Source organism: Mesorhizobium sp. WSM4844, from assembly GCF_055811775.1.
In genome coordinates this window covers 55361-168114 of record NZ_JBVVQB010000005.1, presented here as the reverse complement: position 1 = coordinate 168114, position 112754 = coordinate 55361, and the positions used below count along the sequence as shown (strand labels likewise).

112 protein-coding genes and 1 pseudogene (2 of these 113 running past the window's edge) are annotated in these 112754 nt (G+C 63.2%); 58 read left to right on the top strand and 55 right to left on the bottom strand.

All coding sequences use genetic code 11. From position 1 onward, the window contains the following. From pheT to infC, 8 genes are all read right to left on the bottom strand, one after another. Positions 1–568: the 5' end (the start) of a phenylalanine--tRNA ligase subunit beta gene (pheT, locus tag AC0L2A_RS07010; RefSeq protein ID WP_473608072.1), read on the bottom strand. The gene continues 1841 nt to the left of window position 1, outside the view; 568 of the gene's 2409 nt are visible here — the first part of the coding sequence; the start codon lies at positions 566–568; the stop codon falls past the left edge of the window. Next, positions 565–987: a GFA family protein gene (locus tag AC0L2A_RS07005; protein WP_027152017.1), complete on the bottom strand. Its 423-nt coding sequence runs from the start codon at positions 985–987 to the stop codon at positions 565–567. The genes pheT and AC0L2A_RS07005 overlap by 4 nt, the downstream gene beginning before the upstream one ends. Next, positions 984–2069 (bottom strand): phenylalanine--tRNA ligase subunit alpha, encoded by a 1086-nt coding sequence (gene pheS, locus AC0L2A_RS07000; protein ID WP_473608070.1) that lies wholly within the window; start codon positions 2067–2069, stop codon positions 984–986. The genes AC0L2A_RS07005 and pheS overlap by 4 nt, the downstream gene beginning before the upstream one ends. A 95-nt stretch (positions 2070–2164) precedes the next feature. After that, positions 2165–2566: a 50S ribosomal protein L20 gene (rplT, locus tag AC0L2A_RS06995; RefSeq protein ID WP_023796882.1), complete on the bottom strand. Its 402-nt coding sequence runs from the start codon at positions 2564–2566 to the stop codon at positions 2165–2167. 37 nt (positions 2567–2603) lie between these two features. Next, complete coding sequence (gene rpmI, locus AC0L2A_RS06990) at positions 2604–2807, bottom strand: 50S ribosomal protein L35 (protein WP_006201248.1); 204 nt, start codon at positions 2805–2807, stop codon at positions 2604–2606. A gap of 175 nt (positions 2808–2982) precedes the next feature. Continuing rightward, complete coding sequence (locus tag AC0L2A_RS06985) at positions 2983–3639, bottom strand: methyltransferase family protein (RefSeq protein WP_128244572.1); 657 nt, start codon at positions 3637–3639, stop codon at positions 2983–2985. A gap of 51 nt (positions 3640–3690) precedes the next feature. Further along, positions 3691–4335, bottom strand: coding sequence for a methyltransferase family protein (locus AC0L2A_RS06980; protein WP_023796884.1), 645 nt, complete (start codon positions 4333–4335; stop codon positions 3691–3693). A 138-nt stretch (positions 4336–4473) separates the two neighbouring features. Next, positions 4474–5010: a translation initiation factor IF-3 gene (infC, locus tag AC0L2A_RS06975; RefSeq protein ID WP_077374810.1), complete on the bottom strand. Its 537-nt coding sequence runs from the start codon at positions 5008–5010 to the stop codon at positions 4474–4476. A gap of 211 nt (positions 5011–5221) precedes the next feature. On the opposite strand from infC, the gene AC0L2A_RS06970 reads away from it, so the two are divergent. The 4 genes from AC0L2A_RS06970 to AC0L2A_RS06955 all read left to right on the top strand — a co-directional run bounded on the left by AC0L2A_RS06970 (position 5222) and on the right by AC0L2A_RS06955 (position 8595). Then, a complete protein-coding gene (locus tag AC0L2A_RS06970) occupies positions 5222–5998 on the top strand; it encodes an alpha/beta hydrolase (RefSeq protein WP_473608069.1) in 777 nt (258 codons plus the stop codon). A 3-nt stretch (positions 5999–6001) separates the two neighbouring features. Next, positions 6002–7144 (top strand): benzoate/H(+) symporter BenE family transporter, encoded by a 1143-nt coding sequence (locus AC0L2A_RS06965; protein WP_473608068.1) that lies wholly within the window; start codon positions 6002–6004, stop codon positions 7142–7144. Positions 7145–7261: 117 nt separating this feature from the next. Beyond that, the gene (locus AC0L2A_RS06960; protein ID WP_023796888.1) at positions 7262–7732 is read left to right on the top strand and encodes a DUF2852 domain-containing protein; all 471 of its coding nucleotides are present in this window, start codon (positions 7262–7264) and stop codon (positions 7730–7732) included. Between the two features lie 104 nt (positions 7733–7836). Beyond that, positions 7837–8595, top strand: a complete 759-nt coding sequence (locus tag AC0L2A_RS06955; RefSeq protein WP_473608066.1) for a M48 family metallopeptidase — start codon at positions 7837–7839, stop codon at positions 8593–8595. 89 nt (positions 8596–8684) lie between these two features. Here the strand turns inward: AC0L2A_RS06955 and AC0L2A_RS06950 are convergent, their stop codons facing one another. Then, entirely contained in the window at positions 8685–8903 is a 219-nt protein-coding gene (locus tag AC0L2A_RS06950; protein ID WP_023796889.1) for a hypothetical protein, read from the bottom strand. Positions 8904–9043: 140 nt separating this feature from the next. Here AC0L2A_RS06950 and AC0L2A_RS06945 point away from each other — a divergent pair, with 140 nt between their 5' ends. The 6 genes from AC0L2A_RS06945 to AC0L2A_RS06920 all read left to right on the top strand — a co-directional run bounded on the left by AC0L2A_RS06945 (position 9044) and on the right by AC0L2A_RS06920 (position 14887). Then, positions 9044–9703: a phosphoribosylanthranilate isomerase gene (locus tag AC0L2A_RS06945; RefSeq protein ID WP_473608138.1), complete on the top strand. Its 660-nt coding sequence runs from the start codon at positions 9044–9046 to the stop codon at positions 9701–9703. 33 nt (positions 9704–9736) lie between these two features. Further along, positions 9737–10987: a tryptophan synthase subunit beta gene (gene trpB, locus AC0L2A_RS06940; protein WP_027152026.1), complete on the top strand. Its 1251-nt coding sequence runs from the start codon at positions 9737–9739 to the stop codon at positions 10985–10987. 2 nt (positions 10988–10989) lie between these two features. After that, complete coding sequence (gene trpA / locus AC0L2A_RS06935) at positions 10990–11829, top strand: tryptophan synthase subunit alpha (protein ID WP_023796892.1); 840 nt, start codon at positions 10990–10992, stop codon at positions 11827–11829. A 95-nt stretch (positions 11830–11924) separates the two neighbouring features. Then, positions 11925–12851 carry an acetyl-CoA carboxylase, carboxyltransferase subunit beta gene (accD, locus tag AC0L2A_RS06930; RefSeq protein ID WP_023796893.1) on the top strand — a complete coding sequence of 309 codons (927 nt, stop codon included), beginning with the start codon at positions 11925–11927 and terminating at the stop codon, positions 12849–12851. A 231-nt stretch (positions 12852–13082) separates the two neighbouring features. Then, entirely contained in the window at positions 13083–14408 is a 1326-nt protein-coding gene (locus tag AC0L2A_RS06925; protein WP_473608065.1) for a bifunctional folylpolyglutamate synthase/dihydrofolate synthase, read from the top strand. A 59-nt stretch (positions 14409–14467) separates the two neighbouring features. Then, positions 14468–14887 carry a VOC family protein gene (locus AC0L2A_RS06920; RefSeq protein WP_473608064.1) on the top strand — a complete coding sequence of 140 codons (420 nt, stop codon included), beginning with the start codon at positions 14468–14470 and terminating at the stop codon, positions 14885–14887. A 38-nt stretch (positions 14888–14925) separates the two neighbouring features. Here AC0L2A_RS06920 and AC0L2A_RS06915 read toward each other — a convergent pair whose 3' ends face one another. The 13 genes from AC0L2A_RS06915 to AC0L2A_RS06855 all read right to left on the bottom strand — a co-directional run bounded on the left by AC0L2A_RS06915 (position 14926) and on the right by AC0L2A_RS06855 (position 33243). Continuing rightward, on the bottom strand, positions 14926–15207 hold the full coding sequence (locus AC0L2A_RS06915) for a cupin domain-containing protein (protein WP_473608062.1): 282 nt from the start codon (positions 15205–15207) through the stop codon (positions 14926–14928). 214 nt (positions 15208–15421) lie between these two features. Then, on the bottom strand, positions 15422–15745 hold the full coding sequence (gene trxA, locus AC0L2A_RS06910; protein ID WP_091592579.1) for a thioredoxin: 324 nt from the start codon (positions 15743–15745) through the stop codon (positions 15422–15424). 74 nt (positions 15746–15819) lie between these two features. Continuing rightward, the gene (addA, locus tag AC0L2A_RS06905; RefSeq protein WP_473608061.1) at positions 15820–19329 is read right to left on the bottom strand and encodes a double-strand break repair helicase AddA; all 3510 of its coding nucleotides are present in this window, start codon (positions 19327–19329) and stop codon (positions 15820–15822) included. Continuing rightward, complete coding sequence (addB, locus tag AC0L2A_RS06900) at positions 19326–22445, bottom strand: double-strand break repair protein AddB (protein WP_473608060.1); 3120 nt, start codon at positions 22443–22445, stop codon at positions 19326–19328. Before addB ends, addA begins: the two co-directional genes overlap by 4 nt. Continuing rightward, the gene (locus AC0L2A_RS06895; RefSeq protein ID WP_473608059.1) at positions 22442–23212 is read right to left on the bottom strand and encodes a nucleotidyltransferase family protein; all 771 of its coding nucleotides are present in this window, start codon (positions 23210–23212) and stop codon (positions 22442–22444) included. The genes addB and AC0L2A_RS06895 overlap by 4 nt, the downstream gene beginning before the upstream one ends. Then, positions 23209–24720 (bottom strand): tRNA (adenosine(37)-N6)-threonylcarbamoyltransferase complex ATPase subunit type 1 TsaE, encoded by a 1512-nt coding sequence (gene tsaE, locus AC0L2A_RS06890; RefSeq protein ID WP_473608057.1) that lies wholly within the window; start codon positions 24718–24720, stop codon positions 23209–23211. The genes AC0L2A_RS06895 and tsaE overlap by 4 nt, the downstream gene beginning before the upstream one ends. An 8-nt stretch (positions 24721–24728) precedes the next feature. After that, on the bottom strand, positions 24729–27308 hold the full coding sequence (locus AC0L2A_RS06885; protein WP_473608056.1) for a sensor histidine kinase: 2580 nt from the start codon (positions 27306–27308) through the stop codon (positions 24729–24731). Positions 27309–27495: 187 nt separating this feature from the next. Further along, positions 27496–28896, bottom strand: a complete 1401-nt coding sequence (ahcY, locus tag AC0L2A_RS06880; protein ID WP_128168861.1) for an adenosylhomocysteinase — start codon at positions 28894–28896, stop codon at positions 27496–27498. A 191-nt stretch (positions 28897–29087) separates the two neighbouring features. Beyond that, on the bottom strand, positions 29088–29384 hold the full coding sequence (locus AC0L2A_RS06875; protein ID WP_023796904.1) for an HPr family phosphocarrier protein: 297 nt from the start codon (positions 29382–29384) through the stop codon (positions 29088–29090). Beyond that, positions 29381–29782, bottom strand: coding sequence for a PTS sugar transporter subunit IIA (locus tag AC0L2A_RS06870; protein ID WP_027152037.1), 402 nt, complete (start codon positions 29780–29782; stop codon positions 29381–29383). The genes AC0L2A_RS06875 and AC0L2A_RS06870 overlap by 4 nt, the downstream gene beginning before the upstream one ends. A gap of 162 nt (positions 29783–29944) precedes the next feature. Continuing rightward, a complete protein-coding gene (locus tag AC0L2A_RS06865; protein ID WP_473608054.1) occupies positions 29945–30406 on the bottom strand; it encodes an HPr kinase/phosphorylase in 462 nt (153 codons plus the stop codon). Positions 30407–30564: 158 nt separating this feature from the next. Continuing rightward, entirely contained in the window at positions 30565–32346 is a 1782-nt protein-coding gene (locus tag AC0L2A_RS06860; RefSeq protein WP_023796908.1) for a sensor histidine kinase, read from the bottom strand. Positions 32347–32541: 195 nt separating this feature from the next. Continuing rightward, the gene (locus AC0L2A_RS06855) at positions 32542–33243 is read right to left on the bottom strand and encodes a response regulator transcription factor (RefSeq protein ID WP_023796909.1); all 702 of its coding nucleotides are present in this window, start codon (positions 33241–33243) and stop codon (positions 32542–32544) included. Positions 33244–33587: 344 nt separating this feature from the next. Here AC0L2A_RS06855 and AC0L2A_RS06850 point away from each other — a divergent pair, with 344 nt between their 5' ends. The 4 genes from AC0L2A_RS06850 (at position 33588) to AC0L2A_RS06835 (ending at position 37166) form a co-directional block, all read left to right on the top strand. Next, positions 33588–35198 carry a phosphoenolpyruvate carboxykinase gene (locus AC0L2A_RS06850; protein WP_473608053.1) on the top strand — a complete coding sequence of 537 codons (1611 nt, stop codon included), beginning with the start codon at positions 33588–33590 and terminating at the stop codon, positions 35196–35198. Between the two features lie 141 nt (positions 35199–35339). Further along, complete coding sequence (arfB, locus tag AC0L2A_RS06845) at positions 35340–35777, top strand: alternative ribosome rescue aminoacyl-tRNA hydrolase ArfB (RefSeq protein ID WP_473608052.1); 438 nt, start codon at positions 35340–35342, stop codon at positions 35775–35777. Positions 35778–35956: 179 nt separating this feature from the next. Next, on the top strand, positions 35957–36436 hold the full coding sequence (gene lysM, locus AC0L2A_RS06840) for a peptidoglycan-binding protein LysM (RefSeq protein ID WP_473608050.1): 480 nt from the start codon (positions 35957–35959) through the stop codon (positions 36434–36436). A gap of 112 nt (positions 36437–36548) precedes the next feature. Next, positions 36549–37166 carry an alpha-ketoglutarate-dependent dioxygenase AlkB gene (locus tag AC0L2A_RS06835; protein WP_473608049.1) on the top strand — a complete coding sequence of 206 codons (618 nt, stop codon included), beginning with the start codon at positions 36549–36551 and terminating at the stop codon, positions 37164–37166. 135 nt (positions 37167–37301) lie between these two features. Here the strand turns inward: AC0L2A_RS06835 and coaA are convergent, their stop codons facing one another. The 9 genes from coaA to hisB all read right to left on the bottom strand — a co-directional run bounded on the left by coaA (position 37302) and on the right by hisB (position 43106). Further along, entirely contained in the window at positions 37302–38261 is a 960-nt protein-coding gene (gene coaA, locus AC0L2A_RS06830; protein ID WP_473514545.1) for a type I pantothenate kinase, read from the bottom strand. 24 nt (positions 38262–38285) lie between these two features. Further along, positions 38286–38612: a phosphoribosyl-ATP diphosphatase gene (locus tag AC0L2A_RS06825; RefSeq protein WP_023796915.1), complete on the bottom strand. Its 327-nt coding sequence runs from the start codon at positions 38610–38612 to the stop codon at positions 38286–38288. Between the two features lie 91 nt (positions 38613–38703). Further along, positions 38704–39495: an imidazole glycerol phosphate synthase subunit HisF gene (gene hisF, locus AC0L2A_RS06820; protein ID WP_473608048.1), complete on the bottom strand. Its 792-nt coding sequence runs from the start codon at positions 39493–39495 to the stop codon at positions 38704–38706. Further along, complete coding sequence (locus tag AC0L2A_RS06815) at positions 39495–40331, bottom strand: arginase family protein (RefSeq protein WP_473492736.1); 837 nt, start codon at positions 40329–40331, stop codon at positions 39495–39497. Before AC0L2A_RS06815 ends, hisF begins: the two co-directional genes overlap by 1 nt. Beyond that, on the bottom strand, positions 40328–41077 hold the full coding sequence (hisA, locus tag AC0L2A_RS06810; protein ID WP_473507870.1) for a 1-(5-phosphoribosyl)-5-[(5-phosphoribosylamino)methylideneamino]imidazole-4-carboxamide isomerase: 750 nt from the start codon (positions 41075–41077) through the stop codon (positions 40328–40330). Before hisA ends, AC0L2A_RS06815 begins: the two co-directional genes overlap by 4 nt. A gap of 3 nt (positions 41078–41080) precedes the next feature. Then, entirely contained in the window at positions 41081–41371 is a 291-nt protein-coding gene (locus AC0L2A_RS06805; protein WP_023796919.1) for a DUF1330 domain-containing protein, read from the bottom strand. A gap of 3 nt (positions 41372–41374) precedes the next feature. After that, positions 41375–42025, bottom strand: a complete 651-nt coding sequence (gene hisH, locus AC0L2A_RS06800; RefSeq protein ID WP_473492737.1) for an imidazole glycerol phosphate synthase subunit HisH — start codon at positions 42023–42025, stop codon at positions 41375–41377. 1 nt (position 42026) lies between these two features. Beyond that, on the bottom strand, positions 42027–42503 hold the full coding sequence (locus AC0L2A_RS06795) for a DUF2628 domain-containing protein (protein WP_473608047.1): 477 nt from the start codon (positions 42501–42503) through the stop codon (positions 42027–42029). 3 nt (positions 42504–42506) lie between these two features. Further along, a complete protein-coding gene (gene hisB / locus AC0L2A_RS06790; protein WP_091592962.1) occupies positions 42507–43106 on the bottom strand; it encodes an imidazoleglycerol-phosphate dehydratase HisB in 600 nt (199 codons plus the stop codon). 239 nt (positions 43107–43345) lie between these two features. On the opposite strand from hisB, the gene hslV reads away from it, so the two are divergent. The 7 genes from hslV to AC0L2A_RS06755 all read left to right on the top strand — a co-directional run bounded on the left by hslV (position 43346) and on the right by AC0L2A_RS06755 (position 48414). Then, complete coding sequence (hslV, locus tag AC0L2A_RS06785; RefSeq protein WP_023796923.1) at positions 43346–43897, top strand: ATP-dependent protease subunit HslV; 552 nt, start codon at positions 43346–43348, stop codon at positions 43895–43897. Positions 43898–43970: 73 nt separating this feature from the next. Then, complete coding sequence (locus AC0L2A_RS06780; RefSeq protein WP_473608137.1) at positions 43971–44516, top strand: GNAT family N-acetyltransferase; 546 nt, start codon at positions 43971–43973, stop codon at positions 44514–44516. A 40-nt stretch (positions 44517–44556) separates the two neighbouring features. Then, the gene (locus tag AC0L2A_RS06775) at positions 44557–45156 is read left to right on the top strand and encodes a DUF2585 domain-containing protein (RefSeq protein WP_023796925.1); all 600 of its coding nucleotides are present in this window, start codon (positions 44557–44559) and stop codon (positions 45154–45156) included. A 4-nt stretch (positions 45157–45160) separates the two neighbouring features. After that, the gene (hslU, locus tag AC0L2A_RS06770) at positions 45161–46474 is read left to right on the top strand and encodes an ATP-dependent protease ATPase subunit HslU (RefSeq protein ID WP_236377985.1); all 1314 of its coding nucleotides are present in this window, start codon (positions 45161–45163) and stop codon (positions 46472–46474) included. A 244-nt stretch (positions 46475–46718) separates the two neighbouring features. Then, positions 46719–47681, top strand: coding sequence for a DUF1402 family protein (locus tag AC0L2A_RS06765; RefSeq protein ID WP_473608045.1), 963 nt, complete (start codon positions 46719–46721; stop codon positions 47679–47681). Positions 47682–47856: 175 nt separating this feature from the next. After that, positions 47857–48114, top strand: a complete 258-nt coding sequence (locus AC0L2A_RS06760) for a type II toxin-antitoxin system ParD family antitoxin (protein WP_473608044.1) — start codon at positions 47857–47859, stop codon at positions 48112–48114. After that, positions 48115–48414, top strand: a complete 300-nt coding sequence (locus AC0L2A_RS06755) for a type II toxin-antitoxin system RelE/ParE family toxin (RefSeq protein ID WP_473608043.1) — start codon at positions 48115–48117, stop codon at positions 48412–48414. It abuts the gene before it with no gap. A gap of 52 nt (positions 48415–48466) precedes the next feature. Here the strand turns inward: AC0L2A_RS06755 and AC0L2A_RS06750 are convergent, their stop codons facing one another. Genes AC0L2A_RS06750 through AC0L2A_RS06740 form a run of 3 tightly spaced genes read right to left on the bottom strand, consistent with a single transcriptional unit; the run spans position 48467 to position 51181 of the window. Next, positions 48467–49696: an NAD(P)/FAD-dependent oxidoreductase gene (locus AC0L2A_RS06750; protein WP_473608041.1), complete on the bottom strand. Its 1230-nt coding sequence runs from the start codon at positions 49694–49696 to the stop codon at positions 48467–48469. Between the two features lie 5 nt (positions 49697–49701). Continuing rightward, entirely contained in the window at positions 49702–50016 is a 315-nt protein-coding gene (locus AC0L2A_RS06745; protein WP_128244598.1) for a Rieske (2Fe-2S) protein, read from the bottom strand. A gap of 55 nt (positions 50017–50071) precedes the next feature. Then, positions 50072–51181 carry a fatty acid desaturase family protein gene (locus AC0L2A_RS06740; protein WP_473608040.1) on the bottom strand — a complete coding sequence of 370 codons (1110 nt, stop codon included), beginning with the start codon at positions 51179–51181 and terminating at the stop codon, positions 50072–50074. Between the two features lie 164 nt (positions 51182–51345). Between AC0L2A_RS06740 and AC0L2A_RS06735 the strand changes: the two genes are divergently transcribed. The 9 genes from AC0L2A_RS06735 to AC0L2A_RS06695 all read left to right on the top strand — a co-directional run bounded on the left by AC0L2A_RS06735 (position 51346) and on the right by AC0L2A_RS06695 (position 59826). Further along, the gene (locus AC0L2A_RS06735; protein WP_023796930.1) at positions 51346–52377 is read left to right on the top strand and encodes a LacI family DNA-binding transcriptional regulator; all 1032 of its coding nucleotides are present in this window, start codon (positions 51346–51348) and stop codon (positions 52375–52377) included. A 370-nt stretch (positions 52378–52747) separates the two neighbouring features. Continuing rightward, positions 52748–53689: a sugar ABC transporter substrate-binding protein gene (locus tag AC0L2A_RS06730; protein ID WP_077374705.1), complete on the top strand. Its 942-nt coding sequence runs from the start codon at positions 52748–52750 to the stop codon at positions 53687–53689. A 154-nt stretch (positions 53690–53843) separates the two neighbouring features. Further along, positions 53844–54920: an ABC transporter permease gene (locus tag AC0L2A_RS06725; RefSeq protein ID WP_128168852.1), complete on the top strand. Its 1077-nt coding sequence runs from the start codon at positions 53844–53846 to the stop codon at positions 54918–54920. A gap of 2 nt (positions 54921–54922) precedes the next feature. Further along, positions 54923–55690, top strand: coding sequence for an ATP-binding cassette domain-containing protein (locus AC0L2A_RS06720; RefSeq protein WP_473608039.1), 768 nt, complete (start codon positions 54923–54925; stop codon positions 55688–55690). A 125-nt stretch (positions 55691–55815) separates the two neighbouring features. Further along, positions 55816–56817, top strand: coding sequence for an inositol 2-dehydrogenase (gene iolG, locus AC0L2A_RS06715; RefSeq protein ID WP_473520951.1), 1002 nt, complete (start codon positions 55816–55818; stop codon positions 56815–56817). Positions 56818–56840: 23 nt separating this feature from the next. Beyond that, positions 56841–57635 (top strand): SDR family oxidoreductase, encoded by a 795-nt coding sequence (locus AC0L2A_RS06710; RefSeq protein ID WP_473608037.1) that lies wholly within the window; start codon positions 56841–56843, stop codon positions 57633–57635. A gap of 98 nt (positions 57636–57733) precedes the next feature. Continuing rightward, entirely contained in the window at positions 57734–58018 is a 285-nt protein-coding gene (locus AC0L2A_RS06705) for a type II toxin-antitoxin system prevent-host-death family antitoxin (protein ID WP_473608036.1), read from the top strand. After that, complete coding sequence (locus tag AC0L2A_RS06700) at positions 58015–58434, top strand: PIN domain-containing protein (RefSeq protein WP_473608035.1); 420 nt, start codon at positions 58015–58017, stop codon at positions 58432–58434. Before AC0L2A_RS06705 ends, AC0L2A_RS06700 begins: the two co-directional genes overlap by 4 nt. A 300-nt stretch (positions 58435–58734) precedes the next feature. Then, positions 58735–59826, top strand: coding sequence for a 3-deoxy-7-phosphoheptulonate synthase (locus AC0L2A_RS06695; RefSeq protein ID WP_473608033.1), 1092 nt, complete (start codon positions 58735–58737; stop codon positions 59824–59826). A 174-nt stretch (positions 59827–60000) separates the two neighbouring features. On the opposite strand, the gene AC0L2A_RS06690 is transcribed toward AC0L2A_RS06695, so the two are convergent. Beyond that, the gene (locus tag AC0L2A_RS06690) at positions 60001–61110 is read right to left on the bottom strand and encodes a Gfo/Idh/MocA family protein (RefSeq protein ID WP_473608032.1); all 1110 of its coding nucleotides are present in this window, start codon (positions 61108–61110) and stop codon (positions 60001–60003) included. Positions 61111–61264: 154 nt separating this feature from the next. On the opposite strand from AC0L2A_RS06690, the gene AC0L2A_RS06685 reads away from it, so the two are divergent. The 9 genes from AC0L2A_RS06685 (at position 61265) to phnN (ending at position 70827) form a co-directional block, all read left to right on the top strand. Then, entirely contained in the window at positions 61265–62110 is an 846-nt protein-coding gene (locus AC0L2A_RS06685) for a MurR/RpiR family transcriptional regulator (protein WP_473608031.1), read from the top strand. 130 nt (positions 62111–62240) lie between these two features. After that, positions 62241–64175, top strand: a complete 1935-nt coding sequence (locus AC0L2A_RS06680; protein WP_473608030.1) for a bifunctional 5-dehydro-2-deoxygluconokinase/5-dehydro-2-deoxyphosphogluconate aldolase — start codon at positions 62241–62243, stop codon at positions 64173–64175. Positions 64176–64210: 35 nt separating this feature from the next. Then, the gene (gene iolD / locus AC0L2A_RS06675; RefSeq protein ID WP_473608028.1) at positions 64211–66061 is read left to right on the top strand and encodes a 3D-(3,5/4)-trihydroxycyclohexane-1,2-dione acylhydrolase (decyclizing); all 1851 of its coding nucleotides are present in this window, start codon (positions 64211–64213) and stop codon (positions 66059–66061) included. 44 nt (positions 66062–66105) lie between these two features. Next, the gene (iolE, locus tag AC0L2A_RS06670; RefSeq protein ID WP_473608027.1) at positions 66106–67023 is read left to right on the top strand and encodes a myo-inosose-2 dehydratase; all 918 of its coding nucleotides are present in this window, start codon (positions 66106–66108) and stop codon (positions 67021–67023) included. 48 nt (positions 67024–67071) lie between these two features. Further along, positions 67072–67290 carry a DUF3329 domain-containing protein gene (locus tag AC0L2A_RS06665; RefSeq protein WP_287220443.1) on the top strand — a complete coding sequence of 73 codons (219 nt, stop codon included), beginning with the start codon at positions 67072–67074 and terminating at the stop codon, positions 67288–67290. A gap of 6 nt (positions 67291–67296) precedes the next feature. Next, the gene (iolB, locus tag AC0L2A_RS06660) at positions 67297–68109 is read left to right on the top strand and encodes a 5-deoxy-glucuronate isomerase (protein WP_473608025.1); all 813 of its coding nucleotides are present in this window, start codon (positions 67297–67299) and stop codon (positions 68107–68109) included. A 153-nt stretch (positions 68110–68262) separates the two neighbouring features. Then, positions 68263–68970, top strand: a complete 708-nt coding sequence (locus AC0L2A_RS06655) for a DUF1045 domain-containing protein (RefSeq protein WP_473608024.1) — start codon at positions 68263–68265, stop codon at positions 68968–68970. A gap of 91 nt (positions 68971–69061) precedes the next feature. Next, positions 69062–70201, top strand: a complete 1140-nt coding sequence (locus AC0L2A_RS06650) for an alpha-D-ribose 1-methylphosphonate 5-triphosphate diphosphatase (RefSeq protein ID WP_473608023.1) — start codon at positions 69062–69064, stop codon at positions 70199–70201. Then, a complete protein-coding gene (phnN, locus tag AC0L2A_RS06645) occupies positions 70198–70827 on the top strand; it encodes a phosphonate metabolism protein/1,5-bisphosphokinase (PRPP-forming) PhnN (RefSeq protein ID WP_023796945.1) in 630 nt (209 codons plus the stop codon). Before AC0L2A_RS06650 ends, phnN begins: the two co-directional genes overlap by 4 nt. 48 nt (positions 70828–70875) lie before the next feature. Here phnN and AC0L2A_RS06640 read toward each other — a convergent pair whose 3' ends face one another. The 3 genes from AC0L2A_RS06640 to AC0L2A_RS06630 form a co-directional block, all read right to left on the bottom strand. Continuing rightward, positions 70876–71871 carry an ABC transporter permease gene (locus AC0L2A_RS06640; RefSeq protein ID WP_473608022.1) on the bottom strand — a complete coding sequence of 332 codons (996 nt, stop codon included), beginning with the start codon at positions 71869–71871 and terminating at the stop codon, positions 70876–70878. A gap of 80 nt (positions 71872–71951) precedes the next feature. Next, on the bottom strand, positions 71952–73499 hold the full coding sequence (locus AC0L2A_RS06635) for a sugar ABC transporter ATP-binding protein (RefSeq protein ID WP_473608136.1): 1548 nt from the start codon (positions 73497–73499) through the stop codon (positions 71952–71954). Between the two features lie 119 nt (positions 73500–73618). Further along, positions 73619–74581: a sugar-binding protein gene (locus AC0L2A_RS06630; RefSeq protein WP_023796948.1), complete on the bottom strand. Its 963-nt coding sequence runs from the start codon at positions 74579–74581 to the stop codon at positions 73619–73621. A gap of 592 nt (positions 74582–75173) precedes the next feature. On the opposite strand from AC0L2A_RS06630, the gene AC0L2A_RS06625 reads away from it, so the two are divergent. Next, on the top strand, positions 75174–76313 hold the full coding sequence (locus tag AC0L2A_RS06625) for a LacI family DNA-binding transcriptional regulator (RefSeq protein WP_473608021.1): 1140 nt from the start codon (positions 75174–75176) through the stop codon (positions 76311–76313). Between the two features lie 260 nt (positions 76314–76573). Here AC0L2A_RS06625 and AC0L2A_RS06620 read toward each other — a convergent pair whose 3' ends face one another. After that, entirely contained in the window at positions 76574–76897 is a 324-nt protein-coding gene (locus AC0L2A_RS06620) for a winged helix-turn-helix transcriptional regulator (protein ID WP_473608019.1), read from the bottom strand. A gap of 138 nt (positions 76898–77035) precedes the next feature. On the opposite strand from AC0L2A_RS06620, the gene AC0L2A_RS06615 reads away from it, so the two are divergent. From AC0L2A_RS06615 to AC0L2A_RS06595, 5 genes are all read left to right on the top strand, one after another. Next, on the top strand, positions 77036–77968 hold the full coding sequence (locus AC0L2A_RS06615) for an NAD(P)-dependent oxidoreductase (RefSeq protein WP_473608018.1): 933 nt from the start codon (positions 77036–77038) through the stop codon (positions 77966–77968). 117 nt (positions 77969–78085) lie between these two features. Beyond that, on the top strand, positions 78086–78454 hold the full coding sequence (locus AC0L2A_RS06610) for an SH2 domain-containing protein (protein WP_473608017.1): 369 nt from the start codon (positions 78086–78088) through the stop codon (positions 78452–78454). 21 nt (positions 78455–78475) lie between these two features. After that, on the top strand, positions 78476–78823 hold the full coding sequence (locus AC0L2A_RS06605) for an SRPBCC family protein (protein WP_473608015.1): 348 nt from the start codon (positions 78476–78478) through the stop codon (positions 78821–78823). A 719-nt stretch (positions 78824–79542) separates the two neighbouring features. Next, positions 79543–82098, top strand: a complete 2556-nt coding sequence (gene secDF, locus AC0L2A_RS06600) for a protein translocase subunit SecDF (RefSeq protein WP_287206071.1) — start codon at positions 79543–79545, stop codon at positions 82096–82098. 188 nt (positions 82099–82286) lie between these two features. Further along, positions 82287–83255, top strand: coding sequence for a LysR family transcriptional regulator (locus AC0L2A_RS06595; RefSeq protein WP_091596487.1), 969 nt, complete (start codon positions 82287–82289; stop codon positions 83253–83255). A 173-nt stretch (positions 83256–83428) separates the two neighbouring features. Here the strand turns inward: AC0L2A_RS06595 and AC0L2A_RS06590 are convergent, their stop codons facing one another. Next, on the bottom strand, positions 83429–84031 hold the full coding sequence (locus AC0L2A_RS06590) for an ArsR/SmtB family transcription factor (RefSeq protein WP_473608014.1): 603 nt from the start codon (positions 84029–84031) through the stop codon (positions 83429–83431). A 233-nt stretch (positions 84032–84264) separates the two neighbouring features. Here AC0L2A_RS06590 and AC0L2A_RS06585 point away from each other — a divergent pair, with 233 nt between their 5' ends. Beyond that, entirely contained in the window at positions 84265–84657 is a 393-nt protein-coding gene (locus tag AC0L2A_RS06585; protein ID WP_123146189.1) for a GFA family protein, read from the top strand. Positions 84658–84697: 40 nt separating this feature from the next. Here AC0L2A_RS06585 and AC0L2A_RS06580 read toward each other — a convergent pair whose 3' ends face one another. Then, on the bottom strand, positions 84698–86203 hold the full coding sequence (locus tag AC0L2A_RS06580) for a winged helix-turn-helix domain-containing tetratricopeptide repeat protein (RefSeq protein WP_473608012.1): 1506 nt from the start codon (positions 86201–86203) through the stop codon (positions 84698–84700). A gap of 134 nt (positions 86204–86337) precedes the next feature. On the opposite strand from AC0L2A_RS06580, the gene AC0L2A_RS06575 reads away from it, so the two are divergent. Continuing rightward, positions 86338–86583, top strand: coding sequence for a DUF1127 domain-containing protein (locus tag AC0L2A_RS06575; protein WP_236393301.1), 246 nt, complete (start codon positions 86338–86340; stop codon positions 86581–86583). Positions 86584–86825: 242 nt separating this feature from the next. Here AC0L2A_RS06575 and AC0L2A_RS06570 read toward each other — a convergent pair whose 3' ends face one another. The 3 genes from AC0L2A_RS06570 to AC0L2A_RS06560 form a co-directional block, all read right to left on the bottom strand. Then, on the bottom strand, positions 86826–87101 hold the full coding sequence (locus AC0L2A_RS06570) for a hypothetical protein (RefSeq protein ID WP_473608011.1): 276 nt from the start codon (positions 87099–87101) through the stop codon (positions 86826–86828). A 333-nt stretch (positions 87102–87434) separates the two neighbouring features. Further along, a complete protein-coding gene (locus AC0L2A_RS06565; protein ID WP_473608010.1) occupies positions 87435–88325 on the bottom strand; it encodes an ankyrin repeat domain-containing protein in 891 nt (296 codons plus the stop codon). 151 nt (positions 88326–88476) lie between these two features. Further along, positions 88477–88869, bottom strand: coding sequence for a winged helix-turn-helix transcriptional regulator (locus AC0L2A_RS06560; RefSeq protein WP_473608008.1), 393 nt, complete (start codon positions 88867–88869; stop codon positions 88477–88479). Between the two features lie 340 nt (positions 88870–89209). Between AC0L2A_RS06560 and AC0L2A_RS06555 the strand changes: the two genes are divergently transcribed. The 4 genes from AC0L2A_RS06555 (at position 89210) to AC0L2A_RS06540 (ending at position 92579) form a co-directional block, all read left to right on the top strand. Further along, the gene (locus tag AC0L2A_RS06555) at positions 89210–89359 is read left to right on the top strand and encodes a hypothetical protein (protein ID WP_473608007.1); all 150 of its coding nucleotides are present in this window, start codon (positions 89210–89212) and stop codon (positions 89357–89359) included. A gap of 41 nt (positions 89360–89400) precedes the next feature. Beyond that, on the top strand, positions 89401–90180 hold the full coding sequence (locus AC0L2A_RS06550) for a quinone oxidoreductase family protein (RefSeq protein WP_473608006.1): 780 nt from the start codon (positions 89401–89403) through the stop codon (positions 90178–90180). A 54-nt stretch (positions 90181–90234) separates the two neighbouring features. Next, positions 90235–90363, top strand: coding sequence for a hypothetical protein (locus tag AC0L2A_RS06545; RefSeq protein WP_023796963.1), 129 nt, complete (start codon positions 90235–90237; stop codon positions 90361–90363). Between the two features lie 383 nt (positions 90364–90746). After that, entirely contained in the window at positions 90747–92579 is a 1833-nt protein-coding gene (locus AC0L2A_RS06540; RefSeq protein ID WP_473608005.1) for an adenylate/guanylate cyclase domain-containing protein, read from the top strand. Positions 92580–92834: 255 nt separating this feature from the next. On the opposite strand, the gene AC0L2A_RS06535 is transcribed toward AC0L2A_RS06540, so the two are convergent. From AC0L2A_RS06535 to AC0L2A_RS06510, 6 genes are all read right to left on the bottom strand, one after another. After that, positions 92835–93911, bottom strand: a complete 1077-nt coding sequence (locus AC0L2A_RS06535; protein WP_473608004.1) for an S-adenosylmethionine:tRNA ribosyltransferase-isomerase — start codon at positions 93909–93911, stop codon at positions 92835–92837. After that, the gene (locus tag AC0L2A_RS06530; RefSeq protein WP_473608002.1) at positions 93908–94630 is read right to left on the bottom strand and encodes an SDR family NAD(P)-dependent oxidoreductase; all 723 of its coding nucleotides are present in this window, start codon (positions 94628–94630) and stop codon (positions 93908–93910) included. Before AC0L2A_RS06530 ends, AC0L2A_RS06535 begins: the two co-directional genes overlap by 4 nt. Positions 94631–94925: 295 nt before the next feature. Further along, a complete protein-coding gene (locus AC0L2A_RS06525) occupies positions 94926–95321 on the bottom strand; it encodes a (R)-mandelonitrile lyase (RefSeq protein WP_473476599.1) in 396 nt (131 codons plus the stop codon). 137 nt (positions 95322–95458) lie between these two features. Continuing rightward, the gene (locus AC0L2A_RS06520; RefSeq protein WP_473608001.1) at positions 95459–97576 is read right to left on the bottom strand and encodes a xanthine dehydrogenase family protein molybdopterin-binding subunit; all 2118 of its coding nucleotides are present in this window, start codon (positions 97574–97576) and stop codon (positions 95459–95461) included. Then, positions 97573–98571 carry an FAD binding domain-containing protein gene (locus tag AC0L2A_RS06515; protein ID WP_473608000.1) on the bottom strand — a complete coding sequence of 333 codons (999 nt, stop codon included), beginning with the start codon at positions 98569–98571 and terminating at the stop codon, positions 97573–97575. Before AC0L2A_RS06515 ends, AC0L2A_RS06520 begins: the two co-directional genes overlap by 4 nt. 3 nt (positions 98572–98574) lie before the next feature. After that, positions 98575–99213, bottom strand: a complete 639-nt coding sequence (locus AC0L2A_RS06510; protein WP_473607999.1) for a (2Fe-2S)-binding protein — start codon at positions 99211–99213, stop codon at positions 98575–98577. A gap of 342 nt (positions 99214–99555) precedes the next feature. Here AC0L2A_RS06510 and AC0L2A_RS06505 point away from each other — a divergent pair, with 342 nt between their 5' ends. Continuing rightward, the gene (locus AC0L2A_RS06505) at positions 99556–100449 is read left to right on the top strand and encodes a LysR family transcriptional regulator (protein WP_473607998.1); all 894 of its coding nucleotides are present in this window, start codon (positions 99556–99558) and stop codon (positions 100447–100449) included. Positions 100450–100693: 244 nt separating this feature from the next. Here AC0L2A_RS06505 and AC0L2A_RS06500 read toward each other — a convergent pair whose 3' ends face one another. After that, on the bottom strand, positions 100694–101344 hold the full coding sequence (locus AC0L2A_RS06500) for a hydrolase (protein WP_473607997.1): 651 nt from the start codon (positions 101342–101344) through the stop codon (positions 100694–100696). Between the two features lie 154 nt (positions 101345–101498). Here AC0L2A_RS06500 and AC0L2A_RS06495 point away from each other — a divergent pair, with 154 nt between their 5' ends. From AC0L2A_RS06495 to pdxR, 5 genes and pseudogenes are all read left to right on the top strand, one after another. Then, positions 101499–102392: a LysR family transcriptional regulator gene (locus AC0L2A_RS06495; RefSeq protein ID WP_473607995.1), complete on the top strand. Its 894-nt coding sequence runs from the start codon at positions 101499–101501 to the stop codon at positions 102390–102392. Positions 102393–102693: 301 nt separating this feature from the next. After that, a pseudogene (locus AC0L2A_RS06490) lies at positions 102694–102869 on the top strand (pirin-like C-terminal cupin domain-containing protein); the annotation flags it as partial. A 104-nt stretch (positions 102870–102973) separates the two neighbouring features. Continuing rightward, a complete protein-coding gene (locus tag AC0L2A_RS06485) occupies positions 102974–104227 on the top strand; it encodes a DUF5996 family protein (protein ID WP_473607994.1) in 1254 nt (417 codons plus the stop codon). Positions 104228–104271: 44 nt separating this feature from the next. Beyond that, complete coding sequence (locus AC0L2A_RS06480) at positions 104272–105858, top strand: DUF1963 domain-containing protein (RefSeq protein WP_473607993.1); 1587 nt, start codon at positions 104272–104274, stop codon at positions 105856–105858. A 273-nt stretch (positions 105859–106131) separates the two neighbouring features. Continuing rightward, complete coding sequence (pdxR, locus tag AC0L2A_RS06475) at positions 106132–107811, top strand: MocR-like pyridoxine biosynthesis transcription factor PdxR (protein ID WP_473607991.1); 1680 nt, start codon at positions 106132–106134, stop codon at positions 107809–107811. An 81-nt stretch (positions 107812–107892) separates the two neighbouring features. On the opposite strand, the gene AC0L2A_RS06470 is transcribed toward pdxR, so the two are convergent. From AC0L2A_RS06470 to AC0L2A_RS06455, 4 genes are all read right to left on the bottom strand, one after another. Next, positions 107893–109764: an adenylate/guanylate cyclase domain-containing protein gene (locus AC0L2A_RS06470; RefSeq protein ID WP_473607990.1), complete on the bottom strand. Its 1872-nt coding sequence runs from the start codon at positions 109762–109764 to the stop codon at positions 107893–107895. 363 nt (positions 109765–110127) lie between these two features. Continuing rightward, a complete protein-coding gene (locus tag AC0L2A_RS06465) occupies positions 110128–110613 on the bottom strand; it encodes an SRPBCC family protein (RefSeq protein ID WP_473607989.1) in 486 nt (161 codons plus the stop codon). A 3-nt stretch (positions 110614–110616) separates the two neighbouring features. After that, a complete protein-coding gene (locus tag AC0L2A_RS06460) occupies positions 110617–110928 on the bottom strand; it encodes an ArsR/SmtB family transcription factor (RefSeq protein ID WP_473514496.1) in 312 nt (103 codons plus the stop codon). 100 nt (positions 110929–111028) lie between these two features. Beyond that, positions 111029–111688: an ArsR/SmtB family transcription factor gene (locus tag AC0L2A_RS06455; protein WP_473607987.1), complete on the bottom strand. Its 660-nt coding sequence runs from the start codon at positions 111686–111688 to the stop codon at positions 111029–111031. Between the two features lie 193 nt (positions 111689–111881). On the opposite strand from AC0L2A_RS06455, the gene AC0L2A_RS06450 reads away from it, so the two are divergent. Next, on the top strand, positions 111882–112754 hold the 5' portion of the coding sequence (locus tag AC0L2A_RS06450) for an MFS transporter (protein ID WP_473607986.1). 375 nt of this gene lie beyond the right edge of the window; 873 of the gene's 1248 nt are visible here — the first part of the coding sequence; it begins with the start codon at positions 111882–111884; its stop codon lies off the right edge, out of view.

The following is a 112754-nucleotide window of genomic DNA, read 5'->3' as shown; positions in this document are numbered from 1 at the left end:
CGACGAGGCGGCCGAGCCCGCTCGCCGCCAGATCGCGGGCAATGCCGTAGACGCTGGTCGCATCCGGACGGTTCGGCGTCAAATTGATCTCTATGACCGGATCGTCGAGATGCGCATAGGCGGCGAAGCTGGTGCCGACCGGCGCATCGGCCGGCAGATCGATGATGCCGTCATGCTCCTCGGAAAGCTCAAGCTCACGCTCGGAGCACATCATGCCGTGGCTTTCGACGCCCCTGATCTTGCCGACCGTCAGCGTCACGTCGATGCCCGGAATATAGGTGCCGGGTGCTGCAAAGGCGCCGATCAGGCCCGCGCGGGCGTTCGGCGCTCCACACACAACCTGCACGGGTGCCTTGCCGTCGCCGGTATCGACCGTCAGCACGCGCAACCGATCGGCATCTGGGTGCTGCACCGCCGCCAGCACCTTGGCGATGACGAAGGGTTTTAGGCTCGATCTGTCGTCGACATGCTCGACTTCGAGGCCGATCGAGGTCAGCCGCTCGACGATCTCGTTGAGCGAGGCGTCGGTCTCGAGGTGGTCCTTGAGCCAGGAGAGGGTGAATTTCATGACTGTGTTCCGTCTGGTCTGGGCACGCTGGTCTTCAGATGTCTCGGCAAGTCATCCGGCATGTGCACGAAGGGAAGCTGCTCGCGCACATGGGCGTGGTGCGTCGGCTTGAAATAGGCCGGCATATCCATGGCGCCGAGCATGAAATAGATGTGGTCGGCCAGCCGCTCATCGACATAGGCGATCGGCGAACCGCAGATGCCGCAAAAGGAGCGCGTCACCGGCCCGTTCTCGAACATCTTCAGCGCCTTGCCCGTGAAGGCGACCTGCTCGGTGATGAAGCCGACGAAGGCCGATACCGGCGCGCCGCTGGCCCGCCGGCAATCGCCGCAATGGCAATAGCTGACATGGTGCGGTTCGGCCGAAGCCTCGAACCGCACGGCGCCGCAGCGGCAGCCGCCGGTGTGGGCCGCTGTCATGTGCTCAAGCCTGCGAACAGCGTCGGCATGTCGAGCGGCCGGAAGCCGTAATGCGACAGCCAGCGCACATCGGCGTCGAAGAAGGCGCGCAGGTCCGGCATGCCGTATTTCAGCATGGCGATGCGATCGATGCCCATGCCCCAGGCAAAGCCCTGATATTCGTTGGGATCGAGCCCGCCATATCTCAGCACATTGGGGTGGACCATGCCGCAGCCGAGGATCTCCATCCAGTCGGAGCCTTCGCCAAAGCGCACCTCGCCCGGCCGCGAACGGTCGCACTGGATGTCGACCTCCATGCTGGGTTCGGTGAACGGGAAAAAGCTCGGCCGGAAGCGCATCTTGACCTGGCGTACCTCAAAGAAGGCCTTGCAGAACTCCTCCAGCACCCATTTCATGTTGGCGACGTTGGCTGATCTGTCGATCACCAGCCCTTCGACCTGATGGAACATCGGCGAGTGCGTGGCATCGGAATCCTGGCGGTAGGTTTTTCCGGGAATGACGATTCGGATCGGCGGCTTCTGCACCTCCATGGTGCGGATCTGCACCGGCGAGGTGTGGGTGCGCAAAAGCTTGCGCTCGCCCTTCTCGTCCGGCTGGAAGAAGAAGGTGTCATGCATCTCGCGCGCCGGATGGCCTTCCGGGAAGTTCAGCGCGGTGAAATTGTAGTAATCGGTCTCGATATCGGGACCTTCGGCGATGGCAAAGCCGAGGTCGCCGAAGATCGCGGCAATCTCGTCGCTGACCTGGCTGATCGGATGGATGCGGCCGCGCTCGGCCGGCGATTGCCGCACCGGCAGTGTGACGTCGACCTTTTCCGCCGCGAGCCGTGCCGCGATCGCTGCGTCCTTGAGTTCGGCGCGGCGCGCGGTAAGCGCCTCGGTGATGCGGTTCTTGAGACCGTTGATCGCCGGGCCTTTTATCTGGCGCTCTTCTGCGCTCATCGAGCCGAGCGTCTTCAGCATTTCGGAGACCGAGCCCTTCTTGCCGAGCGCTGAAACACGCACGGCTTCGATCGCCTGCTCGTCGGCGGCCGACGAAATGTCGCTCATCAGGGAATTTTCGAGAGTTTCCATGTCACTCATGTTTCAGACTCGATTGAAGGCAAAGAAAAACCCGCGCCAGCCCTGCCAGCGCGGGTTTCCCAAATCAAGTGTCGATGTGCTTGGGAAGGCGCTGGTTAGGCTACAGCGCTTTCAAAAGCGTTCGGCGTGGTGTTCTTGAGGTACTCGAGCGCGACCTTGGCCTTGGCCACAAGTGCGGCAAATGCCTGCGGCTCGTGGATGGCCATGTCCGACAGGACCTTGCGATCGATCTCGATGCCGGCCTTGTTGAGACCGTCGATGAACCGGCCATAGGTCAGGCCATGCTCGTGGGTCGCGGCATTGATGCGCTGGATCCACAGAGCGCGGAACGAACGCTTGCGGTTCTTGCGGTCGCGGTAGGCATACTGCAGCGACTTTTCCACCGCCTGCTTGGCGATGCGAATGGTGTTCTTGCGGCGGCCGTAGAAACCCTTGGCGGCTTTCAGGACCTTTTTGTGCTTGGCGTGCGAGGTGACGCCTCTTTTTACGCGTGCCATGTCATGATCTCCTTAAAACTTGTCCAGACCGAATGCCTTAGAGGCCGTTCGGCAGAAAATTCTTGATGACCTTCTTGCCATCCGGTTCAGCCAGAACCATCGTGCCGCGGGCATTTCGAATGAACTTGTTGGAACGCTTGATCATGCCGTGACGCTTGCCGGCCGCAGCCGACAGGACTTTTCCCGTACCTGTGATCTTGAACCGCTTCTTGGCGGCTGACTTGGTCTTCATCTTGGGCATTTTGCTACTCCGTTTATGTGCGCATCATCGCGCTTTTTGTTCGCTTCAGGCCGACCAAAGCCCGAAAAGCAAATGAAACCGCCACGGCATGCCCTGCCGGGCGGTTTTTGGGAACGGCGGTGCTATACGTCAAAGCGGGCCGGCGTGCAACACCCTGTGCCGACACACCTTGGGCCTATGGGAAACGGAACAGCACCGGCAGTATGCCCGATTGCTGGGCGGCGTCGATCGATTCGAAAAACGGCATGGCGACGAGGAACACCAGTCCGTCCAGCAGCGTCGTCCGCAGCAGGCGCGGCTTGAAGCCGCCGGTGTCGCCTTCCTGATACAGCGAAAGCTTCGGGAAAAAGCGCGGCACTCGCGCCATATAGGCCTGGAATGGCGTTCCGAAGGCCTCCTTCAGGAACGTCTCTTCGCGCAGGATGACGACATGAAAGGCGGCGGCGCAAATCACCGCGAAGCCGATCGCCGCAGTGATCGAGCCCATCTGCGCGCCGACGCCGGCGGCAGCTATCGAGGAGAAGACATAGAGCGGATTGCGGGTGATCGAATAGGGTCCGCCGGTAACCACCTCGGAGGATTTGCGTCCGCCGATATAGAGCGTCGACCACAAGCGCCCGACAATGCCAAGAAAGATCAGCAGGACGCCGACCATTTCGATCGTTTCGTGCGGCACGCTTTCGGGAGGAAAAGCAGACTGGCCAAACAGCAGCGCTGCGAACATGACGACCACGAGGGCGGCAAGCACCATCCTGCGCGCGTGCTGATACCTGCCCAGCGCACGCCTGGCCTGCGCTTGTTCGGCCTGCGCCGATTTAACTTCATTGAGCATGTCGGGAATCCAATCGTCGAGGAACTTGCCGGCGATCGCGGCATCCGCAGTTCAATACAGCCAGAAGAGGACGGGAATTACACCGCTTTCCTGTCCGGACTCGATGAGTTCGAAAAACGGTACGGAAGCCACGAACATCAAGCCGTCGCGCAGCGTGTGATTAAAAATGCGCGGTGTGAAGGTGACCTCGGCCTGATCGCGATAAAGCCGGGGATTGGGAAAAAACCGCGGCACCCGTGCGATGTAGTCCTTGTACGGCGCCCCGAGCACTGTCGTCAAATGCCGTTCCTCGCGCAACGTGACGATGTAGAACGCGGCCGCGCACAAAACCGCCGACGCCACCGAGACGATCACGCTGCCGGTCTGGGCGCCGATGCCGGCGGCCCCTATGGTGGAGAAAAAATACAGCGGGTTGCGCATTACCGAATATGGGCCGGTAGCAACCAGTTCGGCCGACTTGCGGCCGCCGATATAGAGGATCGACCAGAGCCGGCCGCCGATCCCGATCAGTATCAGGGCGATGCCGTACTGCCCCTCTATGCGTTCGTGGCCCAGTTCATCGTGGGTGGAGCCGCCGAAGATCAGCAAAGCGCAAAAAGCACCGATCAGCAGCGCCAGCAGGACGCGCCGGCGCCGCTGATAGCGGCCCATTTCGTCGAACGATCTTTCAATCGGAGAACGTGCCGCAGCGGCCATGGACAATCCTTTCGCCGCGAGGACCGGCAACCGGAATCCTTGTCGATGCAACTTGCGGAGAAATCATGGCGAAGACAAAACAAACAAAAGGCCGCCGAAGCGGCCTTTGCTTTGACGGGACCGCTTCAGCGGAATCGCTTAGCGGGGCGCCAGCACCATCATCATCTGGCGGCCTTCGAGCTTCGGTTCAGCTTCGACTTTGGCGATCGGTGCAACTTCCTCGCGAACCTTGTTCAAAAGCTGCATGCCGAGTTCCATATGCGCCATCTCGCGGCCGCGAAAGCGCAATGTCAGCTTGACCTTGTCACCTTCCTCGAAAAACCGCCGGACCGCTTTCATCTTGGTCTCGTAGTCATGGCTGTCGATGTTCGGGCGCATCTTGATCTCTTTGATCTCGATGACCTTCTGGTTTTTGCGCGCCTCGGCCGCCTTCTTCTGGTTGGCGTATTTCAGCTTGCCGAGATCGAGAATTTTTACGACGGGCGGCACTGCGTTGGGCGATATCTCGACCAGATCGAGCCCAGCCTCTTCGGCGAGCAGCAATGCGTCGTTGATGGAGACATCGCCATGGTTGTGGCCTTCGGCGTCGATAAGCTGGACCCGGGGGACCCGGATGTCACGGTTGGAGCGCGGGCCCTCCTTGGTGGGCGCCGTTGCTTTGAAAGGTCTGCGAATGGTCGTGGTCTCCTTGAGCCGTTTCGTTCGGGGTTTTCAATTCAGAATTGCGAACGCGCCAATGTGGTGAGCGCGCGGCCGGAGTCAATAGCACAGCGCTCACAGGAAATCACCTGTTCCCTGACTTCTGCCTGCACCAAACGAAGAAAGTTGCCGAGCACTTTTCGTTGAACCGTCCGCTGTGTCAAAAGACCTGCGTGAGGAGTGAGCCATGACCGCACCGGTTTTTCTCGACGTCGACGGAACCAGCATCGCTGTCAGGCGCGCTGCGGGTGCCGAGCCAGGCATTGTCTGGCTCGGCGGCTACAAGTCGGACATGCTGGGCACCAAAGCCGAGAAGCTGGCGGAATGGGCGAGCGGGCAAGGCCGGGCTTTCCTGCGCCACGACTATTCCGGTCACGGCGAATCGGGCGGCGCCTTTGCCGACGGCACCGTCTCGAACTGGCTTTCGCAAAGTCTCGCCGTCTTCAATCATTTCACGCAAGGCAGGCAAATCCTGGTCGGCTCCTCGATGGGCGCATGGATCGCGCTGCGCATGGTCCAGGAATTGTGCCAGGAATTGCACACGCCAGGCGAGAACCGCATCGCCGGCCTGGTGCTTCTGGCGCCGGCGCCGGATTTCACCGCCGAACTGGTCGAGCCGGCGCTGACCAAAGCGCAGAAGCGCGATCTTGCCAAAAAAGGGTTTTTCGAGGAGCCGTCGGACTATTCGGCCGAGCCTTACGTCTACACCCGAGCGCTGATCGAGGACGGCCGCAACAACCGGGTGCTGACCGGGCCGATCGACACCCACTGCCCCGTCCACATATTGCAAGGGCTGGCCGATGCCGACGTGCCACCGAGCCATGCGCTGAAACTGGTCGGCCTGCTGCCGGCCGACGACGTCACGCTGTCGCTGATCCCCGACGGCGACCACCGCCTGTCGCGGCCTCAGGATCTCGACATGCTGGTGCGGGCGGTCGACGCCATCGTGCGGCAGGCAGGCTAGGACATGCGCATTTCCATTCCGGTATCCGCCTTCGTTGCTGCGATTGTCGGCTTCGGCGGCACGTTGGCCATCGTCATCGCCGCCGCCAAGGCAGTCGGCGCGACGCAAGTCGAAACCGCGAGTTGGGTGACGGCGATCTGCCTCGCGATGGCGATTGAGAGCCTGTGGCTGTCGTGGCGCACCAGGATGCCGGTCATCGCCGCATGGTCGACACCGGGGGTGGCGCTGATCGCGGCTTCGAGCGACTTTTCGATCGGCGAGGCCGTCGGCGCCTTCATCATCACCGGGATTTTGCTGATTGCCACCGGCCTGTTCAGGCCCTTGACCAAGCTGATCGCCAGGATACCGGCCTCGGTCGCGTCGGGAATGCTCGCCGGCATCGTTGTCACCTTCGCCATCAATGCGGTGAAGGCGATTCCCGTCGACCCGTGGCTGATCCTGCCGCTGATCGCCGCCTTCTTTGTCATCCGCCTGTTCAATCCGGCGCTCTCGGTGCTGGCGGTGCTGATCGGCGGCGGCGCAGCCGCCTTCCTCACCGGCCGGGTCGGTGGTCTGCCGACCCCGGAACTTTCGACATTGACGCTGATTGCGCCGCAGTTCACCGTCACGGCGATCGTCGGCCTGGCGCTGCCGCTTTATCTGGTCACCATGGCGTCGCAGAACCTGTCCGGCCTCGCCGTGCTGAGAGCGGCGGGTTATCACCCGGAACCCGGCCCGCTGATCGGCGTCACCGGTCTGCTTTCGCTGCTGTCGGCACCATTCGGGGCCTCGACCACCAATCTGGCGGCGATCTCGGCGGCGATCTGCACCGGCCCCGACGTGCATCCCGATCCGGGCGAGCGCTGGAAGACCGGTCCCTTCTACGCGCTTGCCTACCTCGTCTTCGCCATTTTCGGCGCCTCGCTGGTGGCGATCTTTGCCGTGCTGCCGCAGAGCCTGATCGTGCTTGTCGCCGGACTGGCGCTGATGGCGCCGCTCGCCAACGCGCTGTCGATCGCCTTGAAGGAAGACGGCGAACGCATGGCCGCTACCGTCACCTTTGCCGTCACCGCCTCGGGGCTGACGCTGTTCGGCGTCGGTGCGGCGTTCTGGGGCCTGATTGCGGGCCTAGTCGTCCTTTTCCTTGAAACGCTCAAAAAGCGATAATCATTTCAAACGCTTGTCCGGTTTTGGCCGACACTGTCTTGAATCGCCGTTTTTCTCATCCCATTTCGATTCCACGCAGCCGGGATTGGCTGTCTCCAACTGAAGGATTGGGAGAAAATGAACACATCTGCATTGATCCGTCCGGCCTGGACGCCGGCGACCATCGCTCTGATGGTGATCGGTTTTATGGTGTTCTGGCCGCTCGGCCTCGCCATGCTCGCCTACATCATCTGGGGCGACCGGCTTGACGGCTTCAAGCGCGACGTCAACCGCGCGACCGACGGCATTTTCGCCGGCTGCCGCCGCGGTTCCGACAAAGCGGCGCGCTGGGGCCACGGCTCTGCCCGCACCGGCAACGTCGCTTTCGACGACTGGCGCGAAAAAGAACTCGAGCGGCTCAATGAAGAGCGCCGCAAGCTCGACGAGATGCTGAGCGAGTTCGACGAATACGCCCGGGAATTGCGTCGCGCCAAGGACCAGGAAGAGTTCGACCGCTTCATGGCGAACCGCAACAAGTCGACGTCACCCACAACCGGCGGGCCCACAACCGGCGGTGGCAAATCCACGCCAGGCCTGCTTGACGAGTAAGGCACTTGCCTCGACATAAATAATAATCAAAAACGGCGTCGCGCCAGCGGCGCCGTTTCTTTTTTGTTCTATTCGTTTTCCTCGAATCACGTATCGTCCCGGCCATGTCATTCGGCTTCTTCCGCAACCTGACCAAACCCAGGCCCTCCCCCGTCGTGGAGCGGGAGCATTGTGTTGCCGGCCGCACGCTGCCGCTCAAGATCGTCGAGAGCGACCGGGCGCGGCGATTGACGCTGCGCATCGATTCCGGTGGCCGGGGCCTGCGCATCACCGTGCCACCGGGCCTGCGGCGAGGCGAGGTGGAAAAATTCCTTGACCGCCATCAGGACTGGCTAGAGCAGCGGCTGGCCAAGGTGCCCAACCGGCCGCAGGTGCGGCCCGGTATCAAAATACCGGTGCGCGGCGTGCCGCATCGCATCGTTCATGAGCCCTCGAAACGCGGTACCGTCACGCTGTCGTGCGACGAACGCGGTCCGCTGATGATCGTGCATGGCGAGCGCGTGCACCTGCCGCGCCGCATCGCCGATTTCCTCAAGCGCGAGGCCAAGCGCGAGATCGAGCGGTTGGTGGTCAGGCACACCGGGACGATCGGCAAGCGCGCCAAGGCAATCCGCTTCAAGGACACGTCGAGCCGCTGGGGGTCATGCACGTCGGACGGCAATTTGTCGTTCTCCTGGCGCATCATGATGGCGCCGCGACCGGTCATAAACTATCTCGTCGCGCATGAGGTGGCGCATCTCAAAGAGATGAACCACGGCCCGAAATTCTGGAAGCTGTGCGAGCAACTCTGCCCCGACACCGAGCGCTGCAAGGACTGGCTCAAGCGCAATGGCGGCGCGCTGCAAGCGATCATGTTCGAGTAGGATGCTTGAAGGCGGAGCGGAATAAAAACTGTAGCGATCCTTCGCACCCCCCTCTGTCCCGCCGGCATCAATAGGTTCTGCACTGCCGCTCAGTCGTCATTCGCCGCATTCAACTCCTCCGGCCGCAGCCCCTCGTCGGTATGGCGCGGCCATGGCAGGAAGTCCTTCTTGAAGGCGTTGCTGCCGAAATAGTCGAGCGCGCGGTGTGCCTCGGCGCCGTTGAAGGCGGCCTTGTCCATCAGATGGGCAATGACCTCGCGAGCCTGGGCGACTTTTTGCCTGAGTTGGGCGACGGTATCGTCTGCCATGCTTGTTTGCTCCCGCCTGTATTATCTGAAGTAAGTGGCCCGTTCCGCTCTCTTGTCTTAGGAAGGTAGCGCGTTCCGCGCCGGTGGCAAACATGCGCTTTTTCTCGACTCTTTTGCCGTTTCGTGCCAATCCCCGCGTCATGGCGCTCGACATCAAGATATGCGGACTGAAGACCGACAAGGCATTGGCCGCGGCATTGGCCGGCGGCGCCAGTCATGTCGGCTTTATTTTCTTTGCCAAAAGCCCGCGCTATGTCGAGCCGGCGGAAGCCGGCCGCTTGCGCGAAGCGGCGATCGGCAAGGCCAGGGCGGTTGCGGTTACGGTCGACGCCGGCGATGCGTTTCTGGATGAAATCGTCGAAAAAATGCAGCCCGACATGCTGCAGCTGCATGGCTCGGAAACGCCGGAGCGGGTGGCCGAGATCAAGGCCCGCTATGGCCTGCCGGTGATGAAGGCGCTGCCGGTCAGCGAGGCTGCCGACCTGGCGCGGACAAGACCCTTCGTCGGCATTGCCGACCGTTTCCTGTTCGACGCCAAGCCGCCGAAAGGTTCGCAACTGCCGGGCGGCAACGGCATTGCTTTCGACTGGCGCGTTTTGGCCGGCCTTGACGCAGGCGTCGATTACATGCTTTCCGGTGGGCTCAACGCCGCCAACATCGGCGATGCCTTTCGGCTTGCCAACCCGCCCGGACTAGACATTTCCTCAGGCGTGGAAAGCGCGCCGGGCGTCAAGGATCCGGCGCTGATCGAACAGTTTTTCCGGGCCGTCAGGGCAGCACGCGACAGCCGCGCCGCCTGACCGTGCTTCAAACCACAAGCTAGGAGATCGGCGATGAACAAGCCGGCGATACCCAATTCCTTCCGCACCGGACCCGACGAGCAGGGCATGTTCGGCATCTTCGGCGGTCGTTTCGTTGCCGAAACACTGATGCCGCTGATCCTCGACCTCGAGCGGCACTGGAACGAGGTCAAGGACGATGCGGATTTCAAGGCCGAACTGACTGACCTTTCGACCCACTATGCCGGGCGGCCGTCGAAGCTTTATTTCGCCGAGGGCCTGACCAGGCATCTTCGCGAGGTTTCCGCGGCTAAGGGCCTCGGGGGCGGCGCAAAGGTCTATTTCAAGCGCGAGGATCTGAACCACACCGGCTCGCACAAGATCAACAACTGCCTCGGCCAGATCCTGCTGGCAAAGCGCATGGGCAAGAAGCGCATCATCGCCGAGACCGGCGCCGGCCAGCACGGCGTGGCGTCGGCCACCGTGGCGGCGCGTTTCGGCTTTCCGTGCGTCGTCTACATGGGCGCCACCGACGTCGCCCGGCAAAGCCCGAACGTCTTCCGCATGAAGCTGCTCGGCGCCGAGGTGCGGCCGGTGAGCGCTGGCCACGGCACGTTGAAGGACGCCATGAACGAAGCTCTTCGAGATTGGGTGACCAATGTCGAGGACACCTACTACCTGATCGGCACCGCCGCCGGCCCGCACCCCTATCCGGAGCTGGTGCGCGACTTCCAGTCGGTGATCGGCATCGAGGCGCGCGCCCAGATCCTCGAGCAGGAAGGCCGGCTGCCGGACACCATCATCGCCGCCGTCGGCGGCGGCTCCAACGCCATCGGCCTTTTTCACCCGTTCCTCGACGACCGCAGCGTAAAGATCATCGGCATCGAGGCCGGTGGCCGCGGCCTCGACGGCATCGAGCATTGCGCCTCAATGAACGCCGGCGCGCCCGGCGTGCTGCACGGCAACCGCACCTATCTCCTGCAGAACGCCGACGGGCAGATCATGGACGGGCATTCGATTTCGGCCGGCCTCGACTATCCCGGCGTCGGGCCGGAGCATTCCTGGCTGCGCGACAGTGGCCGCGTCGACTATGTGCCTGTTCTCGACGACGAGGCGCTGGAGGCGTTCCAGTTGACGACACGCGTCGAAGGCATCATTCCGGCGCTCGAATCCGCCCATGCCATCGCGCATGCGGTGAAGATCGTGCCCGCCATGGACAAAGACCAGATCGTCATCGTCAACCTGTCCGGCCGCGGCGACAAGGACGTGCATACGGTGGCCAATATGCTGGGCATGGAGATCTGATCATGACCACCCGCATCGACCGCCGTATGGCCAAGCTGAAGGCCGAAGGGCGCCCGGCACTCGTCACCTATTTCATGGGCGGCGACCCCGACTACGACACCTCGCTGTCGATCATGAAGGCATTGCCCGGCGCCGGCAGCGACATCATCGAGCTCGGCATGCCGTTTTCCGATCCGATGGCCGACGGCCCGGCGATCCAGGCGGCCGGCCTGCGCGCGCTGAAAGGCGGGCAGACGCTGGTCAAGACGCTGAAGATGGCTTCGGAATTCCGTGCCACCGACAATGAAACGCCGATCGTTTTGATGGGCTACTACAATCCGATCTACATCCACGGCGTCGACCGCTTCCTCGGGGATGCGCTGGCCAGCGGCATAGACGGGCTGATCGTCGTCGACCTGCCGCCGGAAATGGATGAGGAGCTTTGCATTCCAGCGCTGAGGGCCGGCATCAATTTCATCCGGCTGGCGACGCCGACCACCGACGACAAGCGCCTGCCCAAGGTGCTGCAGAACACCTCCGGCTTCGTCTATTACGTATCAATGACCGGCATCACCGGCTCAGCACTTGCCGACACCGGCAAGGTGGCGGCGGCGGTCGGGCGCATCAAGGGCCATACCGACCTGCCGGTCTGCGTCGGCTTCGGCGTCAAGACTGCCGAGCAGGCGCGCATCATCGGAGCGTCGGCCGACGGCGTCGTCGTCGGCACTGCGATCGTCAATGCGGTCGCCAATGTTCTGGGGCCGAAGGGCGAAAAGACCGCCGACCCGGCCGAGGCGGTCGCCACGCTGGTCAGCGGGCTTTCGCAAGGCGTGCGCGCGGCCCGCCTTGCTGCCGCCGAATAGTCTTGATCTTCTGGTTGACCATGATCTCCACCGAAAACCGGTTTCCACTTTTCGGGATCATGGTCTAACTCTTCGCCAGGACAGGAGCCGAAGCGATGAACTGGATCACCAACTACGTTCGACCGAAGATCAATTCGATGCTCGGCCGGCGCACCGACATGCCTGAAAACCTCTGGATCAAGGATCCGGAGACCGGCGAGATGGTCTTCCACAAGGATCTGGAGCAGAACCAGTTCGTCATCCCGTCCTCCGGCCATCACATGAAGATCTCGGCAAGGGAGCGGCTGAGATTCTTCATGGACGACGGCAAGTACGAGATGCTCGAAAACCCCAAGGTGGTGCAGGATCCGCTGAAATTCCGCGACGAGAAGCGCTACACCGACCGGCTGAAGGACGCCAAGGCCAAGACCGGGCTGGAGGACGCGATCATCAACGCGCTGGGCACCGTCGAAGGCCTGCCGGTGGTGGTGACCGTGCAGGACTTCGCCTTCATGGGCGGCTCGCTCGGCATGGCCGCCGGCGACGCCATCGTTCGTGGCTTCGAGGTCGCAGTGCAACGCAAGCGGCCGCTGATCCTGTTCGCGGCCTCCGGCGGCGCCCGCATGCAGGAGGGCATCCTGTCGCTCATGCAATTGCCGAGAACCACGATCGGCGTCGATCGGCTGAAGGAAGCCGGTCTTCCCTATATCGTCGTTTTGACCAATCCGACTACCGGCGGCGTCACTGCCTCCTACGCCATGCTGGGCGACGTGCACATCGCCGAGCCCGGCGCGCTGATCGGCTTTGCCGGGCCGCGCGTCATCGAGCAGACGATCAGGGAAAAGCTGCCCGACGGCTTCCAGCGCTCCGAGTATCTGATGGAGCACGGCATGGTCGACATGGTGGTGTCGCGGCTGGAGATGCGCCAGACGATCGCACGGCTCCTGAAAATGCTGCTCAAGCTGCCGGAAGAAGAAAAGCCGCTGGAACCGGAAATCCTGCCGCCGGTGGCGGTCCCGGCGGAAGCACGCCCGCAAGCCTGACGCGACATCCGTCGTCGCGAACCGCGATTGCGCGCCATCTGTGGCGCTGTAGCATTTTGATTTCACGCATGATTCCTTTCCGAAAATCGATTTCGATTTTTCGGGGTCATGCACCTAAAGCGCGTAGTATTTGAACGGATTCATGCAACGCGCTTTAGGTTCTTGTTTTTACGCATGTCGTTGTCGCAAAACCGCTGCGCACTTTTGCGCGACATGCATTAGGATTCTCCCATGAGCACGCTTGCCGCCGACCGCGAAATCGAAAGCCTGATGTCGCTTCATCCGAAGGGCTTCGATCTTTCGCTCGACCGCATTTCGCGGCTGCTGGAGCGGCTTGGCAATCCGCAGGACCATCTGCCGCCGGTCATCCACATCGCCGGCACCAACGGCAAGGGCTCCTGCGCCGCGTTTTCGCGGGCGCTGCTCGAAGCGGCCGGCCACCGCGTCCATGTCCACACATCGCCACATCTGGTGAACTGGCATGAGCGCTACCGGCTGGCCGCGGACGGCGGCGGCAGGCTGGTCGAGGACGAGGTCTTCGCCGATGCCATCGCCCGCGTCGCCAAGGCCAATGAAGGCCAGAAGATCACCGTCTTCGAGATCCTCACCGCCGTCACCTTCCTGCTGTTTTCCGAACATCCGGCAGATGCCGTCATCATCGAGGTCGGCCTTGGCGGCCGCTTTGATGCCACCAATGTCATCACCGAGCCGGCGGTGTCGGTGATCATGCCGGTCTCGCTCGACCACGAATCCTTTCTCGGCGACCGTGTCGAACTGATCGCAGCCGAAAAGGCCGGCATCATCAAGAGCGGTTGCCCGGTGGTCATCGGCGCGCAGGAAAGTGAAACGGCGCTTCAGGTGCTTATCGAAACCGCCGAGCGGCTCGACTGTCCCGCCTTCGTCTATGGCCAGGATTTTCTCGCCTTCGAGGAAAACGGCCGGATGGTCTATCAGGACGAAGACGGGCTGATGGACCTGTCGCCACCGCGGCTGCCAGGGCGCCACCAGTTCGCCAATGCGGCGGCGGCGATTGCGGCGGTCAAGTCGGCAGGTTTCGAGATCAGCCATCGCGTCGCCGACAAGGCGATGGCCAATGTCACCTGGCCGGGGCGGATGCAGAAATTGCCGCAAGGCAGGCTGACGGAACTGGCGCCAAAGGGCGTCGACATCTGGCTCGACGGCGGCCACAATCCCGGCGCCGGCGTGGTCGTCGCCGAGGCATTGGCCGAGCAGGAGGAAAAAAATCCGAGGCCGCTGTTCTTGATTTGCGGCATGATCAACACCAAGGACCAGAGCGGCTATTTCCGCGCCTTCAAGGGCCTGGTGCGGCATGTCTACACGGTGCCGGTGAGCCTCAGCGAGGCCAGTGTGCCGAATGACGAACTGGCGATCCGCGCCGTCGAGGCCGGCCTGTCGGCCGAACCGGTGAGCTCCGTCGCCAATGCGCTGATGCTGCTGCGCGACACGTGGGACGGACCGCCGCCGCGCATCCTGATCAGCGGCTCGCTCTATCTGGCCGGCGCGGTGCTGGCCGAAAACGGCACGCCGCCGGTTTGAGGCGCTGGTTCACCAGGCCATGATGACGGACTTCGTCAAATCACCACGAGGAGCCAGCCATGATCAAGGTAAAGCAGCTCGCTCACGTTTGCATCTTCGCAGATGATCTCGAAGTGACGAGAAGCTTCTATCGGGACGTCCTCGGCATGGACACCCAGTTCAACTTCCTGCGCGACGGCAAGATTTTCGGTTTCTACCTCAATTGCGGCAGCCGCAGCCACGTCGAGGTGTTCCAGAAAGACGGGGCCAGCTATAGCGACCTGAACCAGATCAACCACTTCTGCCTTGAAGTGGAAAGCCTTGACGCCGCGATCGCCCACGCAAGAGCGAAAGGCGTTGAAGTCACGTCAAAGAAACACGCATGCGATGATACCTACCAGGCGTGGATTCGCGATCCTAACAACGTGAAGATAGAACTGTTTGAGTACACAGAGAAAAGTGCGCAGTTCGTCGGAGGCGATCGTATCGCGGATTGGTGATCGCCTCACGCCTATGGCGGAGACGGCCTCGGTGGGGACTACTTCAGCTCAATCTCGATGAAGGCATACTCGCCCTCATTGGCATTGATGACGTCATGCTCCACGCCCTCCTTGCGGAAATAGGGCGCCCCCTTCTTCATTTCGGCGAAGGATTCGCCGTCCTTGGTCAGGAGCTTGAGCTTGCCGTCCATCAGCGGCACGACGACATAATCATGGCCATGGCGGTGCCAGCCGGTATTGTCGCCCGGCGCGAAGCGGTATTCGATGACGATGACGCGCTCATTGTCGATGAACACGGTGGCCTTGGCGGATCCGGTCATGTCGTTCTCCTGCTTTAAGCCAGACAAGAACATGGGCCGGCAAGTGGCGAGTGCCAGGGCGGACCAGCCGCATGACCCAGAAAATCCGATCCGATCTTCGGTCAGATCAAGTGCTGCAGCGTCCTTCGCGCGTCCAGGGGGAGGCGCGGCACATTAGATGACGCAGCAAAAAGCCCGGCGCGAGGGCCGGGCTTGTCTGCGGATTTCCGCCGGATCAGGCGAGATTGCCGTTGATCCAGTGCGACAGCGCCGTCTTCGGCGCGGCGCCGACCTTCATGTCGGCCATTTCGCCGCCCTTGAAGATCATCAGCGTCGGGATCGAGCGCACGCCGAACTGCGCGGCCAACTCGGGATTCTCGTCGATGTTGAGCTTGGCGATCTTGACCTTGCCGCCGAGTTCGATGGCGATGTCTTCCAGCGCCGGCGCGATCATCTTGCACGGGCCGCACCATTCCGCCCAGAAATCGACGACGACCGGCTCCTTGGCGTCAAGCACATCGGTCTGGAAATTACTCTTGTCGACCTTGACGGTGGCCATGCGAAAATCCTTTCGAGAGTTATTGTCGCACCAAATGTGGTGGTGATCGCGCCCTTCTTCAAGCAGCTGTTGTGTCACGCTCCCGTGAGTCGGGCAAGAGCGTCGTCCATCGCCGCCGGTGGCAGCTCGATCAATCGTGGCGCTTCAGTGAACAGCAGCGCCGCCGAGACCTCATGTCGGGGATAAAGCGGCTGGAGCAGCGCGCGATAGAGCGCGAGCTGCAGGACATAGGCCGGTGGAACGTCCGCCAGCGCTGCAGGCGCCGGCCGGTTGGTCTTGTAGTCGACGATCGACACCCTGCCTGATGTGACCGCCAGCCGGTCGATCTTGCCGGAGATCGAGCGCAGCTTGCCCTTGACCTCCAAGCTGCCCATGACCGCGACCTCAGCGCGTGAGTTCGGCGCAAACAGCTGATCGAAGCGGCTGTCGGCAAGGATCGTCGCCACCGAAGCCAAGGCCTTGTCGCGCTCGCTTTCAGGCCATTGCGCGCCAGCGCGCTTGAGGTAGCGCTCCGCGGCATCGCGGCGTTCGGTCTCGGCAATGCCGGGCAGCATCTGCAGCAATTTGTGCAGCGCCAGCCCCCGCATGACCGCAAAGCCAGGTTCTGCCTCGGTGTCCAGCACCGGCGAGCCGGTGTCGATTACGGCTTGCCTGGCCTCATCGATCAGCGCCGAGGCGCCGGACGGCGACAGCGGCCGCGGCAGATCCTCGAAGGGCGGCAAGGGCTGGAACAGGCTCTTCGGCAACGGCTCGAACTGTTGCGCCTGCCGCGCCGCTTCGGCGGCCGCCTGTGCGACCGGCGGCAATTTTGTCACGTGAAAGCGATGCACCGTCTCGCCGGTGGCGGGATGCTGCCGCTCGATGCTTTCGGGCGCGCCGACCAGCGCGCGGCTGACGATCGAGTGCCAGGTGCCGGTATTCGGCGCCCGCTTGCCGTGATAGCCGCAGACGATCAGCCGGTCCTCGGCGCGGGTCATGCCGACATAGAGCAGCCGGCGGTATTCGTCGTCGGCCAGTTCGCGCGCGCGGACCGAAGCGGCCCGCGAAAAGCCATTGGCGACATCGTTGGCCGAACGCCAGAGATAGCCCTTGCCGTCCCAGTGTTGGCCCGAGCCATCGAACGGCATCAGTCGCGGCAGATGCTGATCGCTGAACGGCGCCGAGCCACCATCGACGAGGAACACGACAGGCGCCTCGAGGCCCTTGGCGGCATGCACGGTCATGACGCGAACCTCGTCGCGGGTCTGGTCCATTTCGCGCTTGATCTCGGGGCCGGCATTTTCCAGCGTCGCCAGGAAGGATTCCAGTCCCGGCAGGCCGGTCCGCTCCTCGGCCAGGCAGAAGCTCAGGAATTCGTCGAGGATGTCGCCGGCCTCCGGCCCGAGCCGCGCGATCATTTTCTTGCGCAAGCCGTCGCGGGCGAGAGCCCCAGCATAGAATTCGAACACTGGCCTGAATGCGGCTTCATCAGACCATATGTCGAGTTGGGCAGCGATTGCGGCCAAGGCAGCGCTTTCGCCTGCCTGCTGCCTGAGCGATGCGATCAGCGAGAGGCCGGACGGCCGGACGCCGGCGAGCGCGAAAAGCATCTCTTCCGAAACGTCGAAAATCGGGCTGCGCAGCACGGCGGCGAGCGACAGATCGTCTTCGGGCTGGACGAGAAAGTGACCGAGCGCGATCAGGTCCTTGACCGCGATGTGGCCGGGCAGGCTCAGGCGGTCGGCGCCGGCGACCGGGATGTCGCGTCGCTTCAGCGCGCGCGTCAGCGCATGGACAAAACGATCGCGCTTGCGCACCAGCACCAGCACGTCGCCGGGTCGAAGGTTTTTGCCGCGGCCTTCGATGACCTCGCCAGCGCCGATCCAGCCGGCAATGGTTGCCGCGACGTTTTCGGCAACACGCACCGCCGGTGCATGGGCGTGGTCGACGGCTTGCGTCCAGTCGTCGGGTTCGTCGACGACGTCGGCGCCGATCGACGGCCAGACCTCGACATATCCCGGCGCATCGCTGCGGATCGCCTTGTGGGTCAGCGGGTCGGGATCGTGGCTGATGCCGCGCCGCACGAGCGGGTCGGCAAAGACACGGTCCACCGCCGCAAGCACGTCTTCGGTCGAGCGGAACGACCACGTCAGCTTGAGATCGGCGAAGGCGGCTTTGGCGTCGCGCACTTTTGCGGAAAACAGCAGCCTTGAGTCGGCGAAGGAGTCGGGCGCCGCTCCTTGAAAGGAATAGATCGACTGTTTTTCGTCGCCGACGGCGAACACCGTGCGGTGAACATTGTCGCGTGCGCCGAGCCCGGCAAAGAATTCCTCGGCCAGTCGCTTCACCACCTCCCACTGGTCGGGACTGGTGTCCTGCGCCTCGTCGAGCAGGATATGGTCGATGCCCTGGTCGAGCTTGTATTGCACCCAGGGGCCGGCGTCGGGCCGCGCCAGGAGATTGACCGTCCGGGTGATGAGGTCGTTGAAATCGAGGAAGCCGCGGGCGCGCTTCAAGTGCTCGTAGCGGGCGATCAGCCAGTCGGCGATGGTCAGCGCGGCACGTGTGCCCTCCAGCATCCTGAACAAGGCCAATCGGTCGGAGATTTCGAGAATGGCATCGACCGCTGACAGATAGCGCTCGGCAAGATCCGGCAACCGGTCGAGCAACGCCTTCTTGAACATTGCCGGCTCATAAGGCTCGCCATCGCCTCGCAGGAAGGCTTTTGCCAGCAGATGCAGCCGGCGAACCGGATCATCCTCGGCGAAGGCAAGACGTGCATAGGGCAGAACGTTGTTGAGCACGAAGCGGGCATCGGCGGCTTCGGCAGCGCGGGCAAAGGTGATGAAATAGTCCGGCAGGAAGCCCGGCAGCGGCCAGACGGACGCCGCCAGGCCATCGGCGGTCTGGCCGGCGCGAAACTTGAACTCGTCGAACAGCGCCTGAAAACCATCGCCGCCGGCCGCGCTGATGAAAGCGCGCAGACCGTCGCGCTTGCGCACGATCTCGGCCAGCAAGGCATCGAGCCCATGTTCGCCGCCGCGTTCCAGAATGGCCGCGAAAGCCTCGGCCAGCCCCGCATTGCCGGCGGCCGTGCCCGAGATCATGTCACGGCGGGCGGCGGAGAAGAGCGACGCCTCCATCTGCGGATCGAGCATTTCGAAATGGGCCGGTATGTTGGCCTCCAGCGGGAACTGGTGCAGCACCGATTCGCAGAAGGCGTGGATGGTCTGGATCTTCAGCCCGCCGGGCGTCTCCAGCGCCTCGGCGAACAGCCGGCGGGCGCGGCGCATGGTTTCGCGATCGGGCTGGCGACCGTCCAGCGTCTCTATCCTTGTCGCCAGTTCTGCGTCGCCAAGCGCCGTCCATTCCGACAATGTCGAAAACACCCGGTTCGACATGTTGGCGGCGGCGGCGCGGGTGTAGGTCAGGCACAGGATCTTCGACGGATCGGTGCCACGCAGCAGAAGACGGATGACACGCTGGGCCAGCACATGGGTCTTGCCCGATCCGGCGTTGGCCGACACCCAGGCGGAATTTTGCGGGTTTGAGGCGCTTGCCTGGCTGACGGCGGTATCGGTCGGGATGGGGTAGGCCTTCTTCATGCCTCCCCTCCCTCGTCGTCGGCGTCGCCGCCGGCAGACCATTCGAGCACGCGGGCGAGATGGTCGTAGTCGCCGTCGGTTTCGCCCTCGCGGAACGGCAACGCCCGCGACAGGTATCCGGTCGCCGGGTTGGCATAGTGGATCAGCAGTTTTTCGAGCCGCGCCCAGGCTTCCTCGGCGAGGTCTGCGGCGGTTCGCGGCTTGCGGTTGTATTCGAGGATGGATTCCTCGAACACCTCGCCATTCGGCTTCAGCCTGATGAAGGCCAGCTGCGACGGCTCGCGCGCGCCAAGCCCCTTGAAGGCGCCGCGCCTGAGCAGCGCGCCCTCGAGCGCCAGTTGCGGCGAAAGCAGCGTATGGGCCTGCGCCTTCGACGGCGAAGAGCCGGTCTTGTAATCCAGGATGTCGGCCATGCCGCCGGCCAGGAGATCGACACGATCGGCATAGCCGGACAGCGTCACGCCGGACTGGCCGACGCCTGTTTTCTCGGCGTGCTCCTCGGCATGCCGCATTGTCACGGCGAAGGCGCGGCCGCGCTCCCATTCGATGATGCCGGCGGCGAGCTTTTCGAAGCGCGGCCACCACACCGCCTCGACATCGGGAGGAAGGGCCGCCTCGGCAAAGCATTCGCGGCCGGCGGCAATGAGACCGTCCAGCGCCTCCGGCACAAGCGGATCGGCCACGGTCCGCGAAAAGAGATGCAGGATGGCGTGAAACAGCGTGCCGCGTTCGGCAGCGCCCGGGTCGCGGATGACCGGGTCGAGCGGCATCAGGCGGAGGATCCTCCTGGCATAGATCGCGTAAGGGTCGCGGCGCAGCGTTTCGATCTCGGTGACCGAGAAATGTTGCGGCCGCACATCCAGCGGTGGCTTCGGCTGCGGCCGCGGCGCGAAGTCTCTTCGTTCGCCGGCATCGAGCGCACGAGCCCAGGACAGGAATTCATCACCACGCCGGCGAAGCACCGCCGCATGGTCCTTGCCTATGAAGGTCAGCAGGCGCTGCAGCCAGCGCGACGGCACCGCCGGTGCGTCGCCGGAGCGGGCGGAGCGCGCCAGCACCACTTTCTTCGCCCCCATCGCCATCTGGAAATCATGGGCGGCCAGGCCGATGCGCCGTTCGGGCGGCTCGAGGTCGATGCCGGTCTTCATCAGCCGGGACATGAAGCGGTCGCTTTCCGGCTTGCGCGGCCACACGCCTTCGTTGAGCCCGCCGACGACCAGCGTGTCGACGTTCTGCAACCGGGCTTCCAGCGCACCCCAGATGGCGATGTTCCTGTCGGTGCCTTGTGCCGGCTTGACCGTCTCGGGTGCGATCAGCGCCTCCATCACATCGGGCCATTCGTCGGCCGCGAAGGAGAACGACGCCGAGGCAGCGACCAGCCCGCGCAAGAGCTCGGCGAGCTTTTCACCGGCGTCGTCGGCATAGAGTTCGCTCAGACAGCCACCCGCGGCGCGGCCGAGACCTTCGAGCGCGACGACGCTGGCCCGGGTCAATTCGGCAAGGTCGGCTTCGGCTTGACTGCGAAAGGCAATCAGCGGCGCCAGCGCAGCGGTAAGGCGGACGAGCAGTTCGCGGGCGCCTTCGATGTTTCGCACGGTCAGGCGGGAAAACCAGAACGGTGGCCGGGTGCTGCCCAGGCCGGTGAGGCGGGTCTCGAAGAGCTCCGGCAGCGAGGCGACGTCGGGGCGGCCAGTGCCGCCGCGCAGCGCCACCAGTTCGACGATCTCTGCCGCGCGACGGACGCTTGTGCGTTCCAGACCGAGGCCAAGCAGCGGGTGCTTGAGCAGCGACAGCAGGGCCACGGGATCGCCGGGGCGGAACGCCGCCTGAAGCGCCAGTCTGAGCAGGCCGGCGGCTGGCGTGTTGATGAGCGGTGTGCCGCCCGAATCGTCGGCGACGACACCAAAGCGCAAAAGCTCGACCGAGACGCGCCTCGCCAGGGCGCGGTCGCCGGTGACGAGCGCGGCGCGCTGGCCGGGCTGTTCGACGGCGCGTTTCAGCGCGACGGCGATCGCCACCGCTTCGTCGCGCTCGCCGGCGGCTTCGAGTAGCGTCACGTCGGCGAAGGCCTCGGTTATATCGCCGGCCGTAAAGCGGGCGCGCGTCTCGACCCACAGCTCGGTGGTCTCCGCCGGCCGCAGCGCCTCGCCGACAAGTGCGGCGCGCAGCGCGAGCGGCCTTTCGGCAACGGCGATCTCCTCGACATCGCCGCGCAGCACGCCGATCTTGCCGATCAGTTTTGCCAGGCCGTATTGCGGGTGGCCAAGCAAGGCCGGCCGCGCGCCGGGCACCGCAATTGCCTGGAATGACGGCTCATCCAGCATCAGGTCGAGGCCGGGCAGCACGACCGCGCCGCTGGGCAGGCCGGCGATCACCGCAAGCAATTCAGCGGTGGCGGGAATGGACCCGGTGGAGCCGGCGGCGATCACCGGCCCGGTCGGCGGATTGCGCTTCAGCCGCGCTGCTTCCAGCCTTATCAGCGCATTGCGATGCGCAGCCGGGTTGGAGCGATTGCGTTCTTCGAGGAGATTCGGCCAGTTTTCGGTGACGATGCTCAGGAAGTCGAGCGTCACTTGCCACCAGCCGGCGAGGTTGCCGGTCACCAGATCGGCAAGCCTGGTCCAGTCCGTGCCTTCCGTCTCGATCTCGTCCATCAGCCGGGCCAGGTCGCGCGCCAGCCAGATGGCATCGGCGGCCGACGCCGGCACAACGATCTCCTCGTCGAAAAGTGCCGCGACATGCGCCGGCAGGCGGCGTTTCCAGGCGCGCACCAGCGGCGCCAGCAGCAGCAGGCGCTCGATCGCGGCGATCGGCGGCGCGAGGTCGATGGCGGCCGATGCGTCGGCCTCGAACGCGGCCTCGTCCTCGTCGAACTCGCCGAGCGGGCGGATGACCGGCAGGATCGCCGAGCGGCCACCCAGACAGTCGACGAAGACGCCGCGCAGCGCCCGGGCGGCGCGGCGCGTCGGCACGTAGATGGTGGCGTCGGCCAGCGCCAGCGGGTCGCCGTCGAAGCGGAAACCGGAAACGAGGCGCCCTGACAGCAGGGCCTCGGCCAGCGTCGGCAGAAACGGCGCTCCGGGCGGGATCGAGAAAACGCGGCGGGAGCCGCTCATTTCAACTCGGTGAGAGCGCTGGTCAACTCGGTAAGAGTGCCGGGCGACTCAGCAAGAGCGGTGGCAACGACCGCTTCCGCAAGCGGAATGGCGTCGGGCGTGCCAACGGTGATCCAATGGCCGTGCATCACCATGCCGTACAGGCGGCCGGCTGCGATGGCCGCATCGAAATAGGCGTTGAGCGAGTGTGGGCCGGCCGGCGCATCCTTGAAAAGCCTGGGATGGACGATCGCCGCGCCGGCATAGATCAGGCCTGTCGGGTCGCCTTTCGAACGCCGCAAGGCGCCGCCCGGCGCCATCAGGAAATCGGTGCCGCCGCTGTGTCCGGTTGCTGACTGGGAATCCGCGAGCATCAGCAGAATATCCATTTTCGCCGCGTCCCATGCAAGGGCGAGGCGGTCAAGGTTGGGCACGCCGCTGTCGATCCAGAAGGTGTCGGCGTTGACGATGTAAAAGGGAGCCCCTCCCAGTTCCGGCAAAGCATGGACGATACCGCCGGCGGAATCGAGCAGTCTTTGGCTTTCGTCGGAAATGACGACGCGCGGCGCGCGGCGCGCGGCGACGTGGGCGACGATCTGCTCGGGAAAGTAATGGACGTTGACGATGGCCTTGTCGACGCCGGCACGGGCCAGGCCGTCCAGGCTCCAGTCGAGCAACGTCTTGCCTGATATCCTGACCAGCGGTTTCGGCATTGTGTCGGTGATTGGCCGCATGCGCTTTCCCAGCCCGGCGGCAAGCACCATTGCGGTTTTGGGGCGTGTCGTCACAGCGGCCGCTCCTCCAGCAGCCCTTGGGCGGTGTAGAAATCCCGCAGGCCGGCCAGTGCCGGATGCGCCAGCGCCCGCCGAAGATAATCGCGGATGCGCGGCAGGTGTTTCAGATAATAGGGCTTGCCGTCGCGCTTTTCGAGCCGGACGAAAATGCCGAGGATCTTCGAATTGCGCTGCGCCGCCATGATCGCATAGGCCTCGACGAATTCGTCTTCGTTAAAAGCGCCAGCCTTATGGCGCGCAGCGATATAGGCATTGAGCGTCCGTCGCTCGATCTCAGGCGAGATCGTAACCCGGGCGTCCATGGCGAGAGAGGCGAGATCGTAGGCGGAAGGGCCGATCAGCGCGTCCTGGACATCGACGATGCCAAGGCGATCGTGACCGGAACGATTGCCGCGCCAGATGATGTTGGGCGAATGAAAGTCGCGCAGCATGAGCGTGTATTCGCGACCCTCCAGCCGGTCGAGAGCCGCGTTCCATTGCTTGGTATAGCCGGCGCGCAAGGCATCGCTTGCCGGGCCGCCTGAAATCGCCGGCACATACCAGTCGAGCAGCAGTTCGGCTTCGATCATCATGGCGTCGCGGTCGAAAGGCGGCACGTCGTGAAAGACGCCGGGCGCGGCCTCGATGCGATCGGGCCACGTCTTGCCGTGCATCATCGCAAGCAGTTCGGCCGCCGCCGCGTAGCGCTCCGCCAGCGGCTGACCGTGCTGGCCGAGAAATCCCTCCGAGCCGAGATGCTCCATGAGAAGAAAGCCCTGGTCCAGGTCCTGCGCGTGGATTTCCGGGGCGCTGACGCCGCCGGTCCGCAATGCCCGATCGATGGCGACGAAGGCGGCGACGGATTGTGCGGTGTGGGCGATCACCGCATAGGGCTTGCCGTCGCGGACCGGCGGCCCGAGCACCAGCCGCGGCGAGTTCATCAACACGCGCGGCGGCAGGCCGGCCAGCGAGACGACCTCATAGGAGCGGGCCGAGGCGTCGCCGATAAAATAGCGTCTCTGCGCTTCACCCCAGCCGGCTGTTTCGAGAAAATTGCGCATGGCCAGCGAGCGCGCCGCGCGCTCGAAGGCAGCGCCTGGTCCCGACAATCTCGCCAGGCGCCCGTCGTCCTGATGGACGAGCTCGATCAGCACCGAAGTCTTTGGCAAATAGGCCTCTGCCCGCTCCGGCCATTCGACCAGGGCAGCGCCTTGCGCCAGCGCCTCGTCGAAACCCAGTTCGTCCAGTTCGGACGCCGCGGACAGGCGATAGAGGTCGAAATGATGGACGGGGACGCGCGCCTCATAGCTCTGGACGAGCGTGAAGGTCGGGCTCGGCACGTCGAGACCGGCATCGTCGGTCATTGCCCTGATCAGCGCCCGCGCCAAACTCGACTTGCCGGCGCCGAGATCGCCTCTGAGAGCCAGCACGTCGCCGGGGCGCAGCGACATGGCCAAATCCTCGCCCAGCCTTGCGGTCGCAGCCTCGTCGGCGAGAAAACGCTCCAGTACCATGCCTGCCATCGAGCGCGCTACTCGGCCGCCGCGCGGATGCCGGACGGCGTGTCGGGAAAGGCACAAATGACGGTGGTGCCCATGTCCTTGCCGGTTTCGATGCGGACACTGCCGCCATGCAGTTCGACAAAGCTCTTGACGATCGACAGGCCCAGGCCGGGGCCGCGCCGGCGGCCGCCATTGGTGCGCGGTTCGAAACGGCGGAACACGGAATCGAGCAGGTCCGGCGGCATGCCGGGACCGTCGTCGTGAACGGAGAATTCCACGCCTTCGGCAAGTGAGCGGCAGGCGAGCGTGATGGTGCTCGCCTCCGGTGCGTAGTTCGCGGCATTGCTCAGCAGGTTGTAGAGGATCTGGCGGATGCGGATTTCGTCGCCGTGGAACGTCTTTGGCGCAGTGGTCGCATCGATCTTGAGCCTGATCGCATGCTCCTCCAGCCGGTCGGCAACAAGCTCGGCAGCGGCAGCGATGGTCCGGTCGACGTGAACTTCGGAGATATCGAGCTCCATGATGCCGGCATCCACGGTGGCCAGATCGAGGATGTCGTTGACGATGGTGAGCAGGACCGAGGAAGACGAACTGACATGCTCGACATATTCGCTCTGCTTCTGGTTCAATGGCCCGGTCGAGGGCAGCGAAAGCAGCTCGGTGAAGCCGATGATGTTGGTCAGCGGCGAGCGCAGCTCGTAGGAGACGTGCTGCACAAACTCGTTCTTGAGCTGGTCGGATTTTTCCAGCGCCTCATTCTTGTCCTTCAGCGCCCGCTCGACATTGACGCTGTCGGTGACGTCGACGAAGGTCATCATCACCTGCCCGTTGGGCAGCGGGATCATCGCGTAGCGCAGCACGGTGCCGTTGTTCAGCTCGGTCTGGCCGTGGCGGTCGCGGCGCTCGTCGTCGAAACCGGTGACGGCGGCAACGAACCCGCGCCAGGGGCTGTCGGCGGCGCGCCGGTCGCACAGATCGCGGATCGTGGAGACGTGAACGTTGGACTTGGCGGCGTCGGCGTCGAGCCCCCAAAGTGCTGCGAATGCCGGGTTCGACAATCTGAGCCTGCCGTCGGGGCCGAACACGGCTACGCCTTCGGCAAGATTGTCGAGCGTTTCGCCCTGGACCCGCACCGCGGTCTGGTAGCGGCTTTCAAGGTCCATCTTCTCGGTCAGGTTCTCGAACACCCAGGTGACGCCACCTTTGGGCTGCGGATTGGCGACGACGCGGATGGTCTTGCCGTCCGGCAAATGCCACCAATGTTCCTGCGACTCGACCGCGCGATAGGCGCCAAGCAGGCTTTCCTTCCAGCGCCGCCATTCGGGCTGCTCGGCGATCTTGCCTTCGCTGCGCAGCCGGTCGAGCAACAAGGCGTTGTCCGGAGCGCTGTGCAGGAAGCCGGCGTCGAGACCCCATAGTTTCTGAAACGCCTGGTTGAAAAACCGCAGTTTTTCGTCGGTATCGAAAATCGCCACGGCGGTGTTGAGCTGGTCGAGCGTGTCGGCATGGCTGCGCACGGTCCGCTCATATTCGTTACGGATCGTTTCGATGGCGCTGGTGTCGCAGGCGAGACCCGCCGAGCCGTCCGCGCCGGCGAAGTCGGTCACGGCGAACATGCGGCGGTCGCCTTCGATCACGGTGGAAAGCGCCTGCTCGAAGACGGGATGCGACTTGTGCTGCGCAGCGATTGCATCGCGCGCCTGGCCGCCCAGGAACTCCTTCGCGTCGCGAACCGCAGCTTCGGCGTTTTCCGCCTCGACCGCCCTGGCATAGGCGCGGTTAACCCATTTCAGCCGCCCGTCCGCCGAGCGCAGCCAGGCTGGCATGCTGAGTGCGTTGAAAAGACCGAGCATGGTGTCATAGTCGGCGGCAAGGCGCTGGTTCTCAATTCTTAGCCTGGCCTCGCTTCGCTGCGTTTCAGAAAGCGAGACGAAGCGGACGAGCACGTGTGCTGCGCTCTTGCGGCCGTGCACTTCGAGCGGCGCCCCGGCCTGCGATTCGATGACGAGATCGAACGGCTTCGCCTTTTCCCGCAGTCCCGCCACGGCATTCTCGAGCGCCGCCGCCGAGCGCGGCATCAGCCAACGGCCAAAGGCGAGGAAGGCGGCACGGTCTTCCGGAGCCCCGCTTTCAACCGGCAATGTCCCGACGAGCTCGGGCTTTTTGTTTTCCGATGCCCACACGACGACACGCTGGTCGCGCAGGTTGAGCAGCGCCTCGGAGCGCTGCAGCGCAGCGTTGACGTCGGCCAGGCGGGCTCTGAGTTCGCCATTCTGGGCCGAGGTGCGCGCCCGTTCGCGGATCAGGAAAATGGCCGAGACAAGTGCCGCGCCCATGACGCCGACAAACATGGCGAGTTGCATGACCTCGACCGTGCTGACCGACAGCCCGGCTTTGGGCGCAGCCGCGTGGGATGCAGCAGCCGGTCCAGCGTGTGCCGAAAGGCCAAGCAGCGGGCCGGCGAGCGCGGAACAAGCAAGCAATTTTCCGACGCGGGCGCCAGCGCGCCATAAGAGGCTTCCGCCTCTGGCAGCGGAACCCGTGGTCGCCATATCGTTGTGGCCGCCGGAAACGGCCTGTCCCGCGCAAGGCGGGTAATCCCCCGGCATGTCCTGGTCCTCTTCGCCGCCTGAATGCAAGACCGCCCTGATGCGGGCCTCGGCCCTCGTCCCCGGGCCCGCGAATCAGCACCATAGCGCTTGCGCGAATCGGCGTGAAGAATCAATCAGCGCAAAAATAAAGCCGGGCGAAAGTCAATCGCCCGGCCTCAATATCTAGTGGTAATTTCCGCTGTGGTTAATAGCGGTAGTGTTCCGGCTTGAACGGTCCCTGCGGGGTCACGCCGATATAGGCGGCCTGTTCGCCGGACAGTTCGGTAAGCCGGGCGCCGAGCTTGTCGAGATGCAGGCGCGCGACCTTTTCATCGAGATGCTTCGGCAGGACATAGACCTGGTTCTGATACTGACCGGGCTTGCTGTACAGCTCGATCTGGGCCAGCACCTGGTTGGTGAAGGACGCCGACATGACGAAGCTCGGGTGGCCGGTGGCGTTGCCGAGATTGAGCAGGCGGCCTTCCGACAAAAGGATCATCCGCTTGCCGTCCGGGAAGGTGATCATGTCGACCTGCGGCTTGATGTTGGTCCACTTCAGATTGCGCAGCGACGCCACCTGGATCTCGTTGTCGAAGTGGCCGATATTGCCGACGATCACCATGTCCTTCATCGCCCGCATATGGTCGATGGTGACGACATCCTTGTTGCCGGTGGTGGTGATGATGATGTCGGCGGTCGGGGCGGCATCTTCGAGGGTGACGACTTCGAAGCCGTCCATTGCCGCCTGCAATGCGCAGATCGGATCGACCTCGGTGACCTTGACGCGGGCGCCGGCGCCCTTGAGCGACGCCGAAGAGCCCTTGCCGACGTCGCCATAGCCGCAGACGACCGCAACCTTGCCGGCCATCATCGTGTCGGTGCCGCGGCGAATGCCGTCGACCAGCGATTCCTTGCAGCCATATTTATTGTCGAATTTCGACTTGGTCACGCTGTCGTTGACGTTGATCGCCGGGAACGGCAGCAGGCCCTTCTTCTGCAACTGATAGAGCCGGTTGACGCCGGTCGTCGTCTCTTCGGTGACGCCGCGGATCGCCTCCTTCTGCTTGGCGAAGAAGCCGGGCGATGCCGCCATCCGCTTCTTGATCTGGGCAAACAGGATTTCTTCCTCCTCGCTGCCTGGATTGGAGAGCACATCCTCGCCGGCTTCGGCGCGCGCGCCGATCAGGATGTACATGGTGGCATCGCCGCCATCGTCGAGGATCATGTTGGAGGTGCCGCCATCGGCCCACTGGAATATCTTGTCGGTGTAGACCCAGTAGTCCTCGAGCGACTCGCCCTTGACCGCGAAGACCGGAATGCCGGCCTCGGCGATGGCCGCGGCCGCATGGTCCTGGGTCGAGAAGATGTTGCAGGAGGCCCAGCGGATCTCGGCGCCGAGCGCCTTCAGCGTTTCGATCAACACCGCCGTCTGGATGGTCATGTGCAGCGAGCCGGTGATGCGCGCGCCCTTGAGCGGCTGCGCCTTGCCAAATTCTTCGCGGCAGGCCATCAGGCCCGGCATTTCGGTTTCGGCGATCTCGATCTCCTTGCGGCCCCAGCCGGCAAGCGAGATGTCGGCGACCACATAGTCATTGCTACCCGTCATGGCAGTGCTCCGATCAAGAATTGTCTTCGGGATGCGCCCGCGCCGGAAGGCGTGTCGAAGGGCGCGAGTTGCCGGCCTGACTAGCAGATCGTCGGTCGGACGACAATGGGATATAAAGAAATCTTTATCCGTGCATGTCCTCAGAGGAGCGCCGGCGCGAAATCGGGTTCAGCCGCGACGCGCTCCAGGCGTCAGGACTCTTCGCCGAAGCGGGAGGCGACCAGTTGCTCCAGCGCGTCGATCACCTGCTCGGCCTCCGGGCCGCTGGCGGTGACGCGGATCGAATAGCCGGGGCTTGCCGCCAGCATCATGAGGCCCATGATCGAGGTGCCACCAACCGTGACGCCGTCCTTCTCGACCTGGACGGAGGCGTCGAAGCCGCTGGCAACCTGAACGAATTTTGCCGAGGCGCGGGCATGCAGGCCACGCTGGTTGACGATTGGAAATTCCCGGACGATGTCACCCTTGTTGGCCGACAGCGCGCTCATTTGCTGCTCAGAAGCTGGCTGGCGACATTGATGTATTTGCGGCCGGCCGCCTGCGCCTCGTCCAGCGCTGCGCTCATATTGTCGCCCTTGCGAATGCTGGACAGCTTGATCAGCATCGGCAGGTTCATGCCAGCAATGACCTCGGTACGACCGGATTCCATCACCGAAATTGCAAGATTGGAAGGCGTGCCGCCGAACATGTCTGTCAAGACGATGACGCCCGCTCCCGTGTCGACACGGGCAACGGCATCGATGATGTCGCTGCGGCGCTGCTCCATATCGTCATCGGCGCCGATCGCGACGGTCTCGAAACTGTCTTGTGGCCCGACGACATGTTCCACGGCATGGCGGAATTCGGCGGCCAGTTGACCGTGCGTTACAAGCACGAGTCCGATCATTCTTTGGTGGCTCCCGTCATCGCCGCTTCACAGGCGTTTCATGCTCGCCGGCCTTTTCAGGCGGCGGGAGCGCTATCTTGTCGACGCGAGGCGCGTTGACAAGCCCAAAATTGCACAGGCGCAGGCCATTTTGACGCATTGCAGCAACAATTCGAAATCGCATCATACGAAAGGCGCAATTGGCAGCTGCGCCATCACGGCCGGCAGGGCCGCCGGAACATTGCGTTCGGCAAGATCAATACGCGGCACCGGACAGCCCGCGATGAACTCGCTGGCATCTTCCTGGAAGCGGTCCATTTCGCTTGCCGGGACCAGCCGGACGCAAAGGTCGATGATGCCGCCGGGCTCGAACGACAATGGCCGCGGGCCGAATCCGGGCACCTCGGCGAGGCCGGCGATGGGAGCGGGCACCCGGCAGACCAGCCGCCCCGCGTGATCGGCCGCGAGGAGCCTGTCGTCACCGATCAGCCGCGAAAACAATCCACGTTGGCGGCAATGATCGATGAGGGCGAACGCCAGCGTCGTCTTGCCCGACCCGGACGGTCCCGTGATGAGGACACCACGCTCGCCGATCAGGATCGCCGTGCCGTGAATGTTCTCAGCCTTCACAGTCGGCTCAGGCATGATTCTTGGCCGGAAACCGGTCGCCACTTTTCGGGATCATGCTTTTTGATTCACGCATGATCTTGTCCGAAAAACCGGTTCCCACTTTTCGGGATCATGCTTTTTGGTTCACGCATGATCTTGTCCGAAAACCGGTTCCCACTTTTCGGGATCATGCGTCAGCCTTCCGCCGGCAGTGTGACGACGAAACGCGCGCCCTTGATCTCGCCGGGTTTGGTGCCCGGGATGTTCTCGGCGGTCAGCGTGCCGCCATGGGCTTCGACGATCTGCCTGCTGATCGACAGGCCAAGACCCGAGTTCTGGCCGAACGCCTCGCCGGCCGGCCGGTCGGTGTAGAAGCGCTCGAAGATGCGGTCGATGTTGTCGGCCCTTATACCGGGACCATTGTCGTCGACGGTGATGATGTTGACCTTGCCGGCGCGCGCCAGCGATATGGCGATGTGGCCGCGCTCCTCAGGAACGAAGGAGCGGGCATTCTCGATCAGGTTGGTGATGACCTGGCCGATCCTCAGATCATGGCCGGCGACGAAATAGCCTTTGACGCCCTGCGGCAGTTTGGCGACCTTGAACTCGATGTCGACCGTCTTCTTGTTGCGCGTGGCCGTGCGCGAAACGTCGACCAGATCGGTGATGAATTTCTTGAGATCCACGGTTCCTGCGTCTTCGCGCGCGAGCTCGGCGTCAAGACGGGAGGCATCGGAAATGTCGGTGATGAGACGGTCCAGCCGCCGGACGTCGTGCTGGATGATCTCCATCAGCCGGGCGCGCGACGCCTCGTTCTTGGCCAGAGGCAGGGTCTCTACCGCGCTGCGCAGCGAGGTCAGCGGGTTCTTCAATTCGTGCGATACGTCGGCCGCGAAACTTTCGATCGCCTCGATGCGGGCGTAGAGCGCATTGGTCATGTCGCGCACGGCGATCGACAGATTGCCGATCTCGTCCTGCCGATCGGAGAAGTCCGGGATTTCCTCGCGATTCTTGACGCCGCGCCGCACCCTGACCGCCGCCGCCGACAGCCGGCGCAGCGGGTTGGCGATGGTCGAAGCAAGCAGCATCGATAGGATGGCGGTGACAAGGGCGGCGATACCGAAGACGCGCAGGATCGCCTTGCGCTCGGCCGCGACGATCTTGTCGATGTCGCCGCCTTCCGTCGACAGCATCAGCACGCCGAGGACGGCGCGGAAGCGCTGGATCGGCACGGCGACCGAAACAATCTGCTCGCCCTGTTCGGAGATCCGCACGATGGTCGACGGGCTGCCGGTAAGCGCCTTGACCACCTCCGGAAATGCAGCGCCGTTGCCGCCCGGCTGCTCATGGTAGACCGGCAGCGCGGTGTTGCGGAAAAAGTCGAAGACGAATTTCTGGATTCGCTCGAGAAGATCGGGCTCTTCCTTGTCGGTCGGCGGCAGATCGTAGCGAAGGATCTGGCCGCGCGAATAGAGGTGGCGCGAATCGAGCAGCAGATTGGCGTCGCGGTCATAGATCCGGGCGCGCGTCCGCGTCGGCGAAATCAAGCGCCTGAGCACCGGCGCGACGCGCTCAGGATTGATCGGAAAGTCCAGATTGTCGAGCTGATCGGAGCCGGGGCCCAGGCTTTCGCCGGCCTGCAGTTCAAGCAGCTTTTCCGGATCGATGCTGATCGAATCGGTCTCGACCGTCGCCGATGCGGCGATCGCGCCGGCGATGATCTCGCCCTGGGTCATCAGGCTCTCGACGCGGGCATCGATGAGCCCGTCGCGAAACGTGTTGAGGTAGAGAATGCCGGTGACCAGGACGGCCAGGCCGGCGAGATTGAGGAAGAGAATGCGCCGCGTCAGGCTGGAAAAGATGTGGTGGCCGAGGAAGCGGCGCATCGGCACCGTGATCCTCGACAAGAATGCGGGCAGAATCCGCGACGGGCGCCGGGCGCCCGTCCGTCTCACTCGCTCTACGTCCACTGCCATCGAATAGCAGCCCCCGCTCAGTCCTGGCTTTTATGCATGTCGGTGTCCCAGAACCGGGACCACTTTCGTGCGACATGCATTAGGTTTTGAGCATGTCGGTGTCCCAAAACCGGCACCGCTTTTGGGCGACATGCATTAAGTTTTGAGCATGTCGGTGTCCCAGAGCCGGGACCACTTTTGGCGACATGCATCAATTCATGCTTCGCGGAACCGATATCCGACTCCGTAAAGGGTTTCGATCATCTCGAAGTCATCATCGACAGCCTTGAACTTCTTGCGAAGCCGCTTGATGTGACTGTCGATGGTGCGGTCATCGACATAGACCTGCTCATCATAGGCCGAATCCATCAGCGCATCACGGCTTTTTACCACACCGGGGCGTTGGGCCAGAGAATGCAGGATCAGGAATTCGGTGACGGTAAGCGTGACCGGCTCGCCTTTCCAGGTGCAGGTGTGGCGCTCCTGGTCCATGACAAGCTGGCCGCGCTCAAGCGAACGGGCCTGCTGGTTGGGCGTCTTGGCCGACGCCTCGCGGGCGCTGGCACGGCGCAGCACGGCGCGAACCCGCTCGACCAGAAGACGCTGCGAGAAGGGTTTGCGGATAAAGTCGTCGGCGCCCATCTTGAGGCCGAAAAGCTCATCGATCTCGTCGTCCTTGGAGGTCAGGAAGATCACCGGCAGGTCGGATTTCTGGCGCATCCGGCGCAGAAGTTCCATGCCGTCCATGCGCGGCATCTTGATGTCGAGGATGGCGAGATTCGGCGGGCGCGCCGCCAGACCTTCCAGCGCCGACGCCCCATCCGTATAGGTTTCGACGCGGTACCCCTCCGATTCGAGGGCGATCGACACCGAAGTCAGAATGTTGCGGTCGTCGTCGACAAGCGCGATTGTTGCCATTTCAAGTGGCTCCCTCATGAGCTGTCCCTTCTTTGGTCGAGAAGGGGCTTTTGCAGGACAAATTAGGTACAAAATGTGGCACAGGCTTCGTCCGCTGTCACGAGCGGCATGCCGGCGGCCACAATTTAACCTCAACATGGATTGGACCGATACAGACCGCCAATCCTTTGGGCACCCGCCTGATTTTTCGCACATATAAACGATTTAAACAACTTTCAAAATATTTAAATCGATTAAATATTTGATATCATTTGGCTTTTCTGGTTCTGACCGTTACAGTCTCCATCGTTGGGGGCTCCGGAAGTTCGCCGGCCAGGATGCTGCAATCGAAGAAGGAACCCCTCATGTCGGAAGCCGGCAAACGCAATCCCGCATGGGCGATCGACCGGATCGGCCTGAAAACCACCGGCGCGGTGCGCTATAATTTCGGCGAGGCCGTCCTTTACGAGGACGCGATCCGCCGCGGCGAGGCCCGGCTTACCGCGCATGGCGCACTGGTCGCCGAGACCGGGCAGCACACCGGCCGCTCGCCCAAGGACAAATTCGTCGTGCGCGACGAGACCACCGGGCCGCATGTCTGGTGGGACAACAACAAGGCGATTTCGCCGGCCCAGTTCGACACGCTGCTCGCCGATTTTCGCGCCCATGCGGCGGACAAGGATCTTTATGTGCAGGACCTGGTCGGCGGCGCCGATGAGGACTTGAAGCTGACGACCCGGGTCGTCACCGAGCTTGCCTGGCACTCCTTGTTCATCCGCAATCTGCTCATTCGCCCGCAAGCCGCCGAGCTCGAGCATTTCGTGCCCGAGTTGACGATCATCGACCTGCCGTCGTTCCGCGCCGATCCCGTCCGCCACGGCAGCCGAACCGGAACGGTGATCGCCGTCGATCTGACGCGCATGATCGTGCTGATCGGCGGCACCTCCTATGCCGGCGAAATGAAAAAATCGGTGTTCACCGTGCTCAACTATCTGTTGCCGGCGAAGGGCGTGATGCCGATGCATTGCTCGGCCAATGAAGGCGCCGGCGGAGACGCGGCGATCTTCTTCGGCCTCTCGGGAACCGGCAAGACGACGCTGTCGGCCGATCCGTCGCGCACGCTGGTCGGCGACGACGAGCACGGCTGGGGTCCGCATGGCATCTTCAACTTCGAAGGCGGCTGCTATGCCAAGACGATAAAGCTCTCGGCCGAAGCCGAGCCGGAGATCTTCGCCACCACCCAGCGCTTCGGCACGGTGCTGGAGAATGTGGTGCTCGACGCCGGCCGCGTGCCGGATTTCAACGACGGCAATCTCACTGAAAACACGCGCTGCGCCTATCCGCTCCACTTCATCCCCAACGCCAGCAAGACAGGCCGCGCCAGTCATCCGAAAAACATCATCATGCTGACCGCCGACGCATTCGGCGTGATGCCGCCGATCGCCCGGCTGACCCCGGCGCAGGCGATGTATCATTTCCTCTCCGGCTACACCGCCAAGGTGGCAGGGACCGAAAAGGGCGTCACCGAACCCGAAGCGACGTTTTCGACCTGTTTCGGCGCACCGTTCATGCCGCGCCATCCGTCGGAATACGGCAATCTGCTTCGCGAGCTGATCGCCCATCACGGTGTCGATTGCTGGCTGGTCAACACCGGCTGGACCGGCGGCGCCTACGGCACCGGCAAGCGAATGCCGATCAAGGCAACGCGGGCGCTGCTCGCCGCGGCGCTCGACGGCTCGCTGAAAGGGACCGATTACCGGACCGACGCCAATTTTGGTTTCGAGGTGCCGGTGGCGGTCGCGGGCGTCGACCGTGCCATTCTCGATCCAAGATCGACATGGGCCGATACCTCAGCCTATGACCTGCAGGCGGCGAGGCTGGTCGGCATGTTCGCCGTCAATTTCGAAAAATTCGAACCGCATGTCGACGCCATCGTGCTCGGCGCCGCGCCGCGCATGCGCGAAGCCGCGGAATAGTCGCCAGCCGGCTACCAGGCCCGGGCCGGGATCGGGATCGGGCAAGGGCCCGACCCGGGGATCGGGAACGCCCGGGCCGGGATCGGGAAGCCCCGACCCGGGGGCCTTTTCTTTTTTCGTTCGCCGCGCCATGACTGCGGCATGAACGCCGACGACAAGATCATCATTGCCGACGATGCGGTGATCCATCCGGATGACCTGCACGAGGACTTCATCCGCTCGTCCGGCCCCGGCGGCCAGAATGTCAACAAGGTGGCGACGGCGGTGCAATTGCGCTTCGATGCGGCGAATGCGCCGGGCCTGTCGGAGCGCGTCCGCGAGCGAACCATAAGGCTGGCCGGCCAGCGCGCCACCAAGGACGGCGTCATCGTCATCGAGGCCGGACGGTTCCGCACGCAAGAGCAGAACCGGGCGGACGCCCGGGCGCGGCTTGCCGAACTGGTTGCCAAGGCCGCCGAACCGCCGCCGCCGCCGCGCAAGAAGACGAGGCCGTCGAAAGGCGCGGTCGAAAGGCGGTTGAAGACCAAGGCTGGGCGCGGCACGATCAAGAGGCTGCGCGGTCGGGTGGACGACGATTGACGCGCGTCCACCCGGACGCACAAGTGCGCGCTCGGGCAGCCACGCATGGTGCTTTTCGAAAAATCGATTCCGAGTTCTGGGCCGATGCGGCAGGCGCGACGTCGATCGCGGTCGAGACCGCTTCCAATTCGAGGTTGCAGGTGGCAAGTTCGGTGTTCGTCACAGCAAGGAGACCGCAGATGGGCATGTTTGATTTCGTCAAGGACGTCGGCAAGAAGCTCGGCTTCGGCGACGATGAGCCGGAGCCGACCGCCGATACGCTGAAGAAGGAACTCGATTCGCACGCGCTCGGCACCGACAATGTGGAAGTCGACGTCAAGGGCGACACGGCTGTGCTGAAAGGCGTGGTCAAGGACCAGTCGATCTTCGAAAAAGCCATCATCGCCGTCGGCAACACGCTCGGCGTGTCCAAGGTGCAGGCGGATGAATTGCAGGTCGCCGCATCCGAGGCCGGCACGTCCGCAGCCCCGGCCAAGCAACCGACCTTCTACACGGTCAAGAAAGGCGACAATCTCTGGAAGATCGCCGAAAAGAGCTATGGCAAGGGCAAAGGTGCGAAGAACACGGTCATTTTCGAGGCCAACAAGCCGATGCTGACCGACCCGGACAAGATCTATCCAGGGCAGGTCCTGCGCATCCCGGATCTCGACCAGGCCTGACCAGATCGGGCCAGATCGGCAACAGCAATCGACAATGGCGGCGGCTTTCGGGTCGCCGTTTTCGTGTGATGGTGGCATTCTGGTCGTTTGCAGACCAACGGATCAAACGACCATGCTCGTTCTGCCCAAAGGCGTCCGCCACATGCCCCTCTATCTGTCCCGCGCCGTGCAGGAAGCGCTGGTCGAGGATGTGAGGCAGGTCGTGCAGGAAGCGCCGCTGTTCGTGCCGGCGATGCCGCGCACCGGCAAGGAGATGAGCGTGCGCATGACCAATTGCGGTTCGCTCGGCTGGGTCACCGACAAGCAGCACGGCTATCGCTACCAGCCGACGCACCCGGTAACCGGAACGCCCTGGCCGCCGATCCCGGACGTGCTGCTGGAGCTGTGGCGCGAGGTGTCTGCCTATCCCCATCCGCCGGAGGCCTGCCTGGTCAATTTCTATTCGCCCGACGCGAAGATGGGCTTTCATCAGGACCGCGACGAGATCGATTTCTCCGCGCCGGTCGTCTCCGTTTCACTGGGCGACGATTGCCTGTTCAGGGTCGGCCAGAGCACGCGCGAAGGCGGCACCAAATCGTTCAGGCTGAAAAGCGGCGACGTCGTCGTGCTTGGCGGCGAAGGCCGCCTGTGTTTCCACGGCGTCGACCGCATCTATCCATCGACCTCGGCACTGCTCAGGAACGGCGGGCGGATCAGTCTGACGCTGCGGCGGGTGACCTATCCTGGCTAATGCTGTCGCGCAAAAGCGGCGGCGCCGGCGCAATGCAGGCATATTGATTACCGGCTGCTCCCGACAAATGCTCTGAATTTGCAATCGAACGATAGCGGGCACTGCCTAAACCCTAAAGCGCCGTCAACCGCTTCGTTACAGCTTCCTGAGCGCCACTTCCTCGACCAGATGATTGGCGCCCTTGCGCAGGATGAGATCGGCGCGGGCTCGCGTCGGCAGGATGTTCTCGCGCAGATTCTTCAGGTTGATGTTGGCCCACAGGCCTTCGGCGATGGCGCGGGCCGCTGCGTGCGAAAGCTGCGAATAGCGGTGGAAGAAAGAGTCCGGATCGCGGAAGGCGGTCTCGCGCAGCCGCATGAAGCGGGCGATGTACCATTGATGGATCAGCTCCTCTTCGGCATCGATATAGATGGCGAAGTCGAAGAAATCCGACAGGAAAGGCACGATCTTGCCGTCCTTTGGCAGCTTGCCCGGCTGCAGGACGTTGATGCCTTCGAAGATCAATATGTCCGGCCGGTCGATGGTCTGGAACGCGCCGGGAACGACGTCGTAGGTCAGGTGCGAATAGACTGGCGCGCGGACATTGCGCTGCCCCGATTTGATGCCCGACAGGAAACGCAGCAGGGCGCCGACATCGTAGCTGTCGGGAAAGCCCTTGCGCTCCATCAAATTGTTGCGGCGCAGGATTTCGTTGGGAAGCAGGAAGCCGTCGGTGGTGATCAGATCGACCTTGGGGCTCGATGGCCAGCGCGCCAGCAATTCCTTGAGGACGCGCGCCGTGGTTGATTTGCCGACCGCGACGGAGCCGGCAATGCCGATGATGAAGGGCGTCTTGACGACATCCACCGCGTTGAAGAAGGCCTGGCGCTGCCTGAACAGCAGTTGGCTGGCCTCGACATGGGCCGACAACAGCCGAGATAGCGAAAGATAGATGCGCTTGACCTCTTCGAGGTCGACCGGATCGTTGAGCGAACGCAGGCGACGAATCTCGTCCTCGCCGAGCGTCATCGGCGTATCGGCGCGGAACTGCGACCATTCTTCCGCCGAGAAAAAACGGAAGGGCGAATATTTCTCGGTGGGGGCGAGCTGGTCCATCGAATTTCCTGCCCTCCGCAGCGATCAGCCCCGGTCCTGCCGAGACGCCTTTTCGGCGATGCCCGAACGACCGGTGCGGCGCTCGAGTTCGGTCAGGACATCGGCAAGCGGAACGCCGGCGACACCCAGAACGACGAGCCAATGATAGATGAGATCGGCGCTTTCCGAAACGAGGGCTTGCCTGTCACCGCCAACGGCCGCGATCACCGTTTCGACCGCCTCTTCGCCGAGCTTCTGCGCCGCCTTGTCGATGCCGCGCGCGAACAGCTTTGCCGTCCACGAATCCGGATCGCCGGAATGCGCGCGTTCCCTGATGATTGTCTCCAGATCGGAGAGCGAAAACTCAGCCATGGCGCCATCTATCTGCTTGTTTAAGCATGATCTTTTCCGAAACCGGTTCCCCCTTTTTGGCTGGCGCGGACCTTCGGTTCGGGATCATGCTTTAGAGCCGATCCCCTGACGAGTCCAGTCGCATCGGCAGGCCGGCTCGGGCCATGTGCGACTTGGCTTCGGCAATGCTGTACGTGCCAAAATGGAAAATCGATGCCGCCAGCACCGCGCCGGCATGGCCGTCGCGAATGCCCTCGACCAGATGATCGAGCGTGCCGACGCCGCCGGAGGCGATGACCGGCGCACGCACCGCGTCGGCGACCGCGCGGGTGAGCGCGATGTCGTAGCCGGCCTTGGTGCCGTCGCGGTCCATCGACGTCAGCAGGATCTCGCCGGCGCCGCGAGCGACCATCTGCCGAGCGAATTCGACCGCGTCGATGCCGGTCTTCTCGCGGCCGCCATGGGTGAAAATCTCCCAGCGGTCGGCCTCGCCTTCGCCTGACACTATCTTGGCATCGATGGCGACGACGATGCACTGGTTGCCGAACTTGTCGGCCGCCTCGGCGATGAAATCGGGATTCCTCACTGCCGCCGTGTTGATCGACACTTTGTCGGCGCCGGCCAAAAGCAGCTTTCTTATGTCGGCGACCTGGCGCACGCCGCCGCCGACGGTCAGCGGCATGAAGCATTGCTCGGCGGTGCGGGCGACGATGTCGAAGATGGTCTCGCGATTTTCGGACGAGGCGGTGATGTCGAGGAAGCAGAGCTCGTCGGCGCCGGCGGCATCATAGGCCTTGGCCGCTTCGACCGGATCGCCGGCATCGATCAGGTCGACGAAATTGACGCCTTTGACGACGCGGCCGTTCTTGACGTCGAGACAGGGGATGACGCGGGCTTTCAGCATCAGATCCTCGCATGCGCGGCAAGAAAATCGCCAAGCAATTGCCCGACGACAGGCGGAACCTCGCCTTTGGCGTCAAAGGCAGGATCATAGGCGGACAGGGTGATGCCGACGATTGGGATCGACTTGGCCAGCCCGCAAACCAGTTGCCGCAGCTGCTCCGGATTTGGACCTCCCGGCAGCGCATAGCGGTTCACTTGCAGCACATCCGGATCGTGAACATCCAGATCAAGATGCAAATGCACTTGGGCCGCGCCGGCCGCCTTGAGCTTTCCGACATTGTCGAGTGCATCGGTCCACTGGGCGCGAATGATCGGCAACGTCTCGAGAAGCCGCCTTTCATCTGGATCGAGGTCGCGCGCGTCGACCAGCATGCACCGCGACGGGTCGATCGCCTGGAAGCCGGGAATCGCTGACGTCATCGGCCGCCAGCAGAGCCCCAGCGTCGTCGCCAGCGCCATGCCGTCGAGAAAGCCGTAGGCGGACGTCTCGGGCGTATTGAGATCGCCATGCTGATCGATCCAGATGATCGAATCAGCGGCGTCGCCAGCCACCGCACCGGCGGCGGTCAGGCAATTTCCGGCGAGCACGATGGGAAAACGCTCATCGTCGCGCGCCATGTCGACCTTGGTGGCGACTGCCCGACAAACCGCGAAACCTGTCGCGATTTCGCGTCTCTGGGCATCGCCGACCTCGCCGATGTCCTCGACGATGACATCATGGCCGCGCAGGGCAAGTTCGTCGACAAGGCCGCCGGCAATGATGGCGTCGGGGCCCTGGCCAAAGCCGGCATGGTAAAGGCCGCTGTCATAGGGTGCGAGGATGATCGAGAGTTTCATCGCGCCCTCGCCTTCTCCGGTCCGGCCGCCAGGATCGCCAATGCCTCGGCCGGGTCGATACGTCCGTCATAAAGCGCACGCCCTGAGATGGCGCCTTCGAGCTTTTGCGCATCGGGCATCGTCATGCGCACGATGTCGGCGATCGAGGCCAGCCCGCCGGAGGCGATGACCGGGATGGACACGGCGTCGGCAAGATCGATGGTGGCGTCCCAGTTGATGCCGGTCAGCACACCGTCGCGGTCGATGTCGGTGTAGACGATGGCGGCAACGCCGGCGCCCTCGAACTTCTTCGCCAGTTCGATGACGCCGAGACTAGAGGCCTCAGCCCAGCCCTCGACCGCCACCTTGCCGCCCTTGGCGTCGATGCCGACGGCGATCTTGCCCGGGAATGCCTTGCAGGCCTGCCTGACCAGATCCGGATCGCGCACCGCCACCGTGCCGAGAATGATGCGGGCCAGGCCGCGATCGAGCCAGTCCTCGACCTGCGCCAGGGTGCGGATGCCGCCGCCGAGCTGCACCGGGTTTTTCGTTGCCTTGAGAATGGCGCCGACCGCCGCGCCGTTGACGCTCTGGCCCTTGAAGGCGCCGTTGAGGTCGACGACATGCAGCCATTCAAAGCCTTGTTGCTCGAAAGCCCTGGCCTGCGCGGCCGGGTCGTCATTGTAAATCGTCGCGGTCGCCATATCGCCGTGCTTCAGGCGCACGCACTTGCCGTCCTTGAGGTCGATGGCCGGGAACAGGATCACCGTTCAGGCGCCTTCAACAATGACGAAGTGACCGGTCGAGGCGGCAAGCCTGTACTTCAATGCCTCCCGGTATTCAGGCGATTCGTAGCATTCTATCGCCTTGTCGTAGGATTCGAACTCGACCAGGACGTGGCGGTTGCCTGTCGGCCCTTCCGGGTTCGCATAACGCCCCGCCCGCACGGGAAACTTCGCGCCATATTTCGCAAAAGCCGCCGCGTTCGCCTCGATATACTGCTTGTAGCCCTCGGGATCGCGGACATCGACCATCGCCATCCAGTAGCCTTTCTTGCTCATTTCTTAGGGCCTCCAGCGCAGGAAATTGGTGATCAGCGCCAGGCCAAGCGCCTGGCTCTTTTCGGGATGAAACTGCGTGCCGGCGAGATTGTCGCTGGTAACAGCAGCGGTAACCGGACCACCATAGTCGGCAATCGCCAGCACCTCGTCCGGCTTCTGCGCGTCGAGATGGTAGGAATGAACGAAATAGGCGTGCAGCCCCTTGCTGCCTGTCGGAATGCCGGAAAACAGCGGATGCTTGCGCGTGAGCTCGATCGTGTTCCAGCCGATCTGCGGGATTTTTAGCGCAGGATCGGCCGGGGTGATCTCCTTGACATCGCCGGCGATCCAGCCAAAGCCTTTTGTGACAGTCTTTTCCAGGCCCCGCTCCGACATCAGCTGCATGCCGACGCAGATGCCGAGGAACGGCCGCCGCTTGACGATCGCGACCTCCTCGACCGCTTCCCACATGCCGGCCACGGCGCGCAGCCCGGCCGCGCAATCGGCATAGGCGCCGACGCCGGGCAGGACGATGCGGTCGGCGGTTCTGACACGCTCGGCATCGGCGGTCAGGTCGATGGCGGCGGCGATGCCGGCCTCGTGCGCGGCGCGCTCGAAGGCCTTGGTGGCCGAGCGCAAATTGCCCGAGCCATAATCGATGATCGCGACCCGCATGTCAGGGTCTTCCCGGCGTGTGCGTCAGTCCGAGCACCAAGCCTGTGTGTGCCGGCCGGGCATGGGCAGCGTCCGGAACGATGCGCGGCACCGGCGCTGGCTCATCCGCACGCGCTTCGGCTTCCAGCACATAGCGCGTATCGGCATCGTCGAGCCTGTCGGCCTCGATGACGCCCCATTCGTGCCAGCCACGACGGCGCAGTGCGGCGATCCGCAAGGCCTGCCCTTCCAGCCCGACATAGAGCGATACCAGCAGCGACAGCAGCGGGCCGGCCAGCCCAAGGCTCAGCCCTTCGGCAAGCATCGAAAGCAGAGCCATGGCGACAAACGCCAGTGCTGCCTCGATCCACAACCGGTGCCAGAGCAGCCACAGCGGCGGCACGAGGAAGCCAAGCCAGGAAAACCCATCACGGACAAAGGCCGTTGTGTCAGGCTTTTCGCCGCGGCCCGGCGGTTCCATCACGACATAGACGGCCATGGCCTATCCCTTCAGAGATCCCTTGGTGGAAGGAACCGCGTCAGGCTGGCGCGGGTCGCTTTCAAGCGCGAAACGCAGCGCACGCGCCACCGCCTTGAAGCAGGTCTCGGCGATGTGGTGATTGTTGGCGCCGTAATGGTTGGTGACATGCAGCGTGATGCCGGCATTTTGCGCCAGGGCCTGGAAGAATTCGCGCACCAGTTCGGTGTCGAACGTGCCGATCTTCGGCGACGAGAACACAACGTTCCAGACAAGGAAAGGACGGCCGGAAACGTCGATCGCCGCGCGCGTCAGCGTCTCGTCCATGGCGAGATCGATCGAGGCATAGCGCATGATGCCGCGCCGCTCGCCCAGTGCCTTGGCCAGCGCCTGACCGAGCGCGATGCCAGTGTCCTCGACCGTGTGGTGGTCGTCTATGTGGAGGTCGCCCTTGGCCTTGACCGTCATGTCGATCAGCGAATGGCGCGACAGCTGGTCCAGCATGTGGTCGAAGAAGCCGACGCCCGTCGAAATATCGGATTTTCCCGAGCCGTCGACCTGGACCGATACGGAGATGTCGGTTTCCCTGGTCTTGCGGCTTGCGTTGGCGGAACGGGGCGGCATGCTCATCCTTGTCCAGAGTTCAGGCGTTCCAAGCGTCCACATGCTTGAAAGCGTCCACATGCTTGAAAACGAGAGCCTTCTAGCAGCATGATCCGGCGATTGCCAGTTGCCGTGCCAAGCAGTATCGAGCCTGGCCGATGACCGGTTGGCAATCGTCGGACCTATGCATACATAGGGTCGATCAAGTCACTCGTAATGCGCCAATCGCCTTGTCGGGACCGGTGCTGATCGGAGCAGAGATGTCGAACGAACTGACCATGCACGCCACGACGATCCTGACCGTGCGCAGGGGCGGCAAGGTGGTGATCGCCGGTGATGGCCAGGTCAGCCTTGGCCAGACGATCATGAAAGGCAACGCCAAGAAGGTGCGCCGAATCGGCAAAAGCGGCAATGTCATTGCCGGTTTCGCCGGCGCCACCGCTGACGCCTTCACGCTTCTGGAGCGGCTGGAGGCCAAGCTCGAACAATATCCGGAGCAATTGACGCGGGCCTGCGTCGAACTCGCCAAGGACTGGCGCACCGACCGCTATCTGCGCCGGCTGGAAGCGATGATGCTGGTTGCCGACAAGTCGGTCTCGCTGGCGCTGACCGGCACCGGCGACGTGCTCGAACCCGAACATGGCGTCATGGCGATCGGCTCGGGCGGCAATTATGCGCTGGCCGCGGCGCGCGCGCTGATGGACACCGACAAGGATGCCGAAGAAATCGCCCGCAAGGCGATGCAGATCGCATCCGACATCTGCGTCTACACCAACAACAATTTTGTCATCGAAATCCTCGATGCCGGCTGAGCCGGCAGCTGGACATGATCCCGAAAAGTGGAAACCGGTTTTTGCTTCGCTGATCTTCGGTTCGCATGAGATCATGGCCAAACGAGAAAATAGATATGATTTTCGACCGGTGACCGAGGCGGACCTGCCGATGATCGCGGCATGGCTGGCCGAGCCGCATGTCGCCGAATGGTGGGACGATCCCGAGACGGCGATCGTCCAGATCCGTGAGCACATCGACAGCATTTCCGTCGAGCCGCTGATCATCGAGCTCGACGGCGAGCCGATCGGCTACATGCAGAGCTACGATCCGCATCTGGAGGACGGCCACCCCTACGGCGACCAGCCTTTCGGAACGCTCGGCATCGATCTGTCGATCGGCAGGCCCGAGCTTGTCGGACGCGGCCACGGCTCGGCAATTGTCCGGCAGTTCGTGGAACAGCTGTTCGAGGAAGGGGCACCGCGTGTCATCATCGACCCGGATCCATCCAACGGACGAGCGATCCGTGCCTATCAAAAGGCCGGGTTCAGAGCTATCGATCGCAGGCAATCGGAATATGGCGATGCCGTGCTGATGGCAATTGACGCCGAAGAGGGCGACGCGGAAGAGGGCGACGCCCAAGAGGGCAATATCGAATAGGGTGACGCCGAATAAGGCGCCGAAGAGGGGCAGTAACAGCATGAGTACAAGCGGCGCCGACAAGACCGTCTCGGCCTATGAAGACAGCTGGCGGATGGGACTTCTGCTCGTCCTCGGCCTGATTATATTCCAGGCTGGAGCCCTTTACGGCATGGGCCGAACGCCGATCTGCGAATGCGGCTATGTCAAGCTGTGGCACGGCATCGTGCAGAGCTCGGAGAATTCCCAGCATATTTCCGACTGGTACACATTCTCGCACCTCATCCACGGCTTCCTGTTCTACGCGCTGGCGTGGGCTCTGTTCCCGCGCTCGCCGATCGGGCTCAGGCTGGCTTTTGCCGTCGTCATCGAGGGCGGCTGGGAACTTCTCGAGAACAGCCCGTTGATCATCGAGCGCTACCGCGCCGGCACGATCTCGCTCGACTATTACGGCGACAGCATCATCAATTCGGTGGCGGACACGCTGGCGATGGTGCTGGGATTTGTGATGGCGCGCAGGCTTCCTATATGGGTGATCGTGACCCTCGCTCTCATCTTCGAATTCGGTGTCGGCTACATCATCAGGGACAATCTGACACTCAACGTGATCATGCTGCTGCATCCGTTCGAGTCCATCCGGCAGTGGCAAAGTGGAATTTAGCGACATGACCACATTCTCGCCCCGCGAAATCGTTTCGGAACTCGATCGCTTCATCATCGGCCAGAAGGACGCCAAGCGCGCCGTGGCCATCGCCTTGCGCAACCGCTGGCGCCGCCAGCAGCTCGAAGGCCAGATGCGTGAAGAGGTGATGCCGAAGAACATCCTGATGATCGGCCCAACCGGCGTCGGCAAGACCGAGATCTCGCGCCGCCTGGCGCGCCTTGCCGGTGCGCCGTTCGTCAAGGTCGAGGCGACCAAGTTCACCGAGGTCGGCTATGTCGGCCGCGACGTCGAGCAGATCATCCGCGACCTGGTCGAGATCGCCATCGGCCTGGTGCGCGAGAAGATGCGCGAGGACGTCAAGGCGCGCGCCCATATCAATGCCGAGGAACGCGTGCTCGAAGCGCTTGTCGGCAGGACGGCGAGCCCGGCGACGCGCGACAGTTTCCGCAAAAAGCTGCGCGACGGCGAGCTCGACGACAAGGAGATCGAGATCGAAGTGAGCGATACCGGCACCGGCGGCATGCCCGGCTTCGAGATCCCCGGCATGCCGGGCGCCAATATCGGCGTGCTGAACATCAACGACATGCTGTCGAAAGCGATGGGCGGTCAGAAGACCAAGACCCGCAAGACGACGGTGAAGGAATCCTACGCGGTGCTGGTCGGCGACGAGTCCGACAAGCTGCTCGACCAGGACGAGGTGGTGCGCAGGGCGCTCGAATCGACCGAAAACGACGGCATCGTCTTCCTCGATGAGATCGACAAGATCGCCTCGCGCGAAGGCGGCATGGGCGCCGGTGTTTCCCGCGAAGGCGTGCAGCGCGACCTGCTGCCGCTTGTCGAAGGCACCACGGTCGCGACCAAATACGGACCGGTGAAGACGGATCACATCCTGTTCATCGCATCGGGCGCGTTCCACGTTGCCAAGCCATCCGATCTGCTGCCCGAACTGCAGGGCCGTCTGCCGATCCGCGTCGAGCTGCGTGCGCTGGAGAAGGACGATTTCGTCCGCATCCTGACCGAGACCGAGGCCAGCCTGATCAAGCAGTACATCGCGCTGATGAAGACCGAGGGCGTCGATCTCGTCTTCACCGACGACGCCATCGATTCACTGGCCGGCATCGCCGTCGATCTCAACGCCAGCGTCGAGAACATCGGCGCCAGGCGACTGCAGACGGTGATGGAGCGGGTGCTGGACGAGATCTCATATGACGCGCCGGACCGCCACGGCACGTCGGTGACAGTCGACGCCGCCTATGTGGAGAAGCATGTCGGCGATCTGTCGAGAAACACGGATCTGTCGCGATTCATCCTGTAGCAGGCGATCCATCCGCAAGAGTCGGACCGGCGGAGCCGGCACGTGTGGCCAAATGGAAGCATCTGGCCAGCTTTTGTCTTGCCGGGCGACGGGGCTCTCGACTCCCGTTGCAGCTTTACCTAGTTTGCCGGCAACACCAGCGCCGCGCAGCTTTTGGATGCGCAAAGGACGCTGTACAGTTGGTTCTGCGCATGACCCCCGAGAATCGGTTCCGAGGGTCATGCGTTGTTGCAGGCGGCGGCGCATGAAAAAAACGATCCTCGTCACTCTCGGGCTGACGCTGGCGACAGCCATGTTCGCCGCCGCCGAAGCGGCGACGATGGTGCCGCCGGGCAACAGTCATGTCGAGCAGCCCAACATACCGGGCGCCTCAAGCCGGCGCACCCAGGCCACCAACACCACCTTCCAGTCGAAATACCGCAAGGTCTATGCGCTGCTGCAGCACGACGCCGGTCTTCGCGGCAAGATCGAGCAGGCAGCAGCGACCTATGGCATCGATCCTATGCATATCGTCGGCGCCATCGTCGGCGAGCACACCTACAATGTCGACGCCTACGACCGGCTGCAGACCTACTACGTCAAGGCGATCTCCTATCTGTCGAGCAAGCTGTCTTTCGCCTATGAAGGCGAGGACATCACCGATTTCGTGCAACGGCCGCAATTCCAGGAATGCGTCGGCAAATCGGATAGTTACGAGCTCTGGGAATGCCGCGAGCAGGTGTGGAACCTTTCCTTTCGCGGCAAGACTGTCGGCGGTGAGAGCTTCCCCGACGACCGCTTCGGCGCGACTTTCTTCCAGCCCTATTATGCCGGCCAGACCTTTGGCCTGGGCCAGCTCAATCCGCTGACCGCCTTGCAGATGAGCGATCTCGTGCACCAGGTTTCCGGCCTGCCGAAGCTCGACGTCGGCGATCCGAACGCGGTCTACAAGACCATCATGGATCCGGACCTGACCTTGGACTATGTCGCGGCGACGATCCGGAAATCGATCGATGCCTATCAGAGCATTGCCGGCTTCGACATATCGGGCAATCCCGGCATCACATCGACGCTCTACAATGTCGGCAATCCTGAGCAGCGTGCACATGCGCTGAAGGCCGAAAACGACAGGCGCCGCGCCGCGGGCGAACCGGAGAAGCTGCCCGAGGAAAATTACTATGGCTGGCTGGTCAACGACAAACTGCCGGAGCTCAACGCGCTGTTTTAATGCGCCACGAGCCAAGGAGAGCCTTTCCGAACTCGCTCCGCTGCCCCACCGCTGTGATTCATTGCCTTGAAATCCGTCGCCGAGAGCCCGGCTATGGCATCCATGGCGACCCAGCAGATTTCGCGTGGGGGGTTATCAAAAATTGATATAATCCGATAACGAAAGGGTCTGACCTATGCCTTCAAGCTACAATATTGGCGCTCGCTATGAGACGCTGGTGCGCGAACTGGTGGGGAGCGGCCGCTATGCCAGCGCCAGCGAAGTTCTGCGCGATAGCTTACGCCTGCTCGAGGAACGCGAGGCGCAGCGGAAAGCCAAGCTTGCCGCACTTCGTGATGATATCCGGGCCGGTGTTGAGAGCGGCCCCGGCATTCCAGCCGACGAGATTTTTGACAGGTTGGAAGCCAAGTACGGCGACGGAACCCGCAAATAAATGGCGGTCCTATTCGCCCCTGCCGCCGCGCAGGACATTGAGGACATTGGCGACTATATTCACGCTGAAAACCCCGCAGCCGCGATGCGCTTTGTAACGGCTCTCAGAGCGCGTTGTAGCCGGATTGTCGACGCACCGCACGGCGGCGTTCCCCGCCCTGCCCTGTGGTCCGGTCTGCGCGCCGTCGCCTTCCAGCGTTATGTGATTTTCTACACTGTCGAAGGCGCTGCCATACGCATCGAGCGAACTTTGCATGGCGCTCGCGACATCGAGGCCATTTTTTACGAAGGCGATAGCTGACAGGTTGAAAGCACTGCCGTCACTGGATCACCACGACAGCCGCGCCCTCAGATCACGCCGCCAGCAGCGACTTCAGCTTGATCGTTTGCGAACCGAGCGCCTCAGGCGCCGGCTTTGCCCTTTTTGCGATCAGCATCTCGGCCAGCCTGATGTCGCGGGCGACAGAATTGCCCGGACCGATTCCGCTCGCCGCGACCAGCCTGCCGTCTTGCGCCAGGTAAAACAGGATGAAGGCGCCGTCGTCGAGGTCGCGGCGCACGACCTTGCTGCCCTCGTCCGACAGCCCAGATATCTGCAAGGTCAGGCCGTACTGATCCGACCAGAACCATGGCACAGCCGAGTGGGCCTCACCGGCGCCAAGCATGTTGCTGGCCGCAAGCGCGCCCTGCTCCTGCGCGTTGCGCCAGGCCTCCAGCCGCACGCGCCGGCCGCCATAGACGGCAAGCGGAAACGAGCAGCAATCGCCGGCGGCAAAGATATCCGGATCGCTGCTGCGAAGCTCGGCATCGACGGCTATGCCGTTGTCGATCGTCAGGCCCGCTTCTGCGGCAAGTCCGGTCACCGGCACAGCGCCGATGCCGATCACCGCCAGGTCGGCGACGATGTCCTGCCCGTCGGCAAGCGCGATGCTCACCTCGGCGCCGTCATCGGCAATCGCGGCGATTGCGTCGCCGCACAGGATTTTGACGCCTTCGGCTTCATGCGCCTCGTGGACGATCTTGGCGATCTCGGCCGGCACGCCGCGCATCAGGATGCGCGGCTGCGCCTCGATGACGGTGACAACTGCGCCCAGTCTGCGTGCCGCGGCGGCGAGCTCAAGACCGATAAAGCCGCCGCCAACGATGGCGATGCGGTTGCCGGGGCTGAGATGGGCGCGAATGGCCAGCGCGTCGTTGAAGGTCCGAAGATAGACACAACGCGGCCCGAGGCCCGGCATTGGCAGTCTGCGCGGCAGGGAACCGGTCGCCAGCAGCAATTTGTCGTATGGCAGCGCCGAGCCGTCCGACAGGCGCACGCCATGCGCAGCGCGGTCGATCGCCACCGCCTGAACCGAATGGATGTGCCTTATCGATCTCTCAGCCAGGATTTTGTCGCTGGCGATCGCCTTGATCACCGGCGCATCGCCGGCCATCGCGTCCTTCGACAGCGGCGGCCGCTCATAGGGCAGATGCGGCTCGTCGCCGACCAGCGTCACCGGGCCATCATAGCCGAGATCGCGCAGCGCCAGGGCAGCCCGCCCGCCGCATTCGCCGGCGCCGATGATGAGCACTCCTTTCGCCATCACCGTCACCCGATCTGAATGAGGATTTTGCCGGCGTCGAGTTTGACCGGATAGGTCCTGAGATTGACGCAGACCGGCGCGCCCCTGGCTGCACCGGTCTTGTAGTTGAAGCGGCCATTGTGCTTCGGGCATTCGATGATGTCGTCCATCACCAACCCGTCGGCCAGATGCACCTTCTCATGCGTGCAAAGGCCGTCCGTCGCGAAATATTCGTCGTCGGGACTGCGATAGATGGCGAAGGTGCGGCCGCCATGGTCGAACCGCATCACGTCCTCTTCGTCGATGTCATCGGCACCACAGGCCTCGACCCAGTCGCTCATTGGTCCTCCCGGCATAATTTTGCTTGGTCAATGTGCCCCGGCACAGGCGCGCATATCATTCGGCTGCTGCCGCGACAGCGTCGTTGTCGTTATGGAATTCCTCGCGATAAGGTTTGGCAGTCGACGGCAGTTCGCGCTTGAGAAAATAGTCTTCATTGCGCAGCTGGCGCAGGAAGGCAGGCACCATCTCGCGATAGCCGGCCAGGATCGATGGCGTCGGCGCCGGCAGGTCGTGCTTGATCAGCTCATGCAGCCTCGGCAGCGCGTGATAGGGCACCATCGGGAACATGTGGTGCTCGACATGGTAGTTCATGTTCCAGTAGATGAAGCGGCTGATCGGGTTCATGTGGACCGTGCGGCTGTTGAGGCGGTGGTCGATGACATTTTCGGCGAGGCCGCCATGCTGCAGCAGGCCGGTCATGACGTGATGCCAGGCGCCGTAAAGCCTGGGCAGACCGACCAGCATCAAGGGCAGGAACGAGCCGCTATAAAGTGCCAGCGCGATTGTCGCCGCATAGATCGCGGTCCAGATGCGGGCAATGCGGATCGCCTTTGGCTGCTCCTGCTCGGGAATGAAGGTCTTTTCCGCCGGGCTGATGATGCCGGCCGCACTGCGCACCATGTCGCTCATGGCATGCCAGGCATCGACAATGCCGAAGAAATTGAGCACGACGCGCAACAGGTCCGGCGGGCGCATCACCGCGATCTCCGGATCGCGGCCGACGATGATCGTGTCAGTGTGATGCCGCGTATGGCTCCAGCGCCAGGTCACCGGGTTGCGCATGATCATGAAGCAGGCGATCTGATAGACCGCATCATTCATCCACTGCGTCCTGAAGGCGGTGCCGTGGCCGCATTCGTGCCAGCGTGAATCGGTGGAAGAGCCGTAGAGCACGCCATAGACGAAGAAGAACGGCACGCACCACCATGTGCCCCAGAACCAGGCGCCGCCGGCGCCGCTCAGGACCAGGGCGGAGAGCCAGATGATGGTGTCGCGGATCGCCGGCCCATCGGAGCGCTGCATCAGCTCCTTCATCTGCTTGCGGGGCACGTCGGTATGATACCATTCGGCCGCCGCCAGCCCGGTCTCGACGGCGCGTTTCGCGTCGCGGCCGAGCAGGCTGTAGTCTCGCCGGGACGGCATTGCGGATAGTGTCGCTTCCATTGAGGCTGCCTCCGTCGGCATCCGTCGAAACGGGTGCCTCTGCCACAGGTGCTTATCCCCTATAATAACGCCAAGCTGTGATAGGCTCAACATCATGAAGATAGTTTCTATCATTTCCCATCAGAATGATGTATAGCTATGCCAGGCAATCAGGCAGGAAGCGTATGGCAAAACGGCCGACCATCACCGATCTGGCGCGTATTTCGGGGGTCAGCGTCGCCACTGTCGATCGGGTGCTGAACAATCGCCTGCCGGTGCGCGAGGAAACCGCGCGCCGCGTCTATGAGGCCGCCACCAGCATCGGCTACCACGCCGCCGGGCTGATCAAGCAGCGGATGCGCCAGGAACTGCCGGAATACCGGCTCGGCTTTCTGCTGCTGAGGGGCAATGATGTTTTCTACAGCGATTTCGCCCGGGAGATCGAACTGGCTGTTTCGCAGTCGCAGCGCTTCCGCGGCGTCGCAACCATCGATTTCGCCAGTTCGCTGGCCCCGGATGAGATCGCCGCGCAGATGCGCAAGCTGGCGGCGAAATCCAGGGCAGTCGCCCTTGTCGGTCCGGACCATCCAACGCTGACGGCGGCCGTCGAGACCCTGAAGGCGAGGGGGCAACCCGTCTTCTCCCTGCTATCCGACTTTGCAGCCGGCATCCGCGAGGGCTATGTCGGCCTCGACAACCGCAAGGTCGGTCGTACCGCGGCCTGGATGATCGCCAGAGCTGCGAGGAAGCCCGGCAAGGTCGCCCTTTTCGTCGGCAGCCATCGCTTCCATGGCCATGAGCTGCGCGAGATCGGCTTCAGATCGTTTTTCCGCGAGCATGCGCCGGAATTCACCGTGATGGAGACGCTGGTCAACCTGGAAGCCAACCAGGTGACCCATGATGCAATGATCGATCTTCTGGCGCGGTACCCGGATCTGGCCGGCTGCTATGTCGCTGGCGGCGGCATGGAAGGCGCGGTTTCCGCGCTACGGGCGGCCAGGCCGGCAAACATGCCAGTGGTCGTCTGCAACGAGATCAACGCCGAATCGCGCGCGGCGCTCGCCGACAACATCCTGACCATGGTGATTTCGACGCCGCTGGCAGCACTATGCCGCGAACTTGTCGGGCTGATGGTGCATGCCATCGAGGCAGGCGCCGCCAATGCGCCGGGCCAGACCTTCCTGCCCTTCGACATCTATCTGCCGGAAAACATCTAGGCTCGGGTAGAACATCTGGGCTCAGCCAAGACATCCGGTTTAGATCGGGGCGTCGGCAGTGATGTGAACCATCAGCCTGATGGATTCTTGCAGAAGGTTTGCCGGCCCTCAGCCGCGTTGTCCGAAAAATCCGGCAGCCGCTTTCGGATTCTCCTTGACGCCCGCCCGAAGAATGGAATAAATATTTCACCCACTAGGTATTTTGGTTCTTTCGTTCCGGACATGCGTTTCAACGGAGGGCTTGGCCTCCCCAGCCAACGCGGAAATCGCCACCGGAAACGGAGAAGCAATCGGGAGAGATTCCCTGGGAGATCGGGGATTCCGGGTAGATCGGTGCAGCCGGACACCAATTCTGTGGAGGAGAAATAGAATGAAAAAGCTGCTGTTGGGCGCCGCATTCCTGGCGCTGATGAGCTCGTCCGCCCTCGCTGCCAAAATCGGTGTGTCGATGGCGCTGTTCGACGACAATTTTCTCACCGTGCTGCGCAACGGCATGATCGAGCAGGCCAAAGGCATGGAAGGCGTCGAACTGCAGGTCGAGGACGCGCAGAACGACGTCGCCAAGCAACTCGACCAGATCAAGAACTTCGTCGCCTCGGGCGTCGACGCGATTGTCGTCAATCCAGTCGACACCTCGGCCACCCAGGCAATGTCGGATGCCGCCGCTGCGGCCAACGTTCCGCTGGTCTATGTCAACCGCGAGCCGGTCAATGTCGACACGCTGCCGGACAACCAGGCTTTCGTTGCCTCGAACGAGGTTGAGTCAGGCACTCTCGAGACCCAGGAAGTCTGCCGGCTGTTCAAGGAAGCCGGCAAGACCGAGGCCAATGTCTATGTGATCATGGGCGAACTGTCGAACCAGGCCGCGGTGCAGCGCACCAAGGACATTGACGATGTGATCGCCACTCCCGAATGCAGCTTCATCAAGATCATCGACAAGCAGACGTCGAACTGGAAACGCGAGGAAGCACAGAACCTGATGACCAACTGGCTGTCGACCGGCGCGCCGTTCGATGGCGTGATCGCCAACAATGACGAGAGCGCCATCGGCGCCATCCAGGCCATGAAAGCTGCCAACATCGACATGAAGTCGGTTGTCGTCGGCGGCGTGGACGCCACCCAGGACGCGCTTGCCGCGATGCAGGCGGGCGATCTCGACGTCACCGTGTTCCAGGACGCGGCCGGCCAAGGCGCCGGGGCGCTGGACGCGGCGCTCAAGCTTTCCAAGGGCGAGGCGGTCGAGCAGAAGGTCTATATCCCCTTCCAGCTGGTCACGCCGGCAAACATCGACAAGTTCCTGCAGAAGAACTGAGGCAGAGGACCGTTTTTCGATAGGGAGCGGCGGCAGAGCATCGGACCGTTTTGAGAATCCGATGTTGGAAAAACAAAAAACGCCGCTCCTCTTTCCCCTCGTCGCCGAAACAGGCCGCGGGAGGGCGACTAACGGCTGATGGAGGAAGCAAGAGTTGACACAGACAACCCATGGCGTCGGCGGACTGAGCTATGATGCGAAAAAGCGGACATGGCCTGCCGAATTCAACGTTTTCCTGGCGCTCATCATCCTGGTCGGCGCCTTCGAGCTGATAGGCCGCGTCTTTCTTGGCGACAGCTTCCTGTTCAACACCCGCGCCAACGTCGATACGATCTTCAACGAGGCGCGCCTGCAGATCATCATCCTGCAGGTGTCGATCGTCGGCATCATCGCCATCGGCGTGACGCAGGTGATCATTTCCGGCGGCATCGACCTCTCCTCTGGTTCGATCGTCGGCGCCACGGCGATGATCGCCATGAGCTTCGCCCAGGTGGCGACGGTCAACGGCAACCCGAACCCCAAGGCGATGTTCATCGAGCAGGGCTGGACCGACCTGCCGGTGATCGTGCCGGTGCTTGTCGCGATCGGCTGCGGCCTGCTGGCGGGCCTGATCAACGGCACGCTGGTCGCCTACACCCGCATTCCGCCGTTCATCGCCACGCTCGGCATGATGGTCACCGCGCGCGGCGTCGCCAAATGGTGGTCCAAGGGGCAGCCGATCTCGTTTCCCACCGAGAGTTTCGCCGCCATCGGCAAGGGGCTGATGCCGGTCATCATCTTCATATCGCTGGCGATTTTGTTCCAGCTGATCCTGTCATACACCAGATACGGCAAGCACTGTTATGCCATCGGCTCCAACGAGGACGCCGCGCGCATGTCCGGCATAAATGTCAAGAACCACAAGATCCTCGTCTTCGTCATTGCCGGTATCCTCGCCGCGCTGGCCGCCGTGGTGCTGAGCTCCAAGAACCTCACTGCTCAGGCCGGCATGGGCGTGATGTACGAACTGGACGCGATCGCCATGGCGGTCATCGGCGGCGTCTCGCTGTCGGGCGGCCGCGGCTCGATCATCGGCACGGTGATCGGGGCGCTGATCTTCGGTGTCATCATCTCCGGCTTCACCTTCCTGCGCCTCGACGCCTATTACCAGGAGATGGTCAAGGGCGTGATCATCATCGGCGCAGTCGTTCTCGATCAGTGGCGCCAGCGCCTGCGGGCAATGAGGGCTTGACCATGTCAGACATCGTCCTGAAGACCGAAAACCTGACCAAATACTATGGCGGCGTGCATGCGCTCGAAGGCGCGAATTTCGAACTGCGCAAGGGCGAGCATGTCGCCATCATGGGTGACAACGGCGCCGGCAAATCGACCTTCGTGCGCCAGATCACCGCCGTCGAGCAGCGCACCAGCGGCAAGATCTGGTTCGACGGCAAGGAAGTCAACTTCGCCGGACCGATCGCGGCGCGCGAGGCGGGAATCGAGACCGTGTTCCAGAACCTGGCGCTTGCCGACGATCTCGACGTGCCGTCGAACCTGTTTCTCGGCCGCGAAAAGGTGCTGTTCAATCTCGGGCCTTTCTCGATCCTCGATCGCAAGTTCATGCGCAAGGCGACCGAGGCAGCGTTGATCCGCACGGCGGTGAAGATTCCCAATCTGTCCAACACCATCCGCCACATGTCGGGCGGCCAGCGCCAGTGCGTGGCAATCGCCAGAACCGCGACTTTCGCGTCCAAGCTCATCATCATGGATGAGCCGACGGCAGCGCTTGGTGTGCAGGAGACGATGCAGGTCGAAAACATCATCCGCACGCTGAAGGCCAATGGCGAGCCGCTGATCCTGATCAGCCACAACATGCGACAGGTGTTCGACCTTTGCGACCGCATCGTTGTCTTCCGGCGCGGCCGCATCGTCGCCAATCTGCGCAAGCAGGACACCGACGGCAACGACATCGTCTCCTACATTACCGGCTCCAAGACCGGGGAGGCGGAACTTGCGGCTTAAGGCGGATGCGCGGCGGGTCATCGGCCCCTCGCCGATCAGCTGCAATAAGAAAATCTACTGCGCCTTGCCCTGAACGGTGCAGTAAAGACGCACTTCCATTTCGAACCATCCCAAAGGAAATTTCCATGTCTCTCCGCTTCGCTCTTCTCGGCGCCGGCCGCATCGGCAAGGTCCACGCCCGCGCCGTGGGTTCCAATCCACAGGCCAGGCTGGTCGCAGTTGCCGATGCATTCGAGAAGGCGGCGACCGATCTGGCGTCGGCCTATGGCGCGGAAGTGCGCAGCATCGAGGCCATCGAAAAAGCCGGGGATATCGATGCGGTCATCATCTGCACGCCGACCGACACCCATGCCGACCTGATCGAGCGGTTCGCCAAGGCCGGCAAGGCGATCTTCTGCGAGAAGCCGATCGACCTTGACGCCGGCCGAGTGGAAGAATGCCTGGCCGTGGTCGACAAGGCCGGCGCCACTTTGATGGTCGGCTTCAACCGCCGCTTCGACCCGCATTTCGCCGCCGTGCGCAAGGCGATCGACGACGGCGCCATCGGCACGGTCGAGATGGTGACCATCACCTCGCGCGATCCCGGCCCGCCGCCGCTCGACTATATCGGCCGCTCGGGCGGCATCTTCCGCGACATGACCATTCATGATTTCGATATGGCGCGCTTCCTGCTCGGCGAGGAGCCGGTGGCGGTCAGCGCCCATGCCTCGGTGCTGGTCGACAAGAAGATCGGCGAGGCCGGCGACTTCGACAGCGTCAGCGTCATCCTCGAAACCGCCTCCGGCAAGCAGTGCATCATCTCCAATTCGCGACGCGCCACTTATGGCTACGACCAGCGCATCGAGGTGCATGGCTCGAAAGGCATGGTGGCGGCCGAGAACCAGCGGCCGGTGTCGATCGAACTGGCCAATGAAAAGGGCTATACGCGCCCGCCGCTGCACGACTTCTTCATGACCCGCTACCTCGACGCCTATGCCAACGAGATCGCCGCCTTCATCGCGGCGGCGACGTCAGGCAACAAGGCGGCGCCAAGCGGTGCGGACGGGCTGGTCGCGCTGCGGCTGGCGGACGCGGCGCTGAAATCGGCGAGGGAAGGCAAGACCGTCCGCCTCGACAAGACAGTCTGACCATCAACCACAGGAGCAAGGCGATGAACGGTTCCGCCGGTCGCAATTCACAAACACGCGCCATCGTCACCGGCGGCGCGCAAGGCATCGGCTTCGCCGTCGCCGAGGTGCTGGCCGACGAGGGCTGCCGCGCCCTGGCGCTGGTCGGCCGATCCAGGGAGAAGGGCGACAAGGCGGTCGCCGCACTTGCGAAAGACGGCGTCGAGGCCATCTTCATCAGCGCCGACGTCTCGGTGGTGGCCGATTGCAAGCGGGTCGTCGAAACGGCGATCGCTCATTTCGGCACCGTCAATGCGCTGGTCAACGCCGCCGCCACCTCGGCCCGCGGCTCACTGGTCGAGACCTCCGAGGATCTTTTTGACCAGATTTTTCAGACCAATGTGCGCGGCCCCTTCTTCCTGATGCAGGGCGTGGTGGCGCATCTGCTCGACAGCAAGGCGCCTGGCTCGATCGTCAACGTGCTGTCGATGTCGGCGCATTGCGGCCAGTCGTTCCTGGCGCCCTATTCGTCGAGCAAGGGCGCACTGGCGACGCTGACCAAGAATGTCGCCAATGCCTATCGCAGCAATCGCATCCGCTGCAACGCCGTGCTGCCCGGCTGGATGGATACCGAGGGCGAGGCGATCGTGCAGAAGAAATGGCACGACGCGCCGGACGACTGGCTGGAAAAGGCCGAGGCAGCGCAGCCGATGGGCCAGTTGGTGAAGCCGGCGCAGCTTGCCCGGCTGATCAGCTATATGATCAGCCCGCAGTCCGGCGTCATGACCGGCTCGCTGGTCGACTACGACCAAACCATTGCAGGGTCTTCGCCGGAATGATTGGTTCGACCAAACTCACCAAGGCACCCGGGGTCTGAAACCGCTCTCCTTCCCTGTTGCCGCCGTATCGCCATTTCTATATAGTCAAGATGGTCAGAATGGTCACGGAGGTCGAAATGCTGTCTGAGCCCAAAGAGGATAGCAACTGGACAGTCGCTGGGGCAAAAGCCCGGCTCTCGGAGGTTATCGAGCGTGCGCAGTCTTCGCCGCAGACGATCACCAGAAACGGCAAACCAAGCGTGGTTGTGGTCTCGGTCGAGGAATGGCAGCGAAAGACCGTACGCAAGGGTACGCTTGCGGAGTTCCTGCTGGAGTCGCCGCTGCGCGGCACCGATCTCAACCTTGAGCGTCAGCGCGACGAACCGCGTGATCTGCCGCTGTGAGGCTACTGCTCGATACGAATGTCCTGTCCGAGGTGACAAGGCCGGCGCCGAACGCACGCGTTCTGGACTGGCTGGACGGACTTGATGAGGACCGCTCATTCATCAGCGTCGTGTCGATCGCCGAGATCCGACGCGGCGTCGCCCTCATGGATGAGGGCCGGAAACGCGAGGCATTGGCCCAATGGCTCGCTCAAGACCTGCCGCAGCGTTTCGAACAGAGGGTTCTTCCTGTGGACGAACCGGTTGCCCTGGCCTGGGGAGACCTGATTGGCCTTGCGAAGCGTCGCGGTCGCGGTCTGTCGTCGATGGACGGCCTGATTGCAGCCACCGCGATCGCGCAGGAGCTCACCTTGGCAACGCGCAATACCAACGATTTCGAAGGCTTTGAAATCGAACTCTTCAATCCCTGGGCATGAACCGCTTGGCGCAGTGTGTTGGGCCTTAGGCGACCCGAAGCAAGGAGGGGGTGCGCTTCAGGACGGAGAAGACCTGTTCCCCAATCTCGCCTGGACGCGTGACAAGCACCTTGGCTTCGGCTATAGGGCTGGCATGATCCACCTGACCGCCTCGTTCTGGTACTTTAGCTACGGCAGCTCGCTGGCGGCGGGAGGATTGCGCTCGATCTGAAGATTGCAGCAACAACATCCGAACAGCCGCCAGACCTGGCGGCTTTTTTTGTTTCAGCCGGCAGGTCTCCCAACCAGGAGCAGAAAGCCGTGTTGACCACCACAGATGATCTTCGGGTCAAGGAAATCCGAGAGCTGAGTACGCCGGACGACGTGATGCGGGAGATACCGCGCACGCTGACGGCGACGCGCACCGTTGCCGCGTCACGCAACGCTATCCACGCCGTGCTGACCGGCGCCGACGATCGGCTGGTCGTCGTCGTCGGCCCCTGTTCGATCCACGACCCGGTCGCTGCCGTCGACTATGCCAGCCGGCTGGCGGCGCTGCGCGAGAGCCTGTCGGACCGGCTGGAAATCGTGATGCGCGTGTATTTCGAGAAGCCGCGCACGACGGTTGGCTGGAAGGGCCTGATCAACGATCCCGACCTGGACGGCAGCTTCGACATCGACAAGGGCCTGCGGATGGCCCGCAACGTGCTCTCTGCGGTCAACAATCTTGGCCTTCCGGCGGCGACCGAATTCCTCGACATGGCCACCCCGCAATACATTGCCGACCTCGTCGCCTGGGGCGCGATCGGCGCGCGCACGACAGAGAGCCAGATCCATCGCGAACTCGCATCCGGCCTGTCCTGCCCGGTCGGCTTCAAGAACGGCACCGACGGCAATTTGCGGATCGCCGCCGAGGCGGTGAAGTCCGCCGCCCAGCCGCACCATTTCATGGCCGTGACGAAGGGCGGGCGCAGCGCCATCGCGACGACCACCGGCAACGAGGACTGCCACGTCATCCTGCGCGGCGGCATTGTGCCGAACTATGACGCGACGAGCATAGCTGCCGCCTGCGCGGAACTCGGCCGGATCGGCGTAGGACCACGGCTGATGATCGACGTCAGCCACGCCAACAGCAACAAGAAGCCGGAGAACCAGCCGATGGTGGCGGCCGACGTCGCCGGCCAGGTCGCGGCAGGCGACGAACGCATCATCGGCGTCATGATCGAGAGCAACCTCGTCGCCGGCCGGCAGGAGGTCATGCCTGGCAAGCCGCTCGTCTATGGCCAGAGCATCACCGACGGCTGCATCGACTGGACAACCACCGAGACGGTGCTGCACGGCCTTGCCGACGCCGTCGAGCGGCGCCGGTCAGCGCGACGCGCCCTGATCGCCAGCCGTCCGGGAGCCGCCTGAAGCGGTTGGCACGGAATTTTGCGGGCGGTTGCTACCGTGCTGCTTGGCTTTGAAAGGCCGGCGCCGCCCCTCATGGGCAATGAGGGGCTGCGTCAATATCGACAATTGGCCCTCTCCAACACAAGCTCTCCCTTGCTCTGGCATGGGTGGCGTCGAGGCTCGGATTGCGGGTCGCTAGCGCACCGCGATCCAGCGCTGTTCCTCGAACGAGCGCGCCATGGCATGCACCGTGCGCTCGATCTCAAGGCCTTCGTCGAAATCGATGATCCGCGCCGGCTTGCCGGCCAGCCGCGTCAAAAGCTCGCGGCATTCGATGATCTTGAGGTCGTTGAAACCGAGGCCGTGGCCGGGCGCCGGCAGGAAGGCGTCGTAGGGCTTGTGGTGCGGCGCCACCAGGATGGTGCGATAGCCTTGCTCGGTCGGGCGGTCGGTTGTCAGGTAAAGCTGGAACTCGTTCATCCGCTCCTGGTCGTACAGGATCGAGCCCTTCGAGCCGAAGATCTGAATGGCGATCCGGCCCTTGCGGCCCCAAGCCGAACGGTTGACCAGCAGTGTGCCGGCAATGCCGTTTTCGAGATGCATCAGCACGCTGGCGATGTCGTAGGTCTCGACCGCGCGACGCCCGCCTGATGCGACGCGGCGATCGGCATAGGGCTTTGCCATGTCGCACATGACGCGGGCGACGCGGCCGAACAGCACCGAGACCAGCGACAGCGGATGCACGGCGAAATCGTCGAGCGCGCCGTAACCGGACGCCGCCTCGTGCTTCCAGAAGAACAGCGCCTCCGGGTCGGCCATGAAATCCTCGTCCATCTCGATGCGCAGATGATTGATTTCACCGATGATCTTCTCGTCGAGCAGCGCACCGATATGGCGGATCGCCGGATTCTGGATGTAGTTGTAGCCGAGCGCGGCCACCTTGCCGGATTTTTTGGTCGCCGCCGCCATGGCTTGCGCCTCGGCAAAACTCGGCGCCATCGGTTTTTCGCACCACAGATGCTTGCCGGCTTCGAGGATGGCGATGGCCATCTCCGGGTGGAACTGGTTCGGCGTGGTCAGCGAGACGATATCGACGTCCGGGTCATCGACGACGGCGCGCCAGTCGCCGGAGCCCTTGGCGAAGCCGAACTCGGTCGCCCGGCGCTTGGCAAGGTCGTCATCGACCTCGCCGAGATGGACCAGCCTTGGCTTGGCCACGTCGGGAAAGACGGCGCCGACCGCGTTCCACGCGATGGCGTGGCACTTGCCCATGAACCCCGTGCCGATAAGACCGACTCCGACCATTTCCTTGTCTCCACTGCCAGAAAGGTTGCGTGGATGAATTAGTCCATTTTTTTCAGAAATGGAACGCATGGCTCATTTTTTATGGCCTTCTTGCACAGGCTCGCTATGATGGGGCATCACACGGCATCGACTGATGGACCTGGGCGGAGCGACGATGGACGAACGGGTGCCCCGCGATTTCGAGACGCTGCGTACGACGATCCTGGAACGGCGCCAGAGCCTGCCCAAGCGCATCGCGCAGATCGCCGCCTATGCGCTCGACAATCCCGACGATATTGCCTTCGGCACCGCCGCCAGCATCGCCGCCTCCGCCGGCGTCCAGCCTTCGACCTTGATCCGCTTCGCCCAGCAGCTCGGCTTCGACGGCTTCACCAGCCTGCAGCTGGTGTTTCGCGAGCGCCTGCGCGAGCGCAATTCGTCCTATGATGAAAGGCTCGCGGCATTGCGCGCCAAGGCCGAGGAAGGCGCCGGTCACCGGGCGATTTTCGACGGCTTCGTCGCCGCGGCGAGTACCTCGCTCAACGATATTTCAGGCAGGTTGAACGAAGACCATTTCGAAGCTGCCATCGCCTTGCTGGCGAAGGCGGAGACGATTTATGTGCTGGCCAAGCGCCGCTCCTATCCGGTCGCCTCCTACATCGCCTATGCGCTGGGCAAGCTCAAGATCCGCAACCAGCTGATCGAATCAGCCGCCGGCCTCAACGCCGAGATGATCAGCTTTGCTTCGCCCAGGGATGCCGTCATCGCCATCAGTTTCTCGCCCTATGCCCCGGCGGCCATCGAGGAGGCGCGCGTCATCTCGGAGCAAGGCGTTCCGATCGTAGCGATCACCGACAGTTCCTTTTCCCCGCTCGCCCAGTTCGCCAAAGTCTGGTTCGAGGTCGCCGAGGCCGATTTCGCCGGCTTCCGCTCGCTGTCGGCGACGATGGCGCTGGCCATGGCGCTGACCGTTGCGGTCGGCGAAAAGCGGCGCGACACCGGCGGGAAGCGCAAGGCCTGACAGGCTACTTTTCGGCAAAGGAACGCGCGTTCCATATTGACTATCGATTGGAATTATTATTTCATATTGCCGGCGCCACGCTGCCGCTCGCGCGTGTTACCCAAGACAACAAGGCTGATGGGAGGTTCGAATGAGCGAAGCCGTGGACGCGAAACATGCGCCGCTCGACGTCATCACCATCGGCCGCGCCTCGGTCGATCTTTATGGCCAGCAGATCGGCTCGCGCCTGGAGGACATCACCTCCTTTGCCAAGTCGGTCGGCGGCTGTCCGGCCAACATTTCGGTCGGCACGGCGAGGCTCGGCCTGCGCTCGGCGCTGCTCACCCGCGTCGGCGACGAGCAGATGGGCCGCTTCATCCGCGAGCAGTTGACGCGCGAAGGGGTTTCGGTTGACGGCCTCAGGACCGATCCGGACCGGCTGACCGCGCTGGTGCTGCTGTCTGTCGAGGACGAGGGCGTGTCGCCGATGATCTTCTATCGCACCGACTGCGCCGACATGGCGCTTTCGGAAGACGACATCGATGAGACGTTCATCGCTTCGGCACGCGCGATCGTCGTCACCGGCACGCATTTTTCGCGGCCCAACAGCGACGCCGCGCAGCGCAAGGCGATCCGTGCCATCAAGGCCACGGGCGGCAAAGTGGTGTTCGACATCGACTACCGCCCTAATCTGTGGGGCCTTGCCGGCCATGCCGAAGGCTTCGAGCGCTATGTGAAATCCGACCGGGTCTCCGCCCAGCTGAAGACAGTGCTGCCCGACTGCGACCTGATCGTCGGCACCGAAGAAGAGATCATGATCGCCTCCGGTGCCGATGATTGCCTGAGCGCGTTGAAGACGATCCGCTCGCTGTCCAAGGCCACGATCGTCTTGAAGCGCGGCGCCATGGGCTGCATCGTCTATGACGGGCCGATCAGCGACGACCTCGAGGACGGGATCGTTGGCAAGGGTTTTCCGATCGAGGTCTACAATGTGCTCGGCGCCGGCGATGCCTTCATGTCGGGTTTTTTGCGCGGCTGGCTCGGCGGCGAAAGCCTGGAGACGGCAGCGACCTGGGCCAACGCCTGCGGCGCCTTCGCCGTGTCGCGGCTGCTCTGTGCACCGGAATACCCGACCTTCGAGGAATTGCAGTTCTTCCTGAAGAACGGCAGCAGGCACCTGGCGCTGCGCAAGGACGAGGCGATCAACCATATCCATTGGGCGACGACGCGCCGATGCGACATTCCCTCGCTGATGGCGCTGGCCTGCGATCACCGCATCCAGCTTGACGATGTCGCCGCGAAGGCGGGCGCCGACCCGTCGCGCATCCATGATTTCAAGGTGCTGACGGTCAAGGCGGCGGCAAAGGTTGCCGCCGGCCGCGCCGGCTACGGCATGCTGCTCGACGAAAAATACGGCCGCGAGGCGATGTTCGAATTCGCCCGCCATCCTTTCGCCTGGCTTGGCCGGCCAGTCGAATTGCCCGGATCGCGGCCGCTTCGTTTCGAATTCTCGCAGGATATCGGCTCGCAACTGATCGAGTGGCCGGTCGACCATTGCATCAAGTGCCTGTGCTTCTACCACCCCGACGATCCGGAGGCGCTAAAGGCCGAGCAGCAGCAGAAGCTCAAAAGCCTGTTCGGGGCCGCGCGGAAAGTAGGCAGGGAGCTTCTCATTGAGATCATCGCCGGCAAGCACGGCGAGCTCGACGACACGACGATCCCGCGGGCGCTGGAGGAACTCTATTCGCTTGATATCAAGCCCGACTGGTGGAAGCTTGAACCGCAGGCCTCAGCCGGGGCCTGGGCGAAGATCGAAGCGGTGATCCTGAAGAACGATCCGTGGTGCCGCGGGGTTGTGCTGCTCGGCCTCGAAGCGCCGCAGGACGAGCTGGAAGCGGCCTTTGCCGCCACCGCCAAGGCGCCCATCGTCAAGGGCTTCGCCGTCGGTCGCACCATCTTCATCAACGCGGCCGAACAATGGCTTGCCGGCAAGATGTCGGACGAGGAGGCGGTGGCCGACATGGCGTTGCGCTTCGAGGGGCTGACCAAGGCATGGCTTGCCGCGCGCGGCCGCAAAGCAGCATAAGAAGGCGCGGCACAAGGACTGCGAAGGAAAACAACATGACCAAGACAATCCGCCTGACGATGGCGCAGGCGCTGACCCGCTTTCTCGGCTGCCAGATGACCGAGATCGACGGCAGGAAAATGCCGATCTTCGGCGGCGTCTGGGCGATCTTCGGCCACGGCAATGTCGCCGGCATCGGCGAGGCGCTTTATCAGGTGCGCGACGAATTGCCGACTTTTCGCGCCCACAACGAACAGGCCATGGCGCATGCGGCGATCGCCTATGCCAAGGCCAATTTCCGCCGCCGGTTCATGGCGGCGACCAGTTCGATCGGCCCCGGCGCGCTCAACATGGTGACGGCGGCGGCACTTGCGCATGTAAACCGGTTGCCCGTCCTGTTTCTCCCCGGCGACGTCTTCGCCAATCGTATCCCCGATCCCGTGCTGCAGCAGGCAGAGGATTTCTCCGACGGAACGGCGACGGTCAATGACTGCTTCCGGCCGGTGTCGCGCTATTTCGACCGCATCACCCGGCCCGAGCAGATCATCCCGGCGCTCAACCGTGCGATGCAGGTGCTGACCGATCCGGCCGAATGCGGACCGGTGACCTTGGCGCTCTGCCAGGACGTGCAGGCCGAGGCCTTTGATTACCCCGAGAGCTTCTTTGCCGAACGGGTCTGGCATCAGCGCCGGCTGCGTCCGGACCGTGGGGAATTGGCGGCCGCCGTGGCGGCGCTGAAGGCGGCAACAAAGCCCTTGGTGATTGCCGGCGGCGGCGTGCTTTATTCGCAGGCTTCCGGCGAACTGGCGCAGCTGGCGCAAGGCGCCGGCATCCCGGTCTGCGAGACGCAGGGCGGCAAATCCTCGCTGCCGGACGATCATCCGCTCAACATGGCGGCGGTCGGCGTCACCGGCACTTTGGCGGCCAACCGGCTGGCTGAAGAAGCCGATGTCGTGCTTGCCGTCGGCACCAGGCTGCAGGATTTCACCACCGGCTCGTGGGCGCTGTTCAAGAATTCCGGCAAGACCATCATCGGGCTGAACGTCCAGCCTTTCGACGCGGGCAAGCACCAGGCGTTGCCGCTGGTAGCCGATGCGGCGGAAGGGCTGGCCGAGCTCGGCGCGGCGCTGAACGGCTGGCAGGCGCCGGCTGCCTGGACCGATAATGCGGCCAGCGGGAAGAAAGAATGGCAGGCCGAAGCCGGCAAGGTGACGGCCTCGACCAATGCCGCCTACCCGTCGGACGCGCAGGTGATCGGCGCCGTGCAACGCGCCATGGGCTCCGACGTGATATTGCTTCATGCCGCCGGCGGCCTGCCCGGCGAATTGCACAAGCTCTGGCAGGCGGGCGCGCCCGGCTCCTACCACGCCGAATACGGCTTCTCGACCATGGGCTACGAGATCGCTGGCGGGCTCGGCGTCAAGATGGCGAAGCCCGACGAAGAGGTCGTCGTCATGATCGGCGACGGCTCCTATCTGATGCTCAATTCCGAGATCGCAACCTCGGTCATGCTCGGCCTCAAGCTGACCATCGTGCTGCTCGACAACAGGGGCTACGGCTGCATCAACCGGCTGCAGATGGCAACCGGCGGCGCCAACTTCAACAATCTGCTGAAGGACGCCCGCCACGAGATTATGCCCGACATCGACTTCGCCGCGCATGCGGCAAGCCTCGGCGCCATCGCCGAGAAAGTTTCGTCGATCGCCGGGTTGGAAACGGCGCTGGCAAAAGCGAAAAACAATAGCAAGACGACGGTACTGGTCATCGACACCGACCCACTGGTGTCGACCGATGTCGGCGGCCATTGGTGGGACGTCGCCGTGCCGGAAGTTTCTTCGCGGCCGCAGGTCAACGCCGCACGCAAAGCCTATGAAGAAAAGCGGCGGATGCAGAGTGTTGGTGATTGATGTCGACGAATGAAAATTGAACGAACTGACATTGGAGTGACGACTTGAAAGCCAAACTGGGCATGTCCCCCATTGCATGGTGGAACGACGATCTTGCGGAACTCAGCGATGACGTGTCGCTGGAGGACTGCTTGGCGCAGTCGCGCTCGGCGGGCTTCACCGGCATGGAAATGGGCCGCCGTTTTCCCAGTGATCCGAAAATCATGCTGCCGATCCTGAAGAAGGCCGACGTGACGCTCTGCGGCGGCTGGTTCTCCGGTACGCTGGTCGACGAAGACATGGCCAGGAACAAGGATCGCATCCAGCCGATGATCGATCTGTTCAAGGCGGTGGACGCGCCCTGCATCGTCTATGGCGAGGTTGGCCGCTCCATCCAGGGTGACCGCTCAAAGCCGCTCGCCACCAAGCCGAGGCTTTCGGACGACGAGATGAAGGCCTATGCGAGGCGCCTCACGCAGTTCGGCGAATGGTGCGCCGAGCAAGGCATGCCGCTCTCCTACCACCATCATATGGCGGCGGTCGTCGAGACCGAGCCGGAGCTCGACGCGTTCATGCGCCATTCGGGAGAAGGCATTCCACTGCTGCTCGACGCCGGGCATCTGGCCTTTGCCGGCGGCGACGTTCTGCGCGCCATCGACAACCATCACCAACGCATCAACCATGTCCATGTGAAGGACGTGCGCATGGAGGTGATCGAAAAACTCGATCGCCAGAAGCAATCCTTCCTCGATGCCGTGGCGCTCGGCGCCTTCACGGTGCCGGGCGATGGCTCGCTGGATTTTGGTGCCATTGTGGAAAGGCTGGCGAACTACGGCTATGAAGGCTGGTTCGTGGTCGAGGCCGAGCAGGATCCCAAGAAGAATCCGCCGCTCACGATGGCGCAAGTCGGCTACAAGGAATTGATGCGGGTGATGACAGCTGCCGGCTACACGGTTGAAACGCAGGGCTTCCCCAATGCTTGAGCGAGTCTATTCCCGGCGACGGGGTGATCCGATGCGGGGGCTGATCCGATGAAGGACTCCGAGCATCCGTTCTTTCGGCCACTGTGGCGGCGCGTTGCCATCGTCGCCGTCTGCCTGGTCTGGTCCGTGGTCGAGTTTGCCACCGGCGCGCCGTTCTGGGGCATGATCGCGCTCGGCTTTGCCGGCTATGCCGTCTGGCAGTTCTTCTATCTCTACAAGCCGGCCGACGGCGGCAAGGATTCGGCCGACACCGAACCAAAGGAATGAGCCCGGATGTCGAAACTGCTCGTTAAAGCCGATAGGGGCCATGGCCGCGTCGCCCATGTGACGCCGCAAAACGCCGGCTGGACCTATGTCGGTTTCGATCTGCATCGATTGCGGCCCGGCGAGACCGTCTCCGGACAAACCGCGGACCGTGAAGTCTGCCTGGTGTTCGTCACCGGCAAGGGCAAAGCCAAGGCCGGCGGCAACGATCTCGGCCTGCTCGGCGAACGCATGTCGCCCTTCGAAGGCAAGCCGTGGTCGGTCTATGTGCCGCAGGGCTCTGACTGGTCGGTGACTGCCGACACCGGTCTCGAACTCGCGGTCTGCTCGGCGCCAGGGCTTGGCGGCGGCCTGCCGGTTCGCGTCATTGCGCCGAAGGATCTCGGCCAGGAGGTTCGCGGCAAGGGCACCAACACGCGCTATGTCACCAACATCCTGCCGGAAGGCAAGCCGGCCGATTCATTGCTGGTGGTCGAGGTCATCACGCCGGGCGGCCACACGTCGAGCTATCCGCCGCACAAGCATGACCAGGACAATCTGCCGGCCGAGTCCTATCTCGAGGAGACCTATTACCACCGGCTCAATCCGCCGCAGGGCTTTGCCTTCCAGCGCGTCTACACCGATGCCGATCGCAACGGCGCTCGTTCGCTCGACGAGGCGATGGCGATCGAGGACGGCGATATCGTGCTGGTGCCCAAGGGTTATCACCCTTGCGCCGCCTGCCATGGTTACGACCTCTACTACCTCAATGTCATGGCCGGGCCGAAGCGAACGTGGAAATTCCACAACGCGCCCGAGCACGAATGGCTGATGAAGGCCTGAGGCGCTGCCCGCCCGCGTCGGCAAACTGGCCCAAGCCGAAAAAATCGTCGGCTAATGACCCGCCTGAACAAGTTTGTTATCAGGAGCGATCTTCAGCTTCGTCATTTCGTCATGCAAATCGCCTATGGCAGCGGGAGTTGACGAGGACTTTCGATGCGCTACGCTATCTATTTCACCCCCCGGCAGGACGAACCGCTGGCGCGGATCGCCGCCAATTGGCTCGGCCGTGACCCGTTCGGAGCTGCCACGAGGCCGGTCGAGGCTGTAGGCGAACTGTCGGCGGCGGAAGTCGCCTTCCATACCGCTTCGGCGCGCCGCTACGGCTTTCATGCGACGCTGAAGGCGCCCTTCCGGCTGGCTTCGAACGAAACGGAAGCCGCGCTTCGCGCGGCACTGGACGGTTTCGCCGAAACGACGCCGGTGGTGACGATCCCACGGATGGTCGTCAGCCAGATCGACGGCTTCTTCGCGCTGGTGCCGGAAGGTCCGCTGCCGGCGCTCAACCGCGTCGCCGACGACGTCGTGCGCGACTTCGACCGTTTTCGCGCGCCGCTGAGCGAGGCTGAGATCGAACGGCGCAGCCCTGACTCGCTGAAGCCGGCTGAATTCCGCAATCTCTGCCAGTGGGGTTACCCCTATGTCTTCGAGACCTTCCGTTTTCATATGACGCTGTCCGGCCGGGCCTCGTCACAGGAAAGCCCTCGTCTTCGCGCAGCAATCGACAGCCTGTTTGCGGGAGTCCTGCAACGGCCGGTGCCGGTGGACGCGCTGACCCTGTTTGTCGAAACCGAACCTGGCGCCCCGTTCATGGTGCTTTCCCATCATGCGCTCGGGCGCCGCCCGGCGAGAAAAACTGCCTGAAAGCTACTTGTTTTAACCGCTTTTGTGCGACGCCAACTCATCCCAATCGGTGATTCAATTGGCTGCAAAAATGCTCCAAGGACTGCCTGAAATGACCGTCGAGACCGTTCTCAACAATGCCCGCATCGTGCTCGCCGACGAGATCGTCGAAGGCTCGATCGTGCTGCGCGACGGCTTGATCGCCGGGATCGATGCCGGCGCCGGCCGGAACGGCGAGGACATGGGCGGCGATTTCATCATTCCCGGGCTGGTCGAGCTTCATACCGACCACCTGGAGGGTCACTACGCGCCGCGGCCGAAGGTGCGCTGGAACCCGATCGCCGCCGTTCTCGCCCACGACGCGCAGGTGGCGACCGCCGGCATCACCACCGTGCTCGATGCCTTGCGCGTCGGCATGGACGACGACGCCGACATGAATTCGGCCGACATGCGCAAGCTGGCCGATGCGATCGAGGACAGCGTCCAGCAGGACCGGCTGCGGGCCGACCATTTCATCCATCTGCGCTGCGAGGTTTCGGCGCCGGATTGCCTCGCAGCCTTCGCGCATTTTGACGGCGATGACAGGATCAAGCTGGCGTCGCTGATGGACCATGCGCCGGGACAGCGTCAGTTCGTCGATTTGGAAACCTATGCCTACTACTACCAGCGCAAGCTGAAGCTGACGGACCGCGAATTCCAGCAATTCTGCGAGAAGCGGATGGCGGAGTCGGCGACGAATTCGGGGCCGAACCGCGCCTTCATCGCTGCCGCCTGCCATCAGCGCGGCATCGTGCTGGCCAGCCATGACGACGCCACGACCGGCCATGTCGACGAGGCGATCGAACAAGGCGTCCGCGTCGCCGAATTCCCGACCACCAAAGAGGCCGCAAAAGCTTCGAAGGCGGCTGGGCTCGGGGTGCTGATGGGCGCCCCGAACGTCATGCGCGGCGCCTCGCATTCGGGCAATGTTTCGGCCCGGACACTCGCCGGCGAAGGCCTGCTCAACATATTGTCGTCCGACTACATCCCCTTCAGCCTGATCCAGTCGGCGTTTTTCCTCGGCGACGTTGTCGACGGCATCTCCCTGCCGCAGGCGGTGGCGATGGTTTCGAAGAACCCGGCCGAGGCAGTCGGCCTTGCCGACCGTGGTGTCATCGAGCAGGGCCGGCGCGCCGATCTGGTTCGCGTCCGTCTTGACGATCATGTCCCGGTTGTCCGCACGGTCTGGCGGCAGGGACGTCGGGTCGCGTGATGGTGTCGGCGTCGATCGAGCGTGAATTGTCGGCCGCGGCGTTTCCGATCCGCGACGGGGTGTTCGTCGCTGTCGTCGGGCCGAGCGGCGCCGGCAAGGACACGGTGATCGGCTATGCCCGGTCGCTGTTTGCCGACGAGACCCGGCTGGAGTTCGTGCGCCGGGTCATCACCCGGCCGAGTGACACGGCAAGCGAGGATCACGACACGCTGGCCGATGCGGCCTTCGTCGAGGCGGAAGCGGATGGCGCCTTCGCCATCTCGTGGGAGGCGCATGGCTTGCGCTACGGCATCCCGGCTGAAGTCGACCGGTCGGTGGCCAATGGCCGCGTCGCCATCGCCAATGTCTCCCGCGCCATCATCCCGGCGCTGCGCGATCGCTATGCCAATCTGGCTGTCGTCGAGATCACCGCATCGCCGCAGATCCTGGCCGAACGACTGGCGATGCGCGGCCGCGAATCGCGCGGCGAAGTGCTGGCGCGGCTGGCGCGCAGCGCCAATGTGGCGTTGTCCGGGCCAGGCGTCACCCCGATCGACAATAGCGGCCAGCGCGAGGCGGCCGGCGAGCGTTTTGTCGAAGTGCTGCGCAAGGCAATGGCCTTCTCCGACCGGTCGGGCACGATTTAAGTCGCCTCTTACCTTCTCTCTCTGTGGGAGAAGGGAGAGGCGGAGCCACTACTCCGCTGCGGCGCCGGCCGCGCCTTTGCGGGTTGCCTCCAGCATCAGCCGCCGCTCCCGGTACACGCCCCATTGCTGGTCGACCAGCACGCCGATCAAGATCACGCCGCCCATCACCGCGAAATTGAGCGAGGACGGGATGCCGAGCAGGTTGACGAGGTTTTGCAGTTCCTGCAGCAGAACCGTACCTAGGATCACGCCGATCAGCGAGCCTTCGCCGCCGCGCAGCGAGAAGCCGCCGAGCACAGCTGCGGCAATGGCGTAGAGTTCGTAGAACTGGCCGTGGCTGGCCGGCGAGATCGAGCGCGTGTACATGGCGAAATAGATCGCCGACAGCGCCGTCAGCACACCGCAGATGACATAGGCCGCCATGACGACGCGGCCGGTGCGGATGCCGGAATATTTTGCCGCCTCCTCGTTTTTTCCGATGGCATAGAGGTAGCGGCCGAACACCGAACGGTGCAGCACCACCCACATCACGATGGCGATGACGATCAGCGCGATGAAGCTGTTCGGCACGCCATAGGATCGTCCGGCGGTCAGGAATTCGAGCTCCGGGAAATTCTGCCCGAAGGCAAAGCCCGCCGTGCCGTCGGCTGTGTAGAACCGCGCCACGCCGCGATAGATCAACAGGCCGCACAGCGTCACCACGAAAGGCTGCAATTTGAGCCGCGTGATCAGCCAGCCATGTGCCAGCCCGATGATGCCGCCAAGCACCAGGATCACCGGCAGTGCCACCGGCCATGCCATGCCGCGCGTGGCGATGAAATCGACGAACAGGACGCCGAGCAGCGCAACCACCGAGCCGACCGACAATTCGATGCCGCCGGTGATGATGACGAAGGCCTGGCCGATCGCCAGGATGCCGAACAGCCCGATCAGGTTCGAGGTGTTGGCGAGGTTGATCGGCAGCAGGAAGCGCGGATTGATGATCGCCACCACCGCTCCGACCACGAGGATCAGGATCAGCAGGCCGAGATCTTTCTTGCTCATCGTCTTCTCCCCAATGCCTGCCTAAGCAGGTTCCGCAAAAGTGTTCCGCGGTTGCGGTCAAGAACCTGCGCGAACAAAAACTATCTCGGCTGCTTGCCGACGGCCAGCAACAGCACGTTTTCCTGGCTGAACTGTTCCTTGTCGAGGATGCCTGAGATCTGGCCCTCATGCATGACGGCGATGCGGTCGGAGACGCCGATCACCTCCTCCATGTCGCTCGATATCATCAGCACGGCGACGCCGGCATCGGCCAGCGCCCGCATCAGCCCATAGATCTCCGCCTTGGCGCCTATGTCGATGCCGCGCGTCGGCTCGTCGAGGATCATCACCCTGGGGCTCATGGCCAGCCACTTGGCCAGCACCACCTTTTGCTGGTTGCCGCCGGACAGCGTGCCGGTACGCGTCGCCACCGAGGGCGCCTTGATGCCGAGATTGCGTTTCTGCTTCTCGGCGGTGACGGCTTCGGCGCGGGCAGAGACCAGGGATCGCCGGGCATGCGCCGGCAGATTGGGGAGCGAAATATTCTGGGCAATCGACAGGTCGAGCAGGATGCCGGTCAGCTTGCGGTCTTCCGGGACGAGGAAGATCCCGTTGGCCACAGCGTCGGCCGCCGAACCAAGAACCAGATCTTTTCCATCAAGCTGGAGCGCGCCGCCAAGGCTCTTCTCGATGCCGAAAAGCACGCGCGCCAGTTCCGTGCGGCCGGAGCCGACAAGACCCGCCATGCCAAGGATTTCGCCGCGCCTGACGCCGAAATCGACCGGCCGGTCGGGATAGGCGCTGGTGCGAACGGCCTTGGCCGACAGCGCGACGGCGCCGGGCGGGCGCGCCGATTCTGCGGCCTTCTCCCGCTCCTTCAGCATGCGGCCGATCATCAGCTTGACCATAGAGTCGTGGTTGATGGCGTTCTTCGGCAGCGTGCCGGCAAGCATGCCGTCCCTCAGCACGACGACGCGATCGGCAACCCGCTCGACCTCGTGAAGGCGATGCGAGATGAAGATGACGCTGATGCCGTCTGCCTTCAGCGCCTTGATGACATCGAGCAGCTTGTCGGTTTCGGCTAGCGGCAGGCTCGACGTCGGCTCGTCGAGGATGACCAGCCGCGCCTCGATCGATAGCGCCTTGGCGATTTCGACCATCTGCTGCTGGGCAAGTGACAGCGCCGATACCGGGGTGTTTGCCGAGAAATTGGCGCCCACGCGTTTGAGCAGCGGCGCCGCCAGCGTGCGCAGCCTGGTGCGGTCGACAAGCCTGAGCGGACCGGCGCGCAACGGCTCGCGGCCGAAAAAGATGTTGGCGGCAACGTCGAGGTTTTCGAACAGGTTGAGTTCCTGGTGGACGAAAGCGATGCCGGAACCGATACTCGCCTCGACGGTCAGCCGGTCATGGGCGACGCCGTCGACGGTGATCGTGCCGGTGTCGGGTGTGGTCACGCCGCCGAGGATCTTCATCAGCGTCGACTTGCCGGCGCCGTTTTCGCCGACGAGGCCGATAACCTCGCCAGGCCTGACCTCCAGCGAAAACCCGTCCAGCGCGACCACGCCGGGATAGGTCTTGCGCACGCCCTCGAGACTGAGGAACGGAGCAATCGTCGATGCGCCGATGGATGCGTCGGAATAATTCATCATGCCTGACAGCAGCCGGTGGGCCGTTCTAGCCACATCTGCAGACTGACGACCCTTGCGGGGTTCGTCAATGCGAGCCGCCGGCCCGAAGCGAACCTCGAGCCGGCACAACTGCTTTCGTCCTAATTGCCAGACATCGCCTTCAGATTGGCGGCATAGGCGTCGACGTCATCCTTGCCGATGATCTTGGTCGGGATGATGATCAGGCCGTTCTCCGGAATACCCGACTTGTCGCCCTCGAGATAGGCAGCCATCAGCTTCATGCCTTGGTAGGCCCACTCGAACGGCTGCTGCACGACGGTGGCGGCAACGGTGCCTTCCTTGACGCCGCCGAGCGTGATCGGATCGTCGTCGAAGCCGACGACCGTGATCTGGCCGAGCTTGCCGGCGTCGCGCAGCGCTTCATAAATGCGCGGGGTGTTGTAGGAATAGAAGCCGACCATGCAGGTGACGTCTGGGCTGGCGACCAGCGCGTCCTCGACGTTCTTCTTGGCGCGGGCCTGGTCGATGTCGTCGCCACGCACGTCGATCAGCTCGATCTTGGTGCCGGCGAGCCCTTCCTTCATGCCTTCGATGCGCTCCTTGGCATTGTCGGCGCCGAGCAGGCCGACGAAGCCGAGGCATTTGCCGCCGTCGGGCATCGCCTTCTTGGCGATCTCGGCCGCCTGCTTGCCGGCATCGATGTTGGACGAGCCGATATAGGCGATACGCTTGGTCTGCGGCGCGTCGCTGTCGGTGGTGAACAGCGCCGTCTCCGAGGCGATCTTGTTGAGCCCGTCGGTGGAGGTCTTGGGATCGACGGCCGAAACCATGATCGCCTTGACGCCGGCCGTCACCAGATCGTCCATCAGCCGCTGCTGGATGGCGACCGACGACTGTTCCGGATATTTGAGCTCGAGATTGTAGTTGGGCAATTCGGCCTGGGCCTTCTTGACGCCGGCTTCGGCCGCCTTCCAGAAATCGGAAGCGCCGTTGACGACGAAGGCCAGCGTCGGTTTGTCCTGGGCACCGGCGATCGCCGTGAAGGACAGACCGAGAGCCAGGGCCGCTGCGGCGACGGACACATTTCGTATCGCAGATTTCATGTTCAACCTCCCGTTTGATTCAGTCATTTTCGCTGATCTGAACTTTGTCGAATGCGGCTTGGACGCCCTCCTCCTCAAGGGTGCTGGCAGCGAAAGAACGGCGCCATCCCAGCCGCGATTTTGGACTTTAGAGACTCATTGGCAGTTCGTATAGTCGGATTTGTCTGACATTTCAGTAATTGCGTGGCGTTGCTTTGCCGGCCCAAGAGCCCGGATGCCGCGCCACACGCCTGCTTCCCGTCATGGCCCGTTCGGTCCCGAGCCGGGCATGACGAATTGAGAATAGAACGCTTACTGCTATTAGTAAATAGTATTAGTCTCTGGTTGGAAACCTGGTTGTCGCTGGCGAATGGCTGCCTGCCGTGTGGTGAGAAAGGGAACCTTGAAATTGGATCACGTTCCCAGCAATCGATCTTCCAGAACCGCGTATCGCTGTCTCCGCGCTGCTAGCCATTCGGCTGCCAGGATGATAATAATGATTAATCGAGTGCCTGTTTTATAAATGCGAAGCGCCGTCCGCCGTCCTGCCGTCTTTAATGATGTCCCAGGACGACCGCTGGTTAGCCAAGCCGGGAATATGGAATACAATGCCATGAGCGAACCAACGGATCTGCGCGATCCTCCCCTCGAAGCCTCCCGGCGCCGAAAGCCATCGGCCAAGAATCCCAAGAGTCGCGTCACCATGACCGATATCGCCAGGGCCGCCGGCTGCTCGCAGGCAACGGTTTCGTTCGTCCTCAACAACACGCCGGGCATAAGGCTCTCGCAGCAGACCCGCGATCGGGTGATTGAGGCCGCGCGGGGTCTCGGCTATGCGCCACCAGCCTTCTCTGCTCTTCGCAGCCCTATCGCCTCGTTCGAAGGGCTGGACGGGGTGATCGGCTTCGCAGTCGATCAACTGGCGACCAGTCCCGAGGCAGTCGTCGCCATAGAAGGAGCGCGCCAAGCCTCGTGGAATGCCGGGAACGTCGTGCTGGTCGCTCAGACTTTGGGTGATTCCGTCATGGAGCCGCGCGCGATTGCGGCACTGACCAAGCGAGGCATTTCGGCGCTGATCTACATGACCATCTTCACGCGCGAGATCGCCGCGCCCGACTATCTCTACGACCTCGATATCCCGGTCATCCTGCTCAATTGCTATACCGCCGACTACGCCTTCCCCGCCGTGATGCCGAGCGAAATCGCCGGCGGGCAGAGTTCCACCCGCCACCTGATCAGCCATGGCCACCGCCGCATCGCCACCATCACCGGCGAGCCGTGGATGCAGGCGGCGCAGGATCGGCTGAAGGGCTACCGCCGGGCGCTGGCGACGGCCGACATCCCGTTCGATGCGGAGCTGGTGGTCGAGGGCGACTGGTCAGCGAGCGCCGGCTACGCCGCGACCGTCAAGCTTCTGGCGCTCAAGGACCGCCCAACCGCAATCTTCTGCCAGAACGACCGAACCGCCATCGGCTGCTACGAAGCGCTGAAGGAAGCCGGCCTGCACATCCCTGGGGATATTTCCGTGATCGGCTATGACGACGAGGAAATCGCCCGGCATCTGTTCCCACCTTTGACGACGTCGATCCTGCCGCATATGGCGATGGGGCAATGGGCGATCGAGCAATTGGAAGTCCCTGCACCGCCCGGCCGCGGCCGCTACCCCATTACCAAGCTTGAATGCCCGCTGGTCGAGCGGGAATCGGTCAGTGCCGTGGCGCCTGGGCGCACACACGGACTGACAGCCAGCTGAGCACCTCCAGACTTCCGTCAATGCAAACGCCGTACTGATGCCGCTCCAAGCCAGACAAGCGCCCCGCAAAGGGCGGTGGCCCCGAAATTGTCGCCTGGCGTGGTGGATCGGCATCCTTGTGTCCAGAGTTCTGCGGATTGACATACAGTTTCGCCGTCTTCATGCGCCGCAACGATATCGCCCGGTATTGGCTGTCGCTGTTTTCGGCCGAGGGCGAAGCGCCATGAGCCAACTTCCAACTCGCATGGCGAACGGCATCCTTAAGCATCGGTGCGGGAAGGGAATTGCTCACCCCAACGGCATAACGCCTCTGCTCCAGCATTGAGCGCCGCTCCGCTTTCTGTCAACGAATAGACGACCTTGGTCGGCGATCCCGGATAGACTTCTCGGTTCACAAGCCCGTCAGCCTCCAGTTCGCGTAATTGCTGCGTCAGCATCTTTTCACTGATCGCCGGAATGGACTGCCTCAATCGGCCGAACCTGCGAGACGCCGTTCCAAGCTCACAAAGACTATCCACTTTCCACTTCCCTTCGATCGCCTTGATCGCCGTTGCGAAGCCGCAATTGCCCGTCGGCTCATTCATGATGCTCTCCTTACCGTTGGGTAACCACTTACCTCCAGGTGCGTATTGTGCGCCCCATTCACTCCGACATACCTCTGCCCTTGACCGCAAACATTGGCGCCGCTCGCCTATTGGCGTCTATTGGCATGGAGTGTTGCAATGAAGCTTTCAATCAGCGTTGTCGGGACGGGTCGTATGGGATCGGCGCTCGCCCGCTTCCTGCTCCGGTCGGGATATCGGACGACGGTCTGGAACAGGACGAAACAGAAGGCCGAACCGCTGGCCACGCTCGGCGCCACTGTCGCGGGGTCCGTCCTGGAAGCTGTCAATGCGGCTGAAATTGTCATTGTGAACGTAAGCGACTACCAGGCAACCGCTGCAGTTCTGCACGACGATGCTGTTGCTTCAGCTATTCGCGGCAAGCTGGTCGTGGAACCCACTTCGGGAACGCCGCATGGCGCACGTGCAGCCGCTGAATGGTTTGCCGAGCACGGAGCCAGCTATCTCGATGGCGCAATCATGGCCACGCCGGATTTCATCGGCACAGATGCCGGGACGATACTGATCTCGGGGCCAAGCCAGGCTTTCGACGCGAACGAGGAGATGTTTCGTGCCTTGGGCGGCAATGTCCAGCATATCGGGGAAGAGCCGGGACGTGCGAACGCACTTGATAGCGCGTTGCTTGCTCTCATGTGGGGCGCGCTGTTCGGCACGCTGCATGCGATCGCCGTGAGTCAGGCCGAAGAGATCGACCTCGGCGAGTTGGCTCGGCAGTGGACCGCAACAGCGCCTGTTGTTGACGGGCTTGTCGCCGACCTGATCAAGCGAACGGATGCTGGCCGTTTTGCCAGCGACGATGAGACGCTCTCGTCGATCTCCCCGCATTACGGCGCATTCCAGCATCTTTTGGAGCTGATGGAGGCGCGCAAGATCGACCGCTCTGTGGCCGACGGTTACGACGCGATCTTCCAACGGGCGATTGCAGCTGGCCACTTACATGATGATTTCGCAGCGTTGTCGCAATTTCTGGGAAGTCCGGATAAGAGATCTCTCCGATCTGGAGTGCGAGGCGGATCCCTTCTGACTGGCTGAGCGGATTTGGTCTCCGGCCTTATTGAGGCGGACCACGCTTTGCCGTCAGCCAGCGGGATCGGGCTTTGTTGTCCGAGCATGGGCCGGTCAGACCAGTGACCTACTTGGGGGAATAGAATGCCTTTGACGCTTCTCATCGATTCGTATTGTGCTGCTTGGTCCGATCAGAACGCCGAGCAGCGGCGGGCATTGCTGTTACCGATCTGGAGCGATGGCGCGACATACACAGACCCTACAGTCCATGCGACTGGCGCGGAAGAACTGCTCGCGCACATCGCAAGAGTTCTGGCCAAGCGTCCCGGTGCCCGCATCCTACGGACAAGTGACATGGATGTTCATCATGGGATCGCACGCTTTGCGTGGAAGTTTGTGATGCCTGATCGATCGTCCTTCCCTGAGGGTTTGGACATAGCCTTCCTCGACCCTGGTCATAAGCGAATAACGCGTATCATCGGCTTTTTTGGGCCGTTGGCACGGTCAAGCTGATCGACCAGCGCGTGCCAGCCCGTGCGCCACCAGCCGATCGATAATCTCGCAATAGCGACGCCGCTTGCCGCCATCGCCTTGGAATACATGCTGATATCGGTGGCGAGGATGGGACGGAATGCGACTGGGGCGAAGTGCTGGCCGCCAAACCGCATCGTCCTGGCATGGCGGATTCGCGCCGACTGGCAATATGATCCGTCGCTGCTGACCGAAGTCGAGGTCAAGTTCTCCGAGGCCGGCGAGAACGCGACTCGCGTCGAGCTCGAGCATCGTCAGCTTGAGAACATGGGCGCGGCCGGTGAAGCGGTGCGTGAGATCTTCGAATCCGATCGTGGCTGGTGCGGTATCCTGCAAACTATGTCCGGTTGATCGAGAAGCGGTAGGCTGCCAACCGATCGGCCAACTGACTTACCCTTTGAGTACGTGAAAGCTGCGCTTCAATTCGCAACGCAAGTGCTATAGTGAGACCAAGAAAGCGGTTCGCCGCTTACCGAGGCAACGAAAGCGAAAGCGTATTGGTCGCAGTGGATGCAAGCCGTAGCGATGGGATGAGACGAGGCGGCCGAGGACGGGACGGGCCCGTCGTCGTGCTCAGCCTGGGTGCCGGTCTGCGGCTGCTGGCTTCGTTGCTCTTTCTGATCTGGACCATTCCTGCGGCAACAGCCGACCAGGTTGCGCAAGACCTAGCCGAAGGCCAAATCGGCGCGACCGAGCCGGTCACACACCCGACTGCCCTTGCCCGCAGCATTGCGCGCCATGTCGGTGCTGAGACTTCCCGTGTCAAGACACCTGTCATTGCGAGAGATGGCAAACCGTTTTGCATTATCCCGGATTTGCGGCTGCCGCTCGAAACCGCGTCAGCCGCGCCGTTTGGCATATGGTCTGACGGCCGGCCGGAACTGTCGCCGATCCGCGCCTTTGATGCGCGCGCGCCTCCGCTTCTCACGGCGTGAACCTGGCCGCGACCGCGGCCCTAGACCCGCAAAACTTTCACACCGCGTTCCGTTCGTCGAGTTGCTCGCCGATCGGAACGCCAAAGCTCTTGTCGGAGGCGGTTTGCGCCCGATATGGGCTGAACGGACAAGAACATGCTGCATTTTTCGCGCTGGAAGACCATTCTCATCTGGCTGACGGTCCTGGCCGGTATTCTTTACGCAGCTCCCAATTTGGTTCCCGCCTCCACTCTGGCATCGCTGCCGAATTGGCTGCCAAAGCAGCAGCTGACGCTGGGGCTCGACCTGCAGGGCGGCTCGCACATCCTGCTCCAGATCGATCGGCAGGACCTTGCCAACGAACGTCTCGAATCGGCACGCGACGAGGTCCGCACGTCGCTGCGCGATGCCCAGATCGGCTATACCGGGCTTGCCGGCACCGCCAATTCCATCCAGGTCCGCATTCGCGACCAAGGCCAGATCGAAGCGGCGAAGAGCGCGCTCGAAAGATTGGCGCAGCCGATCTCGACGGGCATGTTCATGAGCGGCTCGGTGACCGAGATGGAGATGACCGAGCCGGAACCGGGCCTGCTGCGCTTCACGCTGACCGAAGCCGGGATCGACTACCGGATCGCCGCGGCGCTGACCCAATCGATCGAGGTGGTGAGCCGGCGCGTCAACGAACTCGGCACGACCGAGCCGATCATCCAGCGCCAGGGATCGGACCGCATCATGGTCCAGGTGCCGGGCCTGCAGGATCCGCAGCGGCTGAAGGATATCCTCGGACAGACGGCTAAGCTGACCTTCCAGATGGTCGACCAATCGATCCCGGTCGAGGAGGCGATCTCCGGCCGCCCGCCGGCGGGCTCGACGGTGATGTATTCGACGGAAGAGCCGCGGGTTCCGCATCTGATCGAGAACCGGATCATCGTTTCCGGCGAAAACCTTGTCGATGCGCAGGCAACCTTCGACCAGCGCACCAACGAGCCGGTGGTCTCGTTTCGCTTCGACAGCCGCGGCGCCACCCGCTTCGGTCAGGCTACTCAGGCCAATGTCGGGCGCCTGTTCGCGATCATCCTCGACAACGAGGTGATCTCCGCGCCGCAGATCCGCGAACCGATCCTGGGCGGCACCGGGCAGATATCCGGCAGTTTCACGGTGGAGAGCGCGAACGATCTTGCGGTCCTGCTGCGCGCCGGTGCACTGCCTGCCGACCTCACTATCGTCGAGGAGCGCACCGTCGGTCCGAGCCTCGGCAGCGATTCGATCGAGGCGGGCCAGTTCGCGGCAATCATCGCCGGGGTCCTCGTCGTCGGCTTCATGCTGTTCGCCTATGGGCGACTGGGGCTGATCGCGAATATCGCGCTGCTGGCGAACGTCGCACTGATCATCGCCGTCCTGTCCGTGCTCGGGGCGACGCTGACGCTGCCTGGCATCGCCGGCATCGTGCTGACGATGGGCATGGCGGTCGACTCCAACGTCATCATCTTCGAGCGCGTCCGCGAAGAGAACCGCCAAGGGCGCTCGATCGTGCAGTCGATGGATTCCGGGTTCAAACAGGCGCTGGCGACTGTCGTCGACGCCAATGTGACGACGCTGATTGCCGCCGTCATCCTGTTCTTCCTCGGCTCGGGGCCGATCAAGGGGTTTGCCGTCACCCTCGCCATCGGTATCGTCACCACCGTGTTCACGGCGTTCACGCTGACGCGTTGGCTGGTCGCGTTCTGGCTTCGCCGGCAGCGGCCGAAAACCATGCCCGCCGGTGTCATGCGGCTGGTGCCCGACGACACGCGCGTGCCGTTCATGGCCTTCAGAAAATACGCCTTCACGCTGTCCGTGCTGTTGTCGATCGCTTCGGCGGTGCTGTTCTTCACTGTCGGCATGAACTACGGCATCGACTTCCGCGGTGGTTCGAGCATCGAGGTGCAGGCAAAGGGCCAGCAGGCCGACATCGGCGACATCCGTGAGCGGCTGACGGGTCTCGAACTGGGCGAGGTGCAGGTGCAGGAGTTCGGCTCGGCCCGGGATGTGCTGATCCGCATCGGCACCCAGGGGGGCGGCGACGTTGCCGAACAGTCCGCCGTCGAGAAGGTAAGAAGCGCGCTCGAAACCGACTACGAGTTCCGCCGCATCGAGGTTGTCGGTCCGACAGTGTCCTCCGAACTCGCGTTCAACGGCACAATGGGCGTGCTCGCCTCGCTGCTGGCGATGCTCGTCTACATCTGGATCAGGTTCGAGTGGCAGTTCGGGCTCGGCGCCATCATTTCGACGTTCCACGACGTGATCCTGATGGTCGGCTTCTACGTCGTCGCCGGCATAGAGTTCAATTTGACCTCGATTGCCGCGATCCTGACTATTGTCGGCTATTCCATCAACGATACGGTTGTCGTCTATGACCGGGTCCGCGAGAATCTGCGCCGCTATAAAAGGATGCCGATTGCCGAGCTGCTCGACCTGTCGATGAACCAGACGCTGGCGCGAACGGTCCTGACCGGCGTGACCACGCTGTTTGCGCTGGCGGCGCTTTCGATCTGGGGCGGCGAGGTGATCCAGTCCTTCACAGTCGCAATGATCTTCGGCATCCTCGCCGGGACCTATTCCTCCATCTTCGTCGCCGGGCCGCTGCTGATCCTGTTCAAGCTCCGGCCGGGCGCCCTCAGCCAGGAGGAAGCCGCAGTGGCGAAAGAGCCGCCAGCGCAACAGGCCTTGTAATGGGCGGTGCCATCTCTTTGGGTCCGCTGTAGCTCCAGCGCGGCCGCCTGCTCCAGGCTGACACCCGGGACGAGCGGGTCCGCGTGACGGTGGTCGAGCCGCCATTCGCGTTCGTCCGAGCGATGCACCGCTCAGCCGGCAGAATTGCATGTTGATCTTGATGAAGCCAATGATATGATTTCAGGGATATGCTGAATGAAATTGATCTTTCGCGCACCGATCTCAATCTCCTCGTCCTCTTCGAGGCCGTGCTCGGAGAGGGCCACGTGGGCCGGGCGGCGGACCGGCTTAACCTGACGCCATCGGCAGTCAGTCACGGACTCGGCCGGCTGCGCCGGCTCCTCAACGATCCGCTGTTCCTGAGAACGCCCAAGGGCGTGGTGCCGACGGCGCGTGCAACGGAACTGGCCGCGCCGATCGCCGACGTTCTGGCGCGCGTGCGCAGCGTGATGGCGACTGCCGCGCCCTTCGATCCCGCCACGGCCATGCGCCGGTTCGCAATCGGCGCACCGGACGGTGTCTCAGCCGTGATCCTGCGCCCGCTCCTCGCCGAACTCAGCCGGATTGCGCCACGCATCGACGTCGGCGTGCGTCAGATCTTGCCCTCGCCAGCCCGCGTCTGGCGGAGCGCGATTGTCGATCTCGAGGCGCACGCCATCGATATCGCGATCATTCCGTCCGACGACATCCCGCCTCGCTTCGAAAAGCGCTGCATCTACGAGGAAGACTTTGTAATTGCCATGCGCCCTGGACATCCGTTCGCGCGTGATCCGAGCCTGGAGCGATACTGCAGCATGCAGCATCTGGTCGTCTCGGACAGCGGCGATCCTTACGGCTTCGTGGATGAACAACTGGCCAAGCAAGGCCGGGCGCGACGGGTTGCGCTGACGGTTCCGAACTTCATGTTTGCGCTCGCGGTCATCGCCGAGACCGACCTCATCTCGGCCCTGCCGCGGCGGTTCGTTGCCATGCATGCGGCGCGTTTCGGCGTGCTGAGCCTCGATGCCCCGTTGCCGTTGCCCGGCTTCCGGCTCAACGCCGTCGCTCCCAAGGTCGCGATGATGGATGCGGGCGTGGCATGGCTCTTCGATCTGCTTGCGGAGCAGACTGCGCAGAAGCACCCCAGCGGCTTGCCCGCACGAAGTCGGCAATCATAGCTCGGAAAGCTTCGTCGGCGCCGCCAGCGTGGATGAAACTGACAATTGCGTTTCCCCTGCAGCGCTACTCCGCGGGAGTTGGGAAGTGCTTTCCAAGCCGGGTTCGCCATTTTGGCTCCTCCCGTTTTGCGATGCTTGCGGCATCGACCGAGCGATCGCCGGCAGCATCTTTTTTACTGAATCTCCTTTCCTTGCGGTTTGGCTGGTGACGGATGCGCCGTCACGACAAGGCGATGCGACCGTCCCTGCGGCGCAGTTTCGTCGTGATAGCGGGCCGCCAGCGTGGTGATGGCCTCGGTCAATTCACGCGTGAACGAGGCGCGGTCGGCGGCGGAGCGGAAGCGGATTTCGGTGTCGATCGCCAAGGTCGCCAAGCGCTTGCCGGCATCGGTGGCGGCGCGCTGGAGAACTCCGATCTCCCGCACCAGCCGGGCGCCGAGCGCGATCAGGTAGCTTGCCGACAGGCGGTCCGGGGTGCTGTCCGGATCGGCGCCGACCGGACCCAGTGCGCTCGTCGAGACGACATAGCTTGTGGCGCTCGCCACCATGAGCCGCTCCGTCAGGCCACCCCACTTGCGCGTGTCTGCAACTTGGACAAGCCCGTGCTCCTCCAGAGCATGCAGGTGGTAATTGATCTTCTGCCGCTTGAGGCCGAGGCGTGTGGCGAGGGTAGCGGCCGAGGCCGGCTCCCGCAGTTCTGAGAGGAGTTGACTCCGAACGGGCTCCAACGCGGCGGCGGCCGCGCTCGGCCGATCTATGACTTCGATATCGAGCATGCAGCCCTCACATTGACAATCTTTCCTGTCAATGCGCGTTGACGAGTGTAATTGTCAAGAGCGAAAGGGCCGCTTCGTCCGAACTTTCCAGCTGGCTGCGGCTGCAGCAAGCGAGCCAGCTATCGCCCACTGCGGAGTCGATTCGTCCCGCAGACGGCCCCGCACGGGCAATTGCAATGACGGTGCCGTTCGTTGTAGCCATTGCGACCGCTTGATTTTGGAGGAGACGCAGCATGGACCGATTCACTGGCGGTTGCCTGTGCGGCAACGTCCGGATTGTGGCGTCGGGACTCCCGTACCGGGTCGGCATTTGTCATTGTCTCGACTGCCGCAAGCATCATGGCGCCCTTTTTCACGCTTCCGCGGTGTTCCCCCAGGATGCGGTGACGATAGAGGGCGAAACGCGCGACTACGCCGGGCGGTTTTTCTGTCCTCGTTGCGGCTCGACAATTTTTGGACGCACCGCCGACGAGATCGAAGTGAACCTGGGATCCCTGGACGCCCCTGATCAGCTGATGCCAACCTACGAAAGCTGGATCATCCGTCGCGAGTCCTGGTTGCCGCCGTTTCCGCTGACCAGACGGTACGAGCGCGATCGTGACGCCACGAGTCGCTTTGAGGAATAGGTCGCACGAACGGTGCGAAGGCGTTTGGGAGGCCGGCGCCTCACTCCGGAAGACCGGCCTTGCGGAAGCCGTCGACGAAATGCTCGAGCGTCGCAGCGTCGCGGAATGGCTCCGTCGCGGTCCAATGGCGCGTGGTGAAATGCGGGTTGCCGACGAGGAACAGTTCGGCCTCTGCGCGCGCCTCGTCGAGCCGGCCCAGCTGGGCAAGGCTTGCCGCCAGGAAGCGGCGTGAGCTTGTACGATACGTCTCGTCCCTGCGCAGTGTTTCGACAGCGGCCTCGTATTGGCCGGCCGCATATTGCGCCTGGCCGAGCGTCAGATAGTACCAACTTGCCGGAAACGGGTTCAGCCGGAACGCCTTGCGAATGTGCTCAAGGCCTTCCTTGACCCGACCGGCCAGGACCGCGATGTCGGACAATGCCGCCCAGGCATCGGCCTCGTTCGGGTCGAGCTCGATCGCCCTGGCGAATTCCGCATCCGCCTCGGCAAAGCTGCGCTCATAGGCAAGCAGGTAAGCCAAAACCCAACGGCAGCCGGCATCGTTCGGGTCGATCGCCACGGCTTTGCGCGCCAGTTCCAACGCAACGCTACGGGATGTTTCGGTAGGTCCGCCGGAATGCACCCATCCCATCCAGTGGTTCATGGCAAGCCAGCGATAGGCCTCGGCATATTCCGGATCGAGCGAAACCGCGCGGGTGAGCATCAGATGCGCTTCGCGCGCCGTCTGCGGCGTGTCATCCATCAGCTTGCGCGCCCGCACGCAGAGATCGTAGGCCTCAAGACTTTTGGGCCGGTTGCGCGGCGGCGGTGCGCGCAGCCTGCCGAGCAACGCCTCGACGATCTTGCCGGTGACCTCGTCCTGAACGGCAAAGATGTCTTCCAGGCTGCGATCGAAGCGTTCTGCCCACAAATGGTCGCCGCTCACTGCGTCGACCAGCTGGGCGTTGATGCGCACGCGCCCCGCAGCACGTCGTGCGCTCCCCTCCAGCAGGTAGCGCACGCCGAGATCCTGCGCGATATCGCGCACGTCCATCGCCTTTCCCTTGTAGGCGAAGGCCGAGTTGCGTGCGATGACGAACAGCCCGGAGATCCTGGACAGGTCGGTGATCAGGTCTTCGGTCAAGCCATCCGCGAAGGATTCCTGCTCGGGATCGTTGCTGACATTGACGAAGGGCAGCACCGCTATCGATGGCTTGCCGGGCAGCGGCAAAGGTTTTCGCTTCGCGCCGAGCTGTTCGACGGCCCCCGTGAAGCGGTAGCCGACGCGCGGAACCGTGGCGATCCATTCGCCGCCATCTGCAGCCGGGCCAAGCAGCTTTCGCAGCACCGCGATCTGTACGGTGAGGTTGCCTTCCTCGACGGCCGTGCCCGGCCACGCCGCGTCCATCAACTCGGCCTTCTCAAGGATTTCGCCGGCTCGTCCAACGAGCGCCGCAAGCAGCTTTAACCCGCGGTAGCCTACGGCAACGGGGACATCGTTGCGAAGCAGCGTTCCCGCACCGGAATCAAGCACGAACGGACCAAAGGCAAAGCGCGATCCCTGCATGCGGCGTATCTATAGCCCGTTTGGAAGTTTTGAGAACTATTTGGCAGAGCTTAATTACGACGCTGTTCGTATCCTGCAGAATTCAGCCTCTTTCAGGTCAAAGGTCCCTGGACCTCAAACCTATGGAGGTTGCTATGAACGATACTCTTGCATCGGCCCCGCATCAGGCAGGGGCAACGCCCGTCGAGCCGGCGGGAATATTGCGTCGGCAACACAGCCTGGCGACCCTGCGAAGCATTATCGCGGCGTGGGACGAGCGGAAACGCTTTCGCTGGGAACTTGAGCAAATGGCGAAGGACAATCCCCATTTGATCGACGACATCGGTCTGACGAGACGACAGGTCGAGGCAGAGATCGCCAAGCCCTTCTGGCGACGATAATCCTCGTCGCCGCAGGGTCGCGAAGCCGATACCGTCATCGTCGCCCTTGGTGCGCCAAAAGCATCTCGGTGCGAGAAGCTGGGCCGCCGATCCGGTCCAAAATCGAGCGCTCGCGTGCGTCAGCGGGGCGGCTTTTTCCTAAAGCGTGTCGCGTTTGCCCGGCCTCATGCGACGCGCTTTAGGTTGTTGTTTTTATGCATGTCGTTATCGCAAAACCGCTACGCACTTTTGCGCGACATGCATTAGTCGTCGTCGTCGTCATCATCGGTGTAGCGGTCGCGATAGCGGCGACGATCATAGTCCTGGTGACGACGGGAGGATCGGTCCTCCTGGTAAACCCTGCGTTTGACGTAGGTCTCACAATAGTCATCTTCACAGTAGGTCTCGACAATCCGCTCACGCACAACGCCGTTGTTCGACGAGCTATTCGAGCTGGTGTTCGAGGACTGGCTGCCCGCGTGGGCAACGACTGTCGCCATCATCGTCGCTGATGTCACCAGTAGGAACTTCATACGCATGGCTGCCTCCATTTTTGGCTGGATAGCGCAACTCAAAGCCAAGTCGAGGTGAACTCAACGGCTGGGCATGCGGAGCGTGCACTGCAGTCTAGCCCAAAGTGTGGCTTGGCGCGCCGGACAGGATGAAACTGGGGTCTCGTACATTGTTGCTGCGCCTTTCTGAGATCACCGCTCGGAGCGGTCCGACTTGCGCCCCATAAACTGCCCTCGCCGCCCCAGCCAAGATCGGACCAACTGGTCATTGGTCAAGGGGAAGCGAAGTGACCTCATGCAGAATTCGAGCGCTCATCGGCTTCGGCGCAACCCGGCCGCGCCACTCCTGGGCACGGGGGCTCAGGGTAGCGGGATGGGCTTGTCACTGAGTGTGCGCAAGTAGGCAATTATGTTTGTTCTTTCAGTCTCGTCCGGAGCACCCGGCACTTCCATGTAAACGCCCGGCGTCGTGAGCATGGGCTCAAGCAGAAATTTGTTCAGGTCCTCATATGTCCAGACACCCTGCCATGCCAGCAAGGCGTCGGAGTAACGCCGCTTGGCCACAGATGCTTTGTCGCGACCGACGACGTTCCACAAAGTCGGTCCCTGATTGGCCCCTTCGTCCGGCACGGCATTGTGGCAGTAGGCACAGAGGCGGGAGAAGGAGGCTCGGCCTTTCTCCACGTCGGCGGCAGCCAACTTCTTCGCGATCGGGGCTGGTGTTGGCAAGACGACGCCGTGCGCCATGAGATAATCAGCCACTTCGCGTTGCCCCTTGAATTTCGCCAGATGGAGCGATGTCTTGCCGTCCTTTGTCTTCGCATTCACATCCGCGCCGGCCTCAACCAGTGCCTTCACGCAATCGAGGCAACCGGATCTGGCGGCGATGTGAAGGGCGTTTTCGCGGTTGCGCTGCGAATTTGGATTTGCGCCCCTCTCCAGCAACAGATTGATCAAATCGATCCGGCGTTTTGCCAGAGCCGGCATGAGGGCAGGACCCAAACCCGGCGTCGGGGCGGCGTTGACGTCGGCACCGCGTTCGATGAGCAGTTTTGCCGCCGCAAAATGCCCGCCCCTGACCGCAAGATAGAGTGGTGTGGCTTGCCCATCGCTCTCATCGACATTGGCGCCTGCGTCGAGCGCTGCCGCAATCGCCGCGACATCGCCCGTTTTCGCGGCGTCGTGGATGGCGGCGGCATGCGATGCAATCGGTGCAAGCACCAACAGAATGAACAGCAAAACCCCGCGCATCCGGCACCCCACTGTCAAACTGGAGGACGGCCAACAAGGCGCTCGTTCGACAGTTCGTCGACGATATCCTCGTCATCGGCCGTTGGAAAGTCTCGTCGGGTATATCGTCAGCGACGTAAAAGTGAGAACCGCAGTCGCTTCATCGCGGCGATCATTCCGGCTGACCCGAGCAATGGACCTGTTCACCCCAGCGGCATAAGCCCTCTGCCCCGGCACAGAGCGTCGATCCGCTTTCCGTCAACGAATAGACGACCTTCGCCGGAGAACCGGGATGGACTTTTCGGTTCACAAGCCCGTCTGCCTCAAGTTCTCGCAGCTGCTGCGTCAGCATCTTTTCGCTGATCGCCGGAATTGACTGCCGCAGCCGGCCGAACCTGCGTGGTGTCGCGCCGAGCTCGCAGATGATGTCCAGCTTCCACTTGCCGGAGACCATCTTTATCGCGGTTGCAAAACCATTCTCGGCGGGTTTGTTCACCTTGCCCTCCTTACCGGCAGGTAACCACTTACGCATCCGTGCGTATTGGTGTCGCGCTTCCCAAATCATAGCTCTTCCTCGGAACGACAAGCGAGCCGAGCGTTGCGCCAATCAAAATATGGGATGTCGGAATGATGCCTGCAATCGGTGCCTGGACACTGGACGTATGGGATAGGCGCTCGCCCGCGCGCTGCTTGAAGCGGAATATCGCACGACCGTCCGGGACAGGACAGCAAAAGGGACAGGAAGGCGATCGAAGCCTTCATCATCAACCAATCATGGGACGCCTCCGAAAAGCGAACTCCTGCTTCGCCGGCGCGAAACAACAAATCACGTCGGCGAGGCTCGATTGACGACCGCTGGAAGCGGTGGCCGTTTCATGACCAACAGTATTTTTAGGAGAAAAAGCATGAGGAATGCAAAACCGGATACAATGCAGGCCGCCGCCATCGACCGGTTCGGTGGAGCCGAGTTGGTTACTGTGCGAGCCGTGCCAGTGCCCGAGGTCGGGCCGAGCGATGTCCTAATCCGCGTCGAAGTGGCGGGCGTGGCCTCGTGAGACGCGCTCGGCGTGAGGGTCTCTACGACGGGGCTTTCGGAATGCCGTCGACATTCCCCTATGTGCTCGGCTGGGACTGCGCGGGCGCAGTCGTCGCCGTTGGCAGCCAGGTTAGCCGCTTCAAGGAAGGCGACCGGGTGTACGCTGCATCCATGCCACTTCCCAAGGGTGGAACCTACGCCACCTACGCAGTAACGGATGCGGACAACGTGTCGCTCATCCCCGCCAAGCTCACGATCGAGCAAGCCGGCGTCATGGGCTGGGATGCGTTGACCGCGCTCAGCGGCCTGGAAGAGGTCGGCCTAAAGCAGGGCGATGCAATAATGATCTTCGGCGCCAGCGGCGGTATCGGGCACATGGCCATCCAACTCGCAAAACGATTGGGCGCCCGCGTATTGGCGGTGGCTTCGGGCGATGACGGCGTGGCGCTATCGCAGCGGCTGGGCGCCGACGCCATCGTCAACGGGCGCAGGGACGACGTGGTGGCGGCCGCTCGTGAATTCGCCGCCGGCGGCCTCGACGCTGCCCTTGTCACCGTAAGCGGTGAGGCGGCCGACCGCGCGCTGACGTCAGTGCGCGACGGCGGTCGGGTCGCCTGCCCGCACGGCGCGATGCCCGACCCAAATGTCCGGCCCGGCGTGGAGCTCATTCGCTACAACGGCGCCCGCAGCCAGGACGCGACCGACAAGCTTAACCGCCTGATCGACTCTGGCCCGTTCGACGTCCATGTCGCCCGTACATTCCCGTTCGACAGGGTTGTCGATGCGCACCGAGCGCTTGCCACCCACTACGTCGGCAAGCTCGCTTTGCGGGTGAGCTGAGCAAAGGGTGGACCCATCAGACATCACCAGGCGTTGCGACGGCGGAACAGGATTATGACAGCCATGGAAATGTGCTGGCGCTTTCCCATCCGCCGATCGCCGCTGATCTGCCAGAAACAAAAAAATGTGCTGCCGTTTGCGGTCACCGACTATCGGCTGCAAATGGCGCGTCGGAGAGGATGAAACTGGGCACCGCTATGTCATTGCTGCGCCCATTGATTTCTAAGATCACTTCTCGGAGCGGAGGATCGGCTTTGCGCCACTTGCCGACCTCAGCACCTCTAAGCTCGAACGTCTGGTGTGATGCGGGCGTTCGTAGGGCATCTCGCTGTTACATCGCGGTGACAAAGCACCCGCCACGGTGGCGTCAACCGGTTACACAGAGCAGGAAATATTTCCGGCCTTCTGGGAGAGTGGTCAGCGTCCCAGAGGCTGCGTGGGCGTGTCGTCGGTTGGCTGTTAGCGCGGCGACTGGAACGCTCCACGTCTCGCAAGCGGGATAGCGAAGTCTCGTGAAGGCAGGGTCAGCTGCGTTCTCCGTTCTGTATCGGCGACGACTGGGAGAGATGGGTACCATGCATATAGGGCGTCCGGAAGTTAGCAGGACATGGACGCGGGGCGGCCCGCGTGCAGGCGCTTGGCTGAGCGGTGCAATAACCACGCAGCGCCGCCTCGCAGCGATCCTGGCTTGCGACGTGGTCGGCTATTCGCGCCTGACGGAGCGCGACGAGCGCGGCACGCTCGAGCGGCTGAAGATCTACCGCAAGGATCTCCTCGAACCGCTGGTCTCCGAGCACCAGGGTCGGATCGTCAAGCTCACCGGCGACGGCATGCTGTGCGAGTTCGCGAGCGTCGTTAACGCGGTGACCTCGGCGATGGCGATCCAGCAGGCCCTGGCAGAACACGAGGCGGAGACGCCTGAGGAAGAGCGTATTCGCTTCCGCATCGGCGTCAATCTCAGCGACGTGGTCTGCGAGGAGGACGGCGACCTCTACGGCGACGGGGTCAACATCGCCGCCCGCCTCGAAAGCATCGCCGATCCCGGCACCGTGGTCGTCTCGGGCACCGCCTACGACCACCTTCAGGGCAAGCTCGACTACGGCTTCACGCCGCTCGGCGACCTGCGCCTCAAGAACATCGAGCGGCCTGTGCGCGCCTACCGCGTCGAGACCGACGCCAGCGCCTCGGTGGCTGCACTGCCTTCCCTGCCCGAGAAGCCCTCGATCGCGGTTCTGCCTTTCACCAACATGAGCGGCGACCCCGACCAGGAATACTTCGCCGACGGGCTGGTGGAGGACATCATCACGGGATTGAGCCGGGTGAACTCCTTCTTCGTGATCGCCCGCAACTCGTCCTTCACCTACAAGGGCCGGGCGGTGGACTTGCGCCAGGTCGGGCGCGAGCTGGGCGTCCGCTACGTGCTCGAAGGCAGCATCCGCAGAGCAGGATCGCGGGTCCGCATCAGTGGGCAGTTGGTGGACGCGATCAGCGGACACCATGTCTGGGCCGACCGCTTCGAGGGCGACGTGAGCGACATCTTCGACCTGCAGGACAAGGTGACCGAGAGCGTCGTCGGCGCCGTCGAGCCGAGCATCCGGCTGCAGGAGATCAAGCAGGCGCGCATGAAGCCGACTGACTACATCAGCGCCTACGACCTCTACCTTCGCGCGCTGCCGCGCTTCTACAGCATGACGCGCGAAGGCTTTGCCGACGTGCGCCGGCTCACCAACGAGGCGCTCAGCATCGACCCCTGCTTCAACTTGGCGAAGGCACTCGGCGCCTATATCCGCAGCCTATCCGTGAGCCAGTGCTGGCACGAGCCCGACGATACCCGGGTCGCCGCGCGCATGGCGCGCGAGGTACTGGCGGAAGCGCGCGACGACCCCACGAGCCTACGCTTCGCCGCGCAGGTGATCGCCTACAGCGCGAAGGACTACGAGATGGCGCTGGGCACGATCGAACGATCCCTGCTGCTCAACCCCAATTCGGCGCAAGGCCATACGGGCAGCGGCTGGGTGAACGCACATTCCAGCCGCCCGCTCGTCGCGATCGAGCACTTTCACAGGGCAATGCGGCTGAGCCCGGTCGACCCCGAGAAGGGCATCGCGCTCTCCGGCATCGGGATGAGCTACCTGATGCTCGAGCGCTACGAAGAAGCGCTGGCATGGGGAGAACGCGCGCTGCACGAGATGCCGAACTACGGCTCCTCGCACCGGGTGGTGATCATGGCGCTGGTCAAACTCAACCGGCTGGACGAGGCGCAGGCGGCGGCGCGGCGGCTGATGGAGGCGTTCCCGACCTACACGCTCACCCTGCAGAGACAGATCAACCCGTGGCGGGACAAGGTGTTCGCCGAGAGTTACGTCGAGGCGCTGGGCATCTCCGGCGTGCCGGAGTGATCGTCGCGGTTGCAAAGATGCCCCCCTGCGCGTCACGTCCGGCCAGGCGACGTCCCTTGATCCCGCGTCGCTTCTGGAAGGACAGTTCTCTGGCCGGCTGCCCGAGGACTGAGCGCTCCGATTGGCGCGCCGAAGAGATTCGAACTCCTGATCCCCAGATTCGTAGTTACCAATGTCAAAATAGTCGTTTTAAATCAATTGTTTAGTCAAAACATTGTTTTCCGGAAGCCCTGGAAAACCAAGATCTCGGATCGCCTATAGAGTAGAGGCTGCGTCTCGCGCACGGTTCGGTTCGCACGATCGATCCAGCTGTTGCCGATTGAGCAGCATGGAATCACCGAATTCATGCGCGCGGTATCGGTGCGCGGCGAAGGCTGCGGAGGCGTTGGCGAGCAGAGCATCTTCGGCAAAGGCGCGCAGGAGTTCGAAATGGCTTTCGCCCGGCTGGTGGACGCCTGTGAGAATCGCATCGACCACGCGAAGCGGCGTGTCCCGCGAGATGCGGCCCGTCGCAATGCCATTTCCTGCACGCACGCTGCCATCGGGATTGGCGGCCGCCTCAAGCGCGCGCACTACGCTCGTGCCGGCCGCGATGATGCGGCTGCCGCGCTGCTTCGCCTGCGCGACCTGCGCCGCGGTGTGCTCGGAGATGCGGTATGGCTCGTCGAAGGGAAGGCGCGAGTCGAGCGCGTGATCCCCGGTGGAGGAAATGCCCGCGGCATGCGTGAGTGTTGCGAAGCCGACATCATGCCGCCGCCAGCTTTGAAGCGTGCGCCAGTCGAGCGCAAAGCCTGCCGATGGCGCCTCGAACGCGACCGGCCGGGCGGCAATCTTCGTCCAGACATCCCAAAGTGCCAACGGCTCGGGAACATGCGCGTATTGGATCGGCCGGCCGTGCTGCGCCAGTCCTGCAAGCACAGCTGCGCGGTTGCCCAAGAAGCGCAGCTCGAGAAGGCGGGGATGGTCGAGAAGGCGCTCCACAACGGCTTCAAGCGGGCCGAGCCGGAGGCGATTGCCCGGTGACAGTGGAGGCGCAGGCAGCCGATCTTCGGTGCGCGTGCGGTGATCGCCCGCGCCGAAGGCAATCGCCACGAAACGCGTTGGATCGGCAAGTGACAGCCAGCCCGCCAGGCGGATCTCGATCGCTTCACTGCTGGGAACATGCGTGCCGTACAAGCTGGCAGGCAAGGTCGCGGCGTCATTGGCGACGACCAGGTCGCCGGGCTCGAACAGCTTCGCGAGCTCAGCGCGCGGCACGTCGGTCATCGCGCCGTCCGCCATGACGACCAACAGCCTGGCGGAGCGCCGATCCGGATGGTCGGCGGCAATCATCCACGTGCCCCGGCGCGAAGTGCTGCGCCAGCCGGCAACGCGTCAAGCAGCTTTTCAATGATCTCGGCAGCTGCCAGATCGGGATGCTTCAAGGTGGCCGGATCGGCATCAGGAAGCGCCAGCGCATGCAGCGGGGTGTCCATATCGCCGGGGTCGAGCGCGAGGAACCTTATGCCATCGTCTTTCGCCTCCTCGTCCCAGATCGCCGTCAGATGGGCAAGAGCGGCCTTGCTCGCGCCATACGCGCCCCAGCCAGGATAGGCGTTCACCGCCGCGTCGCTGGAGATGTTGATCACCAGCGCGCCACGGCCCTCGCGCGCCGACGTGGCAAGCGCACCGAACAGCGCTCTGGTCAGCCGAAACGCGCCGACGAGATTGACCGCAAGCGCCTTTTCCAGATCCTCGCACTCGGTGTCGGCAAGCAGCACAAGAGGCACCGGCCCGAGGCTCGATGCATTGTTGATCAGGACATCGAGCCCGCCGAGGCTGGCGGTGACCTGCAACGCGATCGGGTAGATGTCGTGCTTCTTGCCGAGGTCGCCGACAATGCCGTGTGCGCCCGTCTCGTCAGCGATGCGCTCGACGTCCGCGGCAGTGCGTGCGACGAAGGCGACGCTCGCACCCTGCGCGGCGAGCTGCCGCACAAGCGCCAGCCCGAGACCGGACGTGCCACCCGTGACCGCTACGCGAAGTCCGTGGAAATCCATGTTCGTCAGCATTGCCGATGCTCCTTCCATCCGTGCAAGCCAATGCTACAAGCTCAAGTTAACTTGAGGTCAAGCATTCATTGCGTGGATCGATCTTCCCTTCTCCCCTTGTGGGAGAAGGTGGATCGGCGCGTAGCGCCGAGACGGAAGAGGGGTGCTGGACGGAGTGCGGCAGAGCCAAGCTGGAACACCCCTCATCCGACCTCGCTTCGCGAGGCCACCTTCTCCCACAAGGGGAGAAGGGAGAGCGCAGGGCGCAGCCGCGATCGGTGCCGAGTCGGCGCGAGACGCCGGGTGCCGCCAGCGTTCAGCTGCGGTATTGTTCGTCGCTGACTTTCTCCAGCCATTCGACCGGCTTGCCATCAAGCGATTCCTGGATAGCGAGATGGGTCATCGCCGTGGTCGCAGACGCGCCGTGCCAATGCTTCACGCCAGGCGGAATCCAGACGACGTCACCTGGCCGGATTTCTTCGACTGGCGTGCCTTCGCGCTGGACCCGGCCGAGACCGGCCGTGACGATCAGCGTCTGGCCGAGTGGGTGCGTGTGCCAGGCGGTGCGGGCGCCAGGCTCGAACGTGACGCTGGCGCCACCGACGCGCGCCGGCTCGGGCGCCTGGAAGAGCGGATCGATGCGCACGGTCCCGGTAAAGTAGTCGGCCGGCCCGGGGCCGGACGGCTGTGATCCAACTCGGGTGATCTTCATTGTCTCATTCCTTCCTTGGACAGAAGCTGCGCCAACCTGGCCTGCTGCAGCCACGGCAGCGAAAGCACTCGTCGCGGCAAGGACGTCTCTGCGGGTGATGATCATGTCTCAAGCCCCTTCGTTTTCGACGAGGTGGATCAGAGCAGCTTGTCCGGCGTGATCGGCAGTTCGCGGACGCGCTTTCCGGTAGCGTGGAAAATGGCATTGGCGATCGCTGGCGCGACGCCGACCAGCGCGATCTCGCCGAGGCCCTTCACGCCAAGAGGGTTCACGTGCGGGTCGTGCTCATCGACGAAGATCACGTCCATGACAGGCGGCGCGTCGGCGTGCACCGGCACGGCGTATTCGGCGAGATTGGCATTGGTGACGCGCCCGTTGCGGGGGTCGACAACCGAGTGCTCCATGAGGGCCATGCCGATGCCGCCGATCATGCCGCCGATGCACTGGCTGCGCGCGATCTTCGGGTTGACGACGCGGCCGGCGCCATAGGCGCCGACCATGCGCCGCACGCGCGTCTCGCCGAGATCGGGATCGACGGCAACCTCCACGAACACGGCGCCAAAGGCGTGCATGGAAAACCGCTTCGTCTCATCTCCGGGAGCGACGTCGGCGGTTGCCTCGATGACTTGGCCGAGACGCTCCATGGCCTCTTCAAGATCGTTGGAGCCGGCGCGTGCCAGCGCGTCGTCGCGCGCCTTGCGGCAAGCCGCCTGCACCGCACTGCCGACGCTCGCCATGGTCATGGAACCGCCGTGGATAGGGGCGCGCGGCAGGCGGGTGTCGCCAAGCGTGAACTTGACCCGCTCGATCGGCAGGCCCAGCGTGTCCGCCGCGACCTGCGTCATCGATGTCCATGTGCCGGGTCCCATGTCGCTCGCTGCGCTCATCACTTCGGCAGTGCCGTCCGGCAAGAGCCGGGCCAGGGCCGAGGCGGGTGCATAGTTCATCGGATAGGTGGCGCTGGCCATGCCCCAGCCAATCAGCGAGCGCCCGTCGCGCATGGAGCGCGGCGCGGCGTTCCTTTGTGCCCACCCGAAACGCTCGGCGGCGGCCCGGTAGCATTCCCTGGTCGAACGGCTTGAGAACGGGAGATCCCTAAATTCGTCCCGGTCCGGCTCGTTGCGCAACCGCAGTTCGACGGGATCCATGTTCAGCGCGACCGCCAACTCGTCCATGGCCGATTCCAGGGCATACATGCCGCTCGCCTCACCGGGCGCGCGCATGTAGGTCGGCGTGTGGACGTTCATCGGCGCGATGCGATGGCGCGTGTGGACGTTCGGGCAGGAGTGCAGGAACCGGGTCGCGCTGAGCAGCGCCTCGGTGAACTCCTCGTAGGTCGAGGTCTCCTGGTGGCCCTCGTGCCGGATGGCCTGGAGCTGGCCGCCACGGGAGGCGCCAAGCGCGGCCCGCTGCACCGTGTGAGGACGGTAGCCGACGCCGTAATACATTTCGCGCCGCGACAGCACCAGCTTGACTGGCCGTCCGGCTACACGGGCGCCCAGTGCCGCCAGCGTGACATGCGGCCAGCAGCGCAGCGCCGAACCAAACGCGCCGCCGACGAAGGGCGAGATGACCCGCACGTTCTCGGCAGCGATGCCGAACACGGCGGCGATCTCCTCGGCAACATTGTGCACCCACTGTGTCTTGTCCCACAGGGTCAGGCTGCCGCCCTGCCATGAGGCAATGGTGGCGAACATCTCTATCGGATTGTGGTTCTCGCGCGGGATCACATAGGTCTGGTCGACCCGGAATTCCGCTTGTTCGAAGGCGCTGTCGGGTTCGCCTCGCCGTATCTCCCACTCCGCCGGTTTCCCGGTAGGCAGAACTGGATCGACGCTTTCCATGTCGGTGGCCGCCGCTTCGTGCCGGTAGGTAACCCGCACGACCTCCGCCGCGTAAACCGCCTGTTCAAGCGTCTCGGCGACCACCAGCGCGATCGGCTGGCCCTGGTGAGTCACTCGGTCGTCCTGCAGCACATGCAGGCGCTCGCCAACGGCTGCGTCGGGGAGGCCCTTATGCGGCTGGTAGGCGAGCCTGGGCGCGTTGCTGTGCGTCACAACCGCGATTACGCCGGGCGCCCGTTCGGCCTCCGCCGTGTCGACGGATGCAATGCGGCCGTTCGCGACAATGCTCCTGACGACGGCGGCATGGGCGAGGTTGGGTACCTCAAACTCGGCGGCATAGGTCGCGGCGCCGGTAACTTTCAGGCGGCCATCGACGCGGCTGACGGATTTTCCGATCAAGGCAGCAGTCATGCGCGTGCTCCCGCGATTTCGACCGCACGCACGATGGCGCGCTGCATGAGTTCGATCTTGAAACCGTTGTGGCCGCGACCCCGTGTGCCGTCTGCTGCGAGCGCCGCCGCCTGGCGGAGCACCGCTGGCTCGATGTCGGCGCCGGCGAGCGCGGTCTCGACGTTCGGCAGGCGCCAGGGTTTCGTTCCAACGCCGCCGAGCGCTACGCGGGCCTGCCGGATGCGAGCGCCGTCCGTCTCGATTGCGACCGCGGCCGAGACCACGGCGAACTCGAAGGAGGCGCGATCGCGTACTTTGAGATAGTGAGACCGCAGTCCTGCCGCATTGGCCGGGACCGTGATCGCGGTGATCACTTCGCCCGGTTCCAGGACGGTTTCGAGGTGCGGCGTATCGCGGGGAAGGCGATGGAGATCGGAGAGCGGCACGGAACGGTCACCGCCAGCTCCTCGGAGCTCGACCGACGCATCGAGCGCCACCAGGGCAACTGCGAGGTCCGACGGGTGAACGGCGATACAGTCGTCGCTCGTGCCGAGCACTGCGTGCCAGCGGTTTTCGCCGTCCAGGGCGGCGCAGCCGGAGCCAGGCACGCGCTTGTTGCATGCCTCGTAGCCGACATCGCGAAAGTAGGGACAGCGTGTGCGCTGAAGCAGATTGCCGCCCATGGTCGCCTGGTTGCGGACCTGCGGGCTCGCCGAATTCAGCAGCGCCTGGGAAATCAGAGGGAACTGCTCGACCACAGCTTGATGGGCGGCCACCTCCGCCATCGTGGCGGCGGCGCCAAGCCTCAGGCCTTGCGGACCGATCTCGATGCCGTCGTCGAGAACTCCCGCGAGGCTCACAAGCCGATCCGGTCGGCGGACATACTCCTGCAGAAGCTGCACCATGTCGGTGCCGCCGGCGATGTATTCGACCGGCGCATCATTGCGGCCGGCTTGGGCGCCGAAGCTGAGTGCGGCAGAGAGATCCCGCGGACGTTCGAGCACAAAGGGATGCATGGCTCAGCCCTCCTGCGTCGAGTTGGACACGGCAGCCGCGTCCTGGATGGCCGCGACGATATGGTCGTAGGCGCCGCAACGGCACAGATTGCCGCTCATCCATTCGCGGATCTCCTGTGGCGACCCGGCATGGCCTTCGCTGATGCAGGCGACGCCGGCCATGATCTGCCCCGACGTGCAATAGCCGCACTGGAAGGCATCGCGCTCGATGAAGGACGCCTGCAACGGGTGGAGCTCATCGCCCTGCGCCAATCCTTCGATGGTTTTGATGTCGCGGCCCTGAGCGAGCGCCGCGAGCGAGAGGCACGCCTTCACGCGCATGCCATCCATCAACACCGTGCAGGCGCCGCATTGGCCGAGGCCGCAGCCCTTCTTCGAGCCCGTCAGATGCAGGTGCTCGCGCAGCGCATCCAGCAGCGTCGTGCGCGGGTCGAGCGAAAGCCGGTGCTTCGTCCCGTTGATGCGCAGCGACACATCGAGCGGCGCCGTCGCGGCGCCGGCAGCCTGTGCCAGTGCCGGAGATATAGCTCCGGGCACGAATTGTTCTCCTAAAAGAGCACCGCCAGTCACAGCAGCCGCTTGCATGAGCTCCCGGCGCGTTATGTCCGAACTGGCTGTCGAAGTTCTTTGGCTATCAGACATGTCGATTGTCGCTTTCGTGATGATCCGCCAATTCGCGGCCCAAGATATGGATGGCCCCCGGCCCGAAGACACGCTGGGTGCGTGTGCGACGCTAAAAGCTTAGGACGCTTGAGGCGCCTTGATTAGCGCCCGCTCTCCGATAGGACCTATCGGTCGGGGCCATGAATGGCAGCGACGCGAATGAACTGCCGCCGGTTCTTCCTTCATCGTCATTGCTCAGCCGGGTTCGCGCCACCGTTTCGGGAAATTTACGGTGCTCTCGGCAATCGCGATCGATTGAGTGTGTGCAGTTCGCTCGATTAGTCCGTATAATCCGCACAAACTTATGGGGCGGAGCCATAAATGCAGCGCGGACGAACCGATATGCTTCTGGCCTTTCTGGCGGTTGCGCGGGAGGGCAGCTTCACGCGCGCCGCTGCGCAGCTCGGAATTTCGCAGTCCACGCTCAGCCACACGGTCCGCGATCTGGAAGAGCGCCTGGGCATTCGGCTGCTGACGAGAACGACCCGCAGCGTTTCGCCTACAGAGGCCGGCGAGCGGCTGCTGCGCAATATCGGCCCGCGCTTTGAGGAGATCGAGGCCGAGGTCGAGGCGTTGAGCGAATTGCGGGAGAAGCCCGCCGGCACCATTCGGCTCACGGCAAGCGATCACGCGTTCAACGCCGTCATCTGGCCGAAGCTGGCGAAGCTCCTGCCGGACTATCCCGACGTCACCGTCGAGGTCTTCCTCGACAACGCACTGACGGATATTGCTGCCGAACGGTTCGACGCGGGCGTGCGAATGGGAGAGCGTGTTGCAAAAGACATGATCGCGGTGCGCGTCGGACCGGACATCCGCTTCGCCGTTGTCGGGACGCAGTCGTATTTCGCCAGGCGGCCGCCGCCAACGACGCCGCAGGAGCTGACCGAACACGTTTGCATCAACCAGCGCTTTTCCATCAATGGCGGGCTTTGGGCCTGGGACTTCGAGCGCGATGGTCGCGAGCTGAAGGTGCGGGTGGACGGCCAGATCGTCCTCAATGGCACCCTCGAGATTCTCGAGGCGGCGCTGGCTGGTTTCGGCCTCGCCTATGTGCCGGAGGATGTCGCGGAGCGTCATCTGGAAAGCGGCCGCCTGATGCGGGTGCTGGATGAGTGGTCACCGCCCTGGCCGGGATATCACCTCTACTATCCCAGCCGTCGCCAAGCGTCGCCGGCTTTCGCCCTGCTCGTCGATGCGCTCCGCTTCTCGGGGTGAGGCCATGCAGTGCGATTGAGATCCAATGGGTCGTGACATCCGCCGAGGAACCGGATCGATGCCAGGCCGACGACCGCGAGGCCAACGATGATTTCGGGCCAGCCGGGGCAAGCGGGTGCGGCATTTGCGTGCATCGGAAACTGTTCGCGACATTGCAGGGGCTTCTCTGCAGGACGAGGATGGCGAGGGCCGGCAAGGAAATCGATCCCGACGCTCACCGAAAAGCTCGCCATCCCGGCCCGCATCAGCCTTCGCTCGGCACCGGCGTGTTGAGCAGCTGCTGCTCCCACAGGTACGCCATGCCGCTGCCGGCCATGTGATCCTTGAGGAGCTCGATCAATGCAGGCAGGGTCTTGGCCCTCGTGTAGTCGCGCTGCCATTCGCACGCGAGCGCCATCCACGTCATCATGTTGCAGCCGGCCGCGATCATGCGCTGGATCGCCACCTCATGGGCTTCAACCGACACGCCGCCGCAGGCGTCCGTGATGACCGTGACGTCCCATCCTTCGCCGGCAGCCTGGATCGCCGGCATCGCGACGCAGATCTCCGTGAACAGACCGGCGATGATCAACTGCTTGCGGCCGGTCTTCTTGACCGCGTCGACGACCTTCTGGTCTTCCCAGGTGTTGATAAGCATCCGGTCGATCACCTCCTGGCCAGGGAAGACGTCGGTGATCTGCGGAAAGATGAGCCCGCCTCGGTCCGCGAGCACGCTCGTGAGGATGGTCGGTACGCTAAATGCCTTGGCAGCCTTCGCCAGACCCGTAGCATTGTTGACCGCCATATGCGGGTCGTGGCTGTTCAGGTTCGTGAGCTGGTAAGGCTGGTGGTCGATCAGAACGAGTACCGAGTCTTCGGGACGAAGAAGCGAATCAAGGCCGTTACGGGGGGTCATCAAGACTTCCTTTCTCTGCCGTTGTGGACGGCAATGGGTTCACGCGGAGACATGCGCCGGCGGGCGACGTTGCCTTGCCGCAATTTGCTGTTCCTTTGGGTGATGCGGTAGTGCCATAGTCAGGCAAGCTGTGTCGCGAAATGAGGAACGTCGAATGGACATCGAAGATCTACAGACATTCGTCGCAGTGGCCGATGCAAGGGGCGTATCGGCCGCAGCGCGCCGGCTCGGCGTCTCCAAATCGATCGTCAGTCGGCGACTTTTCCGGATAGAAGCAGAGCTTGGCGTCCAGCTGCTTGCACGAACGACCCGCGGCGCCGCGCTCACCGAAGCGGGAACCACTTTCAGGGATCATGCGGCCCGGGCGAGCGCCGAGATCGACACGGCCAGGGAAACGATTCTCCCGACCGGTGAGCTGCGCGGCCGCCTGAGGGTTGCCATGCCACTTACTTTCGGCGCGACCCACTTCGCCCCCGTGCTCGCGGAAATGGCGCGTCTGCACCCGAAACTTCACATCCATACTTCCTACAGCGATCGCTTCGTCGATCTCATCGCAGAGGGTTTCGATTGCGCGATCCGGGGCGCCTATCTTCAGGACTCCAACCTGATCGCGAAGCGCGTCGGGCCGATCCATGGAAAGCTTGTCGCGAGCCCGGATTACATCAAGGCGCACGGGTCACCCGAGTCTCCGGACGAACTCGTCACCCATCAGGCCCTCATGCAGGGAACGGAAGCCTGGCAGTTCATGGATGGCGACAGGATTGTTGCGGTCCAGCCGCAGGGCAGGTTCAAGGCTGACAGCGCCACGGCGCTTGCCGCCGCCGCGGTGGCAGGTCTCGGCATCGCCTGGCTCCCCGATTGCATCACGCATGAATATGTGGCCTCCGGCGCGCTGGTCCCGACCATGACACGCTATCCGGTACCTCCGGGGGCCGCATATGTCGTCCGCCCGCCCGGTCAGCATCCCACGCGGAAAGTGCGGGTGCTCACCGAGTTGCTGATCGAGTATTTTAAACAGAACCCGGATCTTTGGGGAGTTGATCGTTAGAACGCGAACGGTTCAAAGCATTGTCAAGGAACCGTGTTCGACGGTCGCTCTACTACGAGCCGCTGAGCTCGACGACATTGCCCGCACGTTCCACTTGCTGCGACACAGCTTGACCTATCACAGGACTAGTTGGGCAGACGGTCGCTCGCCAGTTTAGGCATTTGTCGGGCCGAAAGCGCTCTTCCCGCTCGCGATTCGGATTAGTCGAAATCGGGCATTCGCATCGGCAAGGGCGAGGCTGTCTGGACGGCCTAAGTGAGGATGACGCGCATGAGTTGGAACCCAGCAATCGAACCCGGGCGGCGGCGCAACGCTCAGCGGACCGCGCTATATCTGGTGGAACCCGTCGCCTCCTCGAAGGACCGCATCGAAGAAGCGAAGGCCGAATGGCGCGCCGAGGACTGGGGCAAGAGACGTTTCGATCTCCCGATCGATGACCGAGATGAGCACATTCCCTACCGGACTGACCGGCGCTAAGACTGACCGGCGCTAGAAAGAGGTCGCCTGGGTGCACGGACCCGGGCGGTTCAGACGAGATGACGCGTCGCGTGCCGAGTATGTTTCTGAATGGAGAAAGCACAATGAGCAACAAGTGGCCCCACCTGGACTACCTCGGCTGGCGCGAGACGTGTTCGGCCCTGCATCTCTATTTGCAGATCGCAGGAAAATATCGCCTTGCTCATACCCCGTGGCTCAACCATTCCTGGAACGCGACCTTCTATGTCACGCCGCTCGGCCTGACCTCCTCGCCGATCCCCGACGGCCCGGGCATCGAGATCCTCTTCGACCTTCGGGACCATATCGTTGTCGGCACATGCGGCAATGGTCGCAAGGCATCGTTTACGCTCGGGCCATCCACAGTCGCGGCGTTCCACGCCAATTTCGTGCAGTTGATTTCCGAACTTGGAGGCACGCCGACCTTTAACGGCAATCCGAACGAGGTGCCCAATCCCGTGCCGTTCACCGAAGATCATCGCGACCGGCCCTATGACCGGGAAGCCGTTCAGCGCTTCCATCACGCATCGGTGGCGGTCGACAGGGTATTCAATCGGTTCCGGACCTCCTTTCTTGGCAAGTCCAGTCCCGTTCACCTGTTCTGGGGCAGTTTTGACCTGGCCGTCACCCGCTTTTCAGGGCGGCGCGCGCCTCTCCATCCCGGCGGCATTCCTTCATTGCCCAACGATGTGGCACAGGAAGCCTACGACCGCGAGGTCTGCTCAGCCGGTTTCTGGCCCGGCGGTGGCGGCATCGATTACCCCGCCTTCTACGCCTACGCCTATCCGGCGCCGAGTGGCTTCAGGGGCGCATCGGCCCGGCCCGAGGGCGCGTTCTGGCATGAAGGCCTATCGGAATTCATCCTGCCGTACGATGCCGTTCAGTCGGCTGCAAATCCCGACGCGGCGCTTATGGAGTTTCTCGTCTCGACCTACGACGCTGCGGCCGATCTCGGAAGATGGGACCGCGACCTGCTCGACTGCATGCCGGGGCGGCGGGGTCAGGTGCGGCCGCATGACGCCGAGCAGCCGGCCCCTGCCTCTCCCTTGACCGCCGAAAAGGTCGAGCGGGAGGATACCGCATCGAAAGGACGCTACCGGATGCTCGTCGACGGCGTCGAAGCTGAGATGACCTATAGCCGGGCCGGCGAAGGGTTGATCATCATCGACCATACCGAAGTTCCAGCGGCGTTGCGTGGCCGCAAGGTCGGCGAGCGACTGGTACGCCAGGCGGTCGAGGATGCCCGGCGCGAAGGGGTCGCCATCATTCCGCTTTGTCCGTTCGCAAAAGCGCAGATCGACCGTCATCTCGAATGGCAGGACGTGCTGCGTCGGTCATAGGCTGCGCGTAACTCCCTCCACCCGCCAAACGGACCGGCTCCGAGATGACTGATCGACCGCAAAAGTGGATGACGCGCGACTTCGTGTTTATAGCGCCGCCCTCGTTTCCCGACGTTGTCGCACGCCAACCCGAGCGCTTCGACCTGCGGCCATTCCCGCGTGACAAGGAATTGCCGTCGCTTTTCGTGCTCGTACTCGACCCAAACAAGCGGTGGGAGTTCGACGAGGCGTTCGCACCGCTTGCGATGGATCTCATCGGGCCGAACGGTCCTGCCGAATGGTCCCTTGTAACCATGCAGGTGCTGGGTCGGGAAGCACGGTATGGAACGGGCATCGGATCGTCTGCCATAGGGGCATCGGACGCCGCCGGCGTGACGCTCGTGCGGGGGCGGGATGATTGCGCGTGGGTATTCGGCTGGCGTTCTGCCGCGGGCAATCAGGATACTGTGGAGACGGACTACAATGTGCTTATGCAGAGCTTGCAGGCACGGACTGACCGGATCGGCGAAAAGATGCTTCGGTCACAATATGAGGGCCAGGAGAAGAAGCATCGCGCGACCATCGAGGCGATCGATGCGGGACGGAGAGGAAGGGATGCCGCCTCCGTTCCGGCTGACGGTATATGGCCGGCTGACGGTATATGGGATGAACGTTTTGCCGCCGCCTTGGGAGAAAACAATGCATCGGCGGTGGCGCATCTCTGGGCGGACGCAGTCGCACTGGTGGAGGAACCTTTTGGCGAAAAGGCACCACTTGCCGCCAGCCGCATCGGCGGCGGGCCGGATCTGCCGCCGAACGCATGGCCAAGCAACGCGCGTGGAATGCGTCATCCGTTCCTGATGCAAATCAATCTTGCCGAGATCACGGCTGCCTGCGGACCGATGCGGCCTCTGCCCGAAAGGGGGCTTTTGTCGTTCTTCATTCACGGCGATGCTCTGCTGGTCGATGTCGTTTACACACCGCCAGACGTGTCGCTGGCGCGCCATCCAATGACCGAAGCCATCATCGCGGCCTCGGCCGCCGCTGTCGCGATAGCCAGGAATCTCGACCCAACTACGCCGCCGGGCCCTTTGCCGCACACGGAAGGAGACCTGGTTACGGCGGAGTTGATGGCGGACGGACCGTTGAAGTTCGCGCACACGCCTGATCCGGTCTGGGCGGTGGGCGAGCCCGGGATGGCATTTGAGGCGCTGTCGGACGAACGCTGGGCGAGCGCAGCATATGCGCGCTTGCGGCCCAGACAAACCCGGTCGTTCGACGCCTCGACTGCAGAGATGCGTATCGAAGAGACGGACATTGGTTCGCTCGATGACCTTTACGAAACCCATGATGCGTTCGCGCGTGCCTTGATCGGTCCACGCGTCGGCTCAGCATCACTTCGGATCCATCAAATGCTTGGCCACGCGACGATCCGGGGCAATCTCGACTGCCGTGAGGAAGCGGCAAGGTCGGCCGTGTCCAAGGGCCACGCCGATCTAGATGACCCAGATGGCTGGACCGTCCTCGTCTGGCTACGCGCTGGCTCGGCGACCGGCCGCGAGTTCTGGGACGCCGACGATCTCGTCATCATGGCCCCTGCCGTGGACCTTGCGGACCACCGCTGGAACCGTTGCGTTCTCCTGTCCGGCTAGTCGTTTCACAGGCATTTATTACTTCCACCAGGCGCCGTGCCATGCGCCACGAACGAGCAGGAGCCGCATCATGCGCTACCTCATCGATATCAAGTTCGTGACTAGACCCGGCTTGACTTCAAGCACTGGCGCGGGAGCCTCGACATGACCGATGTCCCTCAACTGCTCTGGGGACAAATCCGCGATTGCCCGACGTCTTGAGGCGGTCAGGTGCCAAGACTTGAGGGCCGCGACTGTGGTCGCCAGGACAAATCCAATTAGTCGCGACGAGTGATGGACGCGAGTATCTGCTCGAGGCATTTCAGCCTCCCCTTTCCAGCCATCCGCTCCTTCCCTTGCCGCCGAGGCAATGGTAGGGAGGCTACAGGACCGATAGAAGTGCCAATTCAGCGATTCTCGGCCAGTCCAATTGCGATTGGCATGGTGACACCGGCAAGGCCCTGCCGCCAAGGCAGCGAAGGACGCAGGAGACCGGTCGAACTCTGGTGCAACCGTCAGACCAACTCCAACTGCAGAACAATGACGGCGTTTCACGTAAGCCTGGTCGGGCGCAAAGACCTCAGCGGCGAGATCTATCGTCAGATCCGGCGCGCCGTTCTGGATCGACGGCTGCGGCCCGGCGACCCTCTGCCGCCTGGCCGCGAACTGGCGCGGGCGCTGGCCGTGTCGCGTGCGACCGTGACGGTGGCTTATGAACGGCTCGCCGCGGAAGGGTTCCTGACGTCCCGGCAGGGGTCCGGGACATTCGTCAGCGAACTGGTCACGCCGGCCGAGCGTGAAAAGGCAGGACGCCGACCCGCTGGCACACTCCAGCCGCTGCCGCTTTGGGAAGCGATGTCACCGCCGGTCACGTTCGAGCCGGCCCGGTTCGACTTCCGCTCTGGGCTTTGCGATGCTTCGCTGTTTCCGCACAGGTCATGGCGGCGGTCGGTGACCTGGGCGCTGCATTCGGGCGAAACGACTGCCGGCGTTTATGAACACCCTGCCGGGCATCACGATCTCAGGGTCGCCATCGCCCGGCACATTGGCATCTCGCGAGGGATCGGGGCCTCAGCGGACGACATCATTGTCACGAACGGTACGCAGCAGGCGCTCGATATCCTGGCACGCGTCCTTTTGGCATCGGGCGACGGAATTGCCGTCGAAGATCCGAGCTATGGCCCTCCGAGGCGGTTGTTCAAGGCATCGGGCATTCGCGTGATCGGCGTACCCGTGGATCACCAAGGGCTGGTTGTCGAGGCGCTGCCGCGCGGAATCCGAGCAGTGTATGTCACGCCTTCCCACCAATTCCCGCTGTCGGTCACGATGACGCTGCCTCGCCGGCAGGCGCTGCTGGCCTGGGCCGAGCGGAACAATGCAGCCATCATCGAAGACGATTATGACAGTGAGTTCCGGTTCGGTGGCCGGCCTCTCGAACCGTTGCAGACGCTCGACACAAAGGGCCGGGTGATTTACGTCGGCTCCTTTTCGAAGACAATGCTTCCGACGCTTCGGCTGGGCTTCCTGGTAACGCCGCCATCGCTGCGGGAGGCCCTGCACAAAGCGAAATTCGTCAGCGACTGGCATTCATCGACGCTCGCGCAATCAGCACTGGCGCGTTTCATCAATGAGGGCGTGTTTGCGCGTCACCTGCGCCGGGTGGGCGCCATCTACCGGGAACGACACCAGATCCTCGCCGACACAATCTCGCGTGACTTTGCCGAGCACCTCGAGTTGATCCCGTCGACGTCGGGACTCCATATCACCGCTCTGGCCCGGACAATGTCGGCGGGCCAGATCGCCGAGATCGCCCGCCGCGCTGCCGATCGTGGCATCGCCGTCCAGGACCTGTCACGGTTCGCCGTGAGCACTATCCCACGCGCCGGGGTTATGCTGGGATATGGCGCCATTCCCACGGACCACATCGAAGAAGGGATGCGTTTGCTCCGCGCCTGTTTCGGCAATGAGCCGTGATGAACCAAGCACCGAGGGCAGCGCGCCGAAGAGGATGAAACTGGGCACCGCTATATGATTGAAGTCGCTCTGTAAAAACTGTCAGGCGGATTCAGGAGCCTTGGCCTTTGCGAGGTCCTGCAGGAACTCTTCCATCAGCGGCCTGTCACCGAACCGGCGGTAAGCGCGCTCTGCTTCCAGCGAGAATGCCGGATGCGCCTCGACCAGCCTTGCCATCGTCTGCTGGGCTGCCTCGACCTCGCCGCCCGCGCTCTGCAAAGCGGCCTGAATCAGAAGGCAGTTTGCATCGCGCGGCGCCCGGATCAGGCATTCTTCTATGACGGCGGAAGCCTCGTCGCGGCGGTCCGCCGCGTAGAGCGCCTGCCCGTGCACATAGGCGTAGTACTCGGGCGCCATAGGATGAAGGCGGCGGGCCCGCTCTGCGTTGGCGACGGCATCATCATATTCCCCGAAGCGAACCTGCGCCTTTGCAAGCGCCATCATGCTGTCGGGATCGTTAGGGTTGAGTTCGACAGCGCGCCGTGCGGCCTGCAAGCCGCCTGAATAGTCGCCCTGCAGGGCAAGCCCGAAGCTGATGACCTGATAGCCAAGGCCAAGATTGGGGTCGAGACGGACCGCCTGCCGAGCTTCGCTAAGCCCAAGATGGAGTTCCGGCGCGTTTTCCCGGCCGTCACCGCTCTGCGCCACGCTGGCAATAAAGGTCAGCGCGAGGCCTGCGCGGGCGGCCGCATAGGACGGGTCCATTTCAAGGGCGCGCTGGTAGAGGCCCCGCGCCTCCAGAATGTCCTGCGGGTCATCGCCGCCGTGCCGGTAGCGGTTGCGGGCCTGTAGCACGAGGTCATACGCCTGCAGATTGTCGGTCGGGCGTTCCGCTGCCGCCGCCGCCTCGCTCCTGCCGATATAGGGCGCGATCTGCGCAACGATTTCAGTGGTCAGCTCGCTCTGGACGGTGAACACGTCGGCGACCTGACGGTCAAAACTGCGCGACCACAGATGCGTGCCTGTCTTTACATCGATCAGCTGCGCCGACACGCGAAGCTGGTCGCCTTCACGGCGGGCGCTGCCTTCAACCACATAATCGACGCCGAGCTTTGCCCCGAGCTTGCGCACGTCTCTATCCTGCCCGTGCACGGCGTAGGTGGAATCGCGCGCGATTACCTGCAGCTCTGAATTGCGGGCAAGGGCTGTCGTCACATCCTCGGCCAGTCCGTCCGCGAAGTACGATTGCTCGCCGCTGCCGCTCATCGCGGCAAAAGGCATGACCGCCACTGACGGCCGGGGATCGGCGCTGCTCTGGTCCATCGACAAGACCCCCGGGATGCGGCTGACCATGGCTGCCAGGGGGAGCGGCTGGATTTGGGTGCCGATGAGGATGAGGGCTATGGCGGCTATGCCATAAGACCAGCGGGCGGCGGTGCTGCGCAGCACCTGCGGCACGTGCCGCCATGGCGACCACGCAGAGCCCGCGCGCCTTACGCGGTAGACGTTGAGAAGTTCGGGAATGTTCTTGGCCCGCCTGCGGCCGATGCGGACGAACCTGTCCGCGCTGTTGCGGTCGGCCGCCATCACCACGGCGCCGCTGACGAATATCTGCCCCGGATCGCACATGGCCTCAAGACGGGCGGCCACATTGACGCCGTCGCCGTATACGTCGCCGTCATCTTCGATGACATCGCCAAGATTGATGCCGATGCGCAGCTCGAACGGGCCCTTGTCGAAGCCCTCCTGTATGGCCAGCGCCGCATCGACCGCTTCGTTGACGCTGGGAAACATGGCGAGAAAGCCGTCTCCCGCCGTCTTGACGATGCGCCCGCCATGGCGGGCAGTGGTCGGGTCAATGAGCTCATCAAAAACAGCGCGCAGCTTCGCGTAGGTGGAAGCCTCGTTTTCAGCCATCAGCAGGCTGTAGCCGACGATATCGGCGGCCATGATTGCCGCGAGCTTGCGTTCCATCAGCATTATTCCTGAGCGGCGGCCATTGCAGGGACTACTACGCCTGACATTTAAGACGACGCACGCTTCAAGATTAGACCCATAATCCCGAATAGGCTTATCATACGGCTCACAAATGCGTGACCATTGTGGCCTATACCGTTCTGACCTTCGTCAGCCATCATCTGCTTCGTCCGGAGCCGTCCCCGCATCCGAAGCGGCGTTGGGCATGCTGGTCGGTGTGATTAATGCGCCTACGCTTGTCGGGCTCCGGGTAGGGAAGGGATGTTATTCGCGGCAGTGTCGCCACCGCGAATAATTCCTGAGCTTATGGGATTGCAGGCCGCGAGACCGGATTCGGTCCGCTGCTTGCGGATGTGGCCGTCAGGCCCGACGCCCGAACAGGTCGGCGTATCGCTGCAGGTAGAGCGGCCAGCCTTGATCGGCGGCGACACCATCGCGCACGCTTTCCCAGCCGGCGCCGTGGCGCTCCAGTTTGCGATGCTCGAGATCCAGGCGGGTCCGATTAGCCGTCTCGGCAGTGAAGCGGACTTCCCACTCGCTGGCCTTGTTCGGATCGGTCTCCAACCGCCATTGCGGGCTGATGTCCCAACTGAGCAGCACACGGTGCGGCGGCTCATAAGCCAGTACGCGCGCCCAGCGGCACTCGCTGCCGTCGACGCCGCGATCATAAATATGGCCGCCGACGCGCGGCTCGAACACGGTCTCGGCAATCGGCACGGCGAGCAGATTGTGCTCCCTGGGTTTGAACTTGCCAAAATCCTCCGTGAAGACCTCGAAGGCGCGCTCGATCGGCGCCTCGACCACGATCGAGTGCCTTACCAAGGTGTCTGCTGCTTGCGTGTTCATTTTTCACTCCTTTCGCGGTTGTTCGACAGCTTGCTTGAAGGCAGCGAGCGTCTTCATCCAGAACCGGTCGAGCTCTGTGCGAAGCGCCGCCAGCCCGTCGGGTTCGACGCGGTAGATGCGGTGCTTGCCGTCCGGCGTGGCAGCCACGAGCCCTGCCTCTTTCAACACCTTCAGATGCTGCGAGACCGCCGACCGGCTCACCGGCAGGGCACGCGCCAACTCGGTAACCGAACGCGGATGCTCGACCAAGAGTTCGAAGATCGTGCGCCTGGTGGGGTCGCCCAGGGCGGTCCAGCTGTTGTTCACGTTAGTCACCACTAACGCGTTAGCACGGACTAACGTGATGTGTCAACCTGCTACGGCAAAAAGACCCAGCGAATGAGGGGCGGGTGACTGACTTTGAAGTTGAGGTCGATCAAGCCTCGACAGCTAAGCCCGCGTCACGCCATTCGGGCAGGCCATCTTCCATGCGGCGTGCGCGGAAGCCGTGCTCACGCAGCAATGCGACCGCCTCGAACGACATCACGCACCACGGTCCGCGGCAGTAGGCGACGATCTCGGGCTTCGCCTCGAGGTCGGACAACCGCTGTTCCAGTTGGCCGAGGGGGACGTTGATCGCGCCGGGCAGATGTCCGAGCGCAAACTCATCGGGCGGTCGGACGTCGATGACTGTAACGAGCCCGTCTTTCATTCGCGCGGCCAGCTCTTCCCGGGACACGGGCTCCATATCGTCGCGCCGGTCGAAATAGCCCCTCACGATGCGTTCGACCTCGGCCGAATGCCGCTCGGCAACGACTCGAATGGAGGCGAAGGCGGCAAGTACGCTTTCATCTGCGAGCCGGTAGTTGACGAACTTGCCATCGCGCTCTGACGTCACGAGTCCGGCGCGGCGCATCGCCTGGAGATGCTGCGAGACATTCGCCACCGGACGCGCAAGCTTGGCGGCCAAGGCTTCCACGCTGCGCGGACCCTGCGCGAGTTGCTCGATCAGTTCCAGCCTCTGCGGATTGCCCAGAGCCTTCGCGACAACCGCGAACTGCTGGTAAAGTGCCTGCTTCGGATTGCGGATTGACATCAGGGTAGCAGCCACGCTAGTTCATTCAACATAATTATTGAATGATGCGTATCACACGGCCCCCGAGGAGACAAGTCCGTGGCCGAGAAGCCCCTTCAATCGCTTAGCAGCCTTGGCTCCGGCTCTGACGGCTCCCGAACGGGATTGATGTAGTGATGGCCGCACGCACCCGAGCCATCAATGCCGGTGCCGCATGACAACGATCGCGGCGCCAGCAGTGAGCCTCGGTCTCAAGGCCAACTGGCGGCAGTTCGCGCTGCTTGTGCTTATCAATGCATTCGTCGGCGGCATGGTCGGCATCGAACGCACCGTCGTGCCGTTGATCGGCTCAGAGGAATTCGGGCTCGCCTCGACCACGCTGGTCGTCTCCTTCATCGTCAGCTTCGGCGTCGTCAAGGCGCTGGCCAACCTTGTCTCCGGACTGCTCGCCGACAAATGGGGGCGCAAGCGCGTGCTGGTTATCGGCTGGCTGTTCGGCCTGCCGGTGCCCTTCATGGTCATTTGGGCGCCAGACTGGAACTGGGTCATCGCCGCCAACGCGCTGCTTGGCATCAGCCAGGGCTTCGCCTGGTCGATGACCGTCATCATGAAGGTCGACCTTGTCGGCCCGAAGGGGCGTGGCCTCGCCGTAGGGCTCAACGAGTTTGCCGGTTACCTCGCAGTCGGGATCACCGCCTTCCTCACCGGCTATCTCGCCAGTCGCTACGGTCTGCGACCAATCCCGATCTATCTCGGCGTCGGCTACGCAGTGCTGGGCACGGCGCTCTCGATCCTGCTCGTGCGCGACACGCGCGATCATGTGCGTGCGGAACTGGCGAACCATCCGCGCGAGGCCTCACCCCTTTCCTTCCGCGAGGTCTTTGCGTTGACCTCCTTTCGGGATCGCAACCTCTTTGCCGCTTCGCAGGCCGGGCTGGTGAACAACCTCAATGACGGCATGAGCTGGGGCATCTTTCCGCTCTTCTTCGCAGCCGGCGGGCTCGGTGTGGAGCGCATCGGCATTCTGAAGGCCGTCTATCCCGTCACCTGGGGTGTGCTGCAGGTCGTGACGGGACCGCTCAGCGAC

Coding starts and splice junctions, on each gene's coding strand:
- coaA (WP_473514545.1), bottom strand. CDS start 38,261: ATGGACCAGCTCGCCCCCACCGAGAAATATTCGCCCTTCCGTTTTTTC.
- AC0L2A_RS06500 (WP_473607997.1), bottom strand. CDS start 101,344: ATGACCCCCCGTAACGGCCTTGATTCGCTTCTTCGTCCCGAAGACTCG.
- AC0L2A_RS06865 (WP_473608054.1), bottom strand. CDS start 30,406: ATGCCTGAGCCGACTGTGAAGGCTGAGAACATTCACGGCACGGCGATC.
- AC0L2A_RS06735 (WP_023796930.1), top strand. CDS start 51,346: ATGGCAAAACGGCCGACCATCACCGATCTGGCGCGTATTTCGGGGGTC.
- AC0L2A_RS06525 (WP_473476599.1), bottom strand. CDS start 95,321: ATGAAGATCACCCGAGTTGGATCACAGCCGTCCGGCCCCGGGCCGGCC.
- AC0L2A_RS06985 (WP_128244572.1), bottom strand. CDS start 3,639: ATGCTCAATGAAGTTAAATCGGCGCAGGCCGAACAAGCGCAGGCCAGG.
- hisH (WP_473492737.1), bottom strand. CDS start 42,025: ATGCGGGTCGCGATCATCGATTATGGCTCGGGCAATTTGCGCTCGGCC.
- AC0L2A_RS06455 (WP_473607987.1), bottom strand. CDS start 111,688: ATGTCAATCCGCAATCCGAAGCAGGCACTTTACCAGCAGTTCGCGGTT.
- AC0L2A_RS06610 (WP_473608017.1), top strand. CDS start 78,086: ATGCCTTTGACGCTTCTCATCGATTCGTATTGTGCTGCTTGGTCCGAT.
- AC0L2A_RS06615 (WP_473608018.1), top strand. CDS start 77,036: ATGAAGCTTTCAATCAGCGTTGTCGGGACGGGTCGTATGGGATCGGCG.
- AC0L2A_RS06755 (WP_473608043.1), top strand. CDS start 48,115: ATGGCGGTCCTATTCGCCCCTGCCGCCGCGCAGGACATTGAGGACATT.
- AC0L2A_RS06980 (WP_023796884.1), bottom strand. CDS start 4,335: ATGGCCGCTGCGGCACGTTCTCCGATTGAAAGATCGTTCGACGAAATG.
- AC0L2A_RS06620 (WP_473608019.1), bottom strand. CDS start 76,897: ATGAATGAGCCGACGGGCAATTGCGGCTTCGCAACGGCGATCAAGGCG.
- arfB (WP_473608052.1), top strand. CDS start 35,340: ATGAACGCCGACGACAAGATCATCATTGCCGACGATGCGGTGATCCAT.
- AC0L2A_RS06470 (WP_473607990.1), bottom strand. CDS start 109,764: ATGGAACGCAAGCTCGCGGCAATCATGGCCGCCGATATCGTCGGCTAC.
- AC0L2A_RS06705 (WP_473608036.1), top strand. CDS start 57,734: ATGGTCACGGAGGTCGAAATGCTGTCTGAGCCCAAAGAGGATAGCAAC.
- addB (WP_473608060.1), bottom strand. CDS start 22,445: ATGAGCGGCTCCCGCCGCGTTTTCTCGATCCCGCCCGGAGCGCCGTTT.
- AC0L2A_RS06590 (WP_473608014.1), bottom strand. CDS start 84,031: ATGCTCGATATCGAAGTCATAGATCGGCCGAGCGCGGCCGCCGCCGCG.
- AC0L2A_RS06690 (WP_473608032.1), bottom strand. CDS start 61,110: ATGGTCGGAGTCGGTCTTATCGGCACGGGGTTCATGGGCAAGTGCCAC.
- AC0L2A_RS06775 (WP_023796925.1), top strand. CDS start 44,557: ATGAGTACAAGCGGCGCCGACAAGACCGTCTCGGCCTATGAAGACAGC.
- AC0L2A_RS06585 (WP_123146189.1), top strand. CDS start 84,265: ATGGACCGATTCACTGGCGGTTGCCTGTGCGGCAACGTCCGGATTGTG.
- AC0L2A_RS06495 (WP_473607995.1), top strand. CDS start 101,499: ATGGACATCGAAGATCTACAGACATTCGTCGCAGTGGCCGATGCAAGG.
- AC0L2A_RS06825 (WP_023796915.1), bottom strand. CDS start 38,612: ATGGCTGAGTTTTCGCTCTCCGATCTGGAGACAATCATCAGGGAACGC.
- addA (WP_473608061.1), bottom strand. CDS start 19,329: ATGAAGAAGGCCTACCCCATCCCGACCGATACCGCCGTCAGCCAGGCA.
- AC0L2A_RS06640 (WP_473608022.1), bottom strand. CDS start 71,871: ATGAGCAAGAAAGATCTCGGCCTGCTGATCCTGATCCTCGTGGTCGGA.
- AC0L2A_RS06740 (WP_473608040.1), bottom strand. CDS start 51,181: ATGGAAGCGACACTATCCGCAATGCCGTCCCGGCGAGACTACAGCCTG.
- AC0L2A_RS06950 (WP_023796889.1), bottom strand. CDS start 8,903: ATGGCAGACGATACCGTCGCCCAACTCAGGCAAAAAGTCGCCCAGGCT.
- AC0L2A_RS06485 (WP_473607994.1), top strand. CDS start 102,974: ATGAGCAACAAGTGGCCCCACCTGGACTACCTCGGCTGGCGCGAGACG.
- tsaE (WP_473608057.1), bottom strand. CDS start 24,720: ATGGCAGGCATGGTACTGGAGCGTTTTCTCGCCGACGAGGCTGCGACC.
- AC0L2A_RS06915 (WP_473608062.1), bottom strand. CDS start 15,207: ATGACCGGATCCGCCAAGGCCACCGTGTTCATCGACAATGAGCGCGTC.
- AC0L2A_RS06720 (WP_473608039.1), top strand. CDS start 54,923: ATGTCAGACATCGTCCTGAAGACCGAAAACCTGACCAAATACTATGGC.
- lysM (WP_473608050.1), top strand. CDS start 35,957: ATGGGCATGTTTGATTTCGTCAAGGACGTCGGCAAGAAGCTCGGCTTC.
- AC0L2A_RS06555 (WP_473608007.1), top strand. CDS start 89,210: ATGAGGAATGCAAAACCGGATACAATGCAGGCCGCCGCCATCGACCGG.
- AC0L2A_RS06885 (WP_473608056.1), bottom strand. CDS start 27,308: ATGCCGGGGGATTACCCGCCTTGCGCGGGACAGGCCGTTTCCGGCGGC.
- AC0L2A_RS06875 (WP_023796904.1), bottom strand. CDS start 29,384: ATGAGCGCGCTGTCGGCCAACAAGGGTGACATCGTCCGGGAATTTCCA.
- AC0L2A_RS06575 (WP_236393301.1), top strand. CDS start 86,338: ATGAACGATACTCTTGCATCGGCCCCGCATCAGGCAGGGGCAACGCCC.
- AC0L2A_RS06795 (WP_473608047.1), bottom strand. CDS start 42,503: ATGGCCGTCTATGTCGTGATGGAACCGCCGGGCCGCGGCGAAAAGCCT.
- secDF (WP_287206071.1), top strand. CDS start 79,543: ATGCTGCATTTTTCGCGCTGGAAGACCATTCTCATCTGGCTGACGGTC.
- AC0L2A_RS06540 (WP_473608005.1), top strand. CDS start 90,747: ATGGGTACCATGCATATAGGGCGTCCGGAAGTTAGCAGGACATGGACG.
- AC0L2A_RS06970 (WP_473608069.1), top strand. CDS start 5,222: ATGACCGCACCGGTTTTTCTCGACGTCGACGGAACCAGCATCGCTGTC.
- AC0L2A_RS06710 (WP_473608037.1), top strand. CDS start 56,841: ATGAACGGTTCCGCCGGTCGCAATTCACAAACACGCGCCATCGTCACC.
- AC0L2A_RS06945 (WP_473608138.1), top strand. CDS start 9,044: ATGGCGCTCGACATCAAGATATGCGGACTGAAGACCGACAAGGCATTG.
- hisF (WP_473608048.1), bottom strand. CDS start 39,495: ATGCTGAAAGCCCGCGTCATCCCCTGTCTCGACGTCAAGAACGGCCGC.
- AC0L2A_RS06560 (WP_473608008.1), bottom strand. CDS start 88,869: ATGATTTGGGAAGCGCGACACCAATACGCACGGATGCGTAAGTGGTTA.
- AC0L2A_RS06955 (WP_473608066.1), top strand. CDS start 7,837: ATGTCATTCGGCTTCTTCCGCAACCTGACCAAACCCAGGCCCTCCCCC.
- AC0L2A_RS06535 (WP_473608004.1), bottom strand. CDS start 93,911: ATGATTGCCGCCGACCATCCGGATCGGCGCTCCGCCAGGCTGTTGGTC.
- AC0L2A_RS06665 (WP_287220443.1), top strand. CDS start 67,072: ATGAAGGACTCCGAGCATCCGTTCTTTCGGCCACTGTGGCGGCGCGTT.
- AC0L2A_RS06650 (WP_473608023.1), top strand. CDS start 69,062: ATGACCGTCGAGACCGTTCTCAACAATGCCCGCATCGTGCTCGCCGAC.
- AC0L2A_RS06570 (WP_473608011.1), bottom strand. CDS start 87,101: ATGCGTATGAAGTTCCTACTGGTGACATCAGCGACGATGATGGCGACA.
- AC0L2A_RS06860 (WP_023796908.1), bottom strand. CDS start 32,346: ATGGCAGTGGACGTAGAGCGAGTGAGACGGACGGGCGCCCGGCGCCCG.
- accD (WP_023796893.1), top strand. CDS start 11,925: ATGAACTGGATCACCAACTACGTTCGACCGAAGATCAATTCGATGCTC.
- hslU (WP_236377985.1), top strand. CDS start 45,161: ATGACCACATTCTCGCCCCGCGAAATCGTTTCGGAACTCGATCGCTTC.
- AC0L2A_RS06815 (WP_473492736.1), bottom strand. CDS start 40,331: ATGAAACTCTCGATCATCCTCGCACCCTATGACAGCGGCCTTTACCAT.
- AC0L2A_RS06765 (WP_473608045.1), top strand. CDS start 46,719: ATGAAAAAAACGATCCTCGTCACTCTCGGGCTGACGCTGGCGACAGCC.
- AC0L2A_RS06655 (WP_473608024.1), top strand. CDS start 68,263: ATGCGCTACGCTATCTATTTCACCCCCCGGCAGGACGAACCGCTGGCG.
- AC0L2A_RS06835 (WP_473608049.1), top strand. CDS start 36,549: ATGCTCGTTCTGCCCAAAGGCGTCCGCCACATGCCCCTCTATCTGTCC.
- AC0L2A_RS06925 (WP_473608065.1), top strand. CDS start 13,083: ATGAGCACGCTTGCCGCCGACCGCGAAATCGAAAGCCTGATGTCGCTT.
- AC0L2A_RS06680 (WP_473608030.1), top strand. CDS start 62,241: ATGAGCGAAGCCGTGGACGCGAAACATGCGCCGCTCGACGTCATCACC.
- hslV (WP_023796923.1), top strand. CDS start 43,346: ATGTCGAACGAACTGACCATGCACGCCACGACGATCCTGACCGTGCGC.
- iolG (WP_473520951.1), top strand. CDS start 55,816: ATGTCTCTCCGCTTCGCTCTTCTCGGCGCCGGCCGCATCGGCAAGGTC.
- trxA (WP_091592579.1), bottom strand. CDS start 15,745: ATGGCCACCGTCAAGGTCGACAAGAGTAATTTCCAGACCGATGTGCTT.
- AC0L2A_RS06465 (WP_473607989.1), bottom strand. CDS start 110,613: ATGAACACGCAAGCAGCAGACACCTTGGTAAGGCACTCGATCGTGGTC.
- AC0L2A_RS06515 (WP_473608000.1), bottom strand. CDS start 98,571: ATGCATCCCTTTGTGCTCGAACGTCCGCGGGATCTCTCTGCCGCACTC.
- AC0L2A_RS06565 (WP_473608010.1), bottom strand. CDS start 88,325: ATGCGCGGGGTTTTGCTGTTCATTCTGTTGGTGCTTGCACCGATTGCA.
- AC0L2A_RS06580 (WP_473608012.1), bottom strand. CDS start 86,203: ATGCAGGGATCGCGCTTTGCCTTTGGTCCGTTCGTGCTTGATTCCGGT.
- AC0L2A_RS06595 (WP_091596487.1), top strand. CDS start 82,287: ATGCTGAATGAAATTGATCTTTCGCGCACCGATCTCAATCTCCTCGTC.
- iolD (WP_473608028.1), top strand. CDS start 64,211: ATGACCAAGACAATCCGCCTGACGATGGCGCAGGCGCTGACCCGCTTT.
- trpA (WP_023796892.1), top strand. CDS start 10,990: ATGACCACCCGCATCGACCGCCGTATGGCCAAGCTGAAGGCCGAAGGG.
- AC0L2A_RS06960 (WP_023796888.1), top strand. CDS start 7,262: ATGAACACATCTGCATTGATCCGTCCGGCCTGGACGCCGGCGACCATC.
- AC0L2A_RS06530 (WP_473608002.1), bottom strand. CDS start 94,630: ATGCTGACGAACATGGATTTCCACGGACTTCGCGTAGCGGTCACGGGT.
- ahcY (WP_128168861.1), bottom strand. CDS start 28,896: ATGACGGGTAGCAATGACTATGTGGTCGCCGACATCTCGCTTGCCGGC.
- AC0L2A_RS06920 (WP_473608064.1), top strand. CDS start 14,468: ATGATCAAGGTAAAGCAGCTCGCTCACGTTTGCATCTTCGCAGATGAT.
- AC0L2A_RS06505 (WP_473607998.1), top strand. CDS start 99,556: ATGCAGCGCGGACGAACCGATATGCTTCTGGCCTTTCTGGCGGTTGCG.
- AC0L2A_RS06630 (WP_023796948.1), bottom strand. CDS start 74,581: ATGAAATCTGCGATACGAAATGTGTCCGTCGCCGCAGCGGCCCTGGCT.
- AC0L2A_RS06850 (WP_473608053.1), top strand. CDS start 33,588: ATGTCGGAAGCCGGCAAACGCAATCCCGCATGGGCGATCGACCGGATC.
- AC0L2A_RS06520 (WP_473608001.1), bottom strand. CDS start 97,576: ATGACTGCTGCCTTGATCGGAAAATCCGTCAGCCGCGTCGATGGCCGC.
- rpmI (WP_006201248.1), bottom strand. CDS start 2,807: ATGCCCAAGATGAAGACCAAGTCAGCCGCCAAGAAGCGGTTCAAGATC.
- AC0L2A_RS06870 (WP_027152037.1), bottom strand. CDS start 29,782: ATGATCGGACTCGTGCTTGTAACGCACGGTCAACTGGCCGCCGAATTC.
- iolB (WP_473608025.1), top strand. CDS start 67,297: ATGTCGAAACTGCTCGTTAAAGCCGATAGGGGCCATGGCCGCGTCGCC.
- AC0L2A_RS06685 (WP_473608031.1), top strand. CDS start 61,265: ATGGACGAACGGGTGCCCCGCGATTTCGAGACGCTGCGTACGACGATC.
- pheS (WP_473608070.1), bottom strand. CDS start 2,069: ATGAGTGACATGGAAACTCTCGAAAATTCCCTGATGAGCGACATTTCG.
- rplT (WP_023796882.1), bottom strand. CDS start 2,566: ATGGCACGCGTAAAAAGAGGCGTCACCTCGCACGCCAAGCACAAAAAG.
- AC0L2A_RS06625 (WP_473608021.1), top strand. CDS start 75,174: ATGAGCGAACCAACGGATCTGCGCGATCCTCCCCTCGAAGCCTCCCGG.
- AC0L2A_RS06805 (WP_023796919.1), bottom strand. CDS start 41,371: ATGAGCAAGAAAGGCTACTGGATGGCGATGGTCGATGTCCGCGATCCC.
- AC0L2A_RS06760 (WP_473608044.1), top strand. CDS start 47,857: ATGCCTTCAAGCTACAATATTGGCGCTCGCTATGAGACGCTGGTGCGC.
- AC0L2A_RS06550 (WP_473608006.1), top strand. CDS start 89,401: ATGCCGTCGACATTCCCCTATGTGCTCGGCTGGGACTGCGCGGGCGCA.
- AC0L2A_RS06750 (WP_473608041.1), bottom strand. CDS start 49,696: ATGGCGAAAGGAGTGCTCATCATCGGCGCCGGCGAATGCGGCGGGCGG.
- AC0L2A_RS06480 (WP_473607993.1), top strand. CDS start 104,272: ATGACTGATCGACCGCAAAAGTGGATGACGCGCGACTTCGTGTTTATA.
- trpB (WP_027152026.1), top strand. CDS start 9,737: ATGAACAAGCCGGCGATACCCAATTCCTTCCGCACCGGACCCGACGAG.
- AC0L2A_RS07005 (WP_027152017.1), bottom strand. CDS start 987: ATGACAGCGGCCCACACCGGCGGCTGCCGCTGCGGCGCCGTGCGGTTC.
- AC0L2A_RS06745 (WP_128244598.1), bottom strand. CDS start 50,016: ATGAGCGACTGGGTCGAGGCCTGTGGTGCCGATGACATCGACGAAGAG.
- AC0L2A_RS06635 (WP_473608136.1), bottom strand. CDS start 73,499: ATGATGAATTATTCCGACGCATCCATCGGCGCATCGACGATTGCTCCG.
- AC0L2A_RS06510 (WP_473607999.1), bottom strand. CDS start 99,213: ATGTCTGATAGCCAAAGAACTTCGACAGCCAGTTCGGACATAACGCGC.
- hisB (WP_091592962.1), bottom strand. CDS start 43,106: ATGCCGCCCCGTTCCGCCAACGCAAGCCGCAAGACCAGGGAAACCGAC.
- AC0L2A_RS06730 (WP_077374705.1), top strand. CDS start 52,748: ATGAAAAAGCTGCTGTTGGGCGCCGCATTCCTGGCGCTGATGAGCTCG.
- AC0L2A_RS06780 (WP_473608137.1), top strand. CDS start 43,971: ATGGCCAAACGAGAAAATAGATATGATTTTCGACCGGTGACCGAGGCG.
- pdxR (WP_473607991.1), top strand. CDS start 106,132: ATGGACGCGAGTATCTGCTCGAGGCATTTCAGCCTCCCCTTTCCAGCC.
- AC0L2A_RS06545 (WP_023796963.1), top strand. CDS start 90,235: ATGACAGCCATGGAAATGTGCTGGCGCTTTCCCATCCGCCGATCGCCG.
- AC0L2A_RS06965 (WP_473608068.1), top strand. CDS start 6,002: ATGCGCATTTCCATTCCGGTATCCGCCTTCGTTGCTGCGATTGTCGGC.
- AC0L2A_RS06855 (WP_023796909.1), bottom strand. CDS start 33,243: ATGGCAACAATCGCGCTTGTCGACGACGACCGCAACATTCTGACTTCG.